Below are 111,976 nucleotides of genomic sequence, written 5' to 3'. Positions count from 1 at the left end.
TCTCAGGATGCGAATGCTTTAGCTCAGGGTCTGCAGGATAGCTACAGCGGTTATCTGGGCGGCCTAACGTAGAAAGAGCTGAATCATGCCCGGGTTAGCCAAATAGTGGCGAATACCTCAGCTGATAAATGGGATTACGCAATAGAAGGCTACGCGAAATCACAGAATATCAGCTATCAGGAAGCAAAAGACAAGTTCGCGCTCGCCATCAATATCAACCAAGCGGCAGACATTGCCGGGATTGTATGGCCTGAAAGGAAGCGAGAGTGAAAAAACAGGAATAAGCAGTGCGGCGGCTTCAATCATGAAGCAGGTGCTATCGAAGTATGATGACTTCAAGCAGAATATTGCCAGCAGTACGAAAGGTAATAATGATGCGCTGGCAATGGCGGGTGCGGGGAATGTTAACGTCTCCACATCGGGTGAAGAACTGGGGCCGAACGTAAATCTGTCCACGGGAACCAGAGGTGGCAAAGGAAACCCAATACCAGTTAAAGATCCTGTAACTGCTAGTAATGGTCTAAATTATCAGTCAAATCCTAAGCATACAATTAATCCACCACGAAACGCAGGTATTGAGCCGAGAAACTCTTTAAGTCTTTTTGAAAACTCAGTTTCAGTTAACGCCAAAAACCAAAAAGCGCGCTACACCATGGATGATAGCGGGAATATACACCAATTCATGCCATACAATACTGGGAACTGGCATTGGGCAGGTAGTACAGCAGATGAAAGAAACCCATTAATTTTGCCAAATGATGTAAAATCGGCATTGAAGAAACAACAAGGTTGGAAAATCAAATGATTATTGGTGATGATTTTTTTGAAATCGCATTTCAATTGGAGTTTATGGCTTCTGGTTATTCATCTCCAAGCGGAATGTTTAATTTTGTGATCAACGGAAAAATGATCCCAGGTGAAAGTGTCGCTGTCGATCTTTATGTGGCAATATCTTTTTTAAAGGACAGCGTAAATAGTGAGGTAATTGAAAATGCACCGGATATTGGTAACATTATTCTAGATGAATTGGATTTTTCAGAAGGTGCGCCAGAAGGTATAATCTGGCTCGACACAGGAGTTGCAGAAATAAGTGGTCGAGGTTATTGGTTTTATTTAGGATTCGATCAAGATGAGGAACGGCTCATTTTCACTACGGATGCAGGTAAAAGCTATCAAGAAGCTCGATATGCACGAGGAACGGTTAAGAAATTGATTGATAGTTTACCTGATTCTAAGGACCTGGAGTTTATCAAAAGAAAGGAAATGATTTTCCTTACTGATTTGAAAATGTAATATATTGAGCATTGTTGTTGAGAATAATATGCTGAGTGTTCCGCGAATAGAAAGTTTACGGAAAAGCCAAAGATTGTGAGGCCAGTGGAGTAAAATCCGACCCGTCGCTTACTTGTATTTTACAATTGGAAAGTTTGGCAGCAAAATACAGCGCTGCTACGAATAAAGGTGCATCAACATCGGATGGCTTAACAGTTGATTCTGTCGCTAAGGTGGATACATCAGAAACTTACTTTTGTGTTGAAGGTAATGTTATAAGAACCAGTCAGAATAGAATTAGTGTTAATGCTTATGGAAGTGTAACTATCAACTCAGGATGCAGTTGGCAATTATGTGTTAGTACAAATGGTCCTAATCATGCATCATACTATCTGACTAACAAAAGATCCGATGGATCAGTAGTCGTTTTTGAGGTCGATGCTGCGCTACACAAACAAATAATGGATGCTGCAGTTCAACAAAGACTTATGCCGGGTGTCCCTAGAGACCCTAATGCACCTAAAATAGTAGATCCAAATCAAGGTAAGCCTAGTATATCGCTGGAGTTACCTAAGGTATGGGACAGACTCATAGAGCAAAACTCATCAAAAGCCCGTGTGTTAACTAAAGAGGAGTTCATCAATGAATTTGGAAAATGATTGCTAGCTTTTGTTAAGGGATCTTTTCAATGGTGGAAAATCAATCGCGGTGTTCATTATTATGTCTCTGATAATAAGGAAATTATTGCATTGATGTAAGAACGGAATACAAGGTTTATATCGATAATGGGCTTATGGAAGAGTCTTTGTATGATGAGGCAATAAAACTATTCAGAAATGGGGTACCTGTTCTTACAAAAGATAACTTTAGTGAGTATGTTTCTAAAATAATGTGGCGACATATTCAGTTGAAAATTTGAAGGTTTTTTTCACATTGGGATATTCAAGAACTCACCTATGTGATTTTTATAATTACATTGAGAGTTTTTATCAACTCTTAAAGAACCTGTTTCATATGAGTGGGATAAATTGCGAATGGGGTTGCCTGAATTTTATATCAATTTCGATAAAAATATATATCGTCATACGGATTGGGATAGAGGGTGCGAAAAGTTTGTGCCAGCAGGCTGGAATGCTCAGGCTGATAGTGATTTTGGTTTGCTAATTCCAGATAATCAGCGATATTGGTTGATTGATGGTATGAGTTTTTGGAAGCTACAGATGTAGCTTGAATCAGTCACAATGGCGGGTTTTGTTTTTTTTTGGGGGGGAGGTTTTTTATTAATAAGTGGAGCGATTTTTTGTAGGTGTAAATATTTTACTATAAGGTGAGATGTTACTTGTAAAAAACAGATGGTATTCCTAATGCCGGGGCTTCTTAAGCGTAAATGTTTAGTATGGTGATCTTAATGAAACGATTTAGTCGTCTTCATTATTCTCCAAAGTTAAATATTTTCAGATTCAGTTCTAATTCAGAACCGCTCCATTCCGACCTTCCATTAAAACCTCCCCACCACCCGTTCCCTTAACCACCTGTGCCCCAAATCCCGGTGCGATCGCGCATGCCACAGCATCACCAGCTCAAAGCCTGGAATCGCCATCGGTGGTAGCACCGTCATTAATCCCGGCATCCTCGCCGCCACTCTCTCCGGCATCAACGCCACTAAATCGCTGGTGCTCAGCACGCTGCCCATCAGCAAAAAATGAGGCACAGAGAGCACTACGTTTCGGCTTAGCCCTCTGGCTTCCAGCACCGTATCCGTCACCCCACGAAAGCCGCCGCCGTCTGGCGACACCACCACATGCTCCAGCGCGCAGAGCGCTTCGGCGGTGATAGCAGAATGCAGGGCGGGATGACCCTGACGGCCTGCCACCACATAGCGCTCCTGAAACAGTGGGCGGACATGTAATCCCTCTGGCACGCCTTCACGCAGATGAAGCACCAGATCGACCGTGCCTTTTTCTAACTGCTGTGCAATCAACGCCGGTTTCATATCCAGAATGGCAAGCCGGGTGCGCGGCGCTTCCTGACGTAAGGTATTCATCAACGGCACCAGCGCGGTCTGCGCACCATAATCCGTGGCGGCAATGCGCCAGGTGATGTCTGCCTCTGCGGGCACAAAGGGGCCCGGCTCGGCTACGACTTCATCGATCCTGGTAACCAGTTCTTCAAGCGAAAGGCGTAATCCTTCTGCTCGTGCCGTGGGACGCATACCATGAGAAACCGGAATCAGTAGCGGATCGTTAAATAAAGTACGCAGGCGTTCCAACCGGGCACTGACGGAAGGCTGGGAAAGGTTTAACCTTTCAGCGGCACGGCTGACGCTGTTTTCCTGTAGCAGGACGTTTAACGTGATCAACAAATTCAGATCGGGCTTCATGGTATCAGTCCTGTCTATAGCGACTATCCGTTCCTTTACTTTTACTGATAGCACAATCAGGCGCAGGCTACCTGTCTCTTTTATCAACACGGGATAGTTTATGAATGTGTTAATCGTTGTTGCTCACCCTGAACCCCGCTCGCTTAACGGTGCGCTGGCGCGTTTTTCCGTCAGTCATCTGCAACGGCTGGGCCATCAGGTGCGCGTTTCCGATCTCTATGCCATGAACTGGGAGGCGCGCTTATCGCCTGCCGACACACAACATCGCCAACATGTCGAACGGTTTACTCCCTCACTGGAATCCACTCAGGCTTTTGAAGGCGGCTTTCAAAGCGAAGACATCCAGCAGGAACAGGAAAAACTACTGTGGGCCGATGCGGTGATTTTGCAGTTCCCGTTATGGTGGTTTTCGATGCCCGCCATCTTGAAAGGCTGGATCGATCGTGTTTATGCCTGCGGGTTTGCCTACGGCGTAGGCGAACATTCAGATACGCACTGGGGCGATCGCTACGGTGAAGGTACGCTGGCAGGGAAGCGCGCCATGCTGGTGGTCACGATGGGCGGATGGGCGTCGCATTACAGTCCGCGCGGCATCAATGGGCATATTGATGACATTCTGTTTCCCATTCAGCATGGCATTCTGTTTTACCCCGGCTTTGACGTGCTGCCGCCGTTCACGGTTTACCGTACCGGCCGGATCGATAGCGTACGTTTTGATGCGCTGTGTCAGGAACTGAGTAAGCGGCTCGATAACCTGTTTATTACTGCACCTGTTGGCTATTATCGGCAAAACGGCGGGGATTACGCGCTCCCCGAGTTAACCTTGCGTGACGATCTGGCAGCCGGTGAGCAGGGCCACAGAATCCACATTCGCCAAGGCTGAAGGCAGAACAGGGCAGAGGCACATCGTCTGGCTTATCTGCCCTGTTTGCATCGATTTCAAAATAACCCTTGCATGCAACGCGAGGATGTGACCTAATGAATCGTCGGTTTGATTAACAGACGCTATCAAAGTAAGTATCTACAGCAGTTCTCATCTCTAAGCCTGTCGCGAGACATTCCTTCTTTTTGAGTCTTCTCTTACGTTCTGATTGAAATCTGTTCTCAGGCCATTACGCCGGAAGGCTCAATTATTTAAGGAATTAAACATGTCTAACAAAATCCGCGGTACCGTTAAATGGTTCAACGCTGAGAAAGGCTTCGGTTTTATCTCTCCTCAGGACGGCAGCAAAGATGTATTCGTACACTTCTCTGCAATCCAGGGTACTGATTTCCGTACTTTAGATGAAGGTCAACAAGTTGAATTTACAGTAGAAAATGGTGCTAAAGGCCCAGCTGCTGCAAACGTTGTTGGTCTCTAAGGACTGAAAATTACGCGTTTCAAGTGTCCTCACTGTAATGGCTCGCAGTACCGTACATCACATTTCGATGTGACAAGAGTCAACCCGCATGGAGCAAAATGCATTTTTTGCAAAACGGTCGTTGTTCAGATTAACGCGACAAGGATTGCAACTCAGAGTCAGCCACAGGCGCTCTGAAAAGGCTAAAGAGCGTTATAGCGTTGTGCATTTACCGTAATCAAAAAGGCTGCCAGTGGCAGCCTTTTTTCATTCCCTTTTCGCGAAATGTAGAAGCCGGTTTCCAGGCTGCGCTTATACCATCAGCACAAGAACGCCGGCCCAGAACGCCAGACAGGCTATCACCATTGCAATCCAGCTCAGCTGACGTAAACGCCCGCGGAACAGGGGCTTACGTACGACAGGAAGCGCTTCACTCTGCATTTTCATAGTCTCATGTATTGAACGTTAGGTGACAGCAGGGCAGGGTTGTGCTGCCCGCTACGTTTTAGCTTGCGGCTTCCAGCGCTTTGAAAATGACATCCGACAGTTCGTTTAATTCGAACTTGGCAACATAACCATCAGCCCCGACTTTGCGAACGTGATCTTCGTTAGCACTGCCCGAAAGTGAGGAGTGGATCACGACGGGAATATGACGCAACGTGGTGTCGCGCTTGATATTGCGCGTGAGCGTAAAGCCGTCCATTTCCGGCATTTCCAGGTCGGTTAACACCAGCGCGATCTTGTCGTGAATGGATTCACCCTGCGACTGAGCCTGCTGGTGGATCGCTTTGATTTTTTCCCACGCTTCCAGGCCGGTGTTACACATGACGGCAGGAATGCCCATGCTCTTCAGGCCCTGCTCCAGCAACTGGCGGGCAACTTTGGAGTCTTCAGCCACAATCGCGACGGAACCGGGCTTCATTTTATACTGACGCTCTTTCGGCGCTTCAGGCTCCACGCCACGAACGGACGGGATGATGTCATAGAGAATCTGTTCGACATCCAGCACCATGGCCAGATTGCTTTTTTGTTCGTCGTCATCCAGGCACGCGATACTGGTGATGTTACGTCCACCGATACCGGCTTCAGCGGTATGAACCTGGCTCCAGTTAAGACGCACGATGTTTTCAACGGATTCGACGGCAAACGCCTGCGTATTACGCGCGTATTCGGTCACCAGCAGCAGGTTCAGGCCCGTTTCAGGCACGCAACCGGCTACCGCAGGCAGGTCAATAACAGGAATAAACTGTCCACGAATGCTCGCCATGCCCAGCAACGGCGAACGCATGCCCGCAGCTTTCGTAATCGGCGGCATCGGAACAATTTCACGCAGTTTAAATACGTTTATCCCAAACAGCTCTGATTTACCTTTTAACTGGTCAGAGCCAAGGCGAAACAGCAGCAGCTCAAACTTATTCGATAAGGCGAGATTCGCTCTCTCATCGATCTCTTTCTGAAAATTATCCATCGTTGCCTCAGCGTCAGCGCAGCAGGTGAAAAAGGGTGTGATGAAGTTATCGGCAGCCTTCGGAAAAAGGTGAGAGGGGAAAACGCACGTTAAGAGATTATTGTGCCAGGCTTAACAGTGAGAACGCAGCATGGATACTTTTCCCTATAAAGGAGTAAGCGATGAAAAAATTAGTACTGGCGACCTTACTGGCGGTAGCGACCACAGGGGCTTACGCGGAAGAAGGTGGCTTCAAGGCAGGTGATACGCCGCCGCCACAGCATAAACAGGATGCAGGCTACAAAGGGTCAGAAGACACAGGACAGACGCACATCGATCAGATTCGTGACTTTCGGCAGGGCGGTTACGTCACGCTGGAAGGTTATATCGTAAAAAAAGTCGCGGACAATAATTATCAGTTTCGTGACAGCACCGGCACTTTAACCATTATTGCGCCGAAGAAAACGTTCGATGGCAAAACCTATTCCGCTGACGACAAAGTTCGCGTCAGTGGTAAAGTGCACGGGAAAGGTGACAAAACCACGCTGCACGTTATGCGGATCGATGAGCCATAATCGGCAGGGCGAGAATGATTCTCGCCCTTTCTTTTAGTCTTTCAGCAGTACAGCCCGGCAGGTTTTGCCTTTGATTTTGCCCTGCTTAAGTTTGACCAGCGCAGATTTTGCCTGAGCCGCTTCAATCGCTACATAAGCGTGCGTCGGGGTGAGATCAATCTTACCGATCTGATCGGCGCGATAGCCTGCTTCTCCTGTCAGCGCACCCAGAATATCGCCGGGCCGAATCTTGGCTTTACGCCCACCATCAATGCAAATCGTCATCATGGCTGCCGGCAACGGTTTACTGCTTTTCCTGAGCGCACTGGCGGCAACCCATGGCAGCTTCTGCTGCAGGAAATCTTCTAACGCATGCGCGCGCGCCATTTCATCGGCCGCGACAAAACTTACGGCAGCGCCTTCTTCGCCCGCCCGCGCGGTACGGCCGATACGATGCAGATGCACTTCGGGATCCCACGCCAGCTGGTAGTTCACCACCAGCGACAGCGACTTGATGTCCAGGCCGCGGGCCGCGACGTCCGTCGCCACCAGCACGCGACCACTGCCGTTAGCAAACCGGATCAGCATACGTTCGCGATCGCGTTGTTCGAGATCGCCATGCAGGGGCAGGGCGCTGATATCGCGGGCGTTAAGCGCGGCGGCAATATCATCACATTCGCGTTTGGTGTTGCAGAACACCACACAGGACGATGGCTGGCGTTCGCTGAGCAGGCTAATCAGCAGCGACAATTTTTCGCCGTGCGTCGCTTCAATAAATTGTTGTTCGATGGCCGGCAGTTCGCTGACCTCTTCCGTCACGACGCTCAGCGCATCACGTTGAAAGCGCTGGCTCAGTGTTGCAATGCCGTCTGGCCAGGTGGCAGAGAACAGCAGCGTCTGACGCGCGGCGGGCGTGGCGGCGATAATGGTTTCCATATCGTCACGAAAGCCCATTTCCAGCATCCGATCGGCTTCGTCCAGCACCAGCGTGCGCAGATTGTCGAGCTGCAGCGTTTCGCGCTTGAGATGGTCAAGAATACGGCCCGGCGTACCGACCACAATCTGCGGCGGATGCACCAGCGAATCGCGCTGCGCACTCATGGGCTGGCCGCCGCATAAGGTCAGAATTTTGATATTGCGCGTGAAGCGCGCTAACTGCCGCAGAACGTTGCTGACCTGATCGGCCAGTTCTCGCGTCGGACATAAAATCAGCGCCTGAGTCTGAAAACGCGCACTGTCGATATGATGCAACAGGCCAATACCAAATGCGGCCGTTTTGCCGCTGCCGGTTTTTGCCTGCGCACGAACGTCGCGTCCGGCTAAGATAGCGGGCAGCGAGGCGGCCTGAACCGGCGTCATGCTGGTATAGCCCATCTCGCGCAGGTTATCGAGCTGACTATCGGGAAGAGAATTAAGCGAGGAAAAAGCGGTCACGGGTGCGGCCTCTGCGGCTGTAAGTTGGGGCATCATTGCGAGCGCAAGTCTGTCAGAAAGCGTACACAACAGCAATGTTAACCTGCAAACCCTGCGCCGGGCGGCGCTTTTATCTAAGAATAAACTGAAGATGAAAAAGATTAGTTGGGAAATTTTAATCAATTAAAACGTCAAATGTGAAACCGCTTACATGGACTAAGCCATTAAGATTAAGAATGTTTTTTCTAATATTTTCTTTGTAATACACAATTTAAAGTTAATCAGATTATTCCGCATTTGCGACGGAATTAACGCATTAATAATGCAAAAGTATCGCCAGAAGAGAAGATGAAAACGACTTGTAAACGCCTTTATATTGAGGAGGATACATCGATATCACTACTGGCAGAGGATTTTTTCATTGAATAATATCCCGCAGATCTTGCATGAAGACGTACTTAAAATCGTAGGTCGTGCAGTCCTGACATTGCATCTCTATGGGGAAAGCTTATCGGCAGATAAAGTGGCCTCTATGATTGGATGTTATGCCGAAGACGATCCGGTGGCTTCTGATGGCGCCCATCTCTATACGCTTGCGATGGCGTTAATGTCACAGACGAGGGAGGCTCGGGTTTAGCGTCGCCTTCATTCGGCTGTCCGCGCCCCATGCCAGCTCTCTGACAGGGGGCGCGTCCGCATCTGCACGCGGTTTCTGGTTTTACAGCGTCCTTTACCACTGCCTGTCAGTGAAAAACTCACTGCCAGTGCAGATCGGCAAATGTCACCAGTGCCTCTGCCAGCTGGCGCTGAAGCGCGTCATTCGGCTGGCGACAGAACAGCGCCAGCTCAAAAGTGTCAATCACCGGCAAGCCCTGCTGGTCGCCCAGCACACGGTGTGCAGGCAGACGACAGCTGGCAGGCAACAGCGTAACGCCCAGGCCCTGGGCACTGGCGGCAGACAGGGCCACAAGGCTGGCACTGCTGTAACCGATGCGCCAGCTGCGGCCCAGCCCATCCAGCGTCTGGCAGATCTCCTCGCGATAAAGTCCCTGTTGAGGAAACAGGACCAGCGGCACCGGCGAATGCTCAAAGCAGGGATATGCGGCGCTGTCCAGCCATAACAGCGGCTCGGGTCGGGAAGCCAGCGGGCGTTCACCGTAAGGTTGCTTAATCAGCATGATATCCAGTTCCTCCCGCTGCCAGGCCCGACGTAGTTCTACCTGCATCCCGCTCATCACATCCAGCCGCATATGGGGATGTTCGCGACTGAACTGCGCCAGCAGGGCAGCCGTGGGGGCCGCAAAATCTTCCGGAACGCCAAGCCGCAGCACACCATCGCGCCACTTATCGCTCAACACATCGAGTGCTTCGCCATTCAGGGCAATGATACGGCGGGCATAACCCAGCAGCTTCTCGCCTTCCTCCGTGACGGTTACCTGATGTGATGAGCGGGCCAGCAGGGCTTTTCCCACCCTCTCTTCCAGTCGCCGCACCTGCTGGCTCACTGTTGATTGCGACAGGTGCACGCGATCGGCGGCACGGGTGAAGCTGGCGGTTTCGCAGACCGCAACAAAGCTCAGAAGCTGCTGGGGCGTGAACATAGGCTGGCGATTCATTTTTCCACTGCCTGTCATGATGATATTCCATTTCCAAATAGTAACCACAGCTGTCAGGCTGACAAGGTTTACTTCCAGGATGGCCCATGAAAAAAGAGAATATTGTGATCGTTACCGCCCTGGTGCTGGCGGGACTGAATATGCGTCCACTGATGACCTCCGTCAGTCCGTTGCTGGATCAGTTACGCGAAAGCATTGGACTCTCCGCCTTGGCAGCGTCACTGCTGCCTGCGATTCCCATGATGATGATGGGAGCGATAGCGTTAATCAGCGCACCACTTATGCAGCGTGTTCAACTGCGCGGACTGCTGTGTGGCGGACTGGCGTTGTTAGTGTTGGCGCTCCTCAGCCGCCTTTTTGTGGCGCAAGGCGAATCGCTGGTAGGGAGCACGCTACCGGGCGGCATTGGTATCGGGATAGTGCAAATGGCGATGCCGGGCTTTATCCGCCAACGCTTTCCACAACGCAGTGCGATGATGACCGGGCTGTGGTCTGCGGCCCTGATGGGCGGGGGCGGACTGGGTGCCGCATTAACACCGTGGTTAAGTGCTCACCTGAGCTGGCAGATGGCCCTCAGCAGTTGGGCCGTGCCTGCGCTGCTGGCCATCCTGCTTTGGGCGTGGATGCCCGGGGTGACGTCGCCAGCGCGCGCGTCGGTCGTGATGCCTTCACTATGGCGCAACGCGCGCGCCTGGATGCTGGCGCTCAGCTTTGGTTTAGTGAATGGCGGTTATGCCATTTGCGTAGCATGGTTGCCTGATTTCTACCATCAACTCGGCTGGAGCGCACAGGCGGGCGGAAGCCTGTTGGGCGTGATGATTACCTGCCAGGTCGCCGGGGCGATGGTGTTTCCGCTGTCGACGCGCGGCCCGGATCGACGGCCGCTGTTGCTGTTAACGCTGATTTTTCAGCTAAGCGGTATGCTTGGCCTCCTGTTTGCACCGCTTTACCATCCATGGCTGTGGGTGGGAATGGCGGGCGTGGGTCTGGGTGGTGCTTTTCCCCTGGCGCTGGTGCTGGCGCTGGACCATCTGGCGCATCCGCAGGCGGGCGGGCGACTGGTGGCGTTCATGCAAGGGATTGGCTTTATTATTGCCGGCAGTATGCCCTTTATCGCCGGTCAGTTGCATGCACTGACCGGGGATTTCTCCACGATCTGGTGGCTCCAGTGCGGCGTTACGATTGGACTGGTCGGGTTAAATCTGCGTTTTCATCCGCAAAGTTACAAATACGCCTTTACACAACCGTGATTGGTCCGACCAAAACAGCTAAACCTTTTCAGTGGTTCACATAACGTTAAAATTAAAGCCGTAACTGTTGCCTTGGGTTAACAGCGGGTTAAGTATCTGTAACGGATAAGCCCCAACTGGCAAAATTGGTAGGACCAATAAGCAGAGCGGGCGTGACAGATGCGCCCTGTGTTTATGCCCGTCGCGCATCGCTCTCATCACCTTTCTGGAGATAACGGCATGCAGGTCTGGCAGCAAAATTATGATCCGCTCAATAACATCTGGCTCTCCAGCCTGATTGCGTTACTGCCTGTTCTGTTCTTCTTTTTTGCGTTGATTAAGCTAAAGATGAAAGGCCATCAGGCTGCCACCATCACTGTCATGCTGTCGCTGGGAGTTGCGCTGCTGCTGTATCATATGCCGTGGCAGCAGGCGCTGGCCTCAGCGGCCTACGGCTTCCTGTACGGCCTGTGGCCCATTGCCTGGATTATCGTGGCCGCGGTCTTTGTCTATAAAATCTCGGTCAGGACCGGGCAGTTCGATATCATTCGCGCGTCCATCTTGTCGATCACGCCGGATCAGCGCTTACAGATGCTGATTGTCGGTTTTTCCTTTGGTGCCTTTTTAGAGGGCGCGGCAGGTTTTGGTGCGCCGGTGGCGATCACGGCTGCGTTGCTGGTAGGGCTGGGTTTTAATCCGCTTTATGCCGCAGGGTTATGCCTGATCGTGAATACCGCGCCGGTGGCGTTTGGTGCGATGGGTATTCCCATTATTGTCGCCGGGCAGGTTACCGGTCTGGACAGCTTTGCCATCGGTCAGATGGCCGGACGCCAGCTGCCTTTTTTAACCGTCATCGTGCTGTTCTGGATCATGGCGATCATGGATGGCTGGCGCGGGGTGAAAGAAACCTGGCCGGCGGTGATGGTTGCGGGTGGGTCGTTCGCGATAGCCCAATTCCTGAGTTCAAATTTCCTGGGCCCGGCGTTACCCGATATTATCTCTTCGCTGGCATCACTGGTTTCCCTGACTCTGTTTCTGCGCGTCTGGCAGCCAGTTCGCATCTTTCGCTTCAGCGATGCCGAAAATCAGACGGCGACGCAACCCGCACGTCAGCAGACGTATACGACAAAGCAGGTCATTCGCGCCTGGATGCCCTTCCTGTTTCTCACCGCAACGGTAACGCTGTGGAGTATCCCGCCCTTTAAAGCGCTGTTTGCCAAAGGGGGTGCACTGGCCAACTGGGTGATGAGCATTCCCGTCCCTGGCCTGCATGACTGGATTACCCGGATACCGCCGGTTGTGGCACAGCCCAGCGCCTGGCCCGCCATTTTTAAACTGGATCTGCTGTCTGCAACCGGCACTGCCATTCTGATTGCGGCAATTGTGGCGATTATCTTTCTGAAAATGAAACCCAGAGCGGCAGTCGGGACATTTGTCGAAACACTGAAATCCCTGATATTGCCCATCTACTCCATTGGTATGGTGCTGGCCTTTGCCTTTATCTCGAACTACTCGGGTTTATCAGCCACGCTGGCGCTGGCCTTGGCGCACACGGGCCATGCCTTTACCTTTTTCTCCCCCTTTCTGGGCTGGCTTGGCGTGTTTCTTACCGGTTCGGATACCTCCTCCAACGCGCTGTTCGCTGCGTTGCAGGCCACCACGGCGCAGCAGATTGGCGTTTCCGATATCCTGCTGGTGGCAGCGAATACCACGGGTGGCGTCACCGGTAAAATGATCTCTCCCCAGTCGATCGCTATTGCCTGTGCAGCGGTCAGTCTGGTCGGCAAAGAGTCCGATCTGTTCCGCTTCACCGTAAAGCACAGCCTGATCTTTACCGGCCTGGTTGGGGTAATGACCACGCTGCAGGCTTACGTTTTTCCCTGGATGATCCCATGACACCAAACGATCCTTTACCGATGCGGCTTAAGCACTATATCCGCGATCATCAGCTTGAGCCGGGCATGCGTTTGCCCGCCGAGCGTCAGCTGGCGGCCGCGCTGGGCGTTTCCCGTTCGTCGCTGCGTGAAGCTATTCAGCAACTGATCAGCAGCGGCGTTTTGATGAGTCGGCGCGGTGACGGTACCTGGCTGCGTCAGCCGCAGGAGCCCTGGTCTGAGCAGCGCATCGTCGAGCCCATTCGTCAGCTTCTCGCCAACGATCCGGACTACCGTTACGACATTCTTGAAGCGCGCCATGCGATAGAGGGAAGCACGGCCTGGCATGCGGCGCTACGGGCTACCGAGTCAGATAAAGAGCGTCTGCGGTACGCCTTTGATGCCACGCTGGCGATGAAAGAGAGTGACGATCCCCATCTGGCCGGGCAGGCCGATCTGCGCTTTCATCTGGCCATCGCAGAAGCCTCACATAACATCGTGCTGCTGCAAACCATGCGGGGGTTATTCGATTTACTGCACTCGTCCATGCTGCACAGTCGTAAGCTGATGTACATCAGACCCGTGATTTTTGACCGCCTGACCGATCAGCACCGGGCGATGCTCGACGCGATTTTACTGGGCGATGCCGAGGCTGCCCGGTCAGCCGCCATGGATCATCTGGGTTTTGTTCACACCACGATGAAAACACTTGATGAAGACGAAGCCAGGCAGGCGCGAATTACGCGTTTGCCGGGTCATGACCTGCACAATCACAAGGAAAACCGCTGATGATCATCTCTGCCGCCAGTGACTATCGCGCCGCCGCGCAGCGCATTTTACCGCCTTTTCTGTTTCATTATCTGGATGGCGGTGCCTATGCAGAGCATACGCTACGGCGGAATGTTGCCGATCTGTCAGACGTGGCGCTGCGCCAGCGCATTCTCCGGAATATGTCGGCGCTCAGCCTGGAAACCACGCTGTTCAGTGAAACGCTGTCCATGCCCGTCGCGCTGGCACCGGTTGGGCTGTGTGGCATGTACGCGCGTCGTGGGGAAGTGCAGGCCGCGCGCGCTGCGGCGGGCAAAGGGATTCCGTTTACCTTATCGACCGTCTCCGTTTGCCCGATTGAGGAAGTGGCACCGCAAATCAGTCGGCCCATGTGGTTTCAGCTGTATGTGCTGCGCGATCGCGGCTTTATGCGTAACGCCCTGGAGCGGGCGAAAGCGGCGGGCTGCACCACGTTAGTGTTTACCGTTGATATGCCAACGCCGGGCGCACGCTATCGCGATGCGCACTCGGGCATGAGCGGCAAGCACGCGGCCCTGCGCCGCTACTGGCAGGCTGTCACGCACCCACGCTGGGCACTGGATGTTGGGCTACAGGGCCGACCACACGATCTGGGCAATATTTCCACCTATCTGGGCAAACCGACCGGGCTGGAAGACTATATTGGCTGGCTGGCAAAGAATTTCGATCCGTCGATTTCCTGGAAAGATCTGGAATGGATCCGTGAGTTCTGGGACGGGCCAATGGTGATTAAAGGCATTCTGGATCCGGAAGATGCCCGCGATGCGGTGCGGTTTGGTGCCGATGGCATTGTGGTCTCAAACCATGGCGGACGCCAGCTGGACGGCGTGTTGTCTTCGGCTCGTGCCTTACCGGCCATCGCGGATGCGGTGAAGGGGGATATGACGATTCTTGCCGACAGCGGCATCCGTAATGGGCTTGATGTGGTGCGCATGATTGCGTTGGGCGCAGATACTGTTCTGCTGGGACGGGCCTTTGTTTACGCGCTGGCCACACATGGCCAACGTGGCGTCGAACATCTGCTGACGCTGATTGAAAACGAAATGAAAGTCGCGATGACCTTAACAGGCGCGAAGTGTATAGCCGATATCAACCAGACGTCGCTGGTGCAGGCGAATGCGTTGCTGGGCGAAGTGGCCCTGCATCCGGCCTCATGCCCGGCAAACTGAGCGACGTTGTCTATACTTACCTTCTTTACCAACAGGAGGAATGATATGACCATTCATAAGAAAGGTTCGGCGCATTGGGAAGGCGATATCAAAGGCAAAGGCACAGTCAGCACAGAAAGTGGTGTACTGAACCAGCAACCTTACGGCTTTAACACCCGTTTCGAAGGGCAGAAAGGCACCAATCCGGAAGAGCTTATCGGCGCAGCACATGCCGCCTGTTTTTCAATGGCACTGTCGCTCATGTTAGGTAACGCAGGCCATAAGCCTGAAAGCATTGATACCAGTGCCGATGTGTCGCTGGACAAAAAAGGTGAAGGCTTCGCGATTACGAAAGTGGCGCTGACCAGCACCATCTCGCTGCCGGGCATTGATAACGACACCTTTGATGAAATCATCAATAAAGCTAAAGCCGGCTGTCCGGTTTCGCAGGTGCTTAATGCAGAGATCACACTCGATTACACGCTGAACAACTGATTGCGTACCTGAGTCGCCTTCTGGCGGCTCTAGCGGTAATCTTGCAGCATCCGGATGCGCCTCAGGGCGCATTTTCGCTTTTTTCAGAGGGACACTGAAATGGCAAAAAAGACGGAAAAGGGGGCGGGTTTTGCTGAGCATGGGTGGCGGACTGCTGCTGATCCACAGGGCCGCAATGCTATGGGGCTGAAATCCTGGCTGTCGCGCCACAAACTCGGCGTGTTGCTGATGGTGGTACTGCTGCTGGAGGTAATCTGTTTCCTTCTTACCGCCTCGTGGCTGCCATGGAATGCCTGACAGCAATCAGGCGTAAATCTCTTCACTCCGCTTCACACGTACATCCGTGCGCGCAATACGGTACGCCTTGCCGGGATCGCCCGCGACAAACTCAAACGTAGGTGAGTAGTAAAACGGCAGCCAGCCACCGTATCCGCTTTCCCATTCCCAGCGAACCGGACAGGGCCACAGAATGCCTTCATACAAAATGTAATAAACCCAACGCCCGGTAGGACGGCGGGGACGACTACTTTTCATGGGATTCACGACTGTGTTGGTGTAGAACAGCTTATATTTTGAACGTTAAGCGGCAACCTTGCAATGTCATCGGCTACTTTTTGTGCCATTCGCCCTGTACCGCTTTCTTAACGATGCACTTCGCCACATATCAGCACGACGTTAGGACGCACTTTATGGATACGATTTGCCATGACTTCACAGGCGGTTTTAGTCGGATAAATGCGTTCTGATACCGGTAAAGCTTCACAGGCATCGTGTCCACACGCGCTGACCAATAACACAAAACCAATTAACATAACCGACTCCTTATCCCGGTCCGCGTACTGCGAGAAGGGTGAGTGTTCCTTTATATATCACCAGTATAGCTAATTGCCGCCGGACGCCCGTGTTACGGCAGTCGGTATCGGATTGCTCTGAGCAATTATACGCGTTACCCGCTTATCAGGCAGTGAATTCTTACCCATCACTGCGATGGACAGCGCCGACGATATGGCTGAGTGAACCGCTGTTTTATTGCCTCAGCATGACGAGAAACGGGCTTCCTGATAAGGCTTATCCAGGTGTTTATTCGCCCCGAATCTCTTTAATGCTCGCGTTTTGATATTTCTCACACTTCTGATACGCAAATCTGAAACCGGTTGCAGAAAATTTTCACCCTGTGTATTCGTTAATCATTCACCACAAAGAGGAATACACCATGACGAAGATTTTACTGTGCTGTGCTGCGGGTATGTCCACCAGTATGGTGGTACAGAAAATGGAAAAGGCGGCGCAACAGCAAGGGCTGGACGTCGAGATAAAAGCTGTGGGGATTGAAGAGTTTAGAGACGATATCGCCGATTACGACTGCTGCCTGCTCGGGCCACAAATCAAATACAAGCTGGCCGATTTTCAACCGATCGCCCAGCAATACAGCAAGCCGGTTGCGGTCATCAACAGTATGGATTACGGCATGATGAATGGTGAAAAAATATTAAGCGACGCACTAAAGCTTATTCATACCTGACACCAGGGAGGTCCGGGATATATCACGCGAAACCCGCACTGCGTCAGGCAGGTTATTCTCTTTTGCCTCAGCAAGGAGTCAGGCAATGAGCCACTTCAGTGAATCTCTATTCGGCGTCATCGAAAACCGTATTAGCCCACTGGCGGGCCGTCTTTCCAGCCAGCGTCATGTCATCGCTATCCGGGACGGATTTATTGCCTCCATGCCGTTTCTGATCGTGGGCTCGTTTATGCTGTTGTTTGCTCATCCGCCTTTTTCGGCAGACAGCAGTTGGGCGTTCGCACAGTGGTGGCTGGGCATGGTAAAGGCGCATGAAGAACAAATCATGATGCCGTACAACATGACGATGGGCATTATGGCGCTCTATATCGCCAGTGCCATCGCCTATAACCTCGCAAACAGTTATAAGATGAATGGCTTTATGGCGGCCAGTCTGTCGCTGATGGCGTTTCTGGTGGTGGCGGCACCGCAGAACGGCAAAACGTTGCCGGTTGGTTCGCTGGGCGGGGAGGGCATTTTTACCGCCATTCTGGTCGCGCTCTTTGCGACGGAGCTGATGCACGTTCTGCAGAAATACAACATCGGTTTCAAACTGCCCGAGCAGGTGCCGCCGAAGATCCGTCAGTCGTTCGATCTGCTCATCCCGATTATCACGATTTTTATTACGTTGTTTCCCCTGAGCCTGTGGGTACAGGCGCAGTTCGGCATGTTGCTGCCTCAGGCCATCATGGCCATTTTCTCGCCGATCATCTCTGCCTCTGATTCGCTGCCTGCCGTGCTGGTGGCGGTACTGCTGTGCCATCTGCTATGGTTTGCAGGCATTCATGGGGCGGTGATTGTCGGGGGCATATTGCAGGCTTTCTGGCTGACCAATCTCGGTCTGAATCAGCAGGCGCTGAACGCGGGAGAACCCGTCAGCCACGTGTTTATTGAACCCTTCTGGCAGTTTTTTATTGTTATCGGTGGCTCCGGTTCGACGATGGGGTTGGTGTTGCTTTACTTACGCAGTCAGTCAGCACATCTGCGATCGATTGGAAAACTGAGTGTGGTGCCCAGCATGTTCAACATCAACGAACCGGTCATTTTTGGTTCACCGGTCGTGATGAACCCCATTCTGTTTATCCCTTTTATTCTTGCCCCGTTAGTCAACGCCGTCATTGCCTGGATCGCCACCAAAACGAACCTGATTAATCACGTGATCTCACTGGCTCCGTGGACGACGCCCGCCCCCATTGGGGCCGCCTGGTCAACCGGCTGGGACTGGCGCGTTATTGTGTTGATTGCCGTGCTGGTCACTATTGCCACGCTGATCTACTACCCGTTTTTCAAAATGTACGAGCGTCAACTGCTGCAGCAAGAGCAACCCTCTGCCGCAGCGCAACCGGTTAAGGAGTAACCTATGGAAATTGATGAAAGCACGGTAATCGAACTGATTATCCAGGCAGGCGAAGCTCGCTCCTGTTCAATGGAGGCGTTGCGGGCGGCGCGGCAGCAAAACTGGGCGCAGGCGGACAGTATGCTCAGTGCCGCAACCGCGGCGGCCAAAGCAGCCCATCAAACGCAGACGCAACTCATTGGCGCTGATGAGGGCAGCGGAAAGATTCCGGTCAGTCTGATTATGGTCCATGCTCAGGACCACCTGATGAACGCAATGCTCTGTCGCGAACTGGCTGAGGAGATCATTCAACTGCGCCGGGAGTTAGCCGCACGTTAAACAGGAGGTTATATGCAACATTCGACATTGCCCGCGTTTCCCAGGGACTTTCTCTGGGGCGCGTCCACCTCAGCTTATCAGGTTGAAGGGGCCTGGAATGAAGAGGGCAAAGGGCCTTCCGTCATTGACCAGGCAACCTTCCATCAGGATCTTACCGATTTTACCGTTTGCAGCGATCACTATCATCGTTTCAGAGAGGACATCGCGCTGCTGGCGGAGATGGGATTAAAAACCTACCGCTTTTCCATTGCCTGGAGCCGTCTTTATCCCGAGGGCGATGGTGCGTTGAACCCGGCGGGCGTGGCTTTTTATCAGCAGGTGATCGATGAACTCTGTCGGTACGGCATTACGCCGCTGGTCACCCTTTATCATTTTGATTTGCCCTGGGCGTTGCAGCAGGCGGGCGGCTGGTCTTCACGGCGTACAGTGGCGGCCTTTGAGCGTTTTGCCATCACCTGCTTTGAGCACTATGGTCGTCAGGTTAAGTACTGGCTGACCATCAACGAACAGAACATGATGATCCTCAAGGGCGATGTGATTGGTACGTTGCCACCCGGCACCGCCGATCCGCAGAAAACGCTGTATCAGCAGAATCACCATATGATGCTGGCACAGGCAAAAGCGATGATCGCCTGCCATGAACGGTTGCCGGATGCCAAAATTGGCCCGGCACCCAATATCTCCTGCGTCTATGCCGCCAGTGCGCGGCCGGAAGATGTGCTGGCAGCCGACAATTTCTCTGCAATTCGCAACTGGCTCTATCTGGATCTGGCGGTCCATGGTCGCTATAACGCCGTGGTCTGGGCTTTCCTGAAACAGCGCGGCTGGTTACCGACGCTCGAAGACGATGACATGGCCATCATCGCCGCAGGCAAGCCGGATTTTATCGCCTTTAATTATTATGCGTCCGCGACGGTGGGGGCCGAAGGCGAGGGTGAGCAAAGCGAAAATAAACCTCGGCCCGATCAGCAAATGGCGGGCATTGATCGGTCGGTTTATGTGGGATGTGATAATCCGCATCTGCGGCAAAATCAGTTCGGCTGGTATATCGATCCGGTGGGTTTTCGCATTACGGCGCGCCAGATTTATGCCCGCTATGCTTTGCCGCTTATCGTGACCGAAAACGGGTTGGGTGCCTTTGATCGGCTGGAGGCCGATAATAAGGTACATGATGATTACCGTATTGCGTATCTGCGTGAACACATTGCGCAACTGCAGCTGGCACTTGCCGATGGTGTGAAACTGTTTGGCTATTGTCCCTGGTCGGCAATAGATCTGGTAAGTACGCATCAGGGCATCAACAAGCGTTACGGCTTTATTTACGTCAACCGCGATGAAAAAGATTTAAAGGATCTGGCACGTTACCGTAAGAAGAGTTTTTTCTGGTACCAGAAACTGATTCGCAGTAATGGGGCAACGCTGAACGATTCAGTCGACTACTGATGGTGCGCGGCAGGGATGCCGCGCCTTACTGTTTATAAGGCCCGTCAGTGACCGAGGCCCGTTCGATCAGGTGACCGCTAAACGGCGGCAAGGCCGTGACCGCTTCCCCTTCCAGCATCGCCACCAGCTGCGCCAGCGTGTGCTGAATCATCTCTGCGACCGGCACATGTACCGTGGTGAGCGGCGGCAGAAAAAATTCCGCCATACGAATATCATCAAAGCCCAGCAGGGAGACATCCTCCGGCAGCCTTTTGCCCGCAGCGTTTAGCGCCAGCGCGGCCCCAATAGCCATATCGTCATTACTGGCCATCAGTGCACTAAATGGCATGTCCGATTCAAGCAGCGTTTTTGCCGCCGCCATGCCGCTGGCGGGCGTCCATGCACCCTGCACGATCAGCGCACGGTCCGCTAAGCCATGCTCGTCAAGCGCCTGCTGATAACCGGCCAGGCGGGCCGCAGCGGTCGGCGAGCCTGCCAGACCCGTAATGAAAGCGATGTCGTAATGGCCGCGCGTAATCAAATAGCGGGTGGCCTGAAAGGTATTCTGCTGATGGGTGGCCCAGACGCAGTGTGCCGGATGACGCTGCAGCTGACGATTCACCACCATAACGGGAATGGCGTGCTGCTCAATAATGGCATCCAGCGCCGCGGTATCCAGAAAACGGGGATAGATAATGATGGCGTCACAGCGCAGGTCGAGCAGAAACTCAATGGCGGCACGTTCATCGTCAGCGCTGGTTTTACCATCCGCCAGAATAAGCTGCCGGCCATAGTTATTCGTCAACGTAGCAGCCTGAAACAGCAATTCGCTGAAGTAAGGCCCATTGAATAAAGAATGGGTAACGATAAGCCCGATATTCTGGGATTTCTGCGTCGCCAGGCTACGCGCCAGCAGGTTAGGGCGATAACCGGTTTCCGCCACAGCCTGAAAGACCTTCTGTTGCGTACTCTTACTGACGTAGCGATTTCCCGCCAGCACGCGCGAGACGGTGGCTTTAGAGACGCCGGCCTTGCGGGCCACATCCAGCATGGTAATCATGGGCTTTCTGACCATCCTTCCCTGTTAGTAAAAGATACACGCTGATTTTACGCAGGTTAGTGATGACCCGGTAACAAAAGGTCAGCGGGATCAGGCGAAATACCAGGCAGGCAGAATCGCAATCAGATTATTCAGCGTATGCAGAAAGACCGGCAGGGCCAGCGTATTGCTGCGCAGCCGGGCGTAGCAAAGCAGCATAGAAAACAGCGTCAGCGCCACCACCGTTTCCCAGTGGACATATTGCGTATGCATGAGCGCGAACAGTAACGAGGTCAGTAATACACAGGCAAAACGGCTGTTAGGTGCCCACAACAGAAATCCCTGTAATAAAAAGCCGCGAAACAACACTTCCTCAAACACAGGAGCCAGTAAGACGGCGGTCAACAGCAGGATAAGCATCGAACTGGGCCCCTGCTGAGTTTGTGCGACCAGCCAGCCTTCCGGCTGCAAATACTGCGTTTGTGCCACCATTAAAATAAACAGCGCGCCAATAAACAGTAAAGTCTGACCGGAACGCAAAAAGCCCAGAGGAATATCGGTACGACGCTGGCAATAAAAGCGATACAGCGGATAGATAACGGCAAATTCAAACAGGCAAAGCACAGGCACCAGTAAACCGTCATTACGCAGAATACCGTAATTAGGAAACAGGGTAATCAACATGGTAACGAGGTAATAAACAACAAAGCTGCCGACATAAAACAGTGTCAACGTCACTCTGTCGGAATTGGTGTTCATAGGCGACCCAGCCAGCGAAGATAAGCGCATAGTAGCAATGCCTCAAATCGCTGTCGAGAGAGCCGATCACACAATGTTAGCTGTTTATTACGCTACGTAAATGAGTCTGGATTAATCAGTTAAAAATCAGTGCCTTGCCTGCGTTACACTTTGTCGCCTGCCAGGTCGCCCAGCCTGTCAGGCGTGAAACCGCACCCGCGAACGGGCCGCTTATCGCACCCGAACCGCAATCAGTGTCATCACAACGGCAAAGCAGATAAAAATCACAAGTTCCATAGTAGCCTCCTAAGATAATTCTTAGTAAGGTTAGCGTCTTGTATTTGAAATTCTGAACGGTAAGTGCCTTTACACTGGTTATCTGGCAATAAGGCAGCATTTAATGCTTAATAATGTGTGAATCGCTTGATTTTAACGATTCAACCCGGTGGTGGGGCTTGTTACGCTTCAGGTCAGGGTTTAACACGATTACAGGAGAACATACGTGAATCATTACGGAAAAGTGCTGGTGGCAACCGGCTTCTTACTGCTGACGGCCTGTCAGTCCACCACGCAGCCTGATACGGCAGCCGTCCCGCCCGGCAAGGAAGCGGACAGCTGTGGTGCCTCCCGTTACCAAAACTTTGTCGGCAAACCTCTGTCCGCCCTTGAGCAACAGCGTTTCAGTCAGAAGGTGCGCGCTATTCCGTGGAATTCTGCCGTCACGATGGATTTTAATTTCGCCCGCCTGAACTTTCTGGCAGACAAAAGCGGTACTATCACCCAGGTCTATTGTGGTTAAGCGTTAAATAAACCGCGCATTGTCATTGAGGTGTCATGGGGACAGGGGAAGATAAGGTCGGTATTCTGCTGTCTTCAGCCTGTGGTCGTCTGGTCGCACTGAGCCAGCAGGATCGGGATTCCCTCGTCACATCAATTTGCAATGCTCGTCTTGTTTATTCCCGCTCTGGCGGGAATTTTTTTCTGGCTCAGTCTGGAAGGAGCAACGCATGTACTCTCGTCCACGCCTCTCACTGTCATTACTGTTGCTGATCAGTCCGGTCGCACTGGCTTCCAGCCCGACGGCATGGCAGGAAAACCAGCAGGTCATGCGGCAGGCCTGTATTAATGCCAGTACGCTAAGTAAGGTAAAAATCGTGGGCCAGCCCATCGACTATGATGACAGCGTGGGTTACAGCGCCTTGTTACTTGAGGGGCATTACCCACAGAAGCAAATGAAAAACCGGCGTGGGCGTGAACTCTGCCTGTTTCAACGCAGCAGCGGCCGTGCCAGTGTAAGTGAAGCCCGTCAGCTCCGTTGGGTGAAATAGCATAAAGGCGGCCTACTCACGTGGCCGCGCTTCCATCAACTGGGCCAGTAAACCCCGGTAACGCTGCAGGCGCTGCTCATCCCCTTCAAACTCCAGTTTATTAATGACGCGTGCGATTATTGCCTTATTCGTTGTCGGCTGGCCTGCTTCCATCAGTTCACGCAGGATAACGGCCAGCAGATCGGACTCCGGCAGCACGTTCCAGTCCGGGCTGTTGAAGTAATCAGTGATAGCACGACTGGCACTATTAGATTGGACGCTCATTCCCCGTCTCCGCAAACAGACCCTTTGCCCGGTGCGCAACGGCGCAGCAGGCAGAAGCTACTGAATGATGGGCTCCCGGAAAGAACGGCAAGGGTTTTATCGGGAGCGTTTCGTTGGTCAGAACAGCCAACGTCCCGCCCGTACCTGGCGGTTTTTTAAACATAGGTGGGCCAGAGAGGATTGTCAGTAACAGCCTGAAATATTTTTCAGATGTGATGAGTGAAAATCGAATAGTGCCAATATGCAATAAGGCGTTTTTTCAGATTATTTTGATGAAAGACAAGCTGTTGCACTGAACCAGGTGCGTTTTTGGCGCAACCAAAGGGCTGAGTAGCTCGTCATTACCGGGCCGTGCGGATCCGGTTGTCCAGGTGGAAGGTTAAGGAACAGGGGGGCCAACTGCCCGCCATCGCGGGGAGATTATTCTCACGTTAACGGGAATGAAAACGGCCGTTATCGCTTGTAAGAAAAGAATCTCTGCTAAAAAAAGCCAGCCGGGAATCTTTATTTTATTTCGACTGAGTGAGTCAGCGTGTTATTTCATTGCGATAACAACGTTTCGTTTTCCGGCAAAATAAATGCAATAAAACCGTAGCGACAAAATGGCCTGAGTCGGGCGCAAAGCGGGCTGAAAAATCACTTTGTTTTTTAATCTGACGAATGCTAATTTTTATTTGTCTTACACGAAGGGGCCCCGGCATGAAAAACCTGATTGCTGAGTTGCTAATCACCCTGGCAGAAAAAGAAGAGGCGTCAAAAGAGCAGGTTGCACAGATCGAAGCGCTGGAAATCGTGGTTACCGCGATGCTGCGTTTGCTTCCACCCGAGCAGCATCACGCTATCGTCAGCAGTATTGAAACCGCCATGATGAATGCCGATGTAGATCATAATGATAAAAATACGGTCCTGCTAAAACGTTATGTCACGCGCTTACTTAATCGTCCGCGTATCTGAAAAGTGCCACCGACAATTCAGATTTGCGATCTCTGCCTTATTCCCTGATAAACGTATTCCGTATAGCGTGTAACGTGCCAGAATTAATCTGTTTTCATCAAGAGGGAGTGAATACAATGAAACGCGGTTTAATGACGCTAGTGTTAGCAGGCTTACTGGTGGGCGGCAGCGCCAGTGCGGCTGAAAAAACGCCACAACAGCAAAAAATGGCCATGTGTAATGAACATGCCACGTCACAAGCGTTGAAAGGCGATGTGCGAAAGAAATTTATGAGCGATTGCCTGAAAAAGGACAGTAAGGTCGCCGACATGTCGCCGCAGCAGGTAAAAATGAAAACCTGTAATCTGCAGGCCGGTGATAAAAAGCTGACGGGGGAAGCACGCAAAACCTTCATGAGTCAGTGTCTGAAGAAAAGTTAACGTTCGGTCGGCCATTTCGGTGGCCGCTTTAGTTTTCTCCTGCCTGCGCTGTCACATCCTCACGTATTTTTAATTTCCGCTTAAACAAACAGTTAGCAAAAAATCCTGACGTTAAAACCGGAGTCTGGCCGATCCTTTGCCACACTTACTGTTTACAGGCATTTGCGCAGAAGCCCTGTTGATCTGCGCGTTCAGCCGTGACAGTCGGAGAAGGAGCTATGTCGTGAACTATCAATTTGTGGTCGCTCTGAAGGATTTACCGCACCGCCAGCCGGTTAAAAAAAAGCTCGGGGAAACAGAGCTGCTGTTAATTCGTGATGGCGACAACGTACACGCTTACCAGGCGAAGTGTCCCCATGCCGGCGCACCCCTTGAGCAGGGTGCCATTTGTGAAAACCGGCTGATCTGTCCTTGGCATAAAGCCACTTTTGAACTGGACAGTGGCAAAATGTGTGAGCCGCTCGCGCTGGCCGATCTCAAACAGTATCCCGTGCGCATTGAAAACGAGGCGGTTCTGGTGAATCCCAAAGCCATGTCGCCTGCGACTGCGATAGGCAGTGGAGCCGCTGCGCCGGTCTTTGTCGTGCTGGGTGGTGGCGCAGCCGGGAGTGCGGCGCTATGGCGGTTACGTCACGAGGGGTTTAAAGGGCGGCTGATCCTGATTGAGCAGGAGCCTGATGCACCCTATGATCGCACGGCGTTAACCAAATTTGTCCCCTCGGGCAAAATGGACATCGATGAGGTGCCCTCACTGCTGGGTGAGGACATCATGGCGCACGTAGAACGCCTGCAAAAGCGCGTGGAGCGGATTGATAACCATCAGCACCGGATAATATTTGCTGACGGTACGACGCTGCAATTCGATAAGCTCCTGATTGCCACAGGTGGCGCGCCCGTCAAACCTGCGCTGGCCGGGCGCGATCTTGCTGGCGTTCATATCCTGCGCAGTAAACAGCACACCGCAGACTTACTGCAGGCGGTCGATGACACTCAACAGATTGTCATTATCGGCAACAGCTTTATCGGCATGGAACTGGTCTCCTCACTGCGTAATCGCGACATTGATGTCACCGTCATTGCGCGTCATCCGCTGCCGTTTGCGAAACAGTTTGGCGAAGCCGTGGGTCGCTATTTTTATCAGCTCCATCAGGCGAACGGCGTAAAGTTTATCGAAGGCGAGATCGATGCCCTGCTGGGCGAAGACCATGTTAACGCGGTACGACTAAAAACGGGCAAGCATATTGCCGCCGATGTGGTGCTGTTTGCGACCGGCGTTAAACCCGCCACACACTTTATTCATGATTTGCCGCTGCTGGAGGATGGCAGCCTGCAAACGGACGAACAACTCCGGGTGGCCGAGAATGTCTGGGTGGCAGGCGATATCGCCACGTATCCTTCTCCCCAGGGGCCGTTGCGAATCGAACACTTTCGTGTTGCCGAACAACAAGGACAGACAGCGGCCATCAATATGCTGGGCAATATCCGTCACTTTGATCGGGTGCCGTTTTTCTGGACCGCGCACTACGGTACGCGCTATGAATATCTTGGCCATGCGGCGGACTGGGATGACTACCAGTCGGTGGGCTCGCTGGAAGAAAAGGAATTCATGGCGTTTTATGGCAAAGAAGGGCAACTGGCGGCGGTTTTCTCCTGTGGCCTTTACACTCTGACCGCCGCGCTGGTTGACAACATGCAGCAACCCATGACGGTGAAGCAGGCGCTGGCGCTTTATCAGGACTACCGTTCCGCCGGCTAGTGGGGAGGCGTCTGGCAACGCGCACTGCCGTTGCCAGACGCCGCGGGTTAACTGCGGCTCAGCTTCTCTGATTTCGCCATGCACTGCTGCATCGCCTCAATCACGGCGGAGCGAAAACCTTTTTCTTCCAGAACTTTGACCGCTTCTATCGTGGTGCCGCCCGGCGAGCAGACCATATCTTTTAACTCGCCCGGGTGTTTGCCGGTCTCCAGTACCATCTGTGCCGAACCTTTTACGGCCTGTGCCGCAAACTGGTAGGCCTGCGCCCGCGGCATGCCACCTGCCACCGCAGCATCGGCCATGGCTTCAATGAACATAAACACGTAAGCCGGTGCCGAACCACTCACGCCCACCACGGAATGAATCAGGTATTCATCCACTACCGCGGCCTGGCCAAAGCTTTTAAACATTGCAACGACCTCATCGAGTTCGCTCTGTTCAACCAGCGCATTGGGCGTGACCGAGGTCATCCCTTCTCCCACCAGAGACGGGGTATTCGGCATGGCCCGAATGATTTTTCGATCGTGTCCCAGTACGGAGGCCAGATTGTCCAGGGTAACGCCTGCTGCAATGGAGACAACCAGCGTCTCTTTTTTCATGCAGGTGGCGAGATCATTCAGAACTCTGAGGATGACATTCGGTTTTACCGCACCAAACAGGACATCAACATGCTGCGCCAGCGCTTCTGCGCTCTCAGCCGCATGGATACCGTATTGTTCGGCCATTTCCTGATTAGTGCTGGCTTTACGGTCATAAATCCAGATCGCTGACGGTGCAACTTGCCCGCTGTTTATCAGGCCGCCAATGATGGCTTTGGCCATGTTGCCTCCGCCAATAAATCCGATTTTCTTTTCCTGCATCACCGTCTCCTTTGCTGTTTACACATATCAACGATGTAGCTTACTGCAGACAGGATTAATAACAAGTTAGCCCTGTGCTGAACGGCCTGCTGTCCCCCCGCTGACCGGAGGCGTTTAACCGTGCCAGGACATGGCGCGGTGCGCTGCGCATTAAGGCGCAGTGGCGGTGCAGCCAGGTCGGATAAAGCAAGTTCTGCGTTAAAGAGGGCTGTGTTTTTCACTCAACCCGATCAGCAAAACAGGTTACCATCGTCACTCTTTTGCAGAACAAGGAATAACGATGGCTATCTGGGTTGATGCTGATGCCTGTCCTAACGTGATTAAGGACGTGCTGTACCGGGCAGCGGACAGAACGCAAACCGTGGTGACCTTTGTGGCTAACCAGTCCCTGCGGGTGCCACCTTCGCCCTGGCTGCGAACACTGCAGGTGCCTGCGGGATTTGATGTGGCGGACAATGAGATTGTTAAGCGCGTAAACGTCGGCGATCTGGTGATTACGGCCGATATTCCGTTGGCCGCGGAAGTGATTGAGAAGGGCGCGGCAGCCTTGAATCCACGCGGGGAGCGCTATTCACCAGCAACCATTCGCGAACGACTGACCATGCGCGATTTTATGGACACCATGCGCGCCAGCGGTGTTCAGACAGGCGGCCCCGCCGCATTAAGCCCACGGGACCGCCAGCAGTTTGCCAATGAACTAGACAGCTGGCTCCGACAACGCCAGCGCTAAATCAGACGAAGTTGTCGTCGTCGTCGAAGTCATTGCCGCCAAAATCATTCAGGTCGCCGTTGTCGGCGTAGGAATCACTCCAGCCGTTACTTTGATCCAGGAAAGACTGATTATCCGCCCCGTTCTGGTCAAGGAACGACTGATCGTTGCCACCGTTGAAGGTATTCAGACTGTCGTCCACCTGCGGCAACGGCTGCTCGTTGATGATGTTAACGATCTCCTGCGGCTGAGAATGATGGAACATGCTGGTCAGCATATCGGCCATGACTACACCGCCTGCCACCCCAACGGCGGTTTGCAGGGCACCGCCCAGGAAGCCGCTGCCACGTGGCGCCGGGGCGCTGGCATAAGGTTGCTGCGGTTGCGGTGCCTGTTGCGGCGCACTGTTCCACTGCGGCTGAGCTGGCTGCGGTTGGGCGCTGCCGCCGCCAAACAGGCTGGATAAAAATCCACCGCTGCTCTTCGGCTGCTGCTGCGCCTGTTGTTGCGCCAGCTGGTTTTCCAGTTCCTTAATACGTTCATTAAGTTTTTTAAGGGCCGCTTCCTGAATCAGAATGGCCTGCGCCATGTAGTAGGGCGCGCCTGGTTGTTCCTGCAGGTGTTGTTTGATGAGTTGTTCGGCAGCAGCATCGCGCGCCGCTGTCTGGCTTTCCGCTTGTTTCAAACGGCTGAACAGATTTTCAATCAGTTGTTGTTCTTCGCGTTGCATGATTACTCTCCCGTTGCGACTGTAAACAGTATATGGGGGCGATGAGCAGCAATGTAAATTCGTGGCGGTAAGCAAATGTTGCAGAGACAAAAATACGGTGTTCATGCACAAAATGTGCATGGTTAATTCATTGTTTATAAAAAGCTTAATGCAATGGGTTGTCTGACTGTGCGTAAAATACGCTCAATGGGTAGAGGCCGCCATCATTTCCCGCTATGATGCGCGTATTATTTAAGCCAGACCTGCAGCTGTTATGGGCTGTACGGCGGAGGAAGTGCCCAGATGTCCTTGTCCATTTTTTTGATTGGTGCGCGCGGCTGCGGAAAAACCACCATCGGTGAAGCCCTGTCTCATGCGCTGGGTTATGCCTTCCGCGATACCGATCACCACCTGCAATTCACGACCCAGCGAACCGTGGCTGAAATTGTCGCGGCGGAAGGCTGGGAAAGCTTTCGTGCGCGGGAGACCGAGTCGCTGAAAGCCGTGACGGCGCCCTCAACCATCATCGCGACCGGTGGTGGCATGGTGCTGGCAGAGGTCAACCGCCGCTATATGCGCGAACATGGACAGGTTATCTGGTTAAGTGCGCCTTCTGAGGTGCTTGCCCGGCGTCTGGAAAGCCAGCCTGAAGCTGCGCAGCGCCCGACGCTGACCGGACGGCCCATCGCTGAAGAGATGACAGAGGTGCTGCGCGCCCGTGCCCACCTGTATCGTATGGCCGCTCACCATGAAGTGGACGCGATGCAGCCGCCGGAACGCGTTGTTGAGCAAATTCTGCAGTCGTTATCGCTGGCACGCGCCAGCTAACCGTCAGATTTATCTCCTTCCCGCCGCGATTTACGCCTTTTTGACTATACTTATTCCATGACGGGCAACCGCCTGTCGTGTGGAATGTCATTCAGCCAAGAGGGACAAATGATGCCGTCAAGACCTCCTTACCCCAGAGAAGCGCGCGTTGTGACCGTGGAAAAAGGCCCCGAAGGTAAAAAAGTCACGTCCTGGCAACTGCGAGCCGATCATCCGAAGCCGGACTCACTCATCAGTGAGCACGATTCAGAGCAGGAAGCGCATGATGCGAAACAACGTTACGAAGATGTAGAAAAAGAGTAAGCCGTCGCGCTGGCAAGGATGCCGTCGATGCGCGCCCGTCTTATCCCCGTCCCTTGTCACCGCCAGCGATCACATTCGCTCATTATTTCGCGTGACAGATCAGCAAGTTCGCTTCTACACTGCCAGTCACCCTAATGTGCTGTGAGGAAGATTTATGCTCAACGTAAGTGAGTATTTTGACGGAAAAGTTAAATCCATCGGTTTTGACAGTGCGAGCACCGGTCGTGCCAGCGTTGGTGTGATGGCAGAAGGCGAATACACCTTTGGCACTGCCCAGCCGGAAGAAATGACCGTGGTCAGTGGATCAATGAAAGTGTTGCTGCCGGGGGAAACAGAGTGGAAATGGTTCGAGGCGGGATCGGTATTTAACGTGCCGGGTCACAGCGAGTTTCATCTGCAGGTAGGCGAGCCCAGCTCTTATCTTTGCCGCTATCTGAAAGACTGAAAAAAACGGCCGCATCTTTTGCGGCCGCCTGTTTTACCGCTGAGCCTCACCACCCAACGCTTCAATCAGATTACTGGTCAGGGCGGCCAGTTCGCTGGTCATCAGGATAAAGTCGGCATCGAAGCGCTGAGCAAAATCCTCCCGATCGATATCGTCGTTCTGATCACGCAGCGTATCGCTGAATTTCAGGCGCTTCACGGAACCATCATCCGACAGGACGAACTGAATCCGTTCCTGCCAGTCGAGCGCCAGTTTTGTCACCAGCTTGCCGGCCTCGATATGGTTGGCGATTTCGTCGCATACCAGGTCCTGTTTTTTACAGCGAATCACGCCGCCGTCTTCCAGAATCGCTTTCAGCTCGGCTTCATCCATCAGGGCAAAGCCTGCGGGCAGATCGCCGGAACGTACCCACTCGGTCAGCGTCAGTTCAATCGGGCTTTCCAGCGTCAGAGGTACGACCGGCAGTGAACCCAGGCTTTTACGCAGCAGGGCCAGCGTATCTTCGGCTTTTTTCGCGCTGGCGCAGTCCACCATGATCAGATTATTAACGGTATCGATCCACATAAACGTCTGGCTGAAACGGCTGAAGGCACGCGGCAACAGGCTGTGCAGCACTTCATCCTTGAGCGAATCTTTTTCGGTTTTTTTCAGCTTACGGCTCTGTTCTGCCTCAAGCTTGTCAATTTTGGCTTCCAGCGCCTGCTTCACCACCGGTGAAGGCAAAATTTTCTCTTCTTTGCGCGCGCAGATGACAATCTGACCGTTATTCACATGGGTCAGCGCATCGCTGCGGTTTCCCATCGGTGACACCCAACCGGTCTTGCTCATGTCCTGGCTGCCACAAGGCGAGAAGGTGAATGCCTCAAGCTGTTTTTCCATGTCGTCTGCGGACAACGGAATGTCACGATTCAGACGATAAACCATCATATTTTTAAACCACAACATCAGGATTCCTTACCGTGGCGCGATCGGGCGCACAAATCTCACTAAGTGTGCGCATGATAGCGAAACATCGATGCGGTTTCATTGCCTTTAAGGGCATCGCCTTTTAGTGTAAGAATCCCCTAACGAATAATGAGGAATAAACCGTGCGCATCGGCATTGATTTGGGCGGCACCAAAACAGAAGTGATTGCGTTGTCCAGCGAGGGAAGCGAGCTGTTTCGCCATCGGGTTTCCACGCCCCGAAACGACTATGCCGCTACGGTACAGGCTATTGTCGATCTGGTGCGTCTGGCGGAAGAAAAGACCGGCCAGACGGGCACGGTAGGCCTCGGTATTCCCGGCACGCTTTCGCCCTACACGCAGCGGGTAAAAAACGCGAACTCAACCTGGCTTAACGGACAGCCGCTGGACAAGGATCTGGCGCACGCGCTGAATCGTGACGTCCGCATTGCCAATGACGCGAACTGTCTGGCCGTATCCGAAGCCGTTGACGGCGCGGGTGCCGGTAAGCCGCTGGTCTTTGGAGTGATTATTGGCACCGGTTCGGGGGCGGGCGTGGCGATAAACGGCGAATCCCGTATCGGTGGTAATGGTAATGCGGGCGAATGGGGCCACAATCCGCTGCCGTGGATGGACGAAGATGAACTGCGCTATCGCGCTGAAGTGCCCTGTTATTGCGGATTACAGGGCTGTATTGAAACCTTTGTATCGGGCACCGGCTTTGCCACTGATTACCAGCGTTTAAGCGGCGTTGCACGCAAAGGTGCCGAGATTGTTCACCTGCTGGCACAGCAGGATCCGGTGGCGGAACTGGCTATGAGCCGCTACGAAATGCGCCTGGCCAAATCGCTGGCCCAGGTGGTTAACCTGATCGATCCGGATGTGATTGTTCTGGGCGGCGGCATGAGCAACGTGGATCGTCTGTACCAGACCGTCCCCACACTGATGAAAAAATGGGTATTTGGCGGTGAATGTGAAACGCCGGTACTGAAAGCCGTACACGGGGATTCGAGCGGTGTTCGCGGAGCCGCCTGGCTCTGGCCTGAGTAATCCGTTGTGGACGGTGAACCGCCAGTTTTCAGGCTTGATCACCGTCAGGCTGCACCGCCGGTTCAGGACTTTCCGAAAGGGCGCATCTGCATTCACGTTCAGCCCGCGATGGCGCGTGCTGCCGCGTTATGGTTACGGGGCAAAAGCAAACACCCATTGCCGGGGCGCGCCCTGAGGCGGAAGGGGCATATCACGCGCGCTACTCACGCTCTGCCAGGCGCTCAGGCATAACGATTCATTTCCTTCTGTGCGCATGACGCTATAGCGGCCGTCCGCGCGGCGTTGTGCCGTCACCAGGCAGCGCTGGCCTGCGTAACGTTGCGCGTGATGAAAATTGCGCATCACCACGGCATTCACCTGCGCGATATAGTGGTCGACGGCCTGGCACTGAGTCTGCGTCATATTCGGCACGCAGTGCCTGGCATCAGCGCCGTGCGGCTGGCTGCAGCCTGCTAAAAGCAGCAGGGCAACCGCGAAAATACCGGTCCATCTCAACATGGTTAACCTCTTACTGGCCGGGGATGTCAAGGGTGCTGTAACCCAGGCCATTCATTTTGCGTACCTTAATCTGAACGGGAATGCGCTCTTTCATGGCTTCAACATGGCTGATGACGCCAATAGTTTTGCCACTGGCGTTAAGCGCATCCAGGGCATCCAGAGCGGTGTCCAGCGTTTCGGCATCCAGCGTACCAAAGCCCTCATCCAGAAATAACGACTCAATGCGGGTTTTATGGCTGACGAGGTCAGACAGCGCCAGCGCCAGCGCCAGGCTCACCAGGAAACTTTCTCCGCCGGACAGCGTGCGCGTATCGCGGGCGCTGTCGGCCTGCCAAGTATCCACCACATCCAGTTCCAGCACATCGCTGGCACGTCGCTGTAAAAGGTAGCGACCGTGCAGGCGATCTAACTGACGGTTGGCCAGGGCCACCAGGTGATCGAGCGTAAGCCCCTGGGCAAAGCGCCGGAATTTATCGCCCGTTGCCGAGCCAATAAGATCGTTAAGCAGGGTCCATTGCGCTAACGCCGTCTCATCCTGCGCAATACGCGCCAGCAGCGTTTGCTGCTGGTTTCGCAGGCTGGCATCGCTGTCTAACTGCTGCTGTACCTGGCCCTGCTGGTTTGCATTTTCACGCAGGGACAGCTGTAAGCGCGCCAGTTCTGCCGCCAGCACGTCCGGTGAATCCGGCATCAAAGCCGGTTTTTGCTGCTGATGTGCCGCCAGCCGCTGCTGCAGTTCTGCCAGGCGTGCCTGCTGGTGCAGACGGTGCTGGTCAATCTGCTGAAGCTGCTGACGCAGTTGCTGCGCCGCCTGTTCATCCAGCAATGCCGCGCGCAGGTGCGTTTCATCAGCGAATTCGGCTGCCGCCAGCGCGGCGCTGAAGCGTTGTTCTGCTTCCGTGACGCGCCCGGACAGGCTCTGCAGTTGGCTTTCCAGCAGCGTCAACTGGCCATTAAGACGGCTGACCTCTGCCTGTGACTGATGCAGTGCATTGCGCTGCTGGGTAAGTTGCGCCTCGTGCTGATCGACGAGCGCCTGCATCTGCTGGCGCGCCTGAGCCACATCGCGATCGCCAAACAGGGCCTGACGCTGCTGCTGTTTTTCACGCGCCTGCTGCTGTAACGCGGTGAGCTGCTGCCGCTGCTGATCCAGGCGTTGCTGCTCAAGCTGTAACTGCTGTTGCAGCGCGTCAGCCTGTGTTTCCGCCCGTGCAAGTTGCGGCTGCAGGTTAGCAAGCAACCGCTCACTCTCTTGCCAGCGCTGCCAGCGCTCTTGTTGGGTTGCCAGCCAGCTGTCGCGCGCCGTACGTTCAGGTAAAGACAACGCCACGTCGCTGAACTGCTGTGCCAGCGCGGCTTCCAGCTGCTGGCCGTTTTCTGCGGCCTGACGCTGCTGTTGCTGTAACGCCTGAAGCGCCTGGTGCTGGTTTTCCAGTTGCTGCTGAGTCAACAGTAGCGTTTGCTGATGCTGTTGTAATGTCTGGTGCTGCCGCAGGTGGTGATCTTTGGCCGCCAGCACCGCGCGCTCGGCTTGCTCCAGTGCGTCAAGCCGGGCCGTAAGCGTCTGCTCGTGGCGATTTTGCGCCTGCTGCCACGCGATCCTTGCATCCGTATCTGTCAGCGGGAAGGTGAGCGCCAGCTCACTGCTCAGTTCCTGCCATTGTTGAGAAAGGGCATCAAGTTGTTGGGTCAGACCCGTGATTTCTTCACGCAGGGATTGCTGTTGAGCCTGTAGCTGCTTTATCTGCTCCTTCTTTGCCGTCCCGGTTTCACTCAATGCGTCTACCTGTTTTTGCAGCTCGGCTTTACGTTGTTGGTTAGCACTAACTTCCAGAGCACGATAGGTTTCGACCGCAGGATGCTCGCAGGCGCCGCACAACGGGCAGGGCTGCCCGGCTTCAAGCCGGGCGCGGTACTGTTCCAGGTCAGCAATCTGGCTTTCGAGCTGGCAAATTTTCTCTACGTCGCTGAGCTGCTGTTTTTCCCGTCGCCAGGCTTCTCTTAACGTCAGCAGTGCGCTTTCAGCCTGCTGCTGAGCCGTCTCAAGTTCATGCAGGCGTTTTTCGTACTGCGTGCGCTGCTGATGCAGGGGTTGCCACTGCGCGGCCACTATCGTCAGCGCATGGCGCGCCTCGCGCTGTTGCTGATACTGGCTCAGTGCCTGACGTAAGGCTTCAGGTGGATGCGCGTTCTGAAGGGAAGTTAGTGCTTGCTCAGCCTGAGACAAGGACTGCTGCGCCTGCTGTGCGGCCTGATCCAGTGGCGTGAGTTGCTGTGCCAGCTGCTCAATATCCCCCTGGCGCTGATGAATGTGGCGCTGTTGCTGCTGTATCTGCTGATCCAGCTCAGCCTGTGCCGCTTCATAGCGGGTCAGTTGGGCAAAACGCTCTTTCCAGATCGGAAGGTGTTCACCCCATTGCGGCATGTCAGCTAACTGCTCACGTAGGGCATGCTGTTGGGCAATCGTCTCTTGCAGGTGGCGCACCTGGCGGGCTTCGCTGTGTAACGCGGCTTCGCGCTGAGCGCAGTGTTGCTGTTGCCGTTCGGCATCCTGCTGTAGCTGCTGAATGTGCTCGTATAAGGCAGAGAGAGACTGATCAAGCGGAATGACCTGCCCGGTCAACAGCGTTTCCTGCTGCTGCTGTTGCTGACGGCACTGTTCGTGCGCCGTGTCCGTTTCCGCATAGCGTTGCTGCAACACATGATGCGCCTGTGTGGCCGTGTGCATCTGTTGGCTGAGCTGCTGCTGACGTTCCCGCATCGCGTTGCGTTCGGCCAGCAGACTGTCACGTTGCTGCAACGGACCGCGCAGTTTCTCCGCCGGTTCACTGCGCGCCAGACGTTGACGATCCGGCTCTGCCGCCTGACTGGTGTGCTCTGCCGCAGCGAGGGCCGCGGTTGCCTGCTCTGTATCCGCAATAGCCTGCTGATGCTGTTGCTGCCACTGTTGCTGCGCCTGCGCCACGGCAAGCGCGGCAGTCAGCTGGTGTTCAGCGTCGCTGAGGGCCTTTTTTTGCTGGTGCAGTGCAGTACGGGTTGCCTCATCAAGCAGCGCCATGCCGCCTGCCCGACTGCGTAACAGTTCCAGCGCCGTTTTGGCCGCTTTGTGGCGTTCGAACACGGCCATGGACAGACGACCATAAATTTCGGTTCCGGTCAGTTCTTCCAGCAGTTCTGCCCGCTCATTGGCTTTGGCGTTAAGAAACGCCGCAAACTGGCCTTGTGACAGCATCATTGAGCGGGTGAAGCGCGCAAAATCCAGCCCGCTCAGCGTTTCCGTAAGTTTGAGCTTATCGCTCACTTTATCTGCCACAATCTGATTATCGGCGCAGCGTGCCAGCTCAACGCGGGGAGCCTGCAGTTTACCGTCAGCGGTGCCGCGCGCGCGGTTCTGGCTCCAGAATGCCCGCCAGGCTTCGCCTTTAATTTCAAACTCGACCTCCGCCAGGCACTCGGCACAGTCGCGTGTCATCAGGGGGTTATGCCCCTGAGAGATGCCGCCCAGGCGCGGCGTCTGGTGATACAGTGCCAGACAGATGGCGTCCAGCAGCGTAGTTTTACCGGCGCCCGTCGCGCCGGTAATCGCAAACAGCCCGTTGCTGGCAAACGGCTCGGTGCGAAAATCAATAAACCACTCACCTTTGAGCGCGTTAAGATTTTTGAAGCGCAGCGTCAGAATTTTCATGGCTGTTCCTCCAGATCCGCCAGCGTCTGTTTAAACCGCAGGGTGGTCTGGGCAATCTGATCCGCGTCCAGCGCGTCATCCAGCGCCAGTCGTCGGGCAAACACTTCTTCCACATTCAGTTCGCTCAGGGTTTCTTTATCCAGCTGTGCCAGACTGTGCTGGCGCTGTTCACGGCTGCGGCGCAGCAGCAAAACGTCTACGGGCAGGGAAGCTGTCAGCGCTTCTACCTGACGCTGCAAATCACTTAAATATTCCTGCGTGGTCACTTCAATATCCAGCCAGACAGGTTTGGTCCCGTCGGGCGCAGAAAACTGGCTGAGCTGCCGGGTGATTTGCGCCAGCGAGCCTTTCAGGACCTGCATTGGCTGGAACAGGGGAATGGTCAGGGGCGTGACCGTCAGGCCTGACGGGCTGAAATCCAGCAGGAACACACTTTTTTCGCTGCCCAGTTCATCGAAGCTGAGCGGAATCGGCGAACCGCTGTAGCGAATATGATCGCTGTCGGCCACGCGCTGCGCACGATGAATATGCCCCAGCGCAATATAATCCGCAGGCGGAAAGGCCGAGGCCGGAAAGGCATCCAGTGTACCAATGTAGATATCGCGCACTGAGTCGCTTTTGCTGACGCCGAGAGCAGTGAGGTGGCCGGTCGCGACGATGGGAAGCGCCAGATTCAGCGCCTGCGCGGCAGCAAAACTGCGCTGATAATGGGCGGTAATGGCCTCCAGCAGGCTGCGCTGTTTATCGCGTCCTGACTGGCCGGCCTGGCTGCGCATAATATCGCGTGGCCGCAGATAAGGAATGGCGCACAGCAGCGCGCCCGGTTCGCCCTGACGCGTCGTTAACATCAGCACATCGTCCCCGTCCTGCGGCGTGGTAATCACGCGGGTATTCAGGCAGGCGAGCAGTTCACGCGACTCGTTCAGCGTAGCCACCGAATCGTGATTTCCGGCCAGCACCACCAGCTGACAGCCGCTGGGTTGTAACGCCACCACAAAGCGGTTGAACATTTCACGTGCATAGCTGGGCGGTGTGCCGGTATCGAATAAATCACCCGCCACAATCAGCGCATCCACCTGATGCTCTTCAATTCGGGCCAGCAGCCAGTCCAGAAAGGCCTGATGCTCAGCGGCCCGGCTTTTGTTGTAAAAGAACTGCCCCAGGTGCCAGTCCGCGGTATGGATAATGCGCATAACACTCCCTGCCATAACAAATCGCCCGGCGATTATACTGGCTCCATCACTAAAGCCACAAAACATGTCGTCATGTTGTCATAAATGGTTGTTGCAGGCCGGTTTTTATGGCTAACTTTTTCATAAAAGTGTCACAAAACTGACGCATAATGGCGCCGCAAATATCAGTGAAAGCCGTCCTACCTGCAGGAGTCATAATGGCTAAGCGCATTTTAGTTGTGGAAGATGAAGCTCCAATCCGTGAGATGTTATGTTTCGTTCTGGAACAAAATGATTATCAGCCGATTGAGGCAGAAGATTATGACAGCGCCGTCAGTAAGCTGATTGAACCCTGGCCTGACCTTATCCTGCTGGACTGGATGTTACCTGGCGGCAGCGGCATTCAGTTTATCAAACACCTTAAACGTGAAGCGATGACGCGTGATATTCCGGTCATGATGCTGACTGCACGTGGCGAAGAGGAAGATCGCGTGCGTGGCCTGGAAGTCGGGGCCGACGACTACATTACCAAACCGTTTTCCCCGAAAGAGCTGATGGCCCGTATCAAAGCTGTGATGCGTCGCATTTCGCCGATGGCGGTCGAAGATGTAATTGAAATGCAGGGCCTGAGCCTGGATCCCTCCTCGCACCGGGTGATGTCGGAAACCACGCCGCTGGAGATGGGGCCGACAGAGTACAAGCTGCTCCACTTCTTTATGACCCACCCTGAACGTGTTTACAGCCGTGAACAGCTACTGAATCACGTCTGGGGCACCAACGTCTATGTTGAAGATCGTACAGTTGACGTGCATATTCGCCGTCTGCGCAAAGCGCTGGAACTGACCGGTCACGATCGCATGGTACAAACCGTCCGCGGAACAGGTTATCGTTTCTCTGCCCGCTTTTAAACGGAGCTTTAACCGTGCTGGAACGCCTCTCCTGGAAGCGATTATTGTCCGAACTGGTGCTGGCGTGTTTGCCTGCGCTGGTACTCGGCCTGCTGTTCGGCTATCTGCCGTGGCTGTTGTTACTCAGCGTAGTCGGTATTTTACTGTGGCATTTTTATAACCTGATGCGGCTGTCGCACTGGCTGTGGCTGGATCGCACGATGACCCCGCCTTCCGGTCAGGCAAGCTGGGAACCGCTGTTTTACGGTCTGTATCAAATGCAGCTGCGCAACCGACGTCGGCGGCGTGAGCTGGGTCATCTGATCAAACGGTTTCGCAGTGGTGCAGAGTCGCTGCCGGATGCCGTTATCCTGACAACGGAAGAGGGCACCATCTTCTGGTGCAATGGCCTGGCACAGCAGCACCTCGGGCTGCGCTGGCCCGAAGATAACGGGCAAAATATCCTTAATCTGCTGCGCTATCCTGAATTTTCACGTTATCTGCGCCAGCGCGATTTCGACAAGCCGCTGACGCTGGTGCTGAATAACCAGCATCACATGGAATTTCGTGTTATGCCCTACAGCGAAGGCCAGTGGTTGATGGTGGCCCGCGACGTGACGCAAATGCACCAGCTGGAAGGTGCACGACGCAACTTCTTCGCCAACGTCAATCACGAACTTCGCACGCCGCTGACGGTGCTTCAGGGTTATCTGGAGATGATGAATGACTCAGTCATGAATCAACGTTCGCGTGACAAAGCGTTGCACACCATGTCAGAACAAACCCGCCGAATGGACAGCCTGGTGAAGCAGCTTCTGACGCTGTCGCGTATTGAGGCGGCCCCGGTCATCAATATGAAAGAAAAAGTCGATGTGCCGGTCATGTTGAAACTGCTGCAACATGAAGCGGAAACGCTGAGCGGCGGGCGACATCAAATCCATTTTCACACCGATCCGCATCTGAAAGTGTTTGGCAATGACGAGCAATTGCGCAGTGCCATCTCCAACCTGGTCTACAACGCGGTCAACCATACGCCAGACGGCACACGAATTGATATCAGTTGGTTACGCAGCAAGCAGGGCGCGGTATTTAAGGTCTGCGATAACGGTCCCGGTATTCCCGCTGAGCATATTCCGCGCCTGACCGAACGCTTTTATCGTGTAGACAAAGCGCGTTCACGTGCGACCGGCGGCAGCGGGCTGGGGCTGGCTATCGTCAAACATGCGTTGAGTCACCATAATGCCCGGCTGGAGATCACCAGTATCCCGCATCAGGAAACCTGTTTTACATTTACCCTGGCGCCAAGGTTGATTGTCAGTAACGGGATGCAGGAGAATGCCGTTCATCAATCGTGAACGGACCGGAACGATGCGCGCTTTTCTTTTGGTGTTCTTTTCGCTGTTGCCAGCCCTCGGGCAGGCGCAGCCCGTAATGCTGTCCGGAAATCTCAGTAGCGCCGGCTCCGACACGCTCGGCTACCTGATGACGTTATGGGGAGATGACTTTAGCCGTCAGGCGCCTGGCGTGAACGTTCAGGTTCAGGCTTCGGGGTCGTCTACCGCGCCCACTGCGTTGACCGCCGGGGCCGTTCAACTGGGCGCGATGAGTCGTCCGATGCAGGCTGATGAGCGCCAGGCCTTTGAGGCGCGCTATGGCTATCCGCCGCTGGCCGTGCCGGTGGCAATGGATGCGCTGGTCGTGGTGGTCAATCAACGTAACCCCCTGCGTGAAATCGATCCGCGTCAGCTCGATGCGGTTTTTTCCATCACCCGGCTTTGCGGCGCGCATCAGGTTCCACAACGCTGGGGTGACCTGGGACTGCGCCAGACAGAATGGCAGCAGCGTCCCATCCAGCGCTATGGCCGTAACTCCGCCTCGGGAACATGGGGCTTTTTCAAACAGCAGGCGCTGTGTCAGGGCGATTTCCGCAATGACGTGGCCGAGTTTCCCGGCTCTGCCGCCGTGGTACAGGCCGTAGCCGGTAATCCCCGCAGCATCGGCTATGCCAGTTTTGGTTTCCATCTGAGCGGCGTCAGGTTGCTGCCCGTGATGACCAAAAACGGCGACGCGGTGGCACCGGATCCAGAGACTATCCGTACCGGCCGCTATCCATGGTCGCGTCCGCTTTATCTCTATGTGAATAAAGCGCCAGGTAAACCTTTACCGCCACTGGTCGATGCCTTTTTACGACAGGTGCTTTCCAGTCAGGGGCAACAGCGCGTCAGCGAGGCCGGGTATTTGCCGCTCTCTGCGGCGCAGATTGCTCAGGCTCGCGCTTCGCTCGAATAACGCCCACCTGTCCGTCAACAAACGTCGGTAGCGTCACCGTAAAATAGCCTGCCTCCGGACCCGTAAGCCCGATCAGGCTGTCTGTCCTACGGCCGCTGACAGAAAAGCCGACGGCGACGATGCAACATGAATTTTTTTCAGGCGACGTGAATTTTATTCGTTTGCCGCTGAGAGAACGGCATGTCACTCTGCATTTAGACGTTTAGCCATCCAGAAGGCTAAAATAACATTATGTAACTATTCCCGGCCGAAATTATCTGGCCGTGACGAGGAGTGATCATGCAAAGACAAACCGCCCCGTTTCGTGCCGACACCGTTGGCAGCTTTCTTCGTCCTGCCGCGATCAAACAGGCTCGCGAGAAATACCAGGCGGGGGAAATCAGCGCTGACGAGTTGCGTGAGGTTGAAAACGAAGCCATCCGTGATGTGGTGGCAAAACAGCGTGAAAACGGCCTCAAAGTGGTCACGGATGGGGAATTCCGTCGCGGCTGGTGGCATTTTGACTTTTTCTACGGCCTGAAAGGCGTGGAACATTTTGAAGCCGATCAGGGCATTCAGTTCAACGGCGTACAGACCAAAGCGCACGGTGTCAAAGTGACCGGCAAACTGGGGTTTGACGGGCATCCGATGCTGGATCATTTCCGCTTTTTGCAAGGCATCGCAGGGGATGCCGTGGCGAAAATGACGATTCCCAGTCCCAGCGTGCTGCATTTCCGTGGCGGACGTAAAGTGATCGACGCGGAGGTGTATCCCGATCTAGATGTGTACTTTGACGATCTGGCACAGACTTACAAAGACGCAATCGCCGCCTTTTATGCGGCAGGCTGCCGCTATCTGCAACTGGATGATACGGTGTGGGCGTACCTGTGCTCGGACGAGCAAAAGCGTGAGATCCGCGAGCGCGGTGACGATCCCGAGCAGCTGGCCCGAACGTACGCCCGCGTGCTTAATAAAGCGCTGGAGGATAAACCGGCCGATCTGACCGTCGGTCTGCATGTCTGCCGCGGCAATTTCCGTTCGACCTGGATTTCAGAAGGCGGCTATGAACCTGTGGCCGAAATCCTGTTTGGCACTGTTAATGTCGATGCGTTTTTCCTGGAATATGATAACCACCGTTCCGGCGGTTTCGAACCGCTGCGTTTTATCCGGCCGGGTCATCAGCAGGCGGTGCTTGGTTTAATTACCACCAAGGTCGGCGAACTCGAAGACGTGGATCAGGTAAAAGCACGTTTACAGGAGGCGACGCAGTACCTCAGCCTTGACCAGATCTGCCTTAGTCCACAGTGTGGCTTTGCCTCAACGGAAGAGGGGAACAGCCTGACCGAAGCGGAACAGTGGCAGAAGATTCGTCTGGTTGTGGATGTGGCGAATCAGGTCTGGTAAGCGTCAAAAGTGCGCAGTGTGGCGCAATGTATGCGCCACTTGTGCATAAAAAGACGTCAGCATGCTGGTATTTCCCATGGCCTGTTTATTATTAAGGCACATCATCTGATGTGCTTGCTGCTAATATTGATGTGATCCACTAATTTTGACTTAAATCACGAAATAAGCCTCTGGTTTTCCGATCTCGTATTGCCTTTCTTCGCTATAAACGTTTTACTTACGGCCGTTGTCGATTTATCCCTCTGTGAACAGAAAAAAAGCAGCTCAAATCACCTGCGCTAAACCGGACGCTGCGCATAATGCGCTGCTGTCGTCTGATCAGCCGTTGTCATAGCGCAGCGAGGGGGCAACGCAAACTTATCTTTCATCGCAACATCAGTGACAGGCCGTATGACACATCGTTTAACCGTTAAAGACATTCTCGCGCTGGGCTTTATGACGTTTGCCCTGTTTGTTGGTGCGGGTAACATTATCTTTCCTCCTATGGTCGGTATTCAGTCAGGCGAACATGTCTGGGTGGCCGCTTTAGGGTTTCTGCTTACCGCTGTGGGATTACCCGTCATCACCGTCATTGCGCTGGCGCGCGTCGGCGGCGGGATTGACGCGCTGAGTACACCGATTGGTAAAATTGCCGGGGTGGTTCTGGCCACTGTCTGCTATCTGGCGGTGGGGCCACTCTTTGCCACGCCGCGCACCGCCACGGTGTCGTTTGAAGTCGGGATCGCGCCGATCACCGGCGACGGTGCATTGCCGTTGTTCATCTACAGCCTGATCTACTTTGTGCTGGTGATGGGCATTTCGCTCTATCCCGGCAAACTGCTGGATACGGTCGGGCATATTCTGGCACCGCTGAAAATTGCCGCCCTGACGCTGCTCGGCGTTGCCGCCCTGCTGTGGCCCGCAGGCGACACCATTCCGGCCACCGCCGACTACCAGCGCGCTGCGTTTTCCAGCGGTTTCGTGAACGGCTATCTCACGATGGATACGCTGGGTGCCCTGGTATTCGGGATTGTGATTGTGAATGCGGCCCGTTCACGCGGTATTGATAACGCGGCACTGTTAACCCGTTATACGGTACTGGCGGGGATTATCGCGGGTGTAGGGCTGACGCTGGTCTACCTGAGCCTGTTTAAACTGGGCGCAGGAAGCGGGGCGCTGGTCGATCAAAATGCTAACGGCGCCGCGATTCTGCATGCCTACGTACAGCACACCTTTGGCGATATGGGCAGCTTCTTCCTTGCCGCGCTGATTTTTATTGCCTGTATGGTGACAGCCGTGGGCCTGACCTGTGCCTGCGCCGAGTTTTTTGCCCAGTATCTGCCGTTGTCATACAAAACGCTGGTGTTTGTGCTGGGGCTGTTCTCCATGGTGGTTTCCAACCTGGGGCTGAGTCATCTGATCCAGATCTCGATTCCGGTGCTGACCGCAATTTATCCGCCGTGCATCGTACTGGTTGTGCTGAGTTTTACCCAGAATATCTGGAACAAAAGCAGCCGAATCATTGCTCCGACTATGCTTGTCAGCCTGCTGTTTGGTATCCTTGACGCAATCAAAACCACCGGGTTTAAAGAGGCGTTACCCGCATTCAGCCAGCATCTGCCATTAGCCGACCAGGGGCTTGCCTGGTTGCCGCCCTCACTGGTGATGTTGCTGCTTGTGGCGTTGGTTGATCGGTTAAAAGGGCCGGAACAGGTGACAGTTCACTCGTAACGGCTAAGATTGATTCTTCTTTAACCACGGGCTTGCCCGTGGTTTTTTCATTTCACAGGTACAGGTTGTTATGCAAGAAACCAACAAGCTCAAACGCGGACTGAGCACGCGCCACATCCGTTTTATGGCGCTGGGATCGGCGATTGGCACCGGGCTGTTTTATGGCTCGGCGGACGCCATCAGGATGGCAGGACCGAGCGTTCTGCTCGCCTATATTATCGGCGGCGCGGTGGCGTACATTATCATGCGCGCGCTGGGAGAAATGTCCGTTAATAATCCCCAGGCCAGCTCGTTTTCTCGTTACGCGCAGGATTATCTTGGACCAATGGCTGGGTATATCACCGGCTGGACGTACTGTTTTGAAATTCTGATTGTGGCCATCGCCGACGTCACGGCATTTGGTATTTATATGGGTGTCTGGTTCCCGGAGGTGCCGCACTGGATCTGGGTACTGAGCGTCGTGCTGATCATCGGTGCGGTCAATCTGATGAGCGTGAAGGTGTTCGGCGAAGTGGAGTTCTGGTTCTCCTTCTTCAAAGTCGCCACCATTATTGTGATGATTCTGGCCGGATTTGGCATGATCATCTGGGGCATCGGTAACGGTGGCCAGCCGACCGGCATTCACAACCTGTGGATCAACGGCGGCTTTTTTGCCCACGGGATCGTTGGCATGCTGCTGTCACTTCAGATGGTGATGTTTGCTTACGGCGGGATAGAAATTATTGGCATCACGGCCGGTGAAGCTAAGGATCCGGCGACCTCTATCCCACGCGCCATTAATTCCGTGCCGATGCGTATTCTGGTGTTTTACGTTGGTACGCTGTTTGTCATCATGTCCCTCTATCCATGGAATCAGGTGGGCACCAACGGTAGCCCGTTTGTGCTGACCTTCCAGCATCTGGGTATTGCCGCTGCCGCTTCTATCCTCAACTTTGTGGTACTGACGGCCTCCCTGTCCGCGATTAACAGCGATGTGTTCGGTGTCGGGCGTATGCTGCACGGTATGGCGCAGCAGGGCCATGCGCCTAAAGTGTTTACGAAGGTGTCAGCACGCGGGATTCCGTGGGTCACGGTAGTAGTTATGATGTTTGCCATGCTGATTGCGGTCTGGCTCAACTACCTGATGCCCGAGAAAGTGTTCCTGGTCATTGCCTCTCTGGCCACCTTTGCCACCGTCTGGGTCTGGATTATGATTCTGCTGTCCCAGATTGCGTTTCGCCGCAAAATTGGTAAAGCGGCAGCCCGTCAGCTGACATTTGCCCTCCCGGGCGGAAGCTGGACAGCCGGTTTCGGCGTAGCCTTTTTATGCTTTATCATCGGCCTGATCGGCTACTTTCCGGATACGCGCATCTCACTTTACGTGGGCATGGTGTGGATTGTGCTGTTGCTGCTGGGTTATAAGCTGGTGCGCAAGCCGTCCTGATTCCCGGACGCGAAGGCGACTGACACGACGAAATAAAATCGGCGAAAGGATTCGCCGAAAACGTCACATAGCAAATGAAACAAACAGAGGGATGATTGACGAAACGATGCTAATGCAAAAGCGTACGTCGTTAAATAAGTTGCCGAAAAATAAGAGAAAGCCCACCGTTAACCCGACACGGGCGCTAATGCGTTCTGCGCGGGTAATATAAGGGATTCCGGAACGATCGCGCTGCGGTCCAGCTGTTGACCCAACGCGGCAATCGCATCCTGTAACGGGCACAGTGTACCCACGTCGGTGATATGGCAGCCGGCTTGCTGCCACTCCTGACGCAACAAAGGATGACGGTCATTAATGGGTTGTAACTGACGTAGCCCGTCCAGACTTTGTGCCTGAAAATAGACGCGCAGGTAGCGCTGATTGCTTTGCGTATCCCGCCAGCGCTCCATCACCAGGCTACTTCCCGGCGGAATATTACCGCGCGTATAACTCGGCAGTTGCCATTCAAATCCCATCAGGCGGCGAACCATCGCGATATTCGTGTCATGGGCCACCAGCAGTACCCATCGTACATCGGGATCGTTCCCCTGAATGGCGTCGAGCATCCGCTGTAACAGAAGCGAGCCACGACGTTGCGCCATATAGAGCACATCATTGCTGAGATCATAACTGGCGGTCAGCAGGGGGAGCAGGGCGGTGATCTGTTGAGCGGAAGTGATGTGTCCCCACGCCAGCCTCGCGAACGGTAAGTTTTCGCTGTAGCCCAGGCGCAACGTCTCGACCATGGCGGCCAGCGTGCTTAAGCCTTCAACATAGACGCTGCCGCTTTTGGTCTGCTTTAACTGCCAGGGGCGATCAAAAAACGGGCACGCGCGATTAGCCGGACAGACCGCCTGTTTAAGCGCCTGAATGGCGGGCTGGAGCTGCTGCTGTCGCTGTGCTAAATCGCCCGCCACACGCCGCTTTTCTTCCATCTCACGCTGCGGATCGATGCGGGCAAAGGGCAGTTTTTCCGTCTGAAAAAGCGGATCGACGTCGCCCGTGACGGTATGCACCGCCACGCCGCAGCCGGGAAATGCGCCATCCACCAACGCTTCGGCAGTGGCGCGCGTTCGCTGAAGAGGGCTGGCGCGTACGTAGAGTGCTGTCGCGTCCGGACAACCCGCGGGAAGTAATCCCAACTGGCGATAGTGATCGCCTTCCCAGCGCGCTTTATTCACCACCGCACTGTAGCCATGGCCCGTCAGCTCGCCGTCCGCTGTACTCCACCGGGGCCAGGGCTGTCCGGTTGCTGCCTCGGTCTCCTGGCGGTTGCCCGGCGTCGGCGGGCGCACCCCGTGTCGGCTGAGTTCGACCACTTTCTCTAACTGGTATTCTGGCGCCGCGTAAAGCGACCCCGCCGCGAACCATAACGCACAGAGCGCGACTACGCGCAGGGGGCTACAGGCAGACATTATTCATCCTCCAGTTCCTGGGGCGCGAGAAGGGCTTTAATCTGTGGATAGATTACGGCATTCGCCAGCAAAACGGGATTGCCGTTTTTCAGGCCATCATTGCGCATGTAATCATTAGTGACGCCGCCCGCTTCCCGCATTAACACGATGCCCGGCAGGCTGTCCCAGGGATGCATATGGGCTTCGTAATAGCCAATCAGGCGACCGGCAGCGGCCCAGGCGCTGGTTAAGGCACCGGAGCCGATGCGAATGAACATCCCGCCTTGTTTGAGTAGCCCATCGATAAGCTGCGTAACCTTTTCTCCCGGCACCCGGCTGGAATTACTGATGCCCAACAGCCCTTCGTTGAGGTGACGGGCCTGATGAACCTCAAGCCGGGTCTCATTAAGCCAGGCGCCCTGGCCTTTGCGGGCGTGAAACAGCTCCTGATGATTGGGATCGCAAACCACGCCCACCACCGGTTCACCTTCGCAGACGATGGCCAGCGAAACGCACCAGTTATGCAGACCATTGACGAAGCAGGCGGTGCCATCAATCGGATCGATGACCCATAAAATGCGGGCCTCGCCTGTTTCTCCACCGCTCTCTTCACCTAATACCGCATCCTCGGGATAGCGTTCTGCAATCAGTGATTTAATTAATTCTTCAACGTTACGGTCAGCTTCACTGACCACGTCCTGAAGGTCCCTTTTATGTTCCACCACAAGTTTTTGACGCTGTTGATACCATGACAAGGCGCGGCTTGCGGCGGCACGGGCGATTTCGCAGGCGTAGCGATAGCGCGCGTCAATTTCAGAATGCGAAGCGGATGACATGTTTCCCTCTTATGATTTTAAAACACATCGAATACAGGAAGCGCCTGAACAGGCGGTCTGACAGTGAGAGTAGCGCAAAGCATAGTTAAGCAAGGCTTATTAAGCCGTAGTGCGCCAGTAATGGCAATATCGTCGGTGTACTGTTTGCGTGCTTTTTCAGCGTTATCAGGTAAGCCGCGTCTTACCTGATAAAGAGGGTGAATCACAGCTGCCGGCTGGCGGCCAACTGCATCAGGCGGGGATAAAACTGAAAGAAACAGGCTTCAAAGGCCGGATAATGGGCGGTGAAGTCCTGGTAAGAGTCGCTGAGTGCCGCCAGCCTTGGCCGACGTCGGGCCATGCCATTCAGCACGCGTTCAAGGCGCAGGGGATCGGCGTAGTGTTCGAACCAGCGTTCTCGCCACATCACCGCATTCAGTTCTTTAAATTCCTCGGGCGTGGCGGCCAGTTGCGGGACGATTTCGCGCTCGGCACGGGCCGTAAACGCTTGCAGCGTTTGTGACGGATGAACGCGATCCCAGTGGCGCGCCAGAAAATGGTCCCAGATGACATCCAGCGTGATGGGGGCGACGCGATAGGTCTCTGCCCGGAAAAGCTGGCGTGCCGCGCGCACTTCCGGCAGGGCATCGGTCATTACGTCCAGGCGACGATGCATCAGAATGCCGTCGGCCACCGGTTCAGGCCAGTGTTGGTGCGGCGCGCCGCGAACGAAATCGGCCATCAGATTGCCCAGCAAAGAGCTGTTGGCAAGATGGGCTAAGTGAAGATGCGCAAGAAAATTCATGCGGCATTATAAGCGCAACTCCGTTTACGCAGCCAGTTGTTCAGAATTGTTCGGTTTTCCGCTAAACTGTGCCGCCTGTTTTTCTGAGTAAGAAGTCTGTCATGCGTGTCGCCGATTTTGCTTTTGATTTGCCTGAATCTCTTATCGCCCATTATCCCCAGGCGCAACGAAGTGGTTGCCGCCTGCTGTCACTGGATGGCCCAACCGGCGCGCTCACTCACGGCGTGTTTACGGATGTGCTGAATAAGCTCCAGCCCGGAGATCTGCTGGTGTTTAACAACACGCGCGTTATCCCGGCCAGGGTGTTCGGACGCAAGGCAAGCGGCGGCAAAATTGAGATGCTGGTCGAGCGCATGCTTGATGACAAGCGCGTGCTGGCGCATGTTCGCGCATCGAAAGCGCCGAAGCCTGGCGCAGCGCTGCTGCTGGGTGACGACGAGAGCGTGAAAGCCACTATGGTGGCGCGGCACGATGCGTTGTTCGAGATCGCCTTTGATGATGACCGCGACGTACTGGACATTCTTAATCGCGTCGGCCATATGCCGCTGCCGCCGTACATTGACCGCCCGGATGAAGAGGCGGATCGTGAGCTTTATCAAACGGTTTACAGCGCCCGACCCGGTGCCGTCGCCGCGCCCACGGCGGGGCTGCATTTTGATGAGCCGCTGTTGCAGGCGCTCAAAGATAAAGGCGTGGAAATGGCCTTTGTCACGTTGCACGTTGGGGCGGGCACCTTCCAACCGGTGCGCGTCGAGACGATTGAAGATCACCACATGCACGCGGAGTACGCGGAAGTCCCGCAGGATGTGGTAGACGCGGTGCTGGCCTGTAAGGCGCGGGGGAATAAAGTGGTCGCCGTTGGCACCACCTCGGTACGTTCGCTGGAAAGCGCCGCCAAAGCCAGTCAGGATGCCCTGATTGCGCCGTTCTTCGACGATACCCAAATTTTTATCTATCCGGGCTACGAGTACAAGGTGATCGATGCATTAATCACCAACTTCCATTTGCCGGAATCAACCCTGATTATGCTGGTCTCGGCCTTCGCCGGTTACCAGCACACCATGGCTGCTTATCGCGCTGCGGTGGCAGAAGAATACCGTTTCTTCAGCTACGGCGACGCGATGTTTATCAGCAAAAACCCCCAGGCGCCGCTGGAAAAAGTGGGCGCCTGATCTGTTTACTTTGAACATCGGACTGTTTCTCCGATGGAGGTCTTGTGAAATTTGAGCTTGATACCACAGACGGTCGCGCGCGTCGCGGGCGTCTGATTTTTGATCGTGGCGTGGTCGAAACCCCGGCGTTTATGCCCGTGGGCACCTATGGCACCGTAAAAGGCATGACGCCGGAAGAAGTGCAGGATACCGGCGCGCAAATTATTCTGGGCAATACTTTCCACCTCTGGCTGCGTCCCGGTCAGGAAATCATGAAGCTGCATGGCGATCTGCATGATTTTATGCAGTGGAAAGGCCCTATCCTGACGGACTCCGGCGGTTTCCAGGTCTTCAGCCTGGGCGACATTCGTAAAATCACCGAAGCGGGCGTTCACTTCCGTAACCCGATCAATGGCGATCAGATTTTCCTCGATCCAGAAAAATCCATGGAAATTCAGTACGATCTGGGCTCCGATATCGTCATGATCTTCGATGAGTGCACGCCGTACCCGGCCGACTGGGATTATGCGAAACGCTCAATGGAGATGTCGTTGCGCTGGGCGCAGCGCAGCCGTGACCGCTTTGACAGCCTGGGCAACAAGAACGCGCTGTTCGGTATTATTCAGGGCTCGGTTTACGAAGATTTACGTGATGTGTCTGTGAAAGGTCTGGTAGAGATTGGCTTTGATGGGTACGCTGTGGGCGGCCTGGCGGTCGGTGAGCCGAAAGAGGACATGCACCGCATCCTGGAGCATGTTTGCCCGCAGATCCCTGAGGACAAACCGCGTTATTTAATGGGCGTGGGCAAACCTGAAGATCTGGTCGAAGGTGTGCGTCGTGGCGTGGACATGTTTGACTGTGTGATGCCAACCCGTAATGCACGTAATGGTCACTTATTTGTGACGGACGGCGTGGTAAAAATCCGCAATGCGAAGCATAAAGACGATGTGTCGCCGCTGGATGCCGAGTGTGATTGTTACACCTGTCGCAATTACAGCCGTGCTTACTTGCATCATCTTGATCGCTGTAACGAAATACTGGGCGCGCGTCTGAACACGATTCATAACCTGCGCTACTACCAGCGCCTGATGGCAGGTTTACGCCAGGCTATTGAAGAGGGTAAATTAGAGCGCTTTGTTACCGAGTTCTACCAACGGACGGGCAAAGCGGTTCCGCCTTTAACGTCTGATAATTCATCAATGAGGGAAATTTAATGAGCTTTTTCATTTCTGACGCTGTGGCTGCAGCAGGCGCACCGTCTCAGGGAAGTCCGTATTCTCTGGTGATCATGCTGGTCGTCTTTGGCCTGATTTTTTACTTCATGATCCTGCGCCCTCAGCAGAAACGCGCAAAAGAGCACAAGAAGCTGATGGATTCTATCTCCAAAGGTGATGAAGTGCTGACGAATGGTGGCCTGGTGGGTCGCGTAACCAAAGTGGCAGAAACCGGCTACATTGCGATTGCGCTGAACGACACTACCGAAGTGGTTATTAAACGTGATTTCGTGGCTGCCGTCCTGCCGAAAGGTTCTATGAAGGCGCTGTAATTTTTACTTCCCTAAGGGAACTGCCGTGTTAAATCGTTATCCTTTGTGGAAGTACATAATGCTGGTCGTGGTGCTTGTCATTGGCCTGGTATATGCACTTCCCAACCTTTATGGTGAGGATCCGGCTGTTCAAATCACTGGCGCGCGCGGAAGCGCCGCCAGTGAGCAAACGTTGGATCAAATTCAGAACGTATTAAAACAAGATAATATCCAGGCGAAGTCTGTTGCCCTGGAAAACGGGGCGATTACGGCGCGTTTTTCTAACACGGATGTGCAGTTGCGCGCCCGTGAAGCGATCATGAAAGCGCTGGGCGAAAACTATGTTGTGGCGCTGAATCTGGCTCCCGCAACGCCGCGCTGGCTTACCCTGCTGGCGGCGCAGCCAATGAAACTTGGCCTCGATCTGCGCGGTGGCGTGCACTTCCTGATGGAAGTGGATATGGACACTGCCCTGAGCAAACTGCAAGAGCAGAATGCGGACAGCCTGCGCAGCGACCTGCGCGAAAAGAATATCCCTTATACCAACGTCAGCAAGATTGCTAACTACGGCGTGGAAATCCGTTTCCGTGACGCAGCCAGCCGTGACGCTGCCGTGAAGTGGCTGTCATCCCGTCATCAGGATCTGGTGATCAGCAACAGCGGTAACGATGCTCTGCGAGCCACCATGACCGATGCTCGCCTCAGCGAAGCGCGCGAATATGCCGTTCAGCAGAACATCACTATCCTGCGTAATCGTGTGAACCAACTGGGTGTCGCGGAGCCGCTGGTGCAACGTCAGGGTTCTGACCGCATCGTGGTAGAACTGCCAGGTATTCAGGACACGGCGCGCGCCAAAGAAATTCTGGGCGCAACCGCGACGCTGGAGTTCCGTCTGGTTAATACCAGCGTTGATCCGACCGCCGCCGCCAATGGTCGCGTGCCGGGGGATTCCGAGGTCAAAGACATGCGTGACGGCCAGCCTGTCGTGCTGTACAAACGCGTGATTCTGACCGGTGACCACATTACCGATTCGACCTCCAGCATGGACGAATACAACCAGCCTCAGGTGAATATTTCACTCGATGGCGCGGGCGGTAATATCATGTCGAACTTCACCAAGGACAACATCGGTAAACCGATGGCGACCCTGTTTGTGGAGTACAAAGACAGCGGTAAGAAAGATGCGAATGGTCGCGCCATTCTGGTGAAACAGGAAGAGGTGATTAACGTCGCCAACATCCAGTCACGCCTGGGCAACAGCTTCCGCATCACCGGTATCAGCAACCCGAACGAAGCACGTCAGCTGTCACTGCTGCTGCGCGCCGGGGCCTTGATTGCGCCTATCCAGATTGTGGAAGAGCGGACAATCGGTCCGACAATGGGTCAGCAGAACATTACTCAGGGGCTGGAAGCCTGCCTGTGGGGCCTGGTCGCCTCCATCCTGTTTATGGTGCTGTACTACAAGAAAGTGGGCCTGATTGCGACCAGCGCACTGCTGGCAAACCTGGTGCTGATTGTCGGCATTATGTCGCTGTTACCGGGGGCCACGCTGACCATGCCAGGCATCGCCGGTATTGTGCTGACGCTGGCGGTGGCAGTCGATGCAAACGTCCTGATCAATGAACGTATCAAAGAAGAACTGCGCAACGGGCGTTCCGTACAGCAGGCAATTCATGAGGGCTACAAAGGTGCCTTCTCCAGTATTGTCGATGCGAACGTGACGACCCTGATTAAGGTGGTGATTCTGTATGCAATTGGTACGGGCTCCATTAAGGGCTTTGCGATTACAACGGCTATCGGTATTGCGACCTCCATGTTCACATCGATCGTCGGAACCCGCGCCATTATCAACCTGATGTACGGTGGCAAGCGCGTTAAGAAGCTGTCTATCTGAGGAGTGCGTTGTGGCACAGGAATATAACATTGAGCAGTTAAACCACGGCCGTAAAGTCGTTGACTTTATGCGCTGGGATACGCTGGCATTCATCATTTCGGGACTGTTAATCATCATCTCGATTGCCATTGTTGGCGTACGCGGTTTTAACTGGGGGCTCGATTTCACCGGCGGTACGGTCATTGAGATCAATCTGGAGAAACCGGCCGATCTCGACGCCATCCGCGGTGCGCTGGTGAAGTCCGGGTTCCAGGAACCGTTGATCCAGAATTTCGGTAGCAGCCGCGATGTGATGGTGCGCATGCCGCCGGTCACCGGGCCTGCGGGAACCGAGCTGGGTAATAAAGTGGTAACGGTTATCAACCAGACGACGCAGCAAAACGCGACGGTCAAACGTATCGAGTTTGTCGGACCGAGCGTGGGCAGCGATCTGGCGCAGGCCGGGGCGTTAGCCCTGCTGTCGGCACTGATTGCGATTCTGATTTATATCGGTATTCGCTTTGAGTGGCGTCTGGCACTGGGTACGGTTTTGGCGCTGGCGCATGACGTCATTATCACCTGTGGACTGCTGTCGCTGTTCCGGGTCGAGATTGACCTTACGATTGTGGCCTCGCTGATGTCGGTCATCGGTTACTCGCTGAACGATAAAATCGTGGTCTCGGACCGTATTCGTGAGAACTTCCGCAAGATCCGTCGCGGCTCCTCTTATGACATTACGAACGTGTCCCTGACGCAGACGTTAAGCCGTACCCTGATCACCTCGCTGACTACGCTGGCGATGATCCTGATCCTGTTCATCTTTGGTGGTGCGCTGCTGAAAGGCTTCTCACTGACCATGCTGATTGGTGTCACCATCGGTACCGTTTCGTCGATCTACGTTTCTTCAGCACTGGCGCTGAAGCTGGGCATGAAACGTGAACATATGCTGGTACAGAAAGTGGAGAAAGAGGGCGCCGATCAGCCTTCGATCCTGCCGTAGTATTGGTACGATAAAAAAAGCCGCCAGCGTAATCTGGCGGCTTTTTTGTTTTCAGGGCCTGGACGTATCTGCGATCACCTGGTGAATTCGAACATAACCCAGTTGCTCCGGCGTCACATCCTTTAACCGTAATGGTACGGTGACCGAACTGCGTGGCGTCAGTGAAGCGGGAACGCTGAGGGTTCGCGTCAGGCTGTCGGCCTCAAGTGGCTTACCGGTTGCGGGATCGAGCTGGCCCCAGACTACTGTCGCATGCATCCCGGGCAGCGGTGAATTGTCTTGTGTGCGAAGCTTCAGGTCAGCATGCGTACCGCCGGCCTCGGCCTCAATGCGTGCGAGCGACAGGCGCAGCGTGCCAACCTGCGTTTGAAGTGCCACGGGCGTGTTTGCCTGCGGCAACAGCCATGCGCCCTGCTGTGAATGGGCGTTCAACTGTCCCTGAATTTCAACCGCACTTGCCTGGCTGGTGAGTTGCTGCATCTGCTGATTAAGCTGACTGACTTCCCGGTGCAGTTGTTTCACCTGCGGCTGGGCTGGGGTGCTGCAACCACTTAGCAGAACCAGTGACAGGGCCGCGGGTGCCCAAACCATCCTGTTCATCATGTTTTTTTATCCTTTATTCAAATGACGTAATAATTGCCCCTTGTCGCGGGACCCATCAGCATCCGCTTATGGCGTTGAAGCCTGAACTGAAATCACGCCGATTACCTTAAGTGTGCTCTGAAATTGCCTTTCCCTGAGCGATAAAATGCCGTAGCCGCTGGCGTGTCGATTTCACCTCGCGTTACGCGTAATGATGCAAGGTGAAACAGGTTGATATCGGGCATCCGGCCAGCGCGGTGGCGCAGGTATCCGGTGATGCAGTACCCCGGATCGGCACGAACGTGGCTACGTTCTCCGCTTTTTGCCCTGAACACTTTAAGCGTAGCGGGTTTTACGCGGGCGGGCATTTCCCATCCGGTCTGTGAAGCGGGCGGGGTAAAACACGGGAATCGATTTTGTTGACTTGCAGTTCGCGCTACACTGTACGGCCCATTTATCTCGTGTCAGGAAACGTCATGCATTGCCCATTCTGCTCCGCTGTAGACACAAAAGTGATTGATTCTCGTCTGGTCAGTGAGGGTTCGTCAGTGCGGCGCCGTCGTCAGTGTCTGGTGTGCCATGAGCGATTTACTACGTTTGAAGTCGCTGAGCTGGTCATGCCACGCGTGGTGAAAAGCAACGATGTGCGTGAACCTTTCAATGAAGACAAACTCGCCAGCGGCATGATGAAAGCGCTGGAGAAACGCCCGGTCAGTGCGGATGCCGTAGAGAGTGCGGTAAGCCATATTAAAACGCAGTTGCGTGCGACGGGGGAACGTGAAATTCCCAGCAAGCTGATCGGTAACCTTGTCATGGACGAGCTAAAAAAACTCGATAAAGTGGCCTATATTCGCTTTGCATCTGTTTATCGCAGCTTTGAGGACGTGCGTGATTTTGGCGAAGAGATTGCCAGATTACAGGATTAAATCATGACCGATGAACGTTATATGGCGCGCGCGCTGGAACTGGCGCGGCGCGGACGTTTTACTACCATGCCGAACCCCAATGTCGGTTGCGTCATTGTACGCGATGGCGACATTGTTGGCGAAGGCTGGCACCAGCGCGCCGGAGAACCGCATGCGGAAGTGCATGCCCTGCGCATGGCCGGTGCGCGTGCGCGTGGGGCGACAGCCTATGTGACGCTGGAGCCATGCAGTCATCACGGGCGCACGCCGCCGTGTTGCGACGCGCTTATTGAGGCCGGTGTAAAACGCGTCGTGGCCGCGATGCAGGATCCCAATCCGCAGGTCGCCGGACGGGGATTACATCGACTGCAGCAGGCGGGAATTGAAGTCAGCCACGGACTGATGATGCAGGAAGCGGAAGCCCTGAACCGGGGATTCCTGAAACGCATGCGGACCGGCTTCCCCTGGATACAGCTTAAACTGGGGGCAACACTGGATGGCCGCACCGCCATGGCGAGTGGCGAAAGCCAGTGGATCACCTCGCCGGCTGCCCGACGCGATGTCCAGCGTTTGCGAGCGCAGAGCGCCGCCATTCTCAGCAGCAGCGCAACGGTGCTGGCCGACGATCCTTCCCTGACCGTACGCTGGGCCGAACTGGACAGCGACAGTCAGCGCCTGGTTGATGCGCAGACCTTACGCCAGCCGGTACGCGTCATCGTCGACAGCCAGAATCGCGTAACACCGCAGCACAAACTTATAGAACAATTGGGCGAAACCTGGCTGATGCGACAGCAGGCCGACACTCAGCGCTGGCCTGACTCGGTGACGCAAATTCCGGTTCCTTTACGCGACAGCCAACTGGATTTAGTGGCGCTGATGATGGTGCTGGGCCAGCGCCAGATTAACAGCGTCTGGGTTGAAGCCGGTGCCACGCTGGCAGGGGCACTGCTTCAGGCCGGTCTGGTTGACGAACTCATTGTGTATGTGGCACCGAAATTACTGGGTAATGACGCGCGCGGTTTGTGTCAGCTTACGGGTCTGACGCAGTTGGCTGACGCGCCGGTTTTTGCCTTCAGCGACGTGCGTCAGGTCGGCAGCGATCTCCGTCTGACCCTGATACCGCAATAACAGAGGCGGAAAAGCGAGAGCACGCCGCCAAAGAGTATGTTAGAATCCGCCCCCCTGCGCGGGGCTAAACAAACCCCTGAAAGGATATGTATGAAAGTTATCGAAGCTGCCGTTGCAACGCCAGAGGCAAAAATTGCCATCGTTATCGCGCGTTTTAACAACTTTATCAACGAGAGCCTGTTAGACGGCGCTGTGGATGCCCTGAAGCGTATCGGCCAGGTCAACGATGACAATATCACTGTCGTCTGGGTACCGGGTGCTTACGAACTGCCGCTGGCCGCGCGTGCGCTGGCTAAAACCGGCAAACATGATGCCGTGATTGCGCTGGGTACCGTGATTCGCGGTGGCACGGCGCACTTCGAATACGTCGCGGGTGAAGCCAGCTCGGGCATTGCCAGTGTTGCCATGGACAGCGATATTCCTGTGGCATTCGGCGTACTGACAACCGAAAATATCGAGCAGGCCATTGAGCGTGCTGGAACCAAAGCGGGTAACAAAGGTGCCGAAGCGGCCCTGACCGCACTTGAAATGATCAACGTATTGAAAGCCATTAAAGCCTGATTTTTGTAAGGGGAATTTTGTGAAACCTGCTGCTCGTCGTCGCGCCCGTGAGTGCGCTGTCCAGGCGCTTTACTCCTGGCAGTTGTCTAACAACGACATTGCCGATGTGGAATACCAGTTTCTGGCGGAACAGGACGTTAAAGACGTCGATATTACTTATTTCCGCGAACTGCTGGCCGGTGTGGCGACCAACAGCGCGTACCTGGATGGATTGATGCAACCCTATCTGTCGCGCCAGTTAGAAGAACTGGGGCAGGTGGAAAAAGCCATTCTGCGTGTGTCGCTGTATGAACTGAGCAAGCGTTCTGATGTGCCTTATAAAGTGGCCATCAACGAAGGTATCGAACTGGCGAAAGTATTTGGCGCTGAAGACAGCCATAAATTTGTCAACGGTGTGCTGGATAAAGCCGGTCCGCAAATTCGACGCCAACGCAAATAATCAATAAGGCCGGCTTGCCGGCCTTTTTCATTAATGGTTAAGCGGAACGCAATTATGTCATGTGGTGAATTTGAACTCATCGCACGCTACTTCAATCGCAGAACGCGTAGCCGCCGTGATGTCGAACTCGGCATCGGCGACGATTGCGCGCTGCTGAGCGTGCCCGAAAAGCAAACGCTGGCGGTCAGCACCGATACGCTGGTTTCCGGTATCCACTTCCTGCCCACGATCCATCCTGCAGATTTAGCCTATAAATCACTGGCGGTGAATCTGAGCGATTTGGCCGCGATGGGTGCCGATCCTGCCTGGCTAACCCTGGCGCTGACCTTGCCGGATGTGAATGAAAGCTGGCTGAGCAGCTTCAGCGAAAGCCTGTTTGACCTGCTGGAATATTACGATATGCAGCTGGTGGGGGGAGACACGACGCGGGGGCCTCTCAGCCTGACGCTGGGTATTCATGGGCTGATTCCTCACGGCAAAGCGTTAAAGCGTTCGGGCGCAAAACCCGGCGACTGGATCTATGTCACCGGTACATTGGGCGACAGCGCGGCCGGGCTGGCGTTGCTGCAGCATCACTGCCGCATTGACGATCCGGCCATTCATGAAGCCCTGATTAAACGTCACCTGCGGCCCATGCCGCGCGTGTTACAGGGGCAGTCACTGCGTTCGCTGGCCTCTTCCGCTATCGATATCTCAGACGGGCTGATTTCTGATATAGGTCATGTGCTGAAAGCCAGCGGTTGCGGGGCACGTATCAACCTTGACGCGCTTCCGCTGTCCCCGGCACTGCGTGACAATTTTGACGCGTCACAGGTGCTGCGCTGGGCGCTCAGCGGCGGCGAAGACTATGAGCTGTGCTTCAGTGTGCCGGAAGTGAATCGGGGTGCACTGGACGTGGCGCTGGGACATCTTGGCGTGCCTTATACCTGTATTGGGCAGATGGCGCCCGAGTCAGAAGGATTGTCACTGCTCGAAAACGGCAAACCGACAGATGTGCGTTTTAAAGGATTCGACCATTTTGACATCAGATAAACATATCGCCAAAGGTCGTCTGCGGATGCGTAATCCCTGGCATTTACTGGCGACCGGTTTTGGCAGTGGGCTCAGCCCGGTTATGCCCGGTACAGTGGGATCGCTGGCCGCCATACCTTTTTGGTGTCTGCTGACCTTGCTTCCGCACGATCTGTATTCGCTGGTCGTGCTGCTAGGCATCAGCGTGGGCGTGTACCTTTGCCATCGCACCGCCAAAGACATGGGCGTTCACGATCACGGCAGCATTGTCTGGGATGAGTTTATCGGGATGTGGATTACGCTGATGGCCATTCCGGTGAACAGCTGGCAGTGGGTGGTGGCCGGTTTTGTGCTGTTCCGCGTGCTGGATATCTGGAAGCCCTGGCCGATTCGCTGGTTCGACCGTAACGTGCATGGCGGCATGGGCATTATGGTCGATGACATTATTGCGGGCATTATTGCTGCAGCCATCCTTTATGGTGCCGGGGTTTATCTCGCCGGTTAAGCGTTCGTCCTGCGCCCCTTATCATCACCGTTTTGCAACCGTAGCCGAAATACCGGCGTACGGTTGTCTCACCATTATTCTCTCCCGGCCGGGCCGAATGAGCGCGTCACGCCTGTGAACACGCTGCGTTGGTATCACTGATAGCCGGTTGCCGGGTGAGGCTGATATTCACTTTCCAGGGCCGCAATATCCTGCGTTGTCAGGTCAACGTTCACGGCTTCCACCAGCTCAGCAAACTGCTCTGCGCGGGAGGCGCCAATGATGGGCACTGTCACCACCGGTTTGCTCAGTAACCACGCCAGTGCGACCTGCGCTCGCGTTACGCCTTTGTCGGCTGCAACCTGCGCTAGGCGCGCCGCAATCGCCGCATCGTTTTCCTCCGTTGAAGCATAGAGCGTGCTCATCACCTCATCAGAAACGGAGCGGGCGGTGGTTTCGCCCCATGGCCGGGTGAGCTTACCGCGTGCCAGTGGACTCCATGGCAGGACCGCAACATTTTCACGCTGGCACAGCGGGTGCATCTCACGTTCTTCTTCGCGCTGAATCAGGTTGTACTGATCCTGCATGCTGACGAAGCGTGCCCAGCCCTGTTCTGCCTGCATGGTTAAGGCCTGTGCAAACTGACTGGCGTGCATGGATGAGGCGCCGATATAACGTGCTTTGCCGGATCTCACCACCTCATCAAGTGCCGACAGGGTTTCTTCGAGCGGCGTGTCATAGTCCCAGCGGTGAATCTGCAGCAGATCGACATACTCCATGCCCAGCCGTTGCAGGCTGTCATCAATGGATTGCAGAATGTTTTTACGGGACAGACCTTGTGACAGGTTACTCAGCGGGAAATAGACTTTGGTGGCGACCACGACCTCCTCGCGGCGGGCAAAATCCCTGAGCGCTCGCCCCAGAATCTCCTCACTACTGCCGTCTGAATAGCTGTTAGCGGTGTCGAAGAAATTAATCCCGGCCTCCAGCGCCTGCCTGATAAGCGGTCGGCTGCTCTCTTCGGGCAGTGTCCAGGCATGTTTACCGCGGGTGGGCTCACCAAATGTCATACAGCCCAGGCAGAGCTGGGAAACTTTTAAATCAGTATTCGCGAGTGGAACGGTTTTCATCATGACTCCTGCTATGTCCTTCCAGGGGAATTAAGCATAGCAGGAATACCGCTCTCCGCAGAGAGCGGGGGAGGGGAACTACTGCACCAGCCAGTGACTGATTTGCTGCTGAATACCGTCTGCGTCCAGGTGGTAGTCGTGACGCATCTCTTCCTGCGTGCCCGGGGGAATGAATTCATCAGGCAGGCCAATATTGAGAACGGGAATGCCCAGACGTTTCGCCATCACGAACTCGTTGACGCCGCTGCCTGCGCCGCCCTTAATCGCGCCTTCTTCCAGCGTAATCAACGACTCATGCTGTGCGGCCAGTTCGGTAATTAACGCTTCATCCAGCGGTTTAACAAAACGCATATCCACCAGGGTGGCGTTCAGCGCTTCGGCAACGTGGCTGGCTTCAGGCAGCAGTGTACCGAAGTTAAGGATCGCCAGCTTTTCGCCCCGACGTTTAACCACACCTTTGCCCAGCGGCAGGCTTTGCAGTGGCGTCAGAGCAACGCCAGTGCCGGTTCCGCGTGGATAACGCACGGCAGCCGGACCCGCCTGATAGTGATAGCCGGTATAAAGCATCTGGCGGCATTCGTCCTCATCGCTCGGCGTCATGATGACCATATCCGGAATGCAGCGCAGATAGGCGAGATCAAAGGCACCCTGATGCGTCTGGCCGTCGGCCCCAACAATGCCGCCACGGTCAATCGCGAACAGGACCGGAAGCTTCTGAATCGCGACATCGTGAATAACCTGATCGTAGGCGCGCTGCAGGAAGGTAGAGTAAATCGCAACAACCGGTTTATAGCCCCCAATGGCCAGGCCCGCCGCAAAGGTCACGGCGTGCTGTTCGGCAATGGCAACGTCAAAATACTGGTTGGGATACTTGCGGGAGAATCCTACCATACCCGACCCTTCGCGCATGGCGGGCGTAATCGCCATCAGCTTCGCGTCGTCAGCCGCCGTTTCGCACAGCCAGTTACCGAAGATCTTCGAATAACTCGGCAATCCTTCGGCGCTCTTAGGCAGTTCGCCGCTGGCGACATCAAATTTGGGCACCGCATGCCAGGTGATCGGATCCTGCTCTGCCGGGGCATAACCTTTACCCTTTTTCGTCATAATATGCAGGAACTGCGGGCCTTTCAGGCTACGCATATTCGTCAGCGTATTCACCAGCGTCAGGACATCATGACCATCGACCGGTCCGATGTAATTGAACCCCAGTTCTTCAAACAGGGTGCCCGGCACCACCATGCCTTTCAGGTGTTCTTCGGTGCGTTTTACTAACTCTTTAATCGGCGGCAGGCCGGTCAGTACGCGCTTGCCTCCTTCGCGCAGACGCGCGTAGGTCTTACCCGATAAAATCTGTGCCAGGCGGTTATTCAGCGCCCCGACGTTTTCAGAAATCGACATTTCGTTGTCGTTCAGGATAACCAGCATATCGGGTTTAATATCGCCCGCATGGTTCATGGCCTCAAAGGCCATGCCTGCGGTGATGGCACCGTCGCCGATAATACAGGCGGTACGGCGCCCTTTACCTTCCCGTTCGGCCGCAGCAGCCATGCCCAGCCCGGCACTGATGGAGGTAGAGGAGTGACCGACGCTCAGGACGTCGTATTCACTTTCTCCCCGCCACGGAAAGGGGTGCACGCCATTCTTTTGCCGAATCGATCCAATGCGATCGCGGCGGCCGGTTAAAATTTTATGCGGATAAGCCTGATGACCGACGTCCCACACGAGGTGGTCGAACGGTGTGTTATAGACGTAATGCAGCGCCACCGTCAGCTCGACCACGCCCAGGCCCGACGCAAAATGGCCGCTTGAGCGGCTCACGCTGTCTAATAAATACTGGCGCAGCTCATTGCAGAGCGCAGGCAATTTTTCTTTAGGCAGGGCACGTAGTGCCTGTACCGTTTCTGCCTGCGCCAGTGTCGGGTATTTTGTAGTATCAAAACTCATCAGTGACTCATCATGGAAGTTATTTATCGCGTTCAATTACGAAGCTCGCCAGCGCCTTCAGGGCAGAGGTGTCATAGGATTTTGCAGAGAGCATGTGCAAAGCATCCACGGCTTCCTGGTATAAATCCAGTGCCTTAATCCGGGCATTATCCAGACCCATCAATGAAGGATAGGTGCTTTTTCCAAGATCTTGATCGGCACCTTGACGTTTTCCGATAACGGCTGTGTCGCCCGTCACATCCAGGATGTCATCCTGCACCTGAAAGGCCAGGCCGATGGCATCCGCATAGCGGTCAAGATACGGCAGCGCTTCACGGCCCGCGTCGCCGGCAGCAAAGGCACCGAGTCGCACGGCTGAGCGAATCAACGCCCCCGTTTTGTGACGATGGATCTGTTCCAGTTGATGAAGATCGACAGACTGACCTTCTGCCGCCAGATCCAGCGCCTGCCCGCCGCACATACCCGCTACGCCGCTGGCCCTGGCCAGCTCTGACAGCATAGCGAGGCGGTATTCCGCACTCACGCCCGGCATGGGCTGGTCGGCCAGAATAGAAAAGGCCAGCGTTTGTAGCGCATCACCGGCAAGAATGGCGGTATCTTCGCCATATTTGATGTGGCAGGTCGGTTGCCCACGACGTAACGCATCATCGTCCATTGCCGGCAAATCGTCATGAATCAGTGAATAGGCGTGAATACATTCGACAGCCGCTGCAGGCACATCGAGACTGGCTTTATTCGCATTGAGCATGGTGCCGGTTGCGTAAACCAGAAACGGGCGCATGCGTTTGCCGCCTAATAGTGCCCCATACTGCATGGCATTCACCAGAGGAGAACTCTGAAAAGGGAGGGCATCCAGGTAGCCCATCAACGCGTGATTCACCTGCTGGTGATACGCATTGAGCAGTTCAGGAAAATCCATTAGTTGTTTTCCGGCGTGAAAGAGGAGAGATCGGCATCGTTATCGTCGCTGAGGAGAATGCGCACGCGCTGCTCGGCTTGCTGCAACGTTTGCTGGCCATTGCGCGCTAACTGCACGCCGCGCTCAAATTCATTCAGGGCGTCTTCCAACGGCAGTTCACCACTTTCCAGACGATTAACAATCTGCTCCAGCTGCTGCAATGACGTTTCAAAGCTGGCTGGCTGTTCGGCTTTTTTCGGCATATTTCGTGTCGACTCACGGTTGGAACGTTATCTTGCAATCGGTCATGGTAGCTGAGAGAGAATGATTAGCAAAATAATCAATGTGCATGCTGTTGCAGAAGCAGTCACCGGGTAAAGGTGATATACTCTCGCGCCTCGGATGCGGATGCGCCTGTCACCCCGCAATTTTATGATCTTACCAGCTAAGTGCAGCCTGTTTTAGCACTTATTTGCCCAACGAAGCTGTATTGCCATGAAGTTTATCGTCAAGTTATTTCCTGAAATCACCATCAAGAGTCAGTCGGTGCGTCTGCGCTTTATTAAGATTCTTGTCAGTAATATCCGCAACGTGCTCAAAACGGTCAGCGATGAGATCGCGGTGGTGCGTTTTTGGGATCATATTGAAGTGCGCTGCAAAGATGAAGCCATGCGGAAGATTATTCCCGATGAGCTGATGCGCATCCCGGGTATTCATCATGTCCTTGCGGTTGAAGAGCGCGAATATACCGACATCCACGATATTTTCGAGCAGACGCTGGCACAGTATCGCGACAGCCTGGAAAACAAAACCTTTTGCGTGCGGGTTAAGCGCCGTGGCAAACACAGCTTCAGTTCGCAGGACGTCGAGCGCTATGTTGGCGGCGGGCTAAATCAGCACATCGCCAGCGCCACCGTTCAGCTTAAGAAACCTGAGGTGACGGTTAACCTCGAAGTGGAAGAAAACCGCTTAACGCTGGTCACCGCACGCTATGAAGGGCTGGGCGGCTTCCCGATTGGTACCCAGGAAGATGTGCTGTCGCTGATCTCAGGTGGATTTGACTCCGGCGTTTCCAGCTACATGCTGATGCGTCGTGGCAGCCGCGTTCACTACTGCTTCTTTAACCTGGGCGGCGCGGCACATGAAATCGGCGTACGTCAGGTCGCCCATTATCTGTGGAACCGCTTTGGCCGTTCGCACCGTGTACGTTTTGTGGCAATCAACTTTGAGCCAGTTGTCGGCGAAATTTTAGAAAAAATCGACGACGGTCAAATGGGCGTGGTGCTGAAACGTATGATGGTCCGTGCAGCCTCAATGGTGGCGGAACGTTATGGCGTACAGGCCCTGGTCACAGGCGAAGCGGTGGGGCAGGTCTCCAGCCAGACGCTGACCAATCTGCGACTGATCGACAATGCCTCCGATACGTTGATTTTGCGCCCGCTGATTTCTCACGACAAAGAGCACATTATTAAAGTGGCGCGTGAAATCGGCACCGAAGACTTTGCCAGCACCATGCCGGAATATTGTGGCGTGATTTCGAAAAGCCCGACGGTCAAAGCGGTAAAAGGCAAAATCGAAGCCGAAGAAAGCCAGTTTGATTTCGCGATTCTGGAACGTATGGTGGCCGAGGCGACCAATGTGGATATTCGCGAAATCGCGGAGCAGACGCAGGAAGAGGTGGTTGAGGTCGAGACGGTCGGCTTGCTGAACGAAAACGACAGCGTGCTGGATATCCGCTCGGTGGATGAGCAGGAAGACAAACCGCTACAGCTGGCGGGAACGGAGGTGAAGTCGATGCCTTTCTACAAACTCAGTACGCAGTTTGGCGACCTTGATCAGAACAAAACCTGGCTGTTGTACTGCGATCGCGGTGTGATGAGTAAATTACAGGCGCTCTATCTGCATGAGCAGGGGTTTAAAAACGTGAAGGTATATCGTCCGTAATCCGCATAGCGGTCACTGACCGCTTCCCCCTGTGCTCGCCTTGCATACCAGGGCAAGACGAGCACAGAGCGTCCGGCAGGCGTCTGAACCGGCGACTTAACTGGCCTGATAGTCGTAAATACCCGGCGCCAGCACCAGTTGTGCCGCGACCTCACGTGCTTTATCACTGCCTGCTAGCAAATCAATTAATTTCAGCGCAAAATCCATCGCCGTGCCCGGTCCCTGACTGGTGAGCAAATTGACTCGCGGATCCCAGACGACACGACGTTCCATCCATTTCTCTTCCGGTATGGTGGACTTTAAACCGGGGAACCCTGTCATATTGCCGACCGGAAACAGGTTATGCGGCACCAGTACCGTGCCAGCGGCTGCGCAGATGGCCGCAACAATACGTCCTGACAAATGAAACTGGCGTACGGTTTCAACCAACAGCGGACTGTCACGAAATGTCTCGGCTCCTTTTAGTCCGCCGGGCAGGACAATGGCATCGTAGGCGTTGTCCGCCACCTCGACCAGCGGGACGTCGGCCAGCAGGCGAACGCCGCGCGAACAGACGATTTCACGGCAGCCATCGCTTTCCACGCTGGCGGTCACCGTCTTTATCCCGCCACGGACCAGCAGATCGAGTGTGGTAACGGCTTCCGTCTCTTCACTGCCATGAGCCAGACAGACCAGTACCGAGGCGTTCGCGCCCATAATAAGACTCCTTGCGTTTAATCATGTCGTACAGCCGGGTGTTTTCAGGTAACACTAAGCCGTGAGTGCGTGCGCGACGCAGCAGAAAGCCGGTGATGTATTCAATTTCCGTCAGTCGCTGAGCGCGTATATCCTGCAGCATTGATGAGGTGTTGGCGGCGGTCGTCTCAATCACATTCAGCACCTGATCCTGCAGGCTCTGGCTGGCCACGGACTGGCCTTCACGCTCCATAACCCAACTGATTTCGTCACATAAGGTGATGATGTCGGCCTGATGCTGACGCAGTGCGCCATTCTGACAGTCGTAAACCACGCTGAGTGGGTTGATCACACAGTTTACCGCCAGCTTACGCCAGCAGGCCGCCCGGATATTGTCATGCCAGGCGACATCGGGCAGCGCTTCGTGCAGCACATCGGCGACCTCACTCCAGTGCTCGCTTTTACGGTTGCCGGGACCAATATGGGTGACGCCCGTGGCGACGTGCTTAATGACCGTGCCATCCCGCATTGCGGCGTGCGTGGTGATACCGCGTAACAGCGGCTGCGTCAGACCTTTTAATTCGCCAAGCGTGCCCATGCCATTGTGCAACAGTAAAACCGGGCAGTTTTCTGACATCACGCTTTCCAGATTTTTTACGGCCGTTGATACCTGCGGGGCTTTCAGCGTCACCAACAGCAGCTGGCTCTGCGCCAAAAACAGCGGATCGTTGGCAATGAAGGTCCGGTTCGTCACGCGCCCCAGCGGATCGATTACATTCGCTGAGCAGTAGGGCTGAGGTACGCGTAACCAGCCCTGAACATCGTGCCCGCAATGGGCAAGAGCGGTGAGCCACACCTGGCCCAATGCGCCACATCCTAATACGGTTATTTTCATGCTGCCTCCCGCTCGCGGGCTTATTATTTATGCGCTGTGGCAATGAGTTAAGTATAGCGCTACACAGTGCGATTTTATTTAGTGCCGTAAGACGCGTATTATGCATGCCAGTTTAGCCTCAGGAGAAGAAGAGATGCCATCTTTCGATATCGTTTCAGAAGTCGACATGCAGGAAGTTCGCAACGCAGTAGAGAATGCTAACCGTGAACTGTCGACGCGTTTTGATTTTCGCAACGTCACTGCCAGTTACGAACTCAATGAAAAAAATGAAACCATTAAGGTCATCAGTGAATCGGATTTTCAGGTAAAGCAGCTGGTGGATATCCTGCGCGAGAAAATGCTCAAGCGCGGTATTGAAGGCGCGGCGCTGGAAGTACCAGAAGAGATTGAACACAGCGGCAAAAGCTGGAGCGTGGATGCCAAAATGAAAAAAGGCATCGAAAGCGACGTCGCGAAAAAGCTGGTGAAGCTGATTAAAGACAGCAAGCTGAAAGTGCAGACGCAGATTCAGGGCGAATCTCTGCGCGTAACGGGTAAGTCTCGTGATGATTTACAGGGCGCAATGGCGCTGGTGCGTAATGGCAACCTGGGCCAGCCTTTCCAATTCAAAAACTTCCGCGATTAATCCCTCCGCTCAGCACGTGAGCACAGGATGCCCTCTGAGGCATCCTGTCGGGTTGGCAGCCTGACTGTGACACCAGTCAGGCTGTCACTGATCCCCTTCCGCGACAGCAACGCTTTTGCCCTGCAAGGTGCTGACGTCCGTGACGGAATCCGCGGGACCAGAGGGACGCATTTTGCGCGGGGATAAACGGGAGGAACCGGGTTTGTCAAAGACGACAAACCCGGTGAGGGCAGGGGATTAGCCACCGCCGATAAGGGCTTCAAGCTCCGGTCGGCTGGTGATCTTACTGTCTATCTTAATGTAAGCGCTTTTTTCTTCCGGTACGATCAGCACCGCGTTCACTCCAGGCTGGGCCTTCAGGCGCTTCTCCAGGTTCGGTACTGCCAGCGCCGCATCACTCAGCACAATGCGCAGACTGCTGACGTAGGGCGGTTCCTGCATGGTCATACTGACGAACAGCCAGATTGCCGCCACAATCGCTCCCACCATAAACACAGTTTGCGCATCAAAATGACCGAACACCCAACCGCCCAGGCTTCCGCCGATCGCAACGCCCAGAAACTGGCTGGTGGAGTAAAGCCCCATTGCTGTCCCTTTGTAACCGGCAGGCGATTCCTTACTGACCAGGGAAGGCAGGATGGCTTCCATCAGGTTAAAGGCGAGGAAGAAGAGCTGTACGCCGAGCACCAGCGTCCAGAAATGGCCCTGCGCGCCCCATAAAACAATTTCTGCGATGACCATCATGCCGACACAGCCGACAAAGACGCGCTTCATTTTGCGCTTCACTTCTGCATAAATGATAAAAGGCACGACGCCCGCAAAGGCGATCAGCATGGTCGTTAAATAGACCTTCCAGTGTTCTGATGGCGGTAATCCCGCCTGTTCAAACTGGTCGGGCAGCGCAACAAAGCTCGACATCAACAGGATATGCAAAAAGAAGATGCCAAGATTCAGTTTTACCAGGCGCGGGTTGGCCAGCACTTTTTTAAAGCTGCCGCGCACCATGCCCGACTCACGGTTCAGGACATGCTGAGTGGAGGAGGGGACCACCCAAAGCGTAATGAGAATACCCAGCGTCGCCAGCGTTGCGATCATCCAGAACAGCGCATGCAGGCCCAGCGCGTGGGTCACAATCGGTCCCACCACCATCGCAATCGCAAAGGTAACGCCAAAACTGATGCCAATAAACGCCATCGCTTTGGTGCGGTTCTGTTCACGCGTTAAATCCGACAGCAGCGCCATCACGGCGGCCGCAATCGCGCCCGAACCCTGCAACGCCCGGCCAAGGATGATGCCCCAAATGGATTCCGTGCTGGCGGCAATCACGCTGCCAAGGACAAACAGCAGCAGGCCGCCCACAATCAGAGGCTTGCGTCCAATACGATCGGACAGCAGGCCAAAGGGGATCTGGAAAATGGCCTGAGCCAGGCCATAAATGCCAATGGCCAGACCGATTAAGGTTTCACTCGCTCCCTGGAGCGCCATGCCATAGGTGGTCAATACCGGCAGGACCATAAACATTCCCAGCATACGCAGGGAAAAGACCGTGCCAAGGCCCCATGTGGCGCGCAGCTCCACCGGAGTCATTTTGTTATCGTTCATTCCTACCTCTGTTGATGTGCTGCATTTATTTTAGGGAGGGAGAGTGGAAGGGTAAAACAATAGTTCTTAAGCAGTCGTAACAAAAAGAAAGGGCGCGAAAATCGCGCCCGTTTCATGCTGTTTTGGTACACATCAGCGCACGTAAGTCAGCAAATCTTTTGACGCAGGCGTCATGAAATCCACTGACATCATCACGCTCAGCGCGGTGATGGCGACGATGGAGAAGACAAACAGCTTACGTGCCCAAACCCGATCGTTTGAGGTTTTATAACCTGACAGTGCCATGCCGAGCCACCAGACGCTGACGGCAGCGGCAACGACCAGATATTTATAGCCTGCATAGCCACCCAGCGTCAGCATCAGCGTGGCAATCATAAACGCCAGGATATAGAGCGTAATATGATTTTTTGCCACGGAGATGCCTTTCACAACCGGTAAGACCGGGATGTTGGCAGCCTGGTAATCCTTAAAGCGGAAGATAGCAATCGCATAGGAGTGCGGCATCTGCCACAGGCTAAAAATTGCCAGCAGGATCAGGGCGCCCGCATCAAACTCATTGGTCACGGCACAGTAGCCAATCACCGGCGGCGCAGCGCCAGACAAGCTCCCAATCAGCGTACCGTAAACCGAATGACGCTTCATATACAGGCTGTAAACGCCAACGTATACCACGAAGCCCATCACCGCCAGCCACATGGCCAGCGGGTTAGCACCGAAATACAGCAGTGCAAAGCCAGCAATACCCAACACAGTGGCATACACCAGGCTTACTTTCGCGGAGATAAGGCCTTTAACCAGCACCCGATTCCTGGTTCTCTCCATCTTGATGTCGATATCGCGGTCAATCACGTTGTTGAAGACACAACCTGACGCAACCACCAGCGACACGCCAACCAGTGAGGTGAGAAACAGGGCGTAATCAATGCTGCCCTTAGAGGCCAGCAAAAATCCGCCAATCACAGAAATTAAATTCCCGAAAATAATTCCTGGCTTTGTAACTTGCAGGTATTGCTTAAACATTACACAGACTCTTTAGTGGGGCATCATGTTGTAGTTGAGGTTCCACATGATCCACAGTGAGCCAACCACAACAATCAGGATAATGATTGCTGAGAAGACAATGGCCACCATGTTCCAGCCGCCCTCAGATTTGCTGTCCAGATGCAGGAAGTAAACCAGGTGAACCAGCACCTGAACGACTGCACAGACCAGCACAACGCCGAGGATGGTTCCATGAGAAGCACTACCATCCATTACCATCCAGAACGGGATTGCCGTCAGGATGATAGAGAGGATGAAGCCGATCATGTAAGACTTCACGCTACCGTGTGATGCACCATGTTCGTTAACAGAATGACTCATTACATGGCTCCCATCAGATAAACAACGGTAAACACGCAGATCCAAACCACGTCCAGGAAGTGCCAGAACAGGCTCAGACACATGATACGGGTACGGTTAGTGGCGTTCAGACCGCGTTTCGCGATCTGGAACATCAGCACGGCCATCCAGATCAGACCCGAGGTCACGTGCAGACCGTGCGTACCGACCAGTGTAAAGAAGCCGGACAGGAAGCCACTACGGTTTGGACCGAAGCCTTCAGCAATCAGGTGATGGAATTCATAGATTTCCATCCCGATAAAGCCCGCACCAAACAGGAAGGTCAACGCCAGCCAGCCGATAACGGCGCCTTTGTTTTCCTTGTTCATGGCGATAACAGCCATGCCGTAGGTGATGGAGCTTAATAACAGCAGGGCGGTTTCAACCAGCACGAACGGCAGTTCAAAGATATCTTTGCCTGCCGGGCCGCCGGCGGTGTTGTTAACCATAACTGCATAGGTCGCAAACAGGGTTGCAAAGATAATGCAGTCACTCATCAGGTAGATCCAGAAGCCAAAGACTTTATTGGCTCCTGCATCGTGATGCCCATGCTCCGCATGGGCGTCGTGGTGGTGTTTTACGGTAGTTGACATTATTTCAGACCTGCTTTGCTGATTTCGTCAAAGTGCTGCTTTTCAATCTTCTCTACTTCGGCAACAGGGACGTAGTAGTCCACGTCTTCGTCGAAGCTCTTCACGATCCAGCTTACGATCATGCCGAGGAAAGTAAGACCTGCCAGCCACCAGATATGCCAGATCATCGCAAAACCGAAGATGGTCGCAAACGCGGCAATAACAATCGCAGCACCGCTGTTTTTCGGCATATGAATTTCTTCATATTTAGCCGGCTGCTTGTACGCTTCGCCTTTCTCTTTCATTTCCCAGAAAGCGTCACGCTCATGCACATGCGGGATAACAGCAAAGTTATAGAACGGCGGTGGTGAAGAGGTTGCCCACTCCAGCGTACGGCCACCCCACGGATCGCCAGTCAGGTCACGGTTCTGGTCGCGGTCACGTACAGACACGTAGAACATGATCAGCTGACAAATAATACCGCAGGCAATCAGACCCGCACCTACCGCTGCAACAACCAGCAGAGAGTGGAACTGAGGATCGATATCCTGGCTCAGACGACGGGTCATTCCCATGAAGCCCAGTGCGTACAGCGGCATAAAGGCAACGAAGAAGCCGATGATCCAGAACCAGAAAGCACGTTTGCCCCAGGTTTCGTTCAGGGTAAAGCCGAAGGCTTTCGGGAACCAGTAGGTCACACCCGCCATACAACCGAATACCACACCACCGATAATCACGTTATGGAAGTGCGCAATCAGGAACAGACTGTTGTGCAGGACAAAGTCAGCGCCCGGAACGGCCAGCAGAACACCGGTCATACCACCCACAGAGAAGGTGACCAGGAAGCCTACGGTCCACAGCATCGCAGAGTGCATCTGAATGCGACCCTGATACATGGTGAACAGCCAGTTAAAGATTTTAACCCCGGTCGGAATCGCGATGATCATCGTCATGATACCGAAGAAGGCGTTAACGTTGGCACCGGCACCCATGGTGAAGAAGTGGTGCAGCCAGACGATGAACGACAACACGGTAATGGCGATGGTCGCCCAGACCAGTGAGGTATAACCAAACAGACGTTTTTTCGAGAAGGTGGCCGTGACTTCAGAGAAGACACCAAACACCGGCAGAACAAGAATGTACACCTCTGGGTGACCCCAGACCCAGATCAGGTTGACGTACATCATCATGTTACCGCCCATATCATTAGTAAAGAAATGGAAGTCGAGGTAACGATCAAGTGTCAACAGCGCCAGAGTCACGGTCAGAACCGGGAACGCAGCGATGATCAGGACGTTGGTGCACAGCGCAGCCCAGGTAAAGACGGGCATTTTGAACAGGTCCATGCCCGGCGCACGCATCTTCAGAATGGTCACGAAGAAGTTAATACCGGTCAGGGTTGTACCAATACCGGAAAGCTGGAGACTCCAGATCCAGTAATCCACCCCCACGCCGGGACTGTATTCTGCCCCCGACAGCGGTGGATAGGCCAGCCAGCCAGTTTGCGCGAATTCGCCGACACCCAGAGACAGGTTAACCAGAATCACACCGATTGCGGTAAACCAGAAGCTCAGGTTGTTCAGGAACGGGAAGGCAACGTCACGCGCACCGATTTGCAACGGTACGGCAATGTTCATCAGGCCCACCACGAATGGCATAGCCACGAAGAAGATCATGATTACGCCGTGAGCGGTAAAGATCTGGTCGTAGTGATGAGGGGGCAATATGCCTGCTTCCCCGGAGGAAGCCAGAACCTGTTGGGTACGCATCATCACGGCGTCAGCAAAGCCGCGCAGCAGCATGACGAACGCCATGATGATATACATGATACCCAGTTTTTTATGGTCGATTGACGTCAGCCATTCAGACCACAGATATTTCCACTTACCAAAGTAGGTGATGGCAGAGACGATCGCCAGACCTGCAATGATGATGCCGGCAACCGTAACCATGATAATCGGTTCATGGTAGGGCACTGCATCCAGAGTTAATTTTCCGAACATCGTATTATTCCTCGGCTCCCGCGGTAGCGGTGTGACTCATGTCCATGCCTTTGTGTTCAGACATGTCCATTTTCCCGTGGCTATTCATGAACTTGTTAATGACCTGCAAGAACAGTTCAGGATTAGCTGAAGAGAAATATTCCACCGGGTGATTTTCGCTTGGCACAGCCACTTTCTCGAAATCATCCATCGTCATCAGCGTGTTAGGTGCCGCTTTTACTTTGGCAACCCACTGCTGGAACTCCGCATCGTCTTTGGTGGCAATGGCTTTGAACTTCATGCCAGAGAAACCGCGACCACTGAAGTTGGCGGAAATACCGTCGAAAGTTCCTGGCTCGTTGGCAATCAGGTGCAGTTTGGTCTGCATGCCCGCCATCGCGTAGATCTGGCTACCGAGCGTAGGAATAAAGAAGGAGTTCATGACGGAGTTGGAGGTGATTTTGAAGTTAACCGGGGTGTTTGCCGGGAAGGCAATCTGGTTAACTGTCGCAATACCTTGTTCTGGATAAATGAATAACCATTTCCAGTCCAGAGCAACGACGTCAATTTCAACCGGTTTCACGTCAGAGGCCAGGGGTTTGCTTGGCTCCAGCGCATGGGTTGATTTCCAGGTCAGTACTCCAAGGAAAACGATGATCAGGATCGGAATGGTCCAGACCACAGCTTCCACTTTATTGGAGTGTGACCAGTTAGGACTGTACTTAGCATTCGTGTTCGACGCCCGATATTTCCAGGCAAACACGACGGCCATTAAGACTGCAGGAATCACGACGATCATCATCAGACCAAAAGCGGTCAGTATCAGCGAACGTTGCTCCAGCGCAATCTGTCCTTTGGGATTTAACAATGCATTATCGCAGCCACTCATTAATAAAGTGCCTGCGATTAATGACAAAATCCCCAAACTTTTATTGTATTTACTGAGTCTCATTTAACGACCTCAATGACAAAGGGCTCTATTGTCGTTTAAGTGTGCGCGCATTTTACGGGAAGGTTTATGCAGTGTAAACCAGCTTAAGGATGTGTCAGAACCATGTTGACACCTTTTGCTAAGGGTGTCACAGATGTTGTTCTCGGTGACAAATTATTAACGTGGACAAGCAGTTGGCAGTAATATAACAAAAAGAGATGGATGCGGGGTTAAACAAAAGTAGGAAAGGAATAACCCTGACTTTTAATACCCAATTATTTAACAATATTGCATCATTTTTTCTCTAATTTTTAACTTAATTAATTGCGTACCGGATTTAAATATCTTGCCCGAAGCGCGCACATGATAAAAATATTTTTTGTAAATTGACACGCAAAGACAAATTAGGTGCGCTTAACCAATTGGCTGAAATGGCACCTGCGACTGTGCGATTATGAGGCAAAAGGTCAATTCCCGGCCTTTCTCAATGCGCGATAATCCAGCACCACGCCGGACAGCACACCGCAAAGCGCCAGCGCCATACCGGCTTCAAACAGCGGAGCCAGCCACGCTGAAAGCGTGAGCATGCCCGTTGCATTCAGCGCCAGCGACAGCAGCCACAGCGCCAGTAACCCGCATCCGCCTGCAAACAGCCGTTTCGTCCAGCGGTAGCCTGTGGAAAAATAGCGGCGCGGCAAAAACTGGCCGGTTTTTTGGGTAAAGTCCAGTGTACCGCGACAAAAAGCCAGCAGGGCCAGGCCCGGCAGACCGGCGAAAACGGTAAAGGCATAGAACGTTGGCCAGCCCCAGATCTCGACCAGATAACCGGCTGCAGGTCCCACGTAAACCCGGCCTACCGCTGAAAGCGCAGACAGCAGGGCGAACTGCGTCGCCGAGAAGGACTTATTACACAGCGTCATCAGCAGCGCGACAAACGCAGCGGTTCCCATTCCGCCACACAGGTTCTCAATAAAGACCGCGCTCGCCATGCTCCAGAGGTGTTTGTCGGTGACCGCCAGCAGCCAGTAGCCGAAATTCGACACCGCCTGGAGCAGGCCAAAAATCATTAATGCGCGAAACAGGCTCAGACGCTGCATCAGCATGCCGCCATAAAGCGCGCCAATGATGGTTGCCAGCAAGCCCAGCGTTTTGTTTACCAGCCCGACGTCGCCCGGATTAAATCCCACGCCGCGAATCAAAAAGGTGGTGGTGAGAGAGGCGGCAAATGCATCGCCGAGCTTGTAAAGAATGATGAGCGTGATCAGCAGCCAGGCGTTGTTGCGATTAAAAAAATCGTGCAGAGGATCGACAACCGCCTGACGTAGCGTACGCGGCGCGGCCTGCGCGTTGTCCGGCTCTTTGGCAAGACAGGTTGCGATAAGGCAGGGCAGCAGGAGCAGGGCCATGAGCCAGTAAGTCGCCTCCCAGCCGAGATAGCGATCGGCCAGCCACAGCGCCAGACCGCCCGATATCAACATTGCCAGGCGATAGCCTAACACCGTGATGGCAGCGCCACTTCCGCGTTCTTCCGGCGGCAACACATCCGTTTTCCAGGCATCGAAGACGATATCCTGTGACGCAGAACAGAATGCAATCAGTACCGCCAGTGCCGCCATCAGGGTTAAATCCCGGCTGGGCTGCAAAAAGCCCATTGCCACAATGCTGGCCACCAGTGCCAGTTGCGTAATGAGCAACCAGCCTCTGCGCCGACCGAGAAGCGGCGGCGTGAAGCGATCCATCATGGGGGACCAGAGAAACTTAAACACATAGGCCTGGCCCACCAGTGAAAAGAATCCGATGGTTTTCAAATCGATATTATCAACCGTCATCCACGCCTGCAGCGTCCCGCTGGTTAAGGCCAGAGGCAAACCTGATGCGAATCCCAGAAGGAGTAAAATGGCTGCATTTTTTTGGCGGAAGACACGGAAGTAGTGATTCATACTGACCTTGAAAAGTGCCCGGCCGGGTGCCGGGCAAAAGACCTGATTAACGGGCGTTTTGTTTGATGAAGTCGTTGACGCTGGTGTCCTGCGCCATATCGGCGATCACGTCGCTCAGCGTAGAATTCACCGCATTGGTGATTTTCTGATTGGTGGCGCTGAAAGCCCCTTCTACGCTGTAGGTCTGGCGGTAATTTTTAATCTGTTTATTGCCATTTTTCGCGGTCGCCACGATAGAGATATCCGCCTTGGTGGTAATGCTGTAACGCACATCACCCTGGGTGACGTCGGCATACAGATTATTGACGATGATTTGCAGATCAACCGCGCCATTAGGACCGACCATATAGCCGCGCGCTGTCATTTGTTTCTCCAGCACTTCCTGGAGTAAGAAACGCAGATCGCGCGACGGGGTCAGGCTGACCAGTTGTCCATCGCGATTAACTTTTGCCAGCGCCTGATCGCGACGCTGATCGGCGCCGTTGATACTCACCGTAATGCCCATCAGGCTCGGATCGCGCTGTGGCAGCTGAATCTTAGGTTGAATGGTCAATGTGTTGTTGCTGGAAGCGCAACCGGCCAGGATAAAAGCAGCCAGCAGCGGGAATAACAGTTTTTTCAACATACGCTTTCTCGTTAGTGTCATGGGTTGGTGTGCAAAAACTGCGGCCATCATAGCAAAGCGGTGCAGTGAATAAAGCCCTTTGCCACAAGGTAAACCGCGCAAGGCACTTTTTCTTGCTCTCTACCTTTTCATATTCCCCGCCTGACAAGGCACAAGCGAAGAGGGCGACGTAGTGATAATATTACGTCCGCTGTCGCGTTGCGCAGCCAAAAACGGACTAATATTTAAACAGATGGGGCACAGCGCTCGCCATTGAGGGTAAAACCATGATTCGAGAACAGATAGAAGAGAAGCTGCGCCTGGCTTTTGAGCCGGCTCATCTGGAAGTGCATGATGAAAGCTACCGACACAATGTGCCTGCCGGTTCTGAAAGCCATTTCAAAGTGGTGATTGTCAGCGACGTTTTTACCGGTCAGCGTTTTCTCGCCCGTCATCGCGCAATTTATGGTGAACTCAGTGCTGAGCTGGCGGGAAGTGTTCACGCACTGGCCTTGCATACTTATACCCTGAAAGAGTGGGAAGGATTGCAGGATACGGTACTCGCTTCGCCGAACTGTCGCGGCGCGGGCACACTCGCATAACACCCTCTCTTTTTAAACGGCCTGCGGGCCGTTTTTGTGTTTTATCCTTGCTAAACGCGTTACCTGGCTCAAAAAAGCAGCAAACTCCCTGAAAAGTGGTGACTTAGCGTCCTCGACTCATCTCAGTGATGCCGCTATAATGCTGCGTCTATTTTTCCGGAATGTCTTCGGGACGCTTCTGGTAACAGGGATCAGGTTCTCTTCACGGAAGCCGTCCCGGTTGTTAGATACGGCGCATTAATTAATGTGTGGTGTCTGAAGTTGACCGAGCACGTGATTTTTTGAGGTAACAAGATGCAAGTTTCTGTAGAAACCACTCAGGGCCTGGGCCGTCGCATTACGATTACTGTCGCAGCTGACAGCATCGAAAGCGCCGTTAAAAAAGAACTGGTGGATGTGGCGAAGAAAGTCCGTATCGATGGTTTCCGTAAAGGCAAAGTGCCCATGAACATCGTCGCGCAGCGCTACGGTGCTTCTGTGCGCCAGGACGTGCTGGGCGATCTGATGACGCGTAACTTTGTTGACGCCATCATCAAAGAGAAGATCAATCCGGCTGGCGCGCCTAACTATGTGCCAGGCGAATATAAAGAAGGTCAGGACTTCACCTATGCGGTTGAGTTCGAAGTGTATCCAGAAGTTGAGCTGAAAGGCCTGGAAAACATCGAAGTTGAAAAGCCTCAGGTCGAAGTGACCGATGCCGATGTCGATACCATGCTGGAAACGCTGCGCAAGCAGCAGGCTAACTGGATTGAAACCGACGCTGCAGCGGGTGCTGAAGACCGCGCTACCCTCGATTTCACCGGTTCTGTTGACGGCGAAGAATTCGAAGGCGGTAAAGCATCTGACTTCGTTCTGGCCATGGGCCAGGGCCGTATGATCCCAGGCTTTGAAGAAGGCGTTGTGGGTCACAAAGCAGGCGAAACCTTCACTATCGACGTGAAATTCCCTGACGACTACCACGCGGAAAACCTGAAAGGGAAAGACGCGAAGTTCGAGATCGTGCTGAAGAAAGTGGAAACGCGCGAACTGCCAGAACTGACCGAAGAATTCATCAAGCGTTTCGGCGTGGAAGATGGTTCGGTTGCGGGCCTGCGTGCGGAAGTGCGTAAGAACATGGAACGTGAGCTGAAAGGCGCGATTCGTAACCGCGTGAAGACACAGGCTATCGACGGTCTGGTTGAAGCGAACCCTATTGATGTGCCTGCTGCGCTGATCGACAGCGAAATCGACGTTCTGCGTCGTCAGGCTGCACAACGCTTTGGTGGTAACGAGAAGCAAGCGCTGGAACTGCCACGCGAACTGTTCGAAGAGCAGGCGAAGCGTCGCGTTGTGGTCGGTCTGCTGCTGGGCGAAGTGATTCGCACGCACGAGCTGAAAGCCGATGAAGATCGCGTTAAAGTGCTGATCGAAGAAATGGCGTCTGCTTACGAAGATCCGCAGGAAGTGATCGAGTTCTACAGCAAAAATAACGAGCTGATGAACAACATGCGCAATGTGGCGCTGGAAGAGCAGGCGGTTGAAGCTGTGCTGGCGAAAGCCAAAGTTTCTGAAAAAGAAACTAACTTCCAGGAACTGATGAATCAGACCGCTCAGGCCTGATCGTCCGTTTAACCCCTTGTGCTAAAGCCCGCGCCTGAAAAGTCGCGGGCTTTTTTCTGTAATACGCTTTCTGACAACGGGCCTGTCGCTATTTGATTAATTTTTAGGCGAATTGTTCACGCATCGCTTTTTCCGGGTTAGCGATTGATGAAAAGGTTGTTATGCTTGAAACAACTGAGCACTATCCCAAGATAGAGGGAGTATGCAAAAAACAGTTCGGCTGACTGATTAACCGTCCTGATGTTGTCGGTAAGAGGCAGAGCATAGTTTTTGTTGCTCGTCTTACGTAAAATCGGTACAGAATGTTGCCAATGAAATTTATCCAGGAGACGGTAATGTCATACAGTGGCGATCGTGAGTTTACTGCACCGCACAATGCGTTGGTGCCAATGGTGGTCGAGCAAACCTCGCGCGGCGAGCGTTCATACGATATCTATTCCCGTCTGCTTAAAGAGCGCGTTATCTTCTTAACCGGCCAGGTAGAAGATCACATGGCTAACCTGATTGTGGCCCAGATGCTGTTTCTGGAAGCGGAGAACCCGGAAAAAGATATTTACCTTTATATCAACTCACCGGGTGGCGTCATTACGGCTGGCATGTCAATTTATGACACCATGAAGTTTATCAAGCCTGACGTCAGCACCATTTGTATGGGCCAGGCCTGCTCAATGGGGGCTTTCCTGCTGACAGCCGGGACGAAAGGCAAGCGTTTCTGCCTGCCAAACTCACGCGTGATGATTCACCAACCGCTGGGTGGCTATCAGGGACAGGCGACCGACATTGAGATTCATGCGCGTGAAATTTTGAAAGTGAAGCAGCGCATGAACGAGCTGATGGCGGAACATACCGGTAAGTCACTGGAAGAAATTGAGCGTGACACTGAGCGTGACCGTTTCCTCTCCGCCAGCGAAGCGGTAGAGTATGGATTGGTCGATTCAATCCTGACGCATCGCCAATAAGCCCTAACTTCACCTTGTCTCTGGTCTATAGTTAACAGGACAAGATAATGACGGGTTGAATGAACATCGGCCGTGTACCCACGGCCAGTGCTGTACGGCTGGTACGGCCTGAGAACAAGAAGAGGTTAACTGATGACAGATAAGCGCAAAGACGGTTCAGGAAAGTTGCTGTACTGCTCTTTTTGCGGCAAAAGCCAGCATGAAGTGCGTAAGCTGATTGCCGGGCCGTCAGTGTATATCTGCGATGAGTGCGTTGATCTGTGTAACGACATTATTCGCGAAGAGATTAAAGAGGTTGCCCCGCATCGCGAACGTAGTGCGCTGCCTACGCCGCATGAGATCCGCCATCACCTCGACGATTACGTTATTGGTCAGGAACGGGCCAAAAAAGTCCTGGCCGTGGCGGTGTACAACCACTACAAACGTTTACGCAACGGGGATACCAGCAACGGTATCGAACTGGGCAAAAGTAACATTCTGCTGATCGGTCCGACCGGTAGCGGTAAAACGTTGCTGGCTGAAACCCTGGCCCGTTTACTGGATGTGCCTTTTACCATGGCGGATGCAACCACGCTGACCGAAGCCGGTTATGTGGGGGAAGACGTCGAAAATATCATCCAGAAGCTACTGCAAAAATGTGACTACGATGTGCAGAAAGCCCAACGTGGTATCGTCTATATCGATGAAATCGATAAAATTTCACGTAAATCAGACAACCCATCGATCACCCGCGACGTATCGGGTGAGGGTGTGCAGCAGGCGTTACTGAAGTTGATTGAAGGCACCGTCGCCGCCGTGCCGCCGCAGGGTGGCCGTAAGCATCCGCAGCAGGAGTTTTTGCAGGTCGATACCTCTAAGATTCTGTTTATCTGTGGTGGCGCCTTCGCCGGTCTGGATAAGGTTATCTCGCAGCGCGTTGAAACCGGTTCAGGCATTGGCTTTGGCGCAACGGTGAAAGGTAAATCACAGAAGGCAACAGAAGGCGAGTTACTGGCGCAATGTGAGCCGGAAGATCTGATCAAATTTGGCCTGATCCCAGAATTCATTGGCCGTCTGCCTGTGGTAGCCACGCTCAATGAACTGAGTGAGGAAGCGCTGATTCAGATTCTGCGTGAGCCGAAAAACGCACTCACCAAGCAGTATCAGGCGTTGTTTAACCTGGAAGGCGTTGAGCTGGAGTTCCGTGACGAAGCCCTGACGGCGATTGCTAAAAAGGCGATGTCACGTAAAACCGGTGCGCGCGGTCTGCGTTCTATCGTGGAAGGCGCGCTGCTCGAAACCATGTACGATCTGCCGTCCATGGAAGATGTCGAGAAAGTGGTGATTGATGAGTCGGTGATTGAAGGTCAGTCTGAACCCATGCTGATTTATGGCAAGCACGAAGCTCAGGCTTCTGGCGAATAAATAAACAAATCGTCCACATTGTGCCATCTATAAAGGGGAAAATCTTTCCCCTTTTGCATTTCTCACCGTTGTGACATTGAATGTCTGACAATCATCCCCATATACTCAGACACCTGTGGGTTTGACCGCACACCTGCCTGATGCGGTACCCATCACCTTGCGGACACTAAACTAAGAGAGAGCTCTATGAATCCTGAGCGTTCTGAACGCATTGAAATCCCCGTCCTGCCGTTGCGCGACGTGGTAGTTTATCCGCACATGGTAATTCCGTTGTTTGTTGGCCGGGAAAAATCAATTCGGTGCCTCGAAGCCGCAATGGATCATGATAAAAAGATCATGCTGGTCGCACAGAAAGAGGCTTCAACGGATGAACCTGGCATAAACGATCTTTTTTCAGTGGGTACCATTGCCTCCGTACTGCAGATGTTAAAACTGCCAGACGGAACGGTAAAAGTGCTGGTTGAAGGTTTACAGCGTGCCAATATCACTACGCTGGCTGACAACGGTGACCATTTTGTCGCCCAGGCGGAATATCTGGTCTCTCCGGAGATTGAAGAGCGCGAGCAGGAAGTGCTGGTGCGCACGGCGATCAATCAGTTTGAAGGCTATATCAAACTGAATAAAAAGATCCCGCCTGAGGTCTTAACGTCACTGAACAATATTGATGATGCGGCGCGCCTGGCGGATACGGTGGCGGCGCACATGCCATTAAAACTCGCGGATAAACAGTCAGTGCTGGAGATGTCAGACGTCAATGAACGTCTGGAATATCTGATGGCCATGATGGAATCTGAAATCGATCTGCTGCAGGTTGAGAAACGCATTCGCAATCGCGTCAAAAAGCAGATGGAAAAGAGCCAGCGTGAGTACTACCTGAATGAGCAGATGAAGGCCATTCAGAAAGAGCTGGGCGAGATGGATGATACGCCTGACGAGTACGAAGCGTTAAAACGTAAAATCGATGCGGCCAAAATGCCGCAGGAAGCGCGTGAGAAAGCTGAAGCAGAACTGCAGAAGCTGAAAATGATGTCGCCGATGTCTGCTGAGGCGACCGTGGTGCGCGGCTATATCGACTGGATGGTTCAGGTTCCGTGGAATGCGCGCAGCAAAGTGAAGAAAGATCTGCGCAAAGCCCAGGAAACGCTGGATACCGACCATTATGGCCTGGAACGCGTCAAAGACCGCATCCTTGAGTACCTTGCGGTGCAAAGTCGCGTCAGCAAAATTAAAGGGCCGATTCTGTGTCTGGTGGGACCGCCGGGCGTGGGTAAAACCTCGCTGGGTCAGTCTATTGCGAAAGCAACCGGGCGTAAGTATGTACGCATGGCCCTCGGCGGCGTGCGGGATGAAGCGGAAATTCGCGGTCATCGCCGTACCTATATTGGCTCTATGCCGGGCAAGTTGATTCAGAAGATGGCGAAAGTCGGCGTGAAAAACCCGCTGTTCCTGTTGGATGAAATCGACAAAATGTCGTCGGATATGCGCGGCGATCCGGCCTCAGCGCTGCTGGAAGTGCTGGATCCTGAACAGAACATCGCCTTTAACGATCACTATCTGGAAGTCGATTACGATCTGTCTGATGTGATGTTTGTGGCGACGTCGAACTCCATGAACATTCCGGCTCCACTGCTGGATCGTATGGAAGTGATTCGTCTGTCTGGCTATACCGAGGACGAAAAACTCAATATCGCCAAGCAGCACTTACTGCCGAAGCAGATTGAGCGTAACGCCCTGAAATCGTCTGAGATCACCGTCGAAGACAGCGCCATCATTGGCATCATTCGTTACTACACGCGTGAAGCCGGTGTGCGTAGCCTGGAACGTGAACTGTCCAAGCTGTGCCGTAAAGCAGTGAAAACGCTGCTGATGGACAAAACCAAAAAGCATATCACCATTAATGGTGAAAACCTGAAGGATTTCCTTGGGGTGCAGCGTTTTGACTATGGCCGCGCCGACAGCGAAAACCGCGTGGGTCAGGTAACAGGTCTGGCCTGGACGGAAGTGGGTGGCGATTTGCTGACCATTGAAACCGCCTGTGTACCGGGCAAAGGCAAGCTGACTTATACCGGTTCGCTGGGCGAAGTCATGCAGGAATCCATTCAGGCCGCGCTGACTGTCGTCCGCGCCCGGGCGGAAAAACTGGGTATCAATGGCGATTTCTATGAAAAACGCGATATCCATGTGCACGTACCGGAAGGCGCGACGCCGAAAGATGGTCCCAGTGCCGGTATTGCTATGTGTACTGCCCTGGTGTCCTGCCTGACCGGTAACCCGGTGCGTTCAAACGTCGCGATGACCGGCGAGATCACCCTGCGTGGTCAGGTCCTGCCTATCGGCGGGCTGAAAGAGAAGCTGCTGGCGGCACACCGCGGTGGTATTAAAGTGGTGCTGATCCCGGACGAAAACAAACGCGATCTGGAAGAAATTCCTCAGAACGTGATTGCCGATCTGGAAATTCATCCGGTCAAGCGTATTGAGGAAGTGCTGAACCTGGCACTGGAAAACGCGCCTTACGGTATGCAGGTAGCTACCGCAAAATAGTGATTAATGGCATAAAGCGTTAAAAAGCCGCGCTGGCAACACCAATTGGTGCTTGCCAGCTTTTTTTTGTCCCGCTAATTTAGGTGGCTGCTGAAGCGATGTTATAAGAGGATTACCGTTGTTTCGGCATATAAGGCTTGATATAACTTGCTGCGCGTTCGTGCCCGACAGGAAGCGTGGGTACGATGTGAAATAATAAAGAGGGGATGAATAGAGTGAATAAGTCACAACTGATCGATAAAATTGCTGCCGATGCCGACATTTCTAAAGCAGCAGCAGGACGTGTTTTAGATGCATTTATGGGCTCTGTTTCTGACGCGCTGAAAAGCGGAGATGAAGTGGCGCTGGTAGGTTTCGGCACTTTCTCAGTACGTGAGCGTGCAGCGCGCACCGGCCGTAACCCACAAACCGGTAAAGAGATTACTATCCCGGCAGGTAAAGTACCGGGTTTCCGTGCAGGTAAGGCACTGAAAGACGCTGTCAACTAATGACAACGCCACCACTCAATAACACATTTTCTTGAGTGGATTAGAGGACGGTTAACGCGTTCTCATGTAACATACGGGCACATCAATAAGATGTGCCTTTTTTACATCCGGAGAGGCGGTTTAAGGTTGCGAGACTTGTCTCAACAGGATGCATGCTGCCAGCCAGACTTGCAGCGGAGTAATGCGTCGGGAAGATGGCGTTATTGCGGCAGGGCTTTACATTCACACTACAGCGGAGTGTTGTCATACCATGATGGACAATTTACGCGCGGCGTCGAACCATGTCGTGCTCAAGATTATTTTGGGGTTGATCATTCTCTCCTTTGTGCTGACCGGCGTTGGCAACTATCTGATTGGCGGTAACAACGATTATGCGGCCAAAGTTAATGGCCAGGAGATCAGCCGTGCGCAGTTAGAGCAGGCGTTCAACAACGAGCGCAATCGTCAGCAGCAGATGCTGGGTGATCAGTTCTCGCAGCTTGCGGGCAACGAAGGTTACATGCAGCAGATGCGCCAGCAGGCGCTGTCTCAGCTGATTGACCAGGCATTACTGGATACCTACATAAAAGATCTGCATATTGCCATCAGTGACGATCAGGTCAAACAGGCTATCTTCAGCCAGTCTGCGTTTCAGACCAACGGCAAGTTCGATAATGCTAAATACAATGCGATGATCCGCAATATGGGATTCACGCCGGATCAGTATGCCGAAGCGTTGCGTAAACAACTGGCCACCCAACAGTTGATCAATGCGGTCGCGAATACCGATTTTATGCTGAAAAATGAAACCACTAAGCTGGTGGATTTGGTGGCGCAAAAGCGTGATATTCAGACGGCTATCCTCGATGTGAATGCTCTGGCTGCAAAGCAAACCGTCAATGACGATGAAATCAACCAGTATTATCAGCAGCATAAAAGCAGCTTTATGGCCCCTGAGCAGTTCCGCGTAAGCTATATCAAACTGGATGCCGCCAGCATGCAGGAAAATGCCAGCGATGCGGATATTCAGGCCTGGTACGAGCAACATAAAGCGGACTACACGCAGCCCCAGCGCGATCGTTACAGCGTGATTCAGACCAAAACCGAAGCCGATGCCGACGCTATTCTGGCGCAGCTGAAAGGCGGCGCGGATTTCGCGGAACTGGCAAAAACCAAATCCATTGACCCGATATCTTCCCGTAAAGGCGGCGATATGGGCTGGCTTGAGCCGTCAACAACGCCAGACGAGCTGAAGAATGCGGGACTGAAAGAAAAGGGTCAGCTTTCCGGTGTAATCAAGTCTTCTGTGGGTTTCCTGATTGCCCGTCTTGACGACATCAAGCCTGAGCAGGTTAAACCGCTGGCGGAAGTACGCGATGAGATCGCGGACGCGGTCAAACAGGATAAAGCACAGGCGGAATTCTACAAACTGCAGCAGAAAGTCAGTGAAGCCGCGAGCAATGATAATGAGTCGCTGGCTGGTGCAGAGCAGGCGTCAGGTATGAAAGCCACAGAAACAGGCTGGTTCAGCCGTGACGATGTGCCTAAAGATCTCGACTTTGATGCCGTTAAGCAGGCCATCTTCAATGGTGGGTTAGTGGGACAAAACGGTGCGCCCGGAAATAACTCTGACATCATCAATGTCGATGGCGATCGTGCCTTTGTGCTGCGTATCAGTGCGCATAAACCCGAAGCGCTGGAACCCCTCGACAAGGTAAAAGCGCAAATCACCGAGACGATCAAGCATGATAAAGCGACGCAACAGGCAAAAGCCCAGGCTGATAAACTGTTAGCCGAGCTGAAAGCCGGTAAACCGGATGTGCTGAAAGCCGCAGGTCTGACGTTAAGCGCCAGCAAAACGGTTGACCGTAACACGCAGGATCCCGTTGCTCAGGCTGCCTTCAACCTGCCAGAGCCAGCGGATAACAAACCGTCATGGGGCGTGGGTGAGGACATGCAAGGCAATGTGGTGCTGATCGCGGTGAATAAGGTTACAACCGGTAGCCTGCCTCAGGCTCAGATTGACGAGATGGTCAAAGGCGTCACGCAAAACAACGCGCAACTGACCTTTGAAGCCTTACTGCAAAACCTGCGTAAAGCGGCCAAAATCAAATACGGTGCCGCTGCTCAAATGCAGTAATCCTCGCAAATTTCAGGTAACAGCTGAAATGACTAAAGGCCGCTTATGCGGCCTTTTCCATTTTAGAACGTTGCCCTTTGAGTCTGTTTAGCGGACATGACACGCTGAGCCTGCTGTTTAACACAAGGAGAAACACAGCATGGCTAAAACCCACTTACATGCCTTTTATCTTTCCCTCGCCCTGTGTGGCGCCCTCGTTCAAACGCCACTGGCAGCGGCGGAAACCCCCAGTGAGACACAGGCTGCACAGGTTTCAATGCCGCATCAGGAGCAGGTCAGTATCAATGAAGCCACGGCGGAGCAACTCTCAGCGGTGATGAATGGCGTTGGTCTGAAAAAGGCGCAATCTATCGTCAGCTATCGTGAAGAATACGGGCCGTTCACGGCGGTGGATCAACTGAAAGACGTGCCTGGCTTTGGTCACGCGCTGGTGGAGCGAAATGCCTCACGGTTAAAATTGTGAAGTGAAGCGCAACTCTGATGCTTAACCTGCTGTCAGGGCGGGACTCTGCTAGAGTGAACAGGTCCAACCAGTCAATAAGCAGCAGGAGAAGGATCATGCAGACCACGATAAAAGTGCGCGGCTATCATCTGGATGTTTACCAGCATGTTAACAATGCGCGTTATCTGGAGTTTTTAGAGGAAGCGCGCTGGCAATGGCTGGAAGAAGCAGAGGCCTTTACCTGGCTGCTTGAGCAAAAACTGGCTTTTGTGGTGGTAAACATCAATATCAATTATCGTCGCCCGGCCGTATTGGGCGACGTACTGGAGGTCAGCAGTGATATTAAGCAACTTAATGGGAAAAGTGGCATCATCACTCAACACATTTTGTTAGCGGGCAGTGAAACGGTGGTCGCGGATGCTGCACTGACGTTTGTGTGCATTGATCTTCGCACGCAAAAAGCCGTTCCGCTCGAAGGAGAACTGCGGCAGCGACTGGAAAGATTAATGAAGCCGGCCTGATTGAGGCGGCGACACGCCATCGTCGCCGCAAAAGTATTATTCCAGACCGGTTTTGGCCTTCATGGCGGCCATAATGCCAGCGCGATCCTGCTGATAGGCCTTCAGGCCATTGGCCCGCAGATGGCAGGCGGCACAGTCGCCGCAACCATCGCCTTTAATGCCGTTGTAGCAGGTGAGGGTGTCTTCGCGGATTAAGGTGAGCTGCTGCCAGTAATCGGCCAGCGCCCAGGTTTCGGCTTTATTAAGCCACATCAGCGGTGTTTCAAAACGAATGTTACGCGCCATGCCCAGGCTGACGGCATGGTTGAGCGCCTTGACAAACTCATCGCGGCAGTCGGGGTAGCCCGAGAAGTCGGTCTCGCAAACGCCTGTGATGACCGCTTCCGCTTCAACCTGATAGGCATAAACTGATGCCAGGGTCAGAAACAGGATATTGCGGCCGGGGACAAAGGTGCTGGGCAGGCCGGTTGCAGTCGGGTCATACGATGGCACCGGGATGCTGTCACGTGTCAGGCTGCTCACCGCCAGCGCATTCAGCATCGTCACATCCAGCACTTTATGAGCACGGGCACCCAGCTTCAGGGCCAGGTCGCGGGCAACGTCAATCTCTTCACGATGACGCTGACCGTAATCAAAGGTCACACAGTGCACTTCATCATAACGTTGCAAAGCCTGAACCAGACAGGTGGTGGAGTCTTGCCCACCGCTAAACACCACAACAGCGCGTTTCATGAGATATCCCAGTTTAAACATTTGCGCTTATGGTAATACCTGAGTGCGCCGCTGAACAGCTGCAGGCGGCGATCACATCGGGTTATATCTGCCTGGCGGGGTGAAATATTATTCCAGTTCGCGCTGCCAGGGCGTGATATCACCAATATGTTGTGCGACCCAGTCAGGCTGGTAGTAAGTGTCAGGATAGCGCTCGCCGCTGTCGCACAGCAGGGTAACCAGTGAACCCTGTTGGTTATTGTCGCGCAGGCGTTTGGCCACCTGCATCATGCCCCAGAAGTTTGTGCCGGTAGACGGGCCCGGTTTACGCCCCAGCAGGGTTTCCAGCTTAAGCATGGCGGCAATCGAGGCTGCATCCGGGACTTTGATCATTTCATCAATAACGTCGGGCATAAACGACGGCTCCACGCGCGGACGTCCAATGCCTTCAATCATGCTGCCGCGCTGACCGGTGAGCGAGGCATCACGGTTTCGCCAGTAGTCGTAAAACACGGAATGCTCCGGATCAACAACCAGCAAACGGGTATCGCATCCCTGATAGCGAATGTAGCGGCCAAGCGTGGCGGAGGTCCCACCGGTTCCCGCACTCATAATCAGCGTATGAGGAACAGGAAAAGGCTCATTCGCCATCTGGCGGAAAATACTCTCGGCAATGTTGTTATTGCCGCGCCAGTCAGTTGCCCGCTCTGCATAGGTGAACTGATCCATGAAGTGGCCATTCAGTTCCCGCGCCAGCCGTTCTGATTCGGCATAAAGCTGACAGGGATCGCTCACAAAATGACACTGGCCGCCATAGAACGTGATTTGTTCGATTTTACGTCGGGCGGTACTGGCTGGCATCACGGCGATAAAGGGCAGGCCCAGCAGGCGGGCAAAATACGCCTCTGAGACGGCGGTGCTGCCCGATGACGCTTCAATCACGGGTGTACCCTGTTTGATCCAGCCATTAGCGAGAGCATAAAGAAACAATGACCGCGCCAGACGATGTTTCAGGCTGCCGCTGGGATGCGTACTTTCGTCTTTCAGATAGAACCCGATTCCCGGGAAATCGGGCAATGCAAAGCGGATCAGATGCGTATCCGCAGAGCGTTGAAAGTCAGCATTGATTTCGTTTATCGCGTGGCGTATCCAGCATGAAGACATAAGGGTTATTTCCGACCGGGTGAAAGCCCCTATTTTAAGGCACGTGCAGGAAAAAGAGCTTGCAGCTTTTGCAGTAAGATCGGCGTAATGGAGAAAAAATTTCTACCGGAGTGCGCATGTTAGATAAAATCGACCTTAAACTGCTGGCGATGCTGCAGCAGGATTGCACAGTTTCGCTCCAGGTACTGGCGGATGCGGTTAACCTCACCACCACGCCCTGCTGGAAGCGCCTGAAAAAGCTGGAAGAAGATGGCTTCATCCGCGCACGCGTTGCCCTACTTGATAATGAAAAACTCGGCCTGTCACTTACCGCCTTTATGTTTGTGAAAACCACCCAGCACAGCAAAGACTGGTATCAGGAATTTGTGTCGGTAGTGCAAAGCATGCCTGAAGTGATGGGCTTCTATCGCATGGCCGGGGAGTATGATTATCTGCTGCGTATTCAGGTTGCCGACATGAAAAGTTATGATGCCTTCTATAAGCGTTTAGTTAATGGTGTAACAGGCCTGATCGATGTGACCTCCAGCTTTGCGATGGAAGAGATCAAATACACTACAGCCCTGCCGGTTGCCCCCTGATTACCTGAGATTGAGAGCTGCCTTGTGCGATTATTCAGCCAGTTAAGTTGGTATTTTATCCGTGAGTGGCGGCGTTATCTGGGCGCCGTCACTTTATTAATCATCATTGCCGTGCTGCAACTTCTGCCGCCGTGGGTGGTTGGCGTGGTGGTTGACGGCGTAACGCATCACAGCATGAGCGCCAGCCGCATTATGATGTGGATTGGGGTGATGCTGCTGACTGCCGTCGTGGTTTATCTGCTGCGTTATGTCTGGCGCGTGCTGTTGTTTGGCGCGTCCTATCAACTCGCCGTCGAATTACGCGAGGACTTTTACCGTCAGCTCAGCCGACAGCAGCCCGCCTTTTACCTGCGCCATCGCACCGGCGATCTCATTGCCCGTGCCACGAACGATGTGGATCGCGTGGTTTTTGCTGCCGGGGAAGGCGTGCTCACGCTGGTGGATTCGCTGGTGATGGGATGTGTTGTGCTGATTGCCATGAGTACCCAAATCAGCTGGCAGTTAACGCTGATTTCGCTTATTCCGATGCCGTTTATGGCACTGGTGATTCACCGCTATGGCGAGCAACTCCATAACCGTTTCAAACTGGCTCAGGCTGCCTTTTCCAGCCTGAACGATCAAACGCAGGAGAGCCTGACCAGTATCCGTATGATCAAAGCATTTGGACTTGAGCAGCATCAGTCCCAGCAGTTTGCCGATATTGCACGCGATACCGGCGAAAAAAATCTGCGCGTCGCCCGGGTGGATGCGCGTTTCGATCCCACCATCTATATTGCCATTGGTTTTGCCAACCTGCTGGCGATAGGCGGCGGAAGCTGGCTGGTGTGGCACGGAGACATGACGCTGGGCCAGCTCACCAGCTTTGTAATGTATCTTGGCCTGATGATTTGGCCGATGCTGGCGCTGGCATGGATGTTTAACATCGTTGAACGTGGCAGCGCAGCCTGGAGCCGCATCCGCGCATTATTATCCGAAGCGCCAGTGGTGGAAGACGGTGATCACACCTTGCCTGAGCCGGCGGGAACGCTGCAGGTGGCTATCCGCGAATTTCATTATCCCGCCAGTGCCGGTGCGGTATTAAGCAATGTCACGTTCCAGTTAAAACCGGGCGATATGCTGGGGCTGTGTGGCCCGACCGGCAGTGGTAAAACCACGTTACTGAGTCTGATTCAGCGTCATTTCGACATTCAGCAGGGTGATATTCGCTACCATGCCATCCCGCTGCCGTCGCTGCGTCTGGACAGCTGGCGCAGTCGCCTGGCCGTGGTGAGCCAAACTCCGTTCCTGTTCTCGGACAGCGTGGCCCGTAATATTGCGTTGGGTAAGCCCAACGCCACGCAGGACGAGATTGAGCAGGCGGCGAAAATGGCCTGCGTGCACGAGGATATTCTGCGTCTGCCGCAGGGCTATGAAACCGAGGTGGGCGAGCGCGGCGTCATGCTGTCGGGTGGTCAAAAACAACGCATTTCCATCGCCCGTGCCTTGCTGATGAATGCGGAAATTCTGGTGCTTGATGATGCACTCTCGGCGGTTGATGGTCGCACTGAACACGACATCCTGCATAATCTGCGGCAGTGGGGCAGAGGGCGAACGATCATTATCAGTGCGCATCGTTTGTCGGCGCTGACAGAGGCCAGCGAAATTCTGGTGCTGCAAAAAGGCATGGTGGCACAACGTGGCGATCATGCCGGGCTGGCGAATATGCCTGGCTGGTATCGCGATATGTACCGTTACCAACAGCTGGAAGCGGCACTGGACGACGATGAGAGGGAAGAAGAGGTGGCACATGGCTAAATCACAACGTATGTGGCCAACGCTCAAACGCCTGCTCAGTTATGGCAGCCCGTGGCGCAAGTCATTGTCTCTGGCCGTGTTGATGCTGTGGATTGCGGCTGCGGCAGAAGTGACCGGTCCGGTTCTGGTGAGCTATTTTATTGATAATCTGGTCGCAAAGCATCAGATGCCGTGGGGCACGGTGGCGGGACTGGTCGTAAGTTTTATCCTGTTGCAGCTTCTGGCTGCCGCTTTGCATTACTGGCAGGCCTTACTGTTTAACCGGGCCGCCATTGGCGTGGTACAGCGCCTGCGCACCGACGCCATGAATGCGGCACTGCGCCAGCCGCTCGGCGCCTTTGATACACAGCCTGTCGGGCAAATTATTTCCCGGGTCACGAATGATACCGAAGTCGTTCGGGATCTGTACGTCACGGTGGTGGCAACGGTGCTGCGTAGCGCCGCGCTGGTCGGTGCCATGATGGTGGCGATGTTTAGTCTGGACTGGCGCATGGCGCTGGTGGCGATGTTAATTTTCCCGATGGTGCTCATTGTGATGCTGATTTATCAGCGCTACAGCACGCCGATAGCCCGTCGTGTACGCAGCTACCTGGCAGACATTAATAATGGCTTCAATGAAGTCATCAGCGGAATGAGCGTGATACAACAGTTTCGCCAGCAGGCGCGCTTTGGTGAACGCATGCTGGAGGCCAGCCGTTCACATTATCTGGCGCGCATGGAAACGCTCAGGCTGGATGGTTTCCTGCTACGGCCGCTGCTGAGCCTGTTCTCCGCGCTGATACTCTGCGGATTACTGTTGCTGTTCAGCTTTTCGGTGCCGGGTGTGTTTGAAGTTGGGGTACTTTACGCCTTTATTACCTATCTGGGGCGCCTCAATGAACCGCTGATCGAACTGACCACCCAACAGTCGATGCTGCAACAGGCGGTCGTGGCGGGCGAACGTATTTTTGAACTCATGGATGCGCCACAGCAGCATTACGGTCATGACGATCGGCCTCTGCAATCGGGGCGCATTACGCTGGAGAACCTGAGCTTTGCCTACCGGGACGATCGTGAGGTGCTGAGTAATATTGATCTCGACGTGCCTTCGCGGGGCTTTGTCGCCCTGGTGGGACATACCGGCAGCGGCAAGAGCACCCTGGCAAATTTGCTGATGGGCTATTACCCCGCCACGCGCGGCGAGGTGCGCCTGGACGATCGTCCGCTTAACCAGTATTCCCATGAGGCACTGCGTCGCGGTATCGCGATGGTACAGCAGGATCCGGTGGTGCTGGCCGACACGCTGTTAGCGAATGTACGGCTGGGTCGGGATATCAGTGAAGAGGCGGTCTGGTCGGTACTTGAACAGGTACAGCTGGCCCCGCTGGCGCGCGCCTTGCCTGACGGTATCCATACCCGACTGGGAGAGCAGGGTAATAATCTCTCGGTAGGGCAGAAACAGTTACTGGCCCTGGCTCGGGTGCTGGTGCAACTGCCGCAGATTTTAATACTGGATGAAGCTACCGCGAATATTGACTCCGGCACGGAGCAGGCGATCCAACACACGCTGCGCACCTTACGTCAATATACGACCCTGGTAGTGATTGCTCACCGCCTTTCCACTATCACCGAGGCCGATACGATTCTGGTTTTGCACCGTGGCCGCGTTGTCGAGCAGGGGAATCATCAGCAGCTGCTGGCCTTGCAGGGCCGTTACTGGCAAATGTACCAGCTGCAGCAGGCAGGTGATCGGCTCGAATCGGATGAGGTGCTGACCAGTGCCGGATGATTTGCACCTTTTTTGCGCATTTTTTCCTTGTTGACCCGTTTGGATGCACTTCTTTGTGCTTAACAGCACCAAAAGCGTGCATCCGCTTCGCTTAGTCATCCCATCACTGCGCCCTGCTTATTTATTCTGCGTTTCCTAACCCTGATTCCATCGCAGCCTGAAAAGTGATTTTGCCCATTAATTATATCTGGCACAGGCTTTGCTTAACTCTCTCCGTGTCCATGAGACCGACCTATTTTAATCCTTAAGGAGAGGCTATGAAGCTGGTTACCGTCGTGATTAAGCCGTTCAAGCTGGAAGATGTGCGAGAAGCATTGTCTTCAATTGGTATTCAGGGACTGACCGTCTCCGAAGTTAAAGGTTTTGGGCGTCAGAAAGGACATGCTGAACTCTATCGCGGTGCGGAATACAGCGTAAATTTTCTGCCGAAAGTAAAAATTGATATCGCCATTGCCGATGACCAACTGGACGAAGTAGTGGACGTAATCAGTAAAGCGGCTTACACCGGAAAAATTGGCGACGGCAAGATTTTCGTTGCTGAACTGCAGCGCGTGATTCGCATACGTACCGGCGAAACCGACGAAGCCGCACTGTAAACAAGACTCAGTAATGTGATGGGATGGAAAAAAATGAATAAAATGCTGACCAAGTTGGGCCTGACCAGCCTGGCACTGTTACCGTCGCTGGCGATGGCGGCACCTGCCGTAGCGGACAAAGCCGACAACGCCTTTATGATGATTTGCACCGCACTGGTGCTGTTTATGTCAATTCCTGGGATTGCACTGTTTTACGGCGGCCTGATCCGCAGTAAAAACGTGCTGTCGATGCTCACACAGGTTGCGGTGACCTTCTCACTGGTGTGCGTACTGTGGGTGGTTTATGGCTACTCACTGGCCTTCAGCGAAGGCAATGCCTTCTTTGGCAGCTTCAACTGGGCCATGCTGAAAAACATTGCACTGACCGCCGTCATGGGCACCTTTTATCAATATATTCACGTCGCGTTCCAGGCATCCTTTGCCTGTATCACGGTCGGTCTGGTCGTCGGTGCGCTGGCGGAACGTATCCGTTTCTCCGCGGTGCTGATTTTTGTCGGTGTCTGGCTGACCCTGGCTTATCTTCCCATTGCGCATATGGTCTGGGCGGGCGGCTTACTGGCTCAGGATGGCGCACTGGACTTCGCGGGCGGCACGGTGGTGCACATTAACGCTGCGGTAGCCGGTCTGGTTGGTGCTTACCTGGTGGGCAAACGTGCCGGTTTTGGCAAAGAAGCATTCAAACCACACAACCTGCCGATGGTGTTCACCGGTACTGCGATTCTGTATGTTGGCTGGTTTGGTTTTAACGCCGGTTCAGCTTCCGCTGCGAATGAAATTGCTGCTCTGGCCTTCCTGAATACCGTGGTTGCGACGGCGGGTGCGGTGCTGGCCTGGACCTTTGGCGAGTGGGCGCTGCGTGGTAAACCGTCTTTGTTAGGTGCCTGTTCTGGCTTTATTGCTGGTCTGGTTGCCATCACGCCGGCTTGTGGTTATGTCGGTGTTGGCGGCGCGCTGATCATCGGTATCGTGGGTGGTCTGGCAGGTATCTGGGGCGTGACAACGCTGAAAAAATGGCTGCGCGTTGACGATCCCTGCGATGTGTTCGGTGTCCACGGTGTCTGTGGCATCATCGGTTGTATCCTGACCGGCGTGTTTGCTTCATCTTCACTTGGCGGCGTGGGTTATGCGCCTGGCGTGACCATGGGCCATCAGGTTGCGATTCAGTTGCTGAGCGTGGGCGTTACCATTGTCTGGTCTGCCGTCGTTGCCTTTATTGGCTTTAAACTGGCCGATATGATCGTCGGTCTGCGCGTACCGGAAGAGCAGGAGCGCGAAGGTCTGGACGTCAACAGCCATGGCGAGAACGCTTACAACCAGTAACTTGTCAGTCTGAATAAATAAAAAGGGGCGATGATTCGCCCCTTTTTGCTATTCGCTGCGCTGACGCATAACGCCTTCCTGCACGGTAGACGCGACCAGCTCACCCTGTTGATTGTAAAACTCCCCGCGAACAAAGCCGCGTGCACCCGATGCTGAGGTGCTTTCAACGCTGTAAAGCAGCCAGTCATTAAAGTTCAGTGGCCGATGGAACCACATAGAGTGATCAATGGTCGCCACCTGCATATCGGCTTCAAGAAAACCTTTACCATGCGGTTGTAAGGCCACAGGCAGAAAGTTGAGATCGGACGCATAGCCAAGGAGATACTGATGGATACGCACATCGTCGGGCAGGGTGCCATTGGCCCGAATCCACACCTGACGCTGCGGTTTATCGACATGGCCTCTTAACGGGTTGTGGATCTGTACCGGGCGGATTTCCAGCGGGCGTTCAGCGACAAATTTTTCGCGTAATTTTTCCGGCAGCATATGCGCCATTTTTTGCGCCATTTGCTGCTCGTTGGCCAGGTTTTCCGGTCCTTTAACCTGCGGCATCGGTTTTTGATGTTCAAACCCGCTTTCCGGAGACTGGAAGGATGCCGTCATATAAAAGATCGGCTGACCATTTTGGATGGCACTGACGCGGCGCGCGCTAAAACTTTTGCCGTCGCGCAGACTTTCAACATCGTAAATAATCGCCTTCTGGCTGTCGCCGGGGCGAAGAAAATAGCTGTGAAAGGAGTGAACGCCCCGATCCTCTGGAACGGTCTGTTTGGCCGCAAAGAGAGCCTGTCCAACGACCTGACCGCCAAATACCTGACGCAGGCCCAAATCTTCGCTCTGGCCGCGAAATAACCCCTCGTCGAGTTTTTCCAGATGAATAAGATTAAGCAGATTTTCGAGTGCCTGACTCATGGCGCTATCCTGAGAAAATGTATTTTGTTAAGTGTGAAAGATCCGACCAGTTTCCGTCAACCACACTTTTGGACTTTCATCCAACCAGGCAAACTTTTGATTTTGTGCCAACATTAAAGCTATACGGCGAGTGAAACGCTGTAATAAAGATTCACTGCTAAAAATCATTCTGATCAAAAGGAGACGACATCGATGAAATTCTGGCATGTGTTAAGTGGCGTCGCGATGGCAATGGCTCTCGCAGGTTGTGCCCATAAAGGAAAACCGGTACCGACACCGACATTGGGTTCTGCGGTCGCAGGACAAACGGCGACCATCGCTCAGCCTAATGTAAGCGGGGCGGTTTATATTAGTCAGCGTATCGCGTTACCGCCTGATGCAGCCCTGACAGTGACCCTGTCTGATGCATCGGTGGCAGATGCACCGTCCAAAGTGTTGGCACAGCGCGTGGTTCGCACCGACGGGAAACAGGCGCCGTTCCATTTCATACTGCCGTTTAACCCAGCGGATGTTCAGCCAAATGCACGCATTTTGTTGAGCGCAGCAATTACGGTTAATGGCAAGCTGGCCTTTGTCACGGAAGAAGTGAAACCGGTCGTGAATCAGGGCGGCACCAAAGCCGATCTGGTGTTAGTGCCCGTGCCTTCTGTACCGATGAAGACTCAGCCTGGCGCCGTCACCACTGTGCCACCGACATCGCCCACGCAGGTTACGCCGTCCGCCGCCGTGCCGGCACCGACAACGATGTAAGGCTCTGAGGCAGGGCGGCGCGCTGTGCCGCCCTGCAGTATTAAAACTGCCAGCGAAACTTAGCCAGATCGATCTGACCTGCCTCCGTAACTTCCACGCCTTCCGCTTCCAGCGCTTCACGCTGACGAAAAAAACGTTCGCCCTGGAGCGAAAGCGTACCGTGACGATTAATCACCCGATGCCAGGGAAGCGTACTGCCTTCCGGTAAGCGGCTCAGAACGCCGCCCACCTGGCGCGCCGCACGGGGCGAGCCTGCCAGTAATGCCACATCGCCATAGGTGGTAACCTTGCCGGGCGGAATGGCGGCCACAATTTGCCAGATACGTTGTTTAAAGCCGTCAGTGGTTGAGTCCATAGGCTTACCTGCCAGTAAAAGAACCATAATGCTAACATAAAGGGGGTAATTTACAGGGATCGTACAAGAAACCAACGGTCATCCGTGCCAGGCTTGCAATTGCCATAGGCTTCCCCGATAATGCCTCCGCTCTCGATATGAGGGCTTGTCAATGGGGGCCCTGTTGGTTCTCCCGCAATGCTAGCTTGTGAACTCGGTCAGGTCCGGAAGGAAGCAGCCGCAGCAGGTGACGCGTGTGCCGGGATGTAGCTGGCAGGGCCTCCACCATTTTGTCTCCACCCGATTCCTCTCTTATCACTCGCTTTTTTTGACACGCCTCTTTCTTCGCAGGCAGGCAAAGCTCGCCTGGGCCGATCCATTGCCGGCAGGCGAGTCGAACAGAAACGGGCGGGTTAAATCAGATTAAACGTAACGCAAAAATTAACTTAGCGTACAAATTTCCATACTGACACGGGGACTTTGTCATACAGTTTGTTCATCGTCAGTTCAGCCAGGCGGTGATCGGCTGCGGAGTAAAATACGGCTAATTCATCATCGGACAATTCATACTTATTTTTCTCAATCACTCTTTCGAGCGTGTCAATTGACCGACAACGTCTTAGTCGCATCAAATAATCAGTTTTAGTCAGGGTTTTGTTCATAAATAAACCGTTCTCACGTCAGTACTATAATGAATGGCTTGGCTGTTGAAGATAAGCGCACTCTTCTTGAAACAGATTAAATAAACGTTTTGCTGAACGTTGCCAGCGCTGCAGATCCTGAGTGTTAACGCTATAGTTGCTAAATAGCATAAAAGTATCATCAAGATATTCATCGATTTGGGTAATCAGCGCTTCGTCTTCTGCATGCTTAATTTTGTAATTCATGGTGAAAGAGGCGATATGCTCTATCAGATCGTTCAGCTGTAAATTACCATCGGCAGTAGGGTCATTTACCCAGCCATGATGGCTGTCGGTTAATGTTGCCATACTGGCGTCAAACAAACTCTCACACACGTATTTAAGCTGGGCAATATCATGCCGTTTCGGTGAGTATTCGTCCATCTTTTTCCCCTCCGTAGCTAGCAAAGTTACCGCAATGCGGCCAGGTTCGGTGAAGCGGCCAGGAAGTGGTGGTTGGGCTTATAATTAACGGACTGCATTAAGGATAGTGTAAAATCATTAGTTCTGCTCACCTCCATTACTAAATATTACAATTCATCTCCGGGTGAGGGGCGGTGATTCTCAATGGGCTCAAACACAAGCGCGGCAGGGCCGATATGAAAACTGACTTGTTCATTTTGCGTAATGGTTTCATTTAAATCCAGACAAGGATTAAATAAATTCCACTGGAAATCGTAAAGTAACTTAAATCTATTCGGTCCGGTCATCTGAACATCAATAACTTTTAAACTGTCTGGTACTAACTGAGCGTTTGCGGAATACCATTGCAAATCGCCAACCAGAGATTCTGTTATTTTGAGAATATTCCGTTCAATGATTGTAGCTAATTTTACGCAATCCGTTTCATTCTGCGCAACATCACATTCAATGCTTACTGACATAGCGTACTCATAATAAATGTCTTCAGACCCATCATTGATGTTCTTTTGTCGCTTTGCAAGTCCCCCTCTTCAGCAATATTGCGCTGTAATGCTCTCATTTAAGCAAGTGATTGATTCACTGCTGCTTCTTATTGGGCCTTATACGGGCAATTTGTGCCCTGGTTTATTTTTTGAAACACATTGCCGTGCCAGCGGGCGGACAACATCGGGTATGATGGTTGTTATGTTATAACATTTTTGGTGTAGTGATGAATCAAAGTGGACTGTTGATGTCACTCGGTGGACGGCTGTTGGTGGCATTGATGTTAATCGCCGTACTGGCGCTGGCGATGTGGTGGGGAATGCAGCCGTGATAACGTTCAGGCATTTGCAGGCAGGTTACCAGGGACGCGCGGTCACGCCCGTTGTGACAACAGAACTGGCGCAGGGCAGTATGACTGCCTTAATCGGTGCCAACGGCAGCGGTAAATCTACCCTGATAAAGACGATCGCCGGATTATTACCCCCGGTAAGTGGGCAGTGTGATGTGCGGATCTCGCGCCGTGAAGTGGGCTGGTTGCCGCAACGTAGCGAACTGGAAACGCGTTTCCCGCTTACCGTGTTTGAGCTGGTTTCTATTGGCTGCTGGCCGCGCTGTGGCTGGTTTGGCGGCATTAACCGGGCGCTGCGCAATGAGATAAACGCCGCGCTGGATGCGGTGCAGATGCGTGATTATGCGGATGCTCAGCCCGCGACATTGTCTGGCGGCCAGCTACAGCGTGTCCTGTTTGCCCGGCTCATGCTGCAACGTAGTCGCTTGTGGCTGCTGGATGAGCCTTTTAACGGCATTGACAGCAAAACGGTGGCGTTACTGATGTCAATTCTGCAGCAGCAGCAGCAGGCGGGCACGACGCTGCTGGTCGTGTTGCATGACCGTCCGTTAGTTGAACGTTATTTTACGGATGTGCTGTCAATGGATGAGGGATCGCATCAGCGCAGTGCGGTTGCTATGACGCCGTTACGGAGCATTGCCCCGTGACGCTTATTCAACCTTTTATTGAATTCAGCTTTATGCGCAGGGCGCTGGTGGCCTGTATTGCTCTGGCATTCAGTGCCACCCCGCTGGGCGTCTTTCTCTCCTTACGGCGTATGAGCCTGATCGGTGATGCGTTATCCCATGCCGTACTGCCCGGTGCCGCCATTGGCTATTTAATCTCAGGCTTATCCCTTGTTGCGATGGGCGTGGGTGGGCTGATAGCGGGGCTGGCGGTGGCGTTATTGTCCGGTGCGGTCAGCCGTTATACGCCACTAAAAGAAGATGCGAGTTTTGCCGGCTTCTATCTGGGTTCGCTGGCGCTGGGCGTGACGTTAGTGTCACTGCGTGGCTCCAGCGTGGATCTGCTTCACGTCCTGTTCGGTTCATTGCTGGCGGTGGACAACCCGGCCCTGATCGTGGTGGGCAGCATCGCCGCGTTTACCCTCTTGATGCTGGCGGTGATCTATCGCCCTCTGGTTATTGACGCTTTTGACGCGGATTTTCTGCGTGCGCAAGGTAAATGGAGCGCACCGCTGGTGCACGGTATTTTCCTGACGCTGGTGGTGCTTAACCTGGTGGCGGGTTTTCAGGTGCTGGGCACGCTGATGTCGGTCGGGCTGATGATGTTGCCTGCCGCCAGCGCGCGATTCTGGAGCCGTCATCTGGTACTGATGCTGGGCGCGGCCATGTTGATGGCTGTCCTGTCGGCATTTACGGGGTTAGTCCTTTCCTGGCACTTTTCACTGCCGGCCGGACCGGCGGTGGTGTTGAGTGCCGCAATGTTGTTTTTTCTCTCCATCTTAACAGGGCCGTGCGGTGGCATTCTGCGCCGCCATTAATCAGAGGTAGCGATGAAGATATTACCCATTAGTCTGGCAATCGGTGCATTAGTCGTCAGCCCCTTCACCATGGCGAAAACGATCGATGCAGTGGCGAGTTTTACCGTGCTGGCCGATATCGTCAAACAAATTGGCGGCGATCATGTTCATGTTAAAAGCCTGGTCGGGCCCAATGGCGATCCCCATACTTTCGAACCGACGCCGCAGGACAGCGAAGCGCTGGCAAAAGCCGATGTGGTGTTTGTCAGCGGACTCGGTCTGGAGGGCTGGATGAACCGTCTGGTGACGGCCTCAGGTTATAAAGGGGAGCCCGTAGTGGCCTCGACAGGGATTGAAACCCGCACGATGGAAGAGGATGGCAAAACCATTACCGATCCCCATGCGTGGAACAGCATGTATAACGGCACCATTTATGCCAAAAACGTGATGAATGCGTTAATCAAGGCCGATCCCCAGGACGCTGAAGATATCCGTCAGCGCGGCGAAAAGTATATTCAGCAACTGCAAAAGCTGGACGCCTGGGCCAAAACCTCTTTTGCCGCCATTCCGCAGCAAAAACGTAAGGTGCTGACCAGCCATGATGCTTTCGGTTACTTTGGCCAACGCTATGGCGTCACGTTCCTTGCGCCGGTTGGTTTCTCCACCGAAGCGGAAGCCAGCGCCAGCGATGTAGCCAGTTTGATCACCCAACTTAAGCAGGAGCATATCAAAACCTACTTTATGGAAAATCAGACCGATCCCCGTCTGGTGAAACAGATTGCCAGCGCGACAGGCGCGAAGCCGGGTGGTGAGCTTTATCCGGAAGCGCTGTCCACCGCGTCCGGCCCGGCGCCGACCTATGAAGCCGCGTTTAAACACAACGTTGACGTGATGCTCAAGAGCATGCGCTAAGCATAAAAAAAGCCGGAATGGCTCGAAAGAGACAGTCCGGCTAAGGTTCACGACACATCAACGTTTTTTCTTTCTTCCCTGCACGGCTTTAAAGCGCGGATTCGTTTTGCAGATGACATAGATACGGCCTTTACGCCGAACGACTTTGCAATCCCGATGGCGACGCTTTGCGCAACGGAGTGAGCTGAGTACCTGCATGTTGCCCTCGCTTATTTCCGACCCAGAAAACGCCCAAAACGCTGATTAAAGCGCGCGGTACTGCCTTCTTTGGCAAAGTCTTTCTGCTTACCGGTGTAAAACACATGAGAGGCCGAGGAGACATCAAGCGTCACATACGGCAGGGTTTCGCCTTCAAACTCAACGGTACGGTCGGTTTTGATTGTTGAACCGATTTTGAAAAAGACATCAGCCGAGGTGTCATGGAACACCACGGCACGATAGGAGGGATGAATATTCGCTTTCATACTTCTCACCAATGTAATGTTATAATATAACAATATTATGCGCCGTGGCCGATATGAATGCAACCCTGTAAAACCCAGGGGAAACAGCGTGGCGGCGATGGCGGGCAAACCGTGCAACGGATAGCACGCTGTCGCTGACTGAGAACAGGCGCAGGGCAGACCGTGCTTCAGGCAGACAGGAAAGAACAGATTTGCGCTGCCACAAAGACAAAGTGGCTTCAGACACGCTTGTCAGCCGCGTGACACGTCAGCGCAGTCTGACGAGAGGGTAAGAGGCCGGGCAGAGACAAGAGAAAGAAGCGGGTGTGAAATCAGCGTGAACCGGTTAAGACCGAAAAGAAGCAAAGTGACTCGTCAGGTCATCCGGGATCGCGCCGGACGTGACCAGCCTGAATGTAAAAGAGGGTGAGGAAGGCAGCGTTCACCCCGAGTGAACAGGAAGTTATCGCGATAATACAAGCCAGCGTCATCGTGGCAGCGGTTAATCCCTGCGGCTGTCAAAAAAGAGACGGCGTGAGGCATTAAAAAAGGCCGCTGATGCGGCCTTTAAGTTTACAGATTAATGCGAGTGGTCAGGATGATCGACGGGATGACCCTTTTCGATCTCGGCTTTGTTTTTACCAAAGCGACGACGCACCACCACAAAGAATACCGGTACGAAGAAGATGGCCAGCGCGGTCGCGGTCACCATCCCGCCCATGACGCCCGTACCGACCGCATTCTGTGCACCAGAGCCGGCACCGGTACTGATGGCCAGCGGCAGTACGCCCAGAATAAACGCCAGTGAGGTCATCAGGATAGGACGCAGACGCATACGGCAGGCTTCAAGCGTGGCTTCCACCAGCCCTTTGCCTTCTTTCTCCATCAGGTCCTTCGCAAATTCCACGATCAGGATGGCGTTCTTCGCCGAGAGGCCAATAGTGGTCAGTAACCCCACGACAAAGTAAACGTCATTGCTCAGTCCGCGCAAGGTTGTAAAGATCAATGCACCGACCACGCCCAGCGGAACCACCAGCATGACCGAGAACGGAATGGACCAGCTCTCATACAGGGCCGCGAGGCACAGGAACACGACGATCAGTGAAATGGCATACAAGGCAGGTGCCTGGTTACCCGACAGACGTTCCTGATAGGACATCCCGGTCCAGTCAAAGCCAATGCCCGACGGCAGTTTCGAAGCCAGTTCTTCCATCAGGTTCATGGCATCACCGGAGCTCTTGCCAGGGGCTGCCTGCCCCAGGATTTCCATAGACGGTAAACCGTTGTAACGTTCCAGACGCGGTGAACCATACTGCCAGCGTGCTGATGAGAAGGCAGAGAAGGGCACCATCTCGCCGTTGCTGTTTCGGACATACCACTTATTGATGTCGTCAGGCAGCATACGCGCATCAGCTTTACCCATCACGTAGACTTTCTTCACACGACCGCGGTCAATGAAGTCATTAACGTAAGAGCCGCCCCAGGATGCGCCCAGCGTGGTATTGATATCACTGAGTGAGACACCCAGTGCCTGGGCTTTCTCCTGATCGATATCCAGTTTGAACTGCGGCGTATCTTCCAGACCGTTGGGACGCACACCGACCAGCGTATCCGGATGTTGTGCGATCATGCCAAACAGCTGGTTACGCGCCTGCGTCAGCTTTTCATGTCCCAGGTTACCCTGATCGATAAGTTCAAAGTCAAAGCCGGTCGCGTTACCTAACTCGATAATGGCAGGCAGGTTAAACGCAAAGACCATACCGTCTTTAATTTGCGCCAGCGCTTGCATTGCACGTCCCTGGATCGCAGGCACTTTCATGTCGCTGCTGGTACGCTCATCCCACGGCTTGAGGCTGACGAAGGCAATACCGGTATTCTGTCCACGGCCCGCAAAGCCAAAGCCCGCAACGGTAAAGACAGATTTCACCGAGTCTTTTTCTTTCGTCAGGAAGTAATCAGAAACCTGATCCAGCACTTTCTGCGTGCGCTCCTGTGTGGCGCCGGCAGGGAGCTGAGCCTGAGCCAGTAACAGGCCCTGATCTTCTTCCGGCAGGAACGATGAAGGCAGACGCAGGAACAGAAACGCCATCCCCAGCACAATCAGCAGATAAAGCAGCAGATAGCGACCCGTACCGCGGACGATGTGACCTACGCTGTCAACATAGTGATGGGTACTCTTGTCGAACAGGCGGTTGAACCAGCCAAAGAAGCCTTTGGTGGCACCGTGATCGCCTTTTTTCACCGGCTTGAGCATAGTGGCGCAGAGTGCGGGCGTCAGAATCAACGCAACCAGTACTGACAGCGCCATGGCCGACACGATAGTGATGGAGAACTGACGATAAATCACGCCGGTCGATCCACCAAAGAAAGCCATGGGAATAAAGACCGCTGACAGCACCAGGGCAATACCGACCAGCGCGCCCTGAATCTGCTCCATTGAGCGCTTGGTCGCTTCTTTCGGTGGCAGTCCTTCCTCCACCATGACGCGCTCGACGTTCTCGACCACCACGATGGCGTCATCCACCAACAGGCCGATGGCCAGCACCATCCCGAACATCGTCAGGGTGTTTATCGAGTAACCAAAGGCGCCGATAATGGCGAAGGTCCCCAGCAACACAACCGGCACGGCAATAGTCGGAATCAGCGTGGCTCGGAAGTTTTGCAGGAACAGATACATCACCAGGAACACCAACAGAATCGCTTCCATCAGTGTTTTCACCACTTCGAAAATAGAAATTTTAACGAACGGTGTGGTGTCGTAAGGATAAACGACCTTCATTCCCGCCGGGAACGTTGGCTGCAGCTTAGCCAGCTCGGCTTTAACGGCTTCGGCGGTATTCAGGGCGTTAGCGCCGGTCGCCAGTTTGATACCGATACCGGACGCAGGCTTGCCGTTATAGCGCGCAATGATCTCGTAGTTTTCACCACCCAGTTCGATCTGTGCCACATCGCGCAGACGCACCTGAGAGCCATCGTTATTCACTTTCAGCAGAATGTTGCCGAACTCTTTGGTGGAGGTCAGACGCGTTTGCGCAATAATTGAGGCGTTCAGCTGCTGTCCCGGCACCGGCGGTGTCCCGCCTAACTGACCGGCAGCCACCTGGGCGTTCTGGGTTTTAAGCGCATTGATCACATCAACCGGCGTCAGCTGATAGTTATTTAACTTACTCGGATCCATCCAGATGCGCATCGCGTACTGCGCACCAAAGACCTGGGTATCACCCACACCAGGCGTACGGCTGATGGGATCTTTGATGTTAGAGGCAACATAGTCAGCAATATCGTTCTGCGTCATGCTGCCATCATCGCTGATGAAACCCGCTACCATCAGGAAGCTACTGGAGGATTTTTTAACCTGAATCCCCTGTTGTTGCACTTCCTGAGGCAGCAGTGGCATTGCCAGCTGCAGTTTGTTCTGCACCTGAACCTGCGCGATATCCGCATCAGTCCCTGACTGGAAGGAGATAGTCAGCGTCAGAGCACCCGAGGAATCACTGCTTGATGACATATACATCAGGCCATCAATGCCGTTCATGTTTTGTTCGATGACCTGCGTCACCGAGTCTTGCAACGTTTTCGCGTCAGCACCAGGGTAGTTGGCCTGAATCTCAATGGCCGGTGGCGCAACATTGGGATATTGCTCAATCGGTAATTTAATAATCGATAACGCGCCCGCCAGCATGACGATAATAGCCAGCACCCACGCAAAGATTGGGCGATCGATAAAGAACTTAGCCATGTATCAACGGCTCCTGTTAGGACGATGTTTTAGCAGACTGGGCCTGAGAGGGATCACCTTTTGCGGCTTTTGCATCGTCTGTGACTTCTTTAGGTGTAACTTGTGCACCCGGTTTTGCACGCTGCAGACCTGTAAAGATCACACGCTCGCCCGCTTTCAGACCTTCTGTTACCAGCCATTTATCGCCAATAGCCTGGGCTGCTTTGATCTTACGTGCTTCAACTTTGTTGTCCGCGCCGACCACCATGACAGAGGCGTCACCGGTTGGTGTGCGCGTTACCGCCTGCTGAGGAACGAGCAGGGCGTTTGGATTGGTGCCTTCATCCAGACGGGCACGTACAAACATCCCTGGCAGCAAGGCTTTATCAGGGTTAGGGAAGATCGCGCGCAGGGTGATCGAGCCGGTGGTTTGATCAACGGTCACATCCGAGAACTCCAGCGTACCCGGCTGAGCATAGTTTTTACCATTCTGCATCAGCAGGGTAACGTTGGCTTTGCCATCGTTCTGTTTCAGCTGACCGGACTCCAGTTCTGAACGCAGACGCAGGAAATCTTCACTCGACTGGGTAACATCGACATACATCGGATCCAACTGCTGCACCGTGGCCAGCGCTGTGGTTTGCCCGCTTTGTACCAGCGCACCTTCTGTAACGGATGACTTACCAATGCGGCCACTGATAGGCGAAGAGACTTTTGTGTACGCCAGGTTAATGCGTGCGGTTTCTACGTTAGCCTTCGCGGCCTGAACGGCCGCATTGTTTTGTGCCGCGGTGGCGACGGCATTATCGTAGTCCTGCTGACTGATATATTTGGTGCCAAGCAGCGGCTTATAACGATTGACCGTCAGTTGCGCTATACGTGCATTGGCCTCTGCTTTCGCTAAATCGGCTTTGGCGCTGTCATAGGACGCCTGATAGGTCGCGGGATCGATCTGATAGAGCGATTCACCGGCTTTAATCTCACTGCCTTCAATAAAGTTACGCTTCAGAATGATACCGGAAACCTGCGGACGCACTTCGGCAATACGGTAAGCCAGGGTACGGCCAGGCAGTTCGGTCGAAATTTTTAGGGGTTCACTTTTAACGGTGACAACACCGACTTCCGGCGGCTGTTGTTGGGCGGCCTGGTCGGATTTATTTCCGTCACATCCTGTTAACACAAAGCTGCCTGAGAGCATCAGGACGGCCGCCAGAGGCGTTAACCCTCTGAATTTGTTCATAAATAAACCTCTAGAGTCCGATATCAAATGATCAATGGATCACAAAGCCATGAACCCATTGCTGCGTATTATTTTAGCTCGTGCTATGGTACATACATTCACAAATGTATGTAAACTTACCTGTTTGTAAAAAAAGTCCCCTATGGCACGAAAAACCAAAGCGCAAGCTCTTGAAACCCGGCATCAAATTCTGGACGCCGCCCTTGCTCTGTTTTCGAAAGAGGGGGTTTCAGCCACCTCCCTGGCGGACATCGCTTCTGCAGCCAGCGTAACCCGTGGCGCTATCTACTGGCATTTCAAAAACAAAGCCGATTTGTTGAACGAAATATGGCTTCGCTGCGATGCCGGGCTTAATGAAGTGAAACTTGAGTATCAAACAAAATACCCCGGTGATCCACTCTCCATTTTACGGGCGATGCTGGTCTATATCTTTCAGGCGACTGCGCGCGATCCGCAGCGCCGTGCGTTGATGGAAATCATCTTTCATAAATGCGAATTTGTCGGGGAAATGGCTGCCGTAAAAAGTATCCAGCAAAGTCTGTTACTTGAGCGTTACAACGAAATAGAAGACGTACTGCGTCAGTGCATTGATGCCGGGCAACTTCCAGAAACGTTCCAGACCCGACAGGCGGCGTTAATCATGCGCAGCTATGTCAATGGCATGATGGAAAGCTGGCTTTTTACGCCTGGCAAATTTGATCTGGTTGCCGATGCGCCCGAACTGGTGGATGCCCTGATTGATATGTTGCGCTTAAGCCCGACGCTGGCAAAAAAGGCTTAGTCTTTGCGCTGTTCGTCGCGTTTCTTTTCGTAATCGCGCTGAACAATGGCCAGGGCGGACAACACCGTTTCCACCGACAGTTGGTGTTCTTCAAACAGCTGAATCAAATCTACCGCCAGTTTGACCTCTTCGGGGGCCGTTTCCAGGGACATCATTCCTCCTGCGACGTTGTATCATGGGCCTGATAAGCGTGCCATCCTGCGATGGCGGTCTTGCAAAGATAGCGCATTAACTGCTAAACGGGCTGTCTGACAGTGACATTGCCCACTCCACCGAGCGGATCGCCTGCCGGCAGCGTGCCATACGGCCTTCCAGTACCTCCAGGTCTTTTTTCAACTGCTGCTGAACGGCAAAGGTTTCTGCCAGCGCCAGCCGTTGCTCCCGCTGGTCGATCATCGCCTGTAGTCGACGCTCATATTCCCGGTATTCCAGATATTTTTGCTGACGGGCGGAAGGTCGGGCACGTTCTGCGCGGCTACGAAGTTGCTGGGTACTGGCTTCACGCTGCAGGGCGGCGATTTGGTCCACCAGATGACCCGCCAGCCACTGGCTACGTTCCACATCCTCGCCGGCCTGACAAAGGCGCTGATAGTTGTGCTCAATTTCCTGCAGATAATCGGCCAGTCGGGTCCCTTTCGTCGTAAAGAGTTGGTTGTCAAAACGCGGCGAGCGACACTCGCCGTCGGGATGGCTGTGGATGGCCTGGCGCAAGGTGAGAAGGCAGTGATGCAGCCTTTGCCGCGTCGGATGCTTACTCATTGCGCCCAACGCAGGTATGCTAAAGTCATGCAACGGAAAACGCATTGGGTGGCAGGTATGCAACGCATTGTCTTATTAACCCTGGGTTGGCTGGCGATAGTGCTTGGCATACTGGGCATTGTATTACCTTTATTACCTACAACGCCATTCATGCTGCTGGCAGCGTGGTGTTTTGCCCGTTCTTCACCACGTTTTCATCACTGGCTGCTCTGGAAATCGCCCTTTGGTCGCTATATTCGCCACTGGCAACAGCATCGTGGCATACCGCCAGGGGCAAAAAGCCGCGCCATCGTACTGATTGTGGCGACATTTACGTTATCCTTGTGGCTGGTGCCAGTGCTGTGGGTACGGATCATGCTGGGCATCATGTTGTGCCTTCTATTGTTGTTTATGTGGCGGATCCCGGTGGTGGCAGAAACACCAGACGACAGTTTACCTCCGCGATAAAGTTGCAATTAGCCGGCCATTTGCTTAGATTTGGGCCTCTTCGTGTGCGGCTTCCCATTATGAATGTATTTCCGCTGAACCTTTAATCAGGTATTGGCGCTATTGAAGCTGCGCAAAACAGAATTTTTTTACCAGGCTTAAGATTATGACCGACACTGCGCAGCAGCTTGAACTGATTAAAAACAGTATCAAAAGTATTCCTGATTACCCGAAGCCGGGTATTCTTTTCCGTGACGTCACCAGCCTGTTGGAAGACCCGAACGCCTATGCAGCGTCTATCGCCCTGCTGGTTGAGCGCTACCGTAATAAAGGCATCACCAAAGTTGTCGGCACAGAAGCGCGTGGCTTCCTCTTTGGTGCGCCGGTTGCCCTGGGGCTGGGGCTGGGTTTTGTCCCGGTGCGTAAACCTGGCAAACTGCCACGTGAAACTTACAGCGAATCCTACGAGCTGGAATACGGTACCGACCAACTGGAATTGCACAAAGATGCGATCCAGCCGGGCGACGTCGTGCTGGTGGTCGACGATCTGCTGGCGACCGGCGGAACGCTGGAAGCCACGATCAAACTGATCCGTCGTGCAGGCGGTGAAGTGAAAGATGCTGCTTTTATTATTAACCTGTTCGATTTGGCAGGGGAAGCCCGCCTCAAGGCGCTGGGCGTTGACAGCTACAGCCTGGTCAATTTCCCCGGCCACTAAGCCTCGCTTCTGGCCTCGCGCACCTGTGGGGCCATTCCGCTTTACCGCTTCAAGATAACGAGTGATAGGTGAAAGCGTAGCTGTTAGACTACTGCAATCATATACAGGGGTTGCAGTGCGTCTGCGCTCACATTTCCATCCAAATTCGTCGAAACCACATGAGCTATCAGGTACTTGCCCGAAAATGGCGTCCACAGGCGTTTGCTGATGTTGTCGGTCAGGAACATGTTCTGACGGCGCTGGCGAATGGATTGTCTCTGGGACGCATCCATCATGCTTATCTCTTCTCCGGCACACGGGGCGTAGGGAAAACCACGATTGCCCGTCTGCTGGCAAAAGGCCTTAACTGCGAAACCGGGATCACCGCCACGCCCTGTGGCCAGTGCGATAACTGCCGTGAGATCGAACAGGGCCGTTTTGTCGATCTCATCGAAATTGATGCCGCCTCGCGCACCAAAGTGGAAGACACGCGCGATCTGCTTGATAACGTGCAGTATGCGCCCGCCCGCGGCCGCTTTAAAGTTTACCTTATTGATGAAGTGCACATGCTGTCGCGTCACAGCTTCAATGCGCTGCTGAAAACGCTGGAAGAACCGCCTTCACACGTTAAATTCCTGCTGGCGACGACCGATCCGCAGAAGCTGCCGGTGACAATCCTGTCCCGTTGTCTGCAGTTTCACCTTAAAGCGCTGGATGTTGACCAGATCCGTCAGCAGCTTGACAACGTATTAGAACAGGAGCAGATCGCCCGGGAACCGCGGGCGCTGCAACTGCTGGCCCGTGCTGCCGATGGCAGTATGCGCGATGCGCTGAGCCTTACCGATCAGGCAATTGCGATGGGCGAGGGCAGCGTGACCAGCGCGACCGTCGGGGCGATGCTCGGGACGCTTGACGATGAGCAACCCCTGGGGCTGCTTGAAGCCGTAGTCGACGGCAACGGGGAACAGGTGATGGCGTTGCTGGCGCAGGCAGCTTCGCGCGGGGTTGACTGGGAGGCATTGCTCGTTGAGATGCTTCGCCTGCTGCACCGCATTGCCATGGTACAGTTACTGCCTGCCTCTCTTAACGACGATGAAGAAAGCAATGCGTTGCGCCTGCGGGAACTGGCGCGCGTCGTGCCGCCTGCCGATCTGCAGCTTTATTATCAAACCCTGCTGATGGGGCGCAAAGATTTACCCCTTGCGCCCGATCGTCGTATGGGCATTGAGATGGCCTTATTGCGCGCGCTGGCGTTTCATCCCAAAGCGGCCGTCGCGGAGCCGATCGCGCGGCCCACGCTGACCGCGCAGTCAGCGCCGGTGCCGGTACAGAACGTACCGCCGTCGCCAACCGAATCGGCGCCCGCTGCCCGGCCACAAATGGCGGCACCCGAACCCGCTTCGGCACCAACCGCGCAGTCTGTCTCGCCTGCGGCACCCGAACCGTCACTGTCCAGTTCCACCAGCCAGCTCCTGCAGGCGCGCACCCAACTGCTGCGCCAGGGAGCAAACAAAGCAAAAAAGAGTGAGCCGGCAGCGCCAGGTGCGCGGCCGGCCAGTTCTGCCCTTGAGCGACTGGCCTCGGTGACCGAGCGCAGTCAGCAGCGTGTGCGTGAGCGCGCCCCTGAAGCGCCGGTAAAAAAAGAGGCGTACCGCTGGAAAGCGCTGACGCCCGTAACCGAAGCGGCCGCGCCCGTCGCCACGCCAAAAGCCTTGCGTTCTGCGCTGGAGCATGAGAAAAATCCTGAGCTGGCCGCACGGCTGGCTGAAGAAGCCCAGCAGCGTGATGCCTGGGCGGCTGAAGTGGCCGGTTTGCCGCTGCCTAAACTGGTTCAACAGCTGGCGTTGAATGCCTGGAAAGAGACGACCGATCAGGGTATTTGCCTGCATTTACGTTCCAGCCAGCGCCACCTGAATTCGGCCTCCGCGCAGCAGGCCCTGACCGCCGCATTGAGTCAGGTTGCCGGACATCAGGTTGAACTGTCGGTTATTGAAGACGATAATCCTACGGTATTGACGCCACTGGAGTGGCGTCAGGCCATTTATGAAGAGAAGCTGGCGCAGGCGCGTCAGTCCATCTTGAGTGACAGCCACATTCAAACCCTTCGTCGCTTTTTCGATGCCGATTTGGATGAGGAAAGCATTCGACCCGTTTGAACACGCTGCAACGTTATGAATAAACCGCGTTGTAGCCTCAGCAGAGAGAGAAAACTATGTTTGGTAAAGGCGGATTGGGCAACCTGATGAAACAGGCCCAGCAGATGCAAGACAAAATGGCCCAGGTTCAGGAAGAAATTGCCGCCCTGGAAGTCACGGGTGAATCAGGCGCAGGCATGGTCAAAGTGACCATCAATGGTGCCCACAACTGCCGCCGTGTGGAAGTCGATCCCAGCCTGCTGGAAGATGACAAAGACATGCTGGAAGATTTGATCGCTGCCGCCTTCAACGACGCGGCGCGTCGCATTGATGAAGCGCAGAAAGAGAAAATGGCGTCTGTCTCTTCAGGCATGCAGTTGCCACCAGGCTTCAAGATGCCGTTCTG

Annotated in this window: 118 protein-coding genes, 1 other RNA gene and 1 other annotated feature (2 of these 120 cut by a window edge); of the genes, 71 read left to right on the top strand and 48 right to left on the bottom strand. The window is 54.0% G+C overall.

All coding sequences use genetic code 11. The features are described 5' to 3' along the window. On the top strand, window positions 1-72 hold the 3' end of the coding sequence (locus tag RAC65_RS08750) for a VENN motif pre-toxin domain-containing protein (protein ID WP_375096592.1). It extends 1,080 nt beyond the left edge of the window; the window shows 72 of its 1,152 coding nt (coding positions 1,081-1,152); its start codon lies beyond the left edge, outside the window; the stop codon is at window positions 70-72. Between the two features lie 87 nt (window positions 73-159). On the opposite strand, the gene RAC65_RS08745 is transcribed toward RAC65_RS08750, so the two are convergent. Next, on the bottom strand, window positions 160-306 hold the full coding sequence (locus tag RAC65_RS08745) for a hypothetical protein (RefSeq protein WP_375096591.1): 147 nt from the start codon (window positions 304-306) through the stop codon (window positions 160-162). On the opposite strand from RAC65_RS08745, the gene RAC65_RS08740 reads away from it, so the two are divergent. From RAC65_RS08740 to RAC65_RS08730, 3 genes are all read left to right on the top strand, one after another. Then, window positions 305-805: a hypothetical protein gene (locus RAC65_RS08740; RefSeq protein WP_375096590.1), complete on the top strand. Its 501-nt coding sequence runs from the start codon at window positions 305-307 to the stop codon at window positions 803-805. The two genes, RAC65_RS08745 and RAC65_RS08740, sit on opposite strands and share 2 nt — an antisense overlap. Further along, window positions 802-1,293, top strand: a complete 492-nt coding sequence (locus RAC65_RS08735) for an Imm42 family immunity protein (protein WP_054634431.1) — start codon at window positions 802-804, stop codon at window positions 1,291-1,293. Before RAC65_RS08740 ends, RAC65_RS08735 begins: the two co-directional genes overlap by 4 nt. Before the next feature lie 134 nt (window positions 1,294-1,427). Beyond that, a complete protein-coding gene (locus tag RAC65_RS08730) occupies window positions 1,428-1,931 on the top strand; it encodes a hypothetical protein (protein ID WP_375096589.1) in 504 nt (167 codons plus the stop codon). Between the two features lie 839 nt (window positions 1,932-2,770). Here the strand turns inward: RAC65_RS08730 and RAC65_RS08725 are convergent. After that, window positions 2,771-3,652 carry a LysR family transcriptional regulator gene (locus RAC65_RS08725; protein WP_375096588.1) on the bottom strand — a complete coding sequence of 294 codons (882 nt, stop codon included), beginning with the start codon at window positions 3,650-3,652 and terminating at the stop codon, window positions 2,771-2,773. Between the two features lie 100 nt (window positions 3,653-3,752). On the opposite strand from RAC65_RS08725, the gene RAC65_RS08720 reads away from it, so the two are divergent. From RAC65_RS08720 to RAC65_RS08710, 3 genes are all read left to right on the top strand, one after another. Next, window positions 3,753-4,535 carry an NAD(P)H-dependent oxidoreductase gene (locus tag RAC65_RS08720; protein ID WP_375096587.1) on the top strand — a complete coding sequence of 261 codons (783 nt, stop codon included), beginning with the start codon at window positions 3,753-3,755 and terminating at the stop codon, window positions 4,533-4,535. A 265-nt stretch (window positions 4,536-4,800) separates the two neighbouring features. After that, the gene (cspA, locus tag RAC65_RS08715; RefSeq protein ID WP_006118073.1) at window positions 4,801-5,013 is read left to right on the top strand and encodes an RNA chaperone/antiterminator CspA; all 213 of its coding nucleotides are present in this window, start codon (window positions 4,801-4,803) and stop codon (window positions 5,011-5,013) included. 3 nt (window positions 5,014-5,016) lie between these two features. After that, entirely contained in the window at window positions 5,017-5,190 is a 174-nt protein-coding gene (locus RAC65_RS08710) for a cold-shock protein (RefSeq protein WP_375096611.1), read from the top strand. Between the two features lie 114 nt (window positions 5,191-5,304). Here the strand turns inward: RAC65_RS08710 and RAC65_RS08705 are convergent, their stop codons facing one another. Together RAC65_RS08705 and RAC65_RS08700 are read right to left on the bottom strand one after the other, a co-directional pair. Further along, window positions 5,305-5,439, bottom strand: coding sequence for a hypothetical protein (locus tag RAC65_RS08705; RefSeq protein ID WP_255421330.1), 135 nt, complete (start codon window positions 5,437-5,439; stop codon window positions 5,305-5,307). 58 nt (window positions 5,440-5,497) lie between these two features. Further along, the gene (locus RAC65_RS08700; RefSeq protein WP_006118075.1) at window positions 5,498-6,460 is read right to left on the bottom strand and encodes a chemotaxis protein; all 963 of its coding nucleotides are present in this window, start codon (window positions 6,458-6,460) and stop codon (window positions 5,498-5,500) included. Between the two features lie 161 nt (window positions 6,461-6,621). Here RAC65_RS08700 and RAC65_RS08695 point away from each other — a divergent pair, with 161 nt between their 5' ends. Continuing rightward, window positions 6,622-7,014, top strand: coding sequence for a YgiW/YdeI family stress tolerance OB fold protein (locus RAC65_RS08695; RefSeq protein ID WP_006118076.1), 393 nt, complete (start codon window positions 6,622-6,624; stop codon window positions 7,012-7,014). A gap of 33 nt (window positions 7,015-7,047) precedes the next feature. On the opposite strand, the gene dbpA is transcribed toward RAC65_RS08695, so the two are convergent. Then, window positions 7,048-8,427, bottom strand: a complete 1,380-nt coding sequence (gene dbpA, locus RAC65_RS08690) for an ATP-dependent RNA helicase DbpA (protein WP_375096610.1) — start codon at window positions 8,425-8,427, stop codon at window positions 7,048-7,050. Window positions 8,428-9,161: 734 nt separating this feature from the next. Continuing rightward, complete coding sequence (locus RAC65_RS08685; protein WP_375096609.1) at window positions 9,162-10,022, bottom strand: LysR family transcriptional regulator; 861 nt, start codon at window positions 10,020-10,022, stop codon at window positions 9,162-9,164. Window positions 10,023-10,108: 86 nt separating this feature from the next. On the opposite strand from RAC65_RS08685, the gene RAC65_RS08680 reads away from it, so the two are divergent. The 6 genes from RAC65_RS08680 (at window position 10,109) to RAC65_RS08655 (ending at window position 15,872) form a co-directional block, all read left to right on the top strand. Then, window positions 10,109-11,272 carry a cyanate transporter gene (locus RAC65_RS08680; RefSeq protein WP_375096586.1) on the top strand — a complete coding sequence of 388 codons (1,164 nt, stop codon included), beginning with the start codon at window positions 10,109-10,111 and terminating at the stop codon, window positions 11,270-11,272. A 219-nt stretch (window positions 11,273-11,491) separates the two neighbouring features. Further along, window positions 11,492-13,147 (top strand): L-lactate permease, encoded by a 1,656-nt coding sequence (gene lldP / locus RAC65_RS08675; protein WP_162286754.1) that lies wholly within the window; start codon window positions 11,492-11,494, stop codon window positions 13,145-13,147. Beyond that, a complete protein-coding gene (gene lldR, locus RAC65_RS08670) occupies window positions 13,144-13,914 on the top strand; it encodes a transcriptional regulator LldR (protein WP_033738599.1) in 771 nt (256 codons plus the stop codon). The genes lldP and lldR overlap by 4 nt, the downstream gene beginning before the upstream one ends. After that, complete coding sequence (gene lldD, locus RAC65_RS08665; RefSeq protein ID WP_006118082.1) at window positions 13,914-15,101, top strand: FMN-dependent L-lactate dehydrogenase LldD; 1,188 nt, start codon at window positions 13,914-13,916, stop codon at window positions 15,099-15,101. The genes lldR and lldD overlap by 1 nt, the downstream gene beginning before the upstream one ends. Before the next feature lie 45 nt (window positions 15,102-15,146). After that, entirely contained in the window at window positions 15,147-15,575 is a 429-nt protein-coding gene (locus tag RAC65_RS08660) for an OsmC family protein (RefSeq protein ID WP_006118083.1), read from the top strand. A 99-nt stretch (window positions 15,576-15,674) separates the two neighbouring features. After that, window positions 15,675-15,872, top strand: a complete 198-nt coding sequence (locus RAC65_RS08655; RefSeq protein ID WP_375096585.1) for a hypothetical protein — start codon at window positions 15,675-15,677, stop codon at window positions 15,870-15,872. Between the two features lie 6 nt (window positions 15,873-15,878). Here the strand turns inward: RAC65_RS08655 and RAC65_RS08650 are convergent, their stop codons facing one another. Both RAC65_RS08650 and RAC65_RS08645 read right to left on the bottom strand, forming a co-directional pair. Next, window positions 15,879-16,109 carry a hypothetical protein gene (locus RAC65_RS08650; RefSeq protein ID WP_006118085.1) on the bottom strand — a complete coding sequence of 77 codons (231 nt, stop codon included), beginning with the start codon at window positions 16,107-16,109 and terminating at the stop codon, window positions 15,879-15,881. Window positions 16,110-16,216: 107 nt separating this feature from the next. Then, the gene (locus RAC65_RS08645; RefSeq protein ID WP_006118086.1) at window positions 16,217-16,387 is read right to left on the bottom strand and encodes a hypothetical protein; all 171 of its coding nucleotides are present in this window, start codon (window positions 16,385-16,387) and stop codon (window positions 16,217-16,219) included. A gap of 401 nt (window positions 16,388-16,788) precedes the next feature. Between RAC65_RS08645 and RAC65_RS08640 the strand changes: the two genes are divergently transcribed. The 4 genes from RAC65_RS08640 (at window position 16,789) to RAC65_RS08625 (ending at window position 20,254) form a co-directional block, all read left to right on the top strand. Further along, entirely contained in the window at window positions 16,789-17,097 is a 309-nt protein-coding gene (locus tag RAC65_RS08640; protein ID WP_006118087.1) for a PTS sugar transporter subunit IIB, read from the top strand. Between the two features lie 85 nt (window positions 17,098-17,182). Next, complete coding sequence (locus tag RAC65_RS08635) at window positions 17,183-18,493, top strand: PTS sugar transporter subunit IIC (protein ID WP_375096584.1); 1,311 nt, start codon at window positions 17,183-17,185, stop codon at window positions 18,491-18,493. A 3-nt stretch (window positions 18,494-18,496) separates the two neighbouring features. Next, on the top strand, window positions 18,497-18,811 hold the full coding sequence (locus tag RAC65_RS08630) for a PTS lactose/cellobiose transporter subunit IIA (RefSeq protein ID WP_006118134.1): 315 nt from the start codon (window positions 18,497-18,499) through the stop codon (window positions 18,809-18,811). A 12-nt stretch (window positions 18,812-18,823) separates the two neighbouring features. After that, complete coding sequence (locus RAC65_RS08625) at window positions 18,824-20,254, top strand: glycoside hydrolase family 1 protein (RefSeq protein ID WP_375096583.1); 1,431 nt, start codon at window positions 18,824-18,826, stop codon at window positions 20,252-20,254. A gap of 25 nt (window positions 20,255-20,279) precedes the next feature. Here RAC65_RS08625 and RAC65_RS08620 read toward each other — a convergent pair whose 3' ends face one another. Both RAC65_RS08620 and RAC65_RS08615 read right to left on the bottom strand, forming a co-directional pair. Further along, window positions 20,280-21,293 (bottom strand): LacI family DNA-binding transcriptional regulator, encoded by a 1,014-nt coding sequence (locus tag RAC65_RS08620; protein ID WP_033738604.1) that lies wholly within the window; start codon window positions 21,291-21,293, stop codon window positions 20,280-20,282. Between the two features lie 90 nt (window positions 21,294-21,383). Then, window positions 21,384-22,031 carry a CPBP family intramembrane glutamic endopeptidase gene (locus RAC65_RS08615; protein ID WP_033738779.1) on the bottom strand — a complete coding sequence of 216 codons (648 nt, stop codon included), beginning with the start codon at window positions 22,029-22,031 and terminating at the stop codon, window positions 21,384-21,386. Window positions 22,032-22,512: 481 nt separating this feature from the next. Here RAC65_RS08615 and RAC65_RS08610 point away from each other — a divergent pair, with 481 nt between their 5' ends. Both RAC65_RS08610 and RAC65_RS08605 read left to right on the top strand, forming a co-directional pair. Further along, window positions 22,513-22,809 (top strand): I78 family peptidase inhibitor, encoded by a 297-nt coding sequence (locus RAC65_RS08610; RefSeq protein WP_006118138.1) that lies wholly within the window; start codon window positions 22,513-22,515, stop codon window positions 22,807-22,809. Window positions 22,810-23,017: 208 nt separating this feature from the next. Then, window positions 23,018-23,338, top strand: a complete 321-nt coding sequence (locus RAC65_RS08605; protein ID WP_006118139.1) for a hypothetical protein — start codon at window positions 23,018-23,020, stop codon at window positions 23,336-23,338. A 12-nt stretch (window positions 23,339-23,350) separates the two neighbouring features. Here the strand turns inward: RAC65_RS08605 and RAC65_RS08600 are convergent, their stop codons facing one another. After that, entirely contained in the window at window positions 23,351-23,602 is a 252-nt protein-coding gene (locus RAC65_RS08600; protein ID WP_006118140.1) for a biofilm development regulator YmgB/AriR family protein, read from the bottom strand. 699 nt (window positions 23,603-24,301) lie between these two features. Here RAC65_RS08600 and iraP point away from each other — a divergent pair. From iraP to RAC65_RS08585, 3 genes are all read left to right on the top strand, one after another. After that, window positions 24,302-24,556: an anti-adapter protein IraP gene (gene iraP / locus RAC65_RS08595; protein WP_006117590.1), complete on the top strand. Its 255-nt coding sequence runs from the start codon at window positions 24,302-24,304 to the stop codon at window positions 24,554-24,556. 116 nt (window positions 24,557-24,672) lie between these two features. After that, complete coding sequence (locus RAC65_RS08590; protein WP_006117589.1) at window positions 24,673-24,975, top strand: PsiF family protein; 303 nt, start codon at window positions 24,673-24,675, stop codon at window positions 24,973-24,975. A gap of 223 nt (window positions 24,976-25,198) precedes the next feature. After that, window positions 25,199-26,731 (top strand): FAD-dependent oxidoreductase, encoded by a 1,533-nt coding sequence (locus tag RAC65_RS08585; protein ID WP_375096582.1) that lies wholly within the window; start codon window positions 25,199-25,201, stop codon window positions 26,729-26,731. 47 nt (window positions 26,732-26,778) lie between these two features. On the opposite strand, the gene proC is transcribed toward RAC65_RS08585, so the two are convergent. Continuing rightward, window positions 26,779-27,591 carry a pyrroline-5-carboxylate reductase gene (proC, locus tag RAC65_RS08580; RefSeq protein ID WP_033738612.1) on the bottom strand — a complete coding sequence of 271 codons (813 nt, stop codon included), beginning with the start codon at window positions 27,589-27,591 and terminating at the stop codon, window positions 26,779-26,781. A 280-nt stretch (window positions 27,592-27,871) separates the two neighbouring features. Between proC and RAC65_RS08575 the strand changes: the two genes are divergently transcribed. Further along, window positions 27,872-28,321: a YaiI/YqxD family protein gene (locus tag RAC65_RS08575; protein WP_006117586.1), complete on the top strand. Its 450-nt coding sequence runs from the start codon at window positions 27,872-27,874 to the stop codon at window positions 28,319-28,321. Window position 28,322: 1 nt separating this feature from the next. On the opposite strand, the gene RAC65_RS08570 is transcribed toward RAC65_RS08575, so the two are convergent. Then, entirely contained in the window at window positions 28,323-29,030 is a 708-nt protein-coding gene (locus RAC65_RS08570; protein WP_006117585.1) for a DUF2076 domain-containing protein, read from the bottom strand. A 282-nt stretch (window positions 29,031-29,312) separates the two neighbouring features. Between RAC65_RS08570 and aroL the strand changes: the two genes are divergently transcribed. The 3 genes from aroL to ppnP all read left to right on the top strand — a co-directional run bounded on the left by aroL (window position 29,313) and on the right by ppnP (window position 30,585). Then, the gene (aroL, locus tag RAC65_RS08565) at window positions 29,313-29,837 is read left to right on the top strand and encodes a shikimate kinase AroL (RefSeq protein WP_006117584.1); all 525 of its coding nucleotides are present in this window, start codon (window positions 29,313-29,315) and stop codon (window positions 29,835-29,837) included. Window positions 29,838-29,948: 111 nt separating this feature from the next. Then, on the top strand, window positions 29,949-30,140 hold the full coding sequence (locus tag RAC65_RS08560; protein WP_006117583.1) for a YaiA family protein: 192 nt from the start codon (window positions 29,949-29,951) through the stop codon (window positions 30,138-30,140). A gap of 154 nt (window positions 30,141-30,294) precedes the next feature. Beyond that, a complete protein-coding gene (ppnP, locus tag RAC65_RS08555) occupies window positions 30,295-30,585 on the top strand; it encodes a pyrimidine/purine nucleoside phosphorylase (protein WP_006117582.1) in 291 nt (96 codons plus the stop codon). 33 nt (window positions 30,586-30,618) lie between these two features. Here ppnP and rdgC read toward each other — a convergent pair whose 3' ends face one another. Continuing rightward, window positions 30,619-31,530, bottom strand: coding sequence for a recombination-associated protein RdgC (rdgC, locus tag RAC65_RS08550; RefSeq protein ID WP_033738615.1), 912 nt, complete (start codon window positions 31,528-31,530; stop codon window positions 30,619-30,621). A gap of 143 nt (window positions 31,531-31,673) precedes the next feature. On the opposite strand from rdgC, the gene mak reads away from it, so the two are divergent. Then, a complete protein-coding gene (mak, locus tag RAC65_RS08545) occupies window positions 31,674-32,579 on the top strand; it encodes a fructokinase (protein ID WP_033738617.1) in 906 nt (301 codons plus the stop codon). Window positions 32,580-32,711: 132 nt separating this feature from the next. On the opposite strand, the gene RAC65_RS08540 is transcribed toward mak, so the two are convergent. Genes RAC65_RS08540 through sbcD form a run of 3 tightly spaced genes read right to left on the bottom strand, consistent with a single transcriptional unit; the run spans window position 32,712 to window position 37,955 of the window. Then, window positions 32,712-33,077, bottom strand: a complete 366-nt coding sequence (locus RAC65_RS08540) for a cell envelope integrity protein TolA (RefSeq protein WP_375096581.1) — start codon at window positions 33,075-33,077, stop codon at window positions 32,712-32,714. Window positions 33,078-33,087: 10 nt separating this feature from the next. Beyond that, the gene (locus RAC65_RS08535) at window positions 33,088-36,762 is read right to left on the bottom strand and encodes an SbcC/MukB-like Walker B domain-containing protein (protein ID WP_375096580.1); all 3,675 of its coding nucleotides are present in this window, start codon (window positions 36,760-36,762) and stop codon (window positions 33,088-33,090) included. After that, the gene (gene sbcD / locus RAC65_RS08530; protein WP_054688077.1) at window positions 36,759-37,955 is read right to left on the bottom strand and encodes an exonuclease subunit SbcD; all 1,197 of its coding nucleotides are present in this window, start codon (window positions 37,953-37,955) and stop codon (window positions 36,759-36,761) included. The genes RAC65_RS08535 and sbcD overlap by 4 nt, the downstream gene beginning before the upstream one ends. Window positions 37,956-38,152: 197 nt before the next feature. Here sbcD and phoB point away from each other — a divergent pair, with 197 nt between their 5' ends. The 6 genes from phoB to proY all read left to right on the top strand — a co-directional run bounded on the left by phoB (window position 38,153) and on the right by proY (window position 45,626). Then, window positions 38,153-38,842, top strand: a complete 690-nt coding sequence (gene phoB, locus RAC65_RS08525) for a phosphate response regulator transcription factor PhoB (RefSeq protein WP_014606457.1) — start codon at window positions 38,153-38,155, stop codon at window positions 38,840-38,842. A gap of 14 nt (window positions 38,843-38,856) precedes the next feature. Continuing rightward, window positions 38,857-40,176: a phosphate regulon sensor histidine kinase PhoR gene (phoR, locus tag RAC65_RS08520; protein ID WP_375096579.1), complete on the top strand. Its 1,320-nt coding sequence runs from the start codon at window positions 38,857-38,859 to the stop codon at window positions 40,174-40,176. Window positions 40,177-40,189: 13 nt separating this feature from the next. Then, on the top strand, window positions 40,190-41,110 hold the full coding sequence (locus RAC65_RS08515; RefSeq protein WP_054634438.1) for a PstS family phosphate ABC transporter substrate-binding protein: 921 nt from the start codon (window positions 40,190-40,192) through the stop codon (window positions 41,108-41,110). A 279-nt stretch (window positions 41,111-41,389) separates the two neighbouring features. Next, window positions 41,390-42,493 carry a cobalamin-independent methionine synthase II family protein gene (locus RAC65_RS08510; RefSeq protein ID WP_058708271.1) on the top strand — a complete coding sequence of 368 codons (1,104 nt, stop codon included), beginning with the start codon at window positions 41,390-41,392 and terminating at the stop codon, window positions 42,491-42,493. Window positions 42,494-42,883: 390 nt separating this feature from the next. After that, complete coding sequence (gene brnQ / locus RAC65_RS08505; RefSeq protein WP_375096578.1) at window positions 42,884-44,203, top strand: branched-chain amino acid transport system II carrier protein; 1,320 nt, start codon at window positions 42,884-42,886, stop codon at window positions 44,201-44,203. A gap of 70 nt (window positions 44,204-44,273) precedes the next feature. Next, on the top strand, window positions 44,274-45,626 hold the full coding sequence (gene proY, locus RAC65_RS08500; RefSeq protein WP_375096577.1) for a proline-specific permease ProY: 1,353 nt from the start codon (window positions 44,274-44,276) through the stop codon (window positions 45,624-45,626). A gap of 167 nt (window positions 45,627-45,793) precedes the next feature. Here the strand turns inward: proY and RAC65_RS08495 are convergent, their stop codons facing one another. The 3 genes from RAC65_RS08495 to RAC65_RS08485 all read right to left on the bottom strand — a co-directional run bounded on the left by RAC65_RS08495 (window position 45,794) and on the right by RAC65_RS08485 (window position 48,679). After that, a complete protein-coding gene (locus RAC65_RS08495; protein ID WP_375096576.1) occupies window positions 45,794-47,080 on the bottom strand; it encodes a histidine-type phosphatase in 1,287 nt (428 codons plus the stop codon). Next, a complete protein-coding gene (locus RAC65_RS08490) occupies window positions 47,080-47,895 on the bottom strand; it encodes an inositol monophosphatase (protein WP_133745046.1) in 816 nt (271 codons plus the stop codon). The genes RAC65_RS08495 and RAC65_RS08490 overlap by 1 nt, the downstream gene beginning before the upstream one ends. A 202-nt stretch (window positions 47,896-48,097) precedes the next feature. After that, complete coding sequence (locus RAC65_RS08485) at window positions 48,098-48,679, bottom strand: ACP phosphodiesterase (protein ID WP_006117568.1); 582 nt, start codon at window positions 48,677-48,679, stop codon at window positions 48,098-48,100. A gap of 101 nt (window positions 48,680-48,780) precedes the next feature. Between RAC65_RS08485 and queA the strand changes: the two genes are divergently transcribed. The 5 genes from queA to secF are packed head-to-tail and all read left to right on the top strand — an operon-like array spanning window position 48,781 to window position 54,228. Beyond that, entirely contained in the window at window positions 48,781-49,851 is a 1,071-nt protein-coding gene (gene queA / locus RAC65_RS08480) for a tRNA preQ1(34) S-adenosylmethionine ribosyltransferase-isomerase QueA (RefSeq protein ID WP_375096575.1), read from the top strand. A 44-nt stretch (window positions 49,852-49,895) separates the two neighbouring features. Beyond that, the gene (tgt, locus tag RAC65_RS08475) at window positions 49,896-51,044 is read left to right on the top strand and encodes a tRNA guanosine(34) transglycosylase Tgt (RefSeq protein ID WP_006117994.1); all 1,149 of its coding nucleotides are present in this window, start codon (window positions 49,896-49,898) and stop codon (window positions 51,042-51,044) included. After that, the gene (gene yajC / locus RAC65_RS08470) at window positions 51,044-51,376 is read left to right on the top strand and encodes a preprotein translocase subunit YajC (protein ID WP_006117993.1); all 333 of its coding nucleotides are present in this window, start codon (window positions 51,044-51,046) and stop codon (window positions 51,374-51,376) included. The genes tgt and yajC overlap by 1 nt, the downstream gene beginning before the upstream one ends. A 25-nt stretch (window positions 51,377-51,401) precedes the next feature. Next, complete coding sequence (secD, locus tag RAC65_RS08465) at window positions 51,402-53,249, top strand: protein translocase subunit SecD (RefSeq protein ID WP_072021736.1); 1,848 nt, start codon at window positions 51,402-51,404, stop codon at window positions 53,247-53,249. A 10-nt stretch (window positions 53,250-53,259) separates the two neighbouring features. Next, window positions 53,260-54,228 carry a protein translocase subunit SecF gene (gene secF / locus RAC65_RS08460; RefSeq protein WP_006117989.1) on the top strand — a complete coding sequence of 323 codons (969 nt, stop codon included), beginning with the start codon at window positions 53,260-53,262 and terminating at the stop codon, window positions 54,226-54,228. Window positions 54,229-54,279: 51 nt separating this feature from the next. On the opposite strand, the gene RAC65_RS08455 is transcribed toward secF, so the two are convergent. Next, the gene (locus RAC65_RS08455) at window positions 54,280-54,828 is read right to left on the bottom strand and encodes a DUF3251 domain-containing protein (protein WP_375096608.1); all 549 of its coding nucleotides are present in this window, start codon (window positions 54,826-54,828) and stop codon (window positions 54,280-54,282) included. A gap of 458 nt (window positions 54,829-55,286) precedes the next feature. Here RAC65_RS08455 and nrdR point away from each other — a divergent pair, with 458 nt between their 5' ends. The 6 genes from nrdR (at window position 55,287) to pgpA (ending at window position 59,359) form a co-directional block, all read left to right on the top strand. Then, complete coding sequence (nrdR, locus tag RAC65_RS08450; protein ID WP_006117986.1) at window positions 55,287-55,736, top strand: transcriptional regulator NrdR; 450 nt, start codon at window positions 55,287-55,289, stop codon at window positions 55,734-55,736. A gap of 3 nt (window positions 55,737-55,739) precedes the next feature. Continuing rightward, on the top strand, window positions 55,740-56,843 hold the full coding sequence (gene ribD, locus RAC65_RS08445) for a bifunctional diaminohydroxyphosphoribosylaminopyrimidine deaminase/5-amino-6-(5-phosphoribosylamino)uracil reductase RibD (protein WP_375096574.1): 1,104 nt from the start codon (window positions 55,740-55,742) through the stop codon (window positions 56,841-56,843). Between the two features lie 90 nt (window positions 56,844-56,933). Next, window positions 56,934-57,404, top strand: coding sequence for a 6,7-dimethyl-8-ribityllumazine synthase (ribE, locus tag RAC65_RS08440; RefSeq protein WP_006117984.1), 471 nt, complete (start codon window positions 56,934-56,936; stop codon window positions 57,402-57,404). 19 nt (window positions 57,405-57,423) lie between these two features. Further along, on the top strand, window positions 57,424-57,843 hold the full coding sequence (nusB, locus tag RAC65_RS08435; protein ID WP_375096573.1) for a transcription antitermination factor NusB: 420 nt from the start codon (window positions 57,424-57,426) through the stop codon (window positions 57,841-57,843). A 54-nt stretch (window positions 57,844-57,897) separates the two neighbouring features. Continuing rightward, window positions 57,898-58,875, top strand: coding sequence for a thiamine-phosphate kinase (thiL, locus tag RAC65_RS08430; RefSeq protein ID WP_054634408.1), 978 nt, complete (start codon window positions 57,898-57,900; stop codon window positions 58,873-58,875). Continuing rightward, window positions 58,862-59,359, top strand: a complete 498-nt coding sequence (gene pgpA, locus RAC65_RS08425) for a phosphatidylglycerophosphatase A (protein WP_006117981.1) — start codon at window positions 58,862-58,864, stop codon at window positions 59,357-59,359. The genes thiL and pgpA overlap by 14 nt, the downstream gene beginning before the upstream one ends. A 134-nt stretch (window positions 59,360-59,493) precedes the next feature. Here the strand turns inward: pgpA and RAC65_RS08420 are convergent, their stop codons facing one another. The 4 genes from RAC65_RS08420 to xseB form a co-directional block, all read right to left on the bottom strand. Then, window positions 59,494-60,468: an aldo/keto reductase gene (locus RAC65_RS08420; RefSeq protein WP_375096607.1), complete on the bottom strand. Its 975-nt coding sequence runs from the start codon at window positions 60,466-60,468 to the stop codon at window positions 59,494-59,496. Window positions 60,469-60,546: 78 nt separating this feature from the next. Next, entirely contained in the window at window positions 60,547-62,412 is a 1,866-nt protein-coding gene (gene dxs / locus RAC65_RS08415) for a 1-deoxy-D-xylulose-5-phosphate synthase (protein ID WP_375096572.1), read from the bottom strand. A 19-nt stretch (window positions 62,413-62,431) separates the two neighbouring features. Then, complete coding sequence (gene ispA / locus RAC65_RS08410; protein WP_033738647.1) at window positions 62,432-63,331, bottom strand: (2E,6E)-farnesyl diphosphate synthase; 900 nt, start codon at window positions 63,329-63,331, stop codon at window positions 62,432-62,434. After that, window positions 63,331-63,573, bottom strand: coding sequence for an exodeoxyribonuclease VII small subunit (gene xseB / locus RAC65_RS08405; protein WP_006117975.1), 243 nt, complete (start codon window positions 63,571-63,573; stop codon window positions 63,331-63,333). The genes ispA and xseB overlap by 1 nt, the downstream gene beginning before the upstream one ends. A gap of 232 nt (window positions 63,574-63,805) precedes the next feature. On the opposite strand from xseB, the gene thiI reads away from it, so the two are divergent. Then, window positions 63,806-65,254 (top strand): tRNA uracil 4-sulfurtransferase ThiI, encoded by a 1,449-nt coding sequence (thiI, locus tag RAC65_RS08400; RefSeq protein ID WP_375096571.1) that lies wholly within the window; start codon window positions 63,806-63,808, stop codon window positions 65,252-65,254. A 96-nt stretch (window positions 65,255-65,350) separates the two neighbouring features. Here thiI and yajL read toward each other — a convergent pair whose 3' ends face one another. Then, window positions 65,351-65,950, bottom strand: a complete 600-nt coding sequence (gene yajL, locus RAC65_RS08395) for a protein deglycase YajL (RefSeq protein WP_006117973.1) — start codon at window positions 65,948-65,950, stop codon at window positions 65,351-65,353. Next, on the bottom strand, window positions 65,904-66,824 hold the full coding sequence (panE, locus tag RAC65_RS08390; RefSeq protein WP_033738652.1) for a 2-dehydropantoate 2-reductase: 921 nt from the start codon (window positions 66,822-66,824) through the stop codon (window positions 65,904-65,906). Before panE ends, yajL begins: the two co-directional genes overlap by 47 nt. 133 nt (window positions 66,825-66,957) lie before the next feature. Between panE and RAC65_RS08385 the strand changes: the two genes are divergently transcribed. Next, window positions 66,958-67,449, top strand: a complete 492-nt coding sequence (locus RAC65_RS08385) for a YajQ family cyclic di-GMP-binding protein (RefSeq protein WP_006117971.1) — start codon at window positions 66,958-66,960, stop codon at window positions 67,447-67,449. A 237-nt stretch (window positions 67,450-67,686) separates the two neighbouring features. On the opposite strand, the gene RAC65_RS08380 is transcribed toward RAC65_RS08385, so the two are convergent. The 8 genes from RAC65_RS08380 to RAC65_RS08345 form a co-directional block, all read right to left on the bottom strand. Further along, a complete protein-coding gene (locus tag RAC65_RS08380) occupies window positions 67,687-69,051 on the bottom strand; it encodes an MFS transporter (protein ID WP_006117970.1) in 1,365 nt (454 codons plus the stop codon). Between the two features lie 132 nt (window positions 69,052-69,183). Then, window positions 69,184-70,071, bottom strand: coding sequence for a heme o synthase (cyoE, locus tag RAC65_RS08375; protein WP_006117969.1), 888 nt, complete (start codon window positions 70,069-70,071; stop codon window positions 69,184-69,186). A gap of 12 nt (window positions 70,072-70,083) precedes the next feature. Next, the gene (locus RAC65_RS08370; RefSeq protein ID WP_006117967.1) at window positions 70,084-70,413 is read right to left on the bottom strand and encodes a cytochrome o ubiquinol oxidase subunit IV; all 330 of its coding nucleotides are present in this window, start codon (window positions 70,411-70,413) and stop codon (window positions 70,084-70,086) included. Further along, a complete protein-coding gene (locus tag RAC65_RS08365; protein ID WP_006117966.1) occupies window positions 70,413-71,024 on the bottom strand; it encodes a cytochrome o ubiquinol oxidase subunit III in 612 nt (203 codons plus the stop codon). Before RAC65_RS08365 ends, RAC65_RS08370 begins: the two co-directional genes overlap by 1 nt. Next, the gene (gene cyoB, locus RAC65_RS08360; protein WP_033738655.1) at window positions 71,024-73,006 is read right to left on the bottom strand and encodes a cytochrome o ubiquinol oxidase subunit I; all 1,983 of its coding nucleotides are present in this window, start codon (window positions 73,004-73,006) and stop codon (window positions 71,024-71,026) included. Before cyoB ends, RAC65_RS08365 begins: the two co-directional genes overlap by 1 nt. 4 nt (window positions 73,007-73,010) lie before the next feature. Continuing rightward, entirely contained in the window at window positions 73,011-73,937 is a 927-nt protein-coding gene (cyoA, locus tag RAC65_RS08355; RefSeq protein ID WP_033738657.1) for a cytochrome o ubiquinol oxidase subunit II, read from the bottom strand. A gap of 446 nt (window positions 73,938-74,383) precedes the next feature. Beyond that, window positions 74,384-75,856 (bottom strand): muropeptide MFS transporter AmpG, encoded by a 1,473-nt coding sequence (ampG, locus tag RAC65_RS08350; protein ID WP_006117963.1) that lies wholly within the window; start codon window positions 75,854-75,856, stop codon window positions 74,384-74,386. A gap of 46 nt (window positions 75,857-75,902) precedes the next feature. Then, window positions 75,903-76,481: a lipoprotein gene (locus tag RAC65_RS08345; RefSeq protein ID WP_006117962.1), complete on the bottom strand. Its 579-nt coding sequence runs from the start codon at window positions 76,479-76,481 to the stop codon at window positions 75,903-75,905. Between the two features lie 266 nt (window positions 76,482-76,747). Between RAC65_RS08345 and bolA the strand changes: the two genes are divergently transcribed. The 9 genes from bolA to RAC65_RS08300 all read left to right on the top strand — a co-directional run bounded on the left by bolA (window position 76,748) and on the right by RAC65_RS08300 (window position 87,135). After that, complete coding sequence (gene bolA, locus RAC65_RS08340; protein ID WP_006117961.1) at window positions 76,748-77,062, top strand: transcriptional regulator BolA; 315 nt, start codon at window positions 76,748-76,750, stop codon at window positions 77,060-77,062. Window positions 77,063-77,356: 294 nt separating this feature from the next. Further along, on the top strand, window positions 77,357-78,661 hold the full coding sequence (tig, locus tag RAC65_RS08335) for a trigger factor (RefSeq protein WP_033738663.1): 1,305 nt from the start codon (window positions 77,357-77,359) through the stop codon (window positions 78,659-78,661). Between the two features lie 335 nt (window positions 78,662-78,996). After that, entirely contained in the window at window positions 78,997-79,620 is a 624-nt protein-coding gene (clpP, locus tag RAC65_RS08330; protein ID WP_006117959.1) for an ATP-dependent Clp endopeptidase proteolytic subunit ClpP, read from the top strand. 132 nt (window positions 79,621-79,752) lie between these two features. Further along, a complete protein-coding gene (gene clpX / locus RAC65_RS08325; RefSeq protein ID WP_033738665.1) occupies window positions 79,753-81,024 on the top strand; it encodes an ATP-dependent protease ATP-binding subunit ClpX in 1,272 nt (423 codons plus the stop codon). 186 nt (window positions 81,025-81,210) lie between these two features. Continuing rightward, window positions 81,211-83,565: an endopeptidase La gene (gene lon, locus RAC65_RS08320; protein WP_033738666.1), complete on the top strand. Its 2,355-nt coding sequence runs from the start codon at window positions 81,211-81,213 to the stop codon at window positions 83,563-83,565. A 215-nt stretch (window positions 83,566-83,780) separates the two neighbouring features. Continuing rightward, window positions 83,781-84,053 carry a nucleoid-associated protein HU-beta gene (gene hupB / locus RAC65_RS08315; RefSeq protein WP_006117956.1) on the top strand — a complete coding sequence of 91 codons (273 nt, stop codon included), beginning with the start codon at window positions 83,781-83,783 and terminating at the stop codon, window positions 84,051-84,053. A 250-nt stretch (window positions 84,054-84,303) separates the two neighbouring features. Further along, a complete protein-coding gene (gene ppiD / locus RAC65_RS08310) occupies window positions 84,304-86,172 on the top strand; it encodes a peptidylprolyl isomerase (RefSeq protein ID WP_375096570.1) in 1,869 nt (622 codons plus the stop codon). Window positions 86,173-86,311: 139 nt separating this feature from the next. Then, a complete protein-coding gene (locus RAC65_RS08305; RefSeq protein ID WP_033738667.1) occupies window positions 86,312-86,635 on the top strand; it encodes a helix-hairpin-helix domain-containing protein in 324 nt (107 codons plus the stop codon). Between the two features lie 95 nt (window positions 86,636-86,730). Next, window positions 86,731-87,135 (top strand): thioesterase family protein, encoded by a 405-nt coding sequence (locus tag RAC65_RS08300; protein ID WP_006117953.1) that lies wholly within the window; start codon window positions 86,731-86,733, stop codon window positions 87,133-87,135. Between the two features lie 36 nt (window positions 87,136-87,171). On the opposite strand, the gene queC is transcribed toward RAC65_RS08300, so the two are convergent. Together queC and RAC65_RS08290 are read right to left on the bottom strand one after the other, a co-directional pair. Continuing rightward, on the bottom strand, window positions 87,172-87,867 hold the full coding sequence (gene queC / locus RAC65_RS08295; protein ID WP_006117951.1) for a 7-cyano-7-deazaguanine synthase QueC: 696 nt from the start codon (window positions 87,865-87,867) through the stop codon (window positions 87,172-87,174). Between the two features lie 108 nt (window positions 87,868-87,975). After that, window positions 87,976-89,010, bottom strand: a complete 1,035-nt coding sequence (locus RAC65_RS08290) for a PLP-dependent cysteine synthase family protein (RefSeq protein WP_058708281.1) — start codon at window positions 89,008-89,010, stop codon at window positions 87,976-87,978. Window positions 89,011-89,126: 116 nt separating this feature from the next. On the opposite strand from RAC65_RS08290, the gene RAC65_RS08285 reads away from it, so the two are divergent. The 5 genes from RAC65_RS08285 (at window position 89,127) to amtB (ending at window position 95,066) form a co-directional block, all read left to right on the top strand. Next, window positions 89,127-89,588 (top strand): Lrp/AsnC family transcriptional regulator, encoded by a 462-nt coding sequence (locus RAC65_RS08285; RefSeq protein ID WP_033738670.1) that lies wholly within the window; start codon window positions 89,127-89,129, stop codon window positions 89,586-89,588. Between the two features lie 24 nt (window positions 89,589-89,612). Next, a complete protein-coding gene (locus tag RAC65_RS08280; protein ID WP_375096569.1) occupies window positions 89,613-91,382 on the top strand; it encodes a SmdA family multidrug ABC transporter permease/ATP-binding protein in 1,770 nt (589 codons plus the stop codon). Then, a complete protein-coding gene (locus tag RAC65_RS08275; RefSeq protein ID WP_006117947.1) occupies window positions 91,375-93,150 on the top strand; it encodes a SmdB family multidrug efflux ABC transporter permease/ATP-binding protein in 1,776 nt (591 codons plus the stop codon). The genes RAC65_RS08280 and RAC65_RS08275 overlap by 8 nt, the downstream gene beginning before the upstream one ends. 257 nt (window positions 93,151-93,407) lie before the next feature. Continuing rightward, window positions 93,408-93,746: a P-II family nitrogen regulator gene (gene glnK / locus RAC65_RS08270; protein WP_003850469.1), complete on the top strand. Its 339-nt coding sequence runs from the start codon at window positions 93,408-93,410 to the stop codon at window positions 93,744-93,746. Window positions 93,747-93,779: 33 nt separating this feature from the next. Beyond that, window positions 93,780-95,066: an ammonium transporter AmtB gene (gene amtB, locus RAC65_RS08265; RefSeq protein WP_033738675.1), complete on the top strand. Its 1,287-nt coding sequence runs from the start codon at window positions 93,780-93,782 to the stop codon at window positions 95,064-95,066. A gap of 48 nt (window positions 95,067-95,114) precedes the next feature. On the opposite strand, the gene tesB is transcribed toward amtB, so the two are convergent. Then, window positions 95,115-95,978, bottom strand: a complete 864-nt coding sequence (gene tesB / locus RAC65_RS08260; protein ID WP_006117944.1) for an acyl-CoA thioesterase II — start codon at window positions 95,976-95,978, stop codon at window positions 95,115-95,117. A 192-nt stretch (window positions 95,979-96,170) separates the two neighbouring features. On the opposite strand from tesB, the gene RAC65_RS08255 reads away from it, so the two are divergent. After that, window positions 96,171-96,728 (top strand): YbaY family lipoprotein, encoded by a 558-nt coding sequence (locus RAC65_RS08255; RefSeq protein WP_375096568.1) that lies wholly within the window; start codon window positions 96,171-96,173, stop codon window positions 96,726-96,728. 40 nt (window positions 96,729-96,768) lie between these two features. Here the strand turns inward: RAC65_RS08255 and RAC65_RS08250 are convergent, their stop codons facing one another. Then, window positions 96,769-97,083, bottom strand: coding sequence for an MGMT family protein (locus tag RAC65_RS08250; protein ID WP_033738677.1), 315 nt, complete (start codon window positions 97,081-97,083; stop codon window positions 96,769-96,771). Between the two features lie 161 nt (window positions 97,084-97,244). Between RAC65_RS08250 and ffs the strand changes: the two genes are divergently transcribed. After that, an RNA gene (ffs, locus tag RAC65_RS08245) (signal recognition particle sRNA small type) lies at window positions 97,245-97,341 on the top strand. A gap of 167 nt (window positions 97,342-97,508) precedes the next feature. Here ffs and RAC65_RS08240 read toward each other — a convergent pair. The 3 genes from RAC65_RS08240 to RAC65_RS08230 all read right to left on the bottom strand — a co-directional run bounded on the left by RAC65_RS08240 (window position 97,509) and on the right by RAC65_RS08230 (window position 98,626). Further along, a complete protein-coding gene (locus RAC65_RS08240; protein ID WP_006117940.1) occupies window positions 97,509-97,724 on the bottom strand; it encodes an HHA domain-containing protein in 216 nt (71 codons plus the stop codon). A 24-nt stretch (window positions 97,725-97,748) separates the two neighbouring features. Next, window positions 97,749-98,126, bottom strand: coding sequence for an Hha toxicity modulator TomB (gene tomB / locus RAC65_RS08235; RefSeq protein WP_039338473.1), 378 nt, complete (start codon window positions 98,124-98,126; stop codon window positions 97,749-97,751). A gap of 146 nt (window positions 98,127-98,272) precedes the next feature. Continuing rightward, window positions 98,273-98,626, bottom strand: a complete 354-nt coding sequence (locus RAC65_RS08230) for a hypothetical protein (protein ID WP_033738682.1) — start codon at window positions 98,624-98,626, stop codon at window positions 98,273-98,275. A gap of 349 nt (window positions 98,627-98,975) precedes the next feature. On the opposite strand from RAC65_RS08230, the gene RAC65_RS08225 reads away from it, so the two are divergent. From RAC65_RS08225 to RAC65_RS08215, 3 genes are read left to right on the top strand one after another with little or no spacing between them, the layout of a single operon-like run. Continuing rightward, a complete protein-coding gene (locus tag RAC65_RS08225) occupies window positions 98,976-99,644 on the top strand; it encodes a metal ABC transporter ATP-binding protein (protein ID WP_033738793.1) in 669 nt (222 codons plus the stop codon). Then, window positions 99,641-100,480, top strand: coding sequence for a metal ABC transporter permease (locus tag RAC65_RS08220; RefSeq protein ID WP_006117933.1), 840 nt, complete (start codon window positions 99,641-99,643; stop codon window positions 100,478-100,480). The genes RAC65_RS08225 and RAC65_RS08220 overlap by 4 nt, the downstream gene beginning before the upstream one ends. 12 nt (window positions 100,481-100,492) lie before the next feature. Beyond that, window positions 100,493-101,371 (top strand): metal ABC transporter substrate-binding protein, encoded by an 879-nt coding sequence (locus tag RAC65_RS08215; RefSeq protein ID WP_033738684.1) that lies wholly within the window; start codon window positions 100,493-100,495, stop codon window positions 101,369-101,371. A gap of 57 nt (window positions 101,372-101,428) precedes the next feature. On the opposite strand, the gene ykgO is transcribed toward RAC65_RS08215, so the two are convergent. The 4 genes from ykgO to RAC65_RS08195 form a co-directional block, all read right to left on the bottom strand. Further along, a complete protein-coding gene (gene ykgO / locus RAC65_RS08210) occupies window positions 101,429-101,569 on the bottom strand; it encodes a type B 50S ribosomal protein L36 (RefSeq protein WP_006117931.1) in 141 nt (46 codons plus the stop codon). 11 nt (window positions 101,570-101,580) lie between these two features. After that, window positions 101,581-101,835, bottom strand: coding sequence for a type B 50S ribosomal protein L31 (locus RAC65_RS08205; protein WP_033738687.1), 255 nt, complete (start codon window positions 101,833-101,835; stop codon window positions 101,581-101,583). Between the two features lie 559 nt (window positions 101,836-102,394). Continuing rightward, window positions 102,395-105,553, bottom strand: coding sequence for a multidrug efflux RND transporter permease subunit AcrB (locus RAC65_RS08200; RefSeq protein WP_033738689.1), 3,159 nt, complete (start codon window positions 105,551-105,553; stop codon window positions 102,395-102,397). A 16-nt stretch (window positions 105,554-105,569) separates the two neighbouring features. Continuing rightward, the gene (locus tag RAC65_RS08195) at window positions 105,570-106,772 is read right to left on the bottom strand and encodes an efflux RND transporter periplasmic adaptor subunit (RefSeq protein WP_006117928.1); all 1,203 of its coding nucleotides are present in this window, start codon (window positions 106,770-106,772) and stop codon (window positions 105,570-105,572) included. A 142-nt stretch (window positions 106,773-106,914) separates the two neighbouring features. Between RAC65_RS08195 and acrR the strand changes: the two genes are divergently transcribed. Beyond that, complete coding sequence (gene acrR / locus RAC65_RS08190; protein ID WP_039338471.1) at window positions 106,915-107,553, top strand: multidrug efflux transporter transcriptional repressor AcrR; 639 nt, start codon at window positions 106,915-106,917, stop codon at window positions 107,551-107,553. Here acrR and rsmS read toward each other — a convergent pair. After that, window positions 107,550-107,705 (bottom strand): pleiotropic regulatory protein RsmS, encoded by a 156-nt coding sequence (rsmS, locus tag RAC65_RS08185; protein WP_006117926.1) that lies wholly within the window; start codon window positions 107,703-107,705, stop codon window positions 107,550-107,552. The genes acrR and rsmS overlap by 4 nt on opposite strands. Window positions 107,706-107,781: 76 nt before the next feature. Continuing rightward, entirely contained in the window at window positions 107,782-108,312 is a 531-nt protein-coding gene (priC, locus tag RAC65_RS08180; protein WP_039338470.1) for a primosomal replication protein PriC, read from the bottom strand. A gap of 57 nt (window positions 108,313-108,369) precedes the next feature. Here priC and RAC65_RS08175 point away from each other — a divergent pair, with 57 nt between their 5' ends. The 4 genes from RAC65_RS08175 to RAC65_RS08160 all read left to right on the top strand — a co-directional run. After that, window positions 108,370-108,759: a DUF454 family protein gene (locus tag RAC65_RS08175; protein WP_375096606.1), complete on the top strand. Its 390-nt coding sequence runs from the start codon at window positions 108,370-108,372 to the stop codon at window positions 108,757-108,759. 145 nt (window positions 108,760-108,904) lie between these two features. Then, the gene (apt, locus tag RAC65_RS08170) at window positions 108,905-109,456 is read left to right on the top strand and encodes an adenine phosphoribosyltransferase (RefSeq protein ID WP_006117923.1); all 552 of its coding nucleotides are present in this window, start codon (window positions 108,905-108,907) and stop codon (window positions 109,454-109,456) included. A gap of 158 nt (window positions 109,457-109,614) precedes the next feature. Then, complete coding sequence (dnaX, locus tag RAC65_RS08165) at window positions 109,615-111,591, top strand: DNA polymerase III subunit gamma/tau (protein WP_039338469.1); 1,977 nt, start codon at window positions 109,615-109,617, stop codon at window positions 111,589-111,591. After that, window positions 110,933-110,994 (top strand) — a sequence feature (DnaX frameshifting element). Its footprint overlaps the gene before it by 62 nt. A 56-nt stretch (window positions 111,592-111,647) precedes the next feature. Then, on the top strand, window positions 111,648-111,976 hold the 5' portion of the coding sequence (locus RAC65_RS08160) for a YbaB/EbfC family nucleoid-associated protein (protein WP_033738698.1). Its footprint extends 1 nt past the window's final position; only the first 329 of its 330 coding nucleotides appear in the window; the start codon lies at window positions 111,648-111,650; the stop codon is cut by the window's right edge — 2 of its three bases fall inside, at window positions 111,975-111,976.

The sequence above is a fragment of the Pantoea sp. BS_8 genome, from assembly GCF_041954965.1.
Taxonomy (GTDB): Bacteria; Pseudomonadota; Gammaproteobacteria; order Enterobacterales; family Enterobacteriaceae; genus Pantoea; species Pantoea stewartii.
The sequence above is the reverse complement of the archived record's forward strand: the minus strand, read 5'-3'. Positions and strand labels throughout refer to the sequence as shown.

What these genes read in the sequence shown, in the direction of transcription:
- RAC65_RS08620 (WP_033738604.1), bottom strand. Translation starts at nt 21,293, where the DNA reads ATGATTACCATGCTGGATGTGGCCCGCAAGGCCGGCGTCTCTAAAGCC.
- RAC65_RS08305 (WP_033738667.1), top strand. Translation starts at nt 86,312, where the DNA reads ATGGCTAAAACCCACTTACATGCCTTTTATCTTTCCCTCGCCCTGTGT.
- RAC65_RS08650 (WP_006118085.1), bottom strand. Translation starts at nt 16,109, where the DNA reads ATGAAAAGTAGTCGTCCCCGCCGTCCTACCGGGCGTTGGGTTTATTAC.
- RAC65_RS08455 (WP_375096608.1), bottom strand. Translation starts at nt 54,828, where the DNA reads ATGAACAGGATGGTTTGGGCACCCGCGGCCCTGTCACTGGTTCTGCTA.
- RAC65_RS08195 (WP_006117928.1), bottom strand. Translation starts at nt 106,772, where the DNA reads ATGAACAAATTCAGAGGGTTAACGCCTCTGGCGGCCGTCCTGATGCTC.
- brnQ (WP_375096578.1), top strand. Translation starts at nt 42,884, where the DNA reads ATGACACATCGTTTAACCGTTAAAGACATTCTCGCGCTGGGCTTTATG.
- acrR (WP_039338471.1), top strand. Translation starts at nt 106,915, where the DNA reads ATGGCACGAAAAACCAAAGCGCAAGCTCTTGAAACCCGGCATCAAATT.
- RAC65_RS08205 (WP_033738687.1), bottom strand. Translation starts at nt 101,835, where the DNA reads ATGAAAGCGAATATTCATCCCTCCTATCGTGCCGTGGTGTTCCATGAC.
- RAC65_RS08385 (WP_006117971.1), top strand. Translation starts at nt 66,958, where the DNA reads ATGCCATCTTTCGATATCGTTTCAGAAGTCGACATGCAGGAAGTTCGC.
- RAC65_RS08515 (WP_054634438.1), top strand. Translation starts at nt 40,190, where the DNA reads ATGCGCGCTTTTCTTTTGGTGTTCTTTTCGCTGTTGCCAGCCCTCGGG.
- nrdR (WP_006117986.1), top strand. Translation starts at nt 55,287, where the DNA reads ATGCATTGCCCATTCTGCTCCGCTGTAGACACAAAAGTGATTGATTCT.
- RAC65_RS08290 (WP_058708281.1), bottom strand. Translation starts at nt 89,010, where the DNA reads ATGTCTTCATGCTGGATACGCCACGCGATAAACGAAATCAATGCTGAC.
- tig (WP_033738663.1), top strand. Translation starts at nt 77,357, where the DNA reads ATGCAAGTTTCTGTAGAAACCACTCAGGGCCTGGGCCGTCGCATTACG.
- ykgO (WP_006117931.1), bottom strand. Translation starts at nt 101,569, where the DNA reads ATGCAGGTACTCAGCTCACTCCGTTGCGCAAAGCGTCGCCATCGGGAT.
- RAC65_RS08560 (WP_006117583.1), top strand. Translation starts at nt 29,949, where the DNA reads ATGCCGTCAAGACCTCCTTACCCCAGAGAAGCGCGCGTTGTGACCGTG.
- proY (WP_375096577.1), top strand. Translation starts at nt 44,274, where the DNA reads ATGCAAGAAACCAACAAGCTCAAACGCGGACTGAGCACGCGCCACATC.
- RAC65_RS08510 (WP_058708271.1), top strand. Translation starts at nt 41,390, where the DNA reads ATGCAAAGACAAACCGCCCCGTTTCGTGCCGACACCGTTGGCAGCTTT.
- ampG (WP_006117963.1), bottom strand. Translation starts at nt 75,856, where the DNA reads ATGAATCACTACTTCCGTGTCTTCCGCCAAAAAAATGCAGCCATTTTA.
- RAC65_RS08680 (WP_375096586.1), top strand. Translation starts at nt 10,109, where the DNA reads ATGAAAAAAGAGAATATTGTGATCGTTACCGCCCTGGTGCTGGCGGGA.
- dnaX (WP_039338469.1), top strand. Translation starts at nt 109,615, where the DNA reads ATGAGCTATCAGGTACTTGCCCGAAAATGGCGTCCACAGGCGTTTGCT.
- yajL (WP_006117973.1), bottom strand. Translation starts at nt 65,950, where the DNA reads ATGGGCGCGAACGCCTCGGTACTGGTCTGTCTGGCTCATGGCAGTGAA.
- RAC65_RS08605 (WP_006118139.1), top strand. Translation starts at nt 23,018, where the DNA reads ATGTACTCTCGTCCACGCCTCTCACTGTCATTACTGTTGCTGATCAGT.
- clpX (WP_033738665.1), top strand. Translation starts at nt 79,753, where the DNA reads ATGACAGATAAGCGCAAAGACGGTTCAGGAAAGTTGCTGTACTGCTCT.
- RAC65_RS08640 (WP_006118087.1), top strand. Translation starts at nt 16,789, where the DNA reads ATGACGAAGATTTTACTGTGCTGTGCTGCGGGTATGTCCACCAGTATG.
- RAC65_RS08540 (WP_375096581.1), bottom strand. Translation starts at nt 33,077, where the DNA reads ATGTTGAGATGGACCGGTATTTTCGCGGTTGCCCTGCTGCTTTTAGCA.
- RAC65_RS08200 (WP_033738689.1), bottom strand. Translation starts at nt 105,553, where the DNA reads ATGGCTAAGTTCTTTATCGATCGCCCAATCTTTGCGTGGGTGCTGGCT.
- rsmS (WP_006117926.1), bottom strand. Translation starts at nt 107,705, where the DNA reads ATGTCCCTGGAAACGGCCCCCGAAGAGGTCAAACTGGCGGTAGATTTG.
- RAC65_RS08255 (WP_375096568.1), top strand. Translation starts at nt 96,171, where the DNA reads ATGAAATTCTGGCATGTGTTAAGTGGCGTCGCGATGGCAATGGCTCTC.
- RAC65_RS08490 (WP_133745046.1), bottom strand. Translation starts at nt 47,895, where the DNA reads ATGTCATCCGCTTCGCATTCTGAAATTGACGCGCGCTATCGCTACGCC.
- RAC65_RS08645 (WP_006118086.1), bottom strand. Translation starts at nt 16,387, where the DNA reads ATGTTAATTGGTTTTGTGTTATTGGTCAGCGCGTGTGGACACGATGCC.
- RAC65_RS08215 (WP_033738684.1), top strand. Translation starts at nt 100,493, where the DNA reads ATGAAGATATTACCCATTAGTCTGGCAATCGGTGCATTAGTCGTCAGC.
- thiL (WP_054634408.1), top strand. Translation starts at nt 57,898, where the DNA reads ATGTCATGTGGTGAATTTGAACTCATCGCACGCTACTTCAATCGCAGA.
- phoB (WP_014606457.1), top strand. Translation starts at nt 38,153, where the DNA reads ATGGCTAAGCGCATTTTAGTTGTGGAAGATGAAGCTCCAATCCGTGAG.
- dxs (WP_375096572.1), bottom strand. Translation starts at nt 62,412, where the DNA reads ATGAGTTTTGATACTACAAAATACCCGACACTGGCGCAGGCAGAAACG.
- cyoA (WP_033738657.1), bottom strand. Translation starts at nt 73,937, where the DNA reads ATGAGACTCAGTAAATACAATAAAAGTTTGGGGATTTTGTCATTAATC.
- RAC65_RS08495 (WP_375096576.1), bottom strand. Translation starts at nt 47,080, where the DNA reads ATGTCTGCCTGTAGCCCCCTGCGCGTAGTCGCGCTCTGTGCGTTATGG.
- RAC65_RS08345 (WP_006117962.1), bottom strand. Translation starts at nt 76,481, where the DNA reads ATGTTGAAAAAACTGTTATTCCCGCTGCTGGCTGCTTTTATCCTGGCC.
- RAC65_RS08720 (WP_375096587.1), top strand. Translation starts at nt 3,753, where the DNA reads ATGAATGTGTTAATCGTTGTTGCTCACCCTGAACCCCGCTCGCTTAAC.
- RAC65_RS08275 (WP_006117947.1), top strand. Translation starts at nt 91,375, where the DNA reads ATGGCTAAATCACAACGTATGTGGCCAACGCTCAAACGCCTGCTCAGT.
- bolA (WP_006117961.1), top strand. Translation starts at nt 76,748, where the DNA reads ATGATTCGAGAACAGATAGAAGAGAAGCTGCGCCTGGCTTTTGAGCCG.
- RAC65_RS08630 (WP_006118134.1), top strand. Translation starts at nt 18,497, where the DNA reads ATGGAAATTGATGAAAGCACGGTAATCGAACTGATTATCCAGGCAGGC.
- lldD (WP_006118082.1), top strand. Translation starts at nt 13,914, where the DNA reads ATGATCATCTCTGCCGCCAGTGACTATCGCGCCGCCGCGCAGCGCATT.
- ribE (WP_006117984.1), top strand. Translation starts at nt 56,934, where the DNA reads ATGAAAGTTATCGAAGCTGCCGTTGCAACGCCAGAGGCAAAAATTGCC.
- RAC65_RS08240 (WP_006117940.1), bottom strand. Translation starts at nt 97,724, where the DNA reads ATGAACAAAACCCTGACTAAAACTGATTATTTGATGCGACTAAGACGT.
- RAC65_RS08745 (WP_375096591.1), bottom strand. Translation starts at nt 306, where the DNA reads ATGATTGAAGCCGCCGCACTGCTTATTCCTGTTTTTTCACTCTCGCTT.
- RAC65_RS08380 (WP_006117970.1), bottom strand. Translation starts at nt 69,051, where the DNA reads ATGAACGATAACAAAATGACTCCGGTGGAGCTGCGCGCCACATGGGGC.
- RAC65_RS08705 (WP_255421330.1), bottom strand. Translation starts at nt 5,439, where the DNA reads ATGAAAATGCAGAGTGAAGCGCTTCCTGTCGTACGTAAGCCCCTGTTC.
- RAC65_RS08370 (WP_006117967.1), bottom strand. Translation starts at nt 70,413, where the DNA reads ATGAGTCATTCTGTTAACGAACATGGTGCATCACACGGTAGCGTGAAG.
- cyoB (WP_033738655.1), bottom strand. Translation starts at nt 73,006, where the DNA reads ATGTTCGGAAAATTAACTCTGGATGCAGTGCCCTACCATGAACCGATT.
- RAC65_RS08660 (WP_006118083.1), top strand. Translation starts at nt 15,147, where the DNA reads ATGACCATTCATAAGAAAGGTTCGGCGCATTGGGAAGGCGATATCAAA.
- ribD (WP_375096574.1), top strand. Translation starts at nt 55,740, where the DNA reads ATGACCGATGAACGTTATATGGCGCGCGCGCTGGAACTGGCGCGGCGC.
- RAC65_RS08685 (WP_375096609.1), bottom strand. Translation starts at nt 10,022, where the DNA reads ATGAATCGCCAGCCTATGTTCACGCCCCAGCAGCTTCTGAGCTTTGTT.
- apt (WP_006117923.1), top strand. Translation starts at nt 108,905, where the DNA reads ATGACCGACACTGCGCAGCAGCTTGAACTGATTAAAAACAGTATCAAA.
- RAC65_RS08625 (WP_375096583.1), top strand. Translation starts at nt 18,824, where the DNA reads ATGCAACATTCGACATTGCCCGCGTTTCCCAGGGACTTTCTCTGGGGC.
- RAC65_RS08250 (WP_033738677.1), bottom strand. Translation starts at nt 97,083, where the DNA reads ATGGACTCAACCACTGACGGCTTTAAACAACGTATCTGGCAAATTGTG.
- xseB (WP_006117975.1), bottom strand. Translation starts at nt 63,573, where the DNA reads ATGCCGAAAAAAGCCGAACAGCCAGCCAGCTTTGAAACGTCATTGCAG.
- ispA (WP_033738647.1), bottom strand. Translation starts at nt 63,331, where the DNA reads ATGGATTTTCCTGAACTGCTCAATGCGTATCACCAGCAGGTGAATCAC.
- yajC (WP_006117993.1), top strand. Translation starts at nt 51,044, where the DNA reads ATGAGCTTTTTCATTTCTGACGCTGTGGCTGCAGCAGGCGCACCGTCT.
- RAC65_RS08420 (WP_375096607.1), bottom strand. Translation starts at nt 60,468, where the DNA reads ATGAAAACCGTTCCACTCGCGAATACTGATTTAAAAGTTTCCCAGCTC.
- lldR (WP_033738599.1), top strand. Translation starts at nt 13,144, where the DNA reads ATGACACCAAACGATCCTTTACCGATGCGGCTTAAGCACTATATCCGC.
- thiI (WP_375096571.1), top strand. Translation starts at nt 63,806, where the DNA reads ATGAAGTTTATCGTCAAGTTATTTCCTGAAATCACCATCAAGAGTCAG.
- tomB (WP_039338473.1), bottom strand. Translation starts at nt 98,126, where the DNA reads ATGGACGAATACTCACCGAAACGGCATGATATTGCCCAGCTTAAATAC.
- RAC65_RS08700 (WP_006118075.1), bottom strand. Translation starts at nt 6,460, where the DNA reads ATGGATAATTTTCAGAAAGAGATCGATGAGAGAGCGAATCTCGCCTTA.
- cyoE (WP_006117969.1), bottom strand. Translation starts at nt 70,071, where the DNA reads ATGTTTAAGCAATACCTGCAAGTTACAAAGCCAGGAATTATTTTCGGG.
- amtB (WP_033738675.1), top strand. Translation starts at nt 93,780, where the DNA reads ATGAATAAAATGCTGACCAAGTTGGGCCTGACCAGCCTGGCACTGTTA.
- RAC65_RS08485 (WP_006117568.1), bottom strand. Translation starts at nt 48,679, where the DNA reads ATGAATTTTCTTGCGCATCTTCACTTAGCCCATCTTGCCAACAGCTCT.
- sbcD (WP_054688077.1), bottom strand. Translation starts at nt 37,955, where the DNA reads ATGCGCATTATCCATACCGCGGACTGGCACCTGGGGCAGTTCTTTTAC.
- RAC65_RS08230 (WP_033738682.1), bottom strand. Translation starts at nt 98,626, where the DNA reads ATGTCAGTAAGCATTGAATGTGATGTTGCGCAGAATGAAACGGATTGC.
- RAC65_RS08735 (WP_054634431.1), top strand. Translation starts at nt 802, where the DNA reads ATGATTATTGGTGATGATTTTTTTGAAATCGCATTTCAATTGGAGTTT.
- queA (WP_375096575.1), top strand. Translation starts at nt 48,781, where the DNA reads ATGCGTGTCGCCGATTTTGCTTTTGATTTGCCTGAATCTCTTATCGCC.
- RAC65_RS08535 (WP_375096580.1), bottom strand. Translation starts at nt 36,762, where the DNA reads ATGAAAATTCTGACGCTGCGCTTCAAAAATCTTAACGCGCTCAAAGGT.
- tesB (WP_006117944.1), bottom strand. Translation starts at nt 95,978, where the DNA reads ATGAGTCAGGCACTCGAAAATCTGCTTAATCTTATTCATCTGGAAAAA.
- ppiD (WP_375096570.1), top strand. Translation starts at nt 84,304, where the DNA reads ATGATGGACAATTTACGCGCGGCGTCGAACCATGTCGTGCTCAAGATT.
- lon (WP_033738666.1), top strand. Translation starts at nt 81,211, where the DNA reads ATGAATCCTGAGCGTTCTGAACGCATTGAAATCCCCGTCCTGCCGTTG.
- RAC65_RS08300 (WP_006117953.1), top strand. Translation starts at nt 86,731, where the DNA reads ATGCAGACCACGATAAAAGTGCGCGGCTATCATCTGGATGTTTACCAG.
- clpP (WP_006117959.1), top strand. Translation starts at nt 78,997, where the DNA reads ATGTCATACAGTGGCGATCGTGAGTTTACTGCACCGCACAATGCGTTG.
- RAC65_RS08570 (WP_006117585.1), bottom strand. Translation starts at nt 29,030, where the DNA reads ATGCAACGCGAAGAACAACAACTGATTGAAAATCTGTTCAGCCGTTTG.
- RAC65_RS08655 (WP_375096585.1), top strand. Translation starts at nt 15,675, where the DNA reads ATGGCAAAAAAGACGGAAAAGGGGGCGGGTTTTGCTGAGCATGGGTGG.
- panE (WP_033738652.1), bottom strand. Translation starts at nt 66,824, where the DNA reads ATGAAAATAACCGTATTAGGATGTGGCGCATTGGGCCAGGTGTGGCTC.
- cspA (WP_006118073.1), top strand. Translation starts at nt 4,801, where the DNA reads ATGTCTAACAAAATCCGCGGTACCGTTAAATGGTTCAACGCTGAGAAA.
- RAC65_RS08615 (WP_033738779.1), bottom strand. Translation starts at nt 22,031, where the DNA reads ATGAACACCAATTCCGACAGAGTGACGTTGACACTGTTTTATGTCGGC.
- RAC65_RS08590 (WP_006117589.1), top strand. Translation starts at nt 24,673, where the DNA reads ATGAAACGCGGTTTAATGACGCTAGTGTTAGCAGGCTTACTGGTGGGC.
- rdgC (WP_033738615.1), bottom strand. Translation starts at nt 31,530, where the DNA reads ATGTTGTGGTTTAAAAATATGATGGTTTATCGTCTGAATCGTGACATT.
- RAC65_RS08575 (WP_006117586.1), top strand. Translation starts at nt 27,872, where the DNA reads ATGGCTATCTGGGTTGATGCTGATGCCTGTCCTAACGTGATTAAGGAC.
- ppnP (WP_006117582.1), top strand. Translation starts at nt 30,295, where the DNA reads ATGCTCAACGTAAGTGAGTATTTTGACGGAAAAGTTAAATCCATCGGT.
- RAC65_RS08635 (WP_375096584.1), top strand. Translation starts at nt 17,183, where the DNA reads ATGAGCCACTTCAGTGAATCTCTATTCGGCGTCATCGAAAACCGTATT.
- iraP (WP_006117590.1), top strand. Translation starts at nt 24,302, where the DNA reads ATGAAAAACCTGATTGCTGAGTTGCTAATCACCCTGGCAGAAAAAGAA.
- priC (WP_039338470.1), bottom strand. Translation starts at nt 108,312, where the DNA reads ATGAGTAAGCATCCGACGCGGCAAAGGCTGCATCACTGCCTTCTCACC.
- lldP (WP_162286754.1), top strand. Translation starts at nt 11,492, where the DNA reads ATGCAGGTCTGGCAGCAAAATTATGATCCGCTCAATAACATCTGGCTC.
- RAC65_RS08175 (WP_375096606.1), top strand. Translation starts at nt 108,370, where the DNA reads ATGCAACGCATTGTCTTATTAACCCTGGGTTGGCTGGCGATAGTGCTT.
- RAC65_RS08740 (WP_375096590.1), top strand. Translation starts at nt 305, where the DNA reads ATGAAGCAGGTGCTATCGAAGTATGATGACTTCAAGCAGAATATTGCC.
- RAC65_RS08365 (WP_006117966.1), bottom strand. Translation starts at nt 71,024, where the DNA reads ATGTCAACTACCGTAAAACACCACCACGACGCCCATGCGGAGCATGGG.
- queC (WP_006117951.1), bottom strand. Translation starts at nt 87,867, where the DNA reads ATGAAACGCGCTGTTGTGGTGTTTAGCGGTGGGCAAGACTCCACCACC.
- proC (WP_033738612.1), bottom strand. Translation starts at nt 27,591, where the DNA reads ATGCAGGAAAAGAAAATCGGATTTATTGGCGGAGGCAACATGGCCAAA.
- RAC65_RS08725 (WP_375096588.1), bottom strand. Translation starts at nt 3,652, where the DNA reads ATGAAGCCCGATCTGAATTTGTTGATCACGTTAAACGTCCTGCTACAG.
- aroL (WP_006117584.1), top strand. Translation starts at nt 29,313, where the DNA reads ATGTCCTTGTCCATTTTTTTGATTGGTGCGCGCGGCTGCGGAAAAACC.
- RAC65_RS08285 (WP_033738670.1), top strand. Translation starts at nt 89,127, where the DNA reads ATGTTAGATAAAATCGACCTTAAACTGCTGGCGATGCTGCAGCAGGAT.
- RAC65_RS08600 (WP_006118140.1), bottom strand. Translation starts at nt 23,602, where the DNA reads ATGAGCGTCCAATCTAATAGTGCCAGTCGTGCTATCACTGATTACTTC.
- glnK (WP_003850469.1), top strand. Translation starts at nt 93,408, where the DNA reads ATGAAGCTGGTTACCGTCGTGATTAAGCCGTTCAAGCTGGAAGATGTG.
- RAC65_RS08695 (WP_006118076.1), top strand. Translation starts at nt 6,622, where the DNA reads ATGAAAAAATTAGTACTGGCGACCTTACTGGCGGTAGCGACCACAGGG.